At 45.0% G+C, this 115,343-nt stretch carries 82 protein-coding genes, 1 pseudogene and 1 riboswitch (2 of these 84 cut by a window edge); of the genes and pseudogenes, 18 read left to right on the top strand and 65 right to left on the bottom strand.

Going from position 1 to position 115,343, the window contains the following annotated elements; all coding sequences use genetic code 11:
• The 9 genes from ACDJ59_RS09515 to ACDJ59_RS09555 form a co-directional block, all read right to left on the bottom strand.
• A protein-coding gene (locus ACDJ59_RS09515) for an SDR family NAD(P)-dependent oxidoreductase (protein ID WP_413408573.1) crosses the window boundary here: on the bottom strand, positions 1-14,914 show its 5' portion. The gene continues 2,774 nt to the left of window position 1, outside the view; 14,914 of the gene's 17,688 nt are visible here — the first part of the coding sequence; its start codon is at positions 14,912-14,914; its stop codon lies off the left edge, out of view.
• Positions 14,915-14,955: 41 nt separating this feature from the next.
• On the bottom strand, positions 14,956-20,859 hold the full coding sequence (locus ACDJ59_RS09520) for an SDR family NAD(P)-dependent oxidoreductase (RefSeq protein ID WP_413408574.1): 5,904 nt from the start codon (positions 20,857-20,859) through the stop codon (positions 14,956-14,958).
• Between the two features lie 35 nt (positions 20,860-20,894).
• Complete coding sequence (locus ACDJ59_RS09525; RefSeq protein ID WP_413408575.1) at positions 20,895-26,162, bottom strand: SDR family NAD(P)-dependent oxidoreductase; 5,268 nt, start codon at positions 26,160-26,162, stop codon at positions 20,895-20,897.
• Positions 26,163-26,210: 48 nt separating this feature from the next.
• Entirely contained in the window at positions 26,211-27,452 is a 1,242-nt protein-coding gene (locus ACDJ59_RS09530) for an FAD-dependent oxidoreductase (protein WP_413408577.1), read from the bottom strand.
• A gap of 54 nt (positions 27,453-27,506) precedes the next feature.
• Positions 27,507-30,788: an ACP S-malonyltransferase gene (gene fabD / locus ACDJ59_RS09535; protein ID WP_413408578.1), complete on the bottom strand. Its 3,282-nt coding sequence runs from the start codon at positions 30,786-30,788 to the stop codon at positions 27,507-27,509.
• A 612-nt stretch (positions 30,789-31,400) separates the two neighbouring features.
• A complete protein-coding gene (locus ACDJ59_RS09540) occupies positions 31,401-32,288 on the bottom strand; it encodes an RCC1 domain-containing protein (protein WP_413408579.1) in 888 nt (295 codons plus the stop codon).
• A gap of 192 nt (positions 32,289-32,480) precedes the next feature.
• Complete coding sequence (locus ACDJ59_RS09545) at positions 32,481-34,412, bottom strand: fructose-1,6-bisphosphatase (RefSeq protein ID WP_413408580.1); 1,932 nt, start codon at positions 34,410-34,412, stop codon at positions 32,481-32,483.
• Positions 34,413-34,736: 324 nt separating this feature from the next.
• The gene (locus ACDJ59_RS09550) at positions 34,737-35,453 is read right to left on the bottom strand and encodes a class I SAM-dependent methyltransferase (protein ID WP_413408582.1); all 717 of its coding nucleotides are present in this window, start codon (positions 35,451-35,453) and stop codon (positions 34,737-34,739) included.
• A 66-nt stretch (positions 35,454-35,519) separates the two neighbouring features.
• Entirely contained in the window at positions 35,520-36,428 is a 909-nt protein-coding gene (locus ACDJ59_RS09555; protein ID WP_413408583.1) for a LysR family transcriptional regulator, read from the bottom strand.
• Between the two features lie 143 nt (positions 36,429-36,571).
• Between ACDJ59_RS09555 and ACDJ59_RS09560 the strand changes: the two genes are divergently transcribed.
• The gene (locus ACDJ59_RS09560; protein ID WP_413408584.1) at positions 36,572-37,591 is read left to right on the top strand and encodes an alpha/beta fold hydrolase; all 1,020 of its coding nucleotides are present in this window, start codon (positions 36,572-36,574) and stop codon (positions 37,589-37,591) included.
• A 219-nt stretch (positions 37,592-37,810) separates the two neighbouring features.
• On the opposite strand, the gene ACDJ59_RS09565 is transcribed toward ACDJ59_RS09560, so the two are convergent.
• From ACDJ59_RS09565 to ACDJ59_RS09585, 5 genes are all read right to left on the bottom strand, one after another.
• Positions 37,811-38,851 (bottom strand): NADH:flavin oxidoreductase, encoded by a 1,041-nt coding sequence (locus tag ACDJ59_RS09565; protein ID WP_413408585.1) that lies wholly within the window; start codon positions 38,849-38,851, stop codon positions 37,811-37,813.
• A gap of 204 nt (positions 38,852-39,055) precedes the next feature.
• Positions 39,056-39,631, bottom strand: a complete 576-nt coding sequence (locus tag ACDJ59_RS09570) for a TetR/AcrR family transcriptional regulator (RefSeq protein WP_413408587.1) — start codon at positions 39,629-39,631, stop codon at positions 39,056-39,058.
• A gap of 240 nt (positions 39,632-39,871) precedes the next feature.
• Positions 39,872-40,435, bottom strand: a complete 564-nt coding sequence (locus ACDJ59_RS09575; RefSeq protein ID WP_413408589.1) for a GNAT family N-acetyltransferase — start codon at positions 40,433-40,435, stop codon at positions 39,872-39,874.
• Positions 40,436-40,861: 426 nt separating this feature from the next.
• Positions 40,862-41,107, bottom strand: coding sequence for a hypothetical protein (locus tag ACDJ59_RS09580; protein ID WP_091021024.1), 246 nt, complete (start codon positions 41,105-41,107; stop codon positions 40,862-40,864).
• Between the two features lie 88 nt (positions 41,108-41,195).
• Complete coding sequence (locus ACDJ59_RS09585; RefSeq protein ID WP_413408590.1) at positions 41,196-42,170, bottom strand: phosphotransferase enzyme family protein; 975 nt, start codon at positions 42,168-42,170, stop codon at positions 41,196-41,198.
• Positions 42,171-42,475: 305 nt separating this feature from the next.
• Here ACDJ59_RS09585 and ACDJ59_RS09590 point away from each other — a divergent pair, with 305 nt between their 5' ends.
• Complete coding sequence (locus ACDJ59_RS09590) at positions 42,476-43,561, top strand: DUF1648 domain-containing protein (protein WP_413408591.1); 1,086 nt, start codon at positions 42,476-42,478, stop codon at positions 43,559-43,561.
• Between the two features lie 543 nt (positions 43,562-44,104).
• Here ACDJ59_RS09590 and ACDJ59_RS09595 read toward each other — a convergent pair.
• The 11 genes and pseudogenes from ACDJ59_RS09595 to ACDJ59_RS09645 all read right to left on the bottom strand — a co-directional run.
• Positions 44,105-44,719 (bottom strand): annotated as a pseudogene (locus ACDJ59_RS09595) (RCC1 domain-containing protein); the annotation flags it as partial.
• A gap of 281 nt (positions 44,720-45,000) precedes the next feature.
• Complete coding sequence (locus tag ACDJ59_RS09600; protein WP_413408592.1) at positions 45,001-45,369, bottom strand: hypothetical protein; 369 nt, start codon at positions 45,367-45,369, stop codon at positions 45,001-45,003.
• Positions 45,353-45,718, bottom strand: coding sequence for a YolD-like family protein (locus ACDJ59_RS09605; protein WP_413408593.1), 366 nt, complete (start codon positions 45,716-45,718; stop codon positions 45,353-45,355). Before ACDJ59_RS09605 ends, ACDJ59_RS09600 begins: the two co-directional genes overlap by 17 nt.
• Positions 45,715-46,932, bottom strand: a complete 1,218-nt coding sequence (locus ACDJ59_RS09610) for a DNA polymerase IV (protein WP_413409762.1) — start codon at positions 46,930-46,932, stop codon at positions 45,715-45,717. Before ACDJ59_RS09610 ends, ACDJ59_RS09605 begins: the two co-directional genes overlap by 4 nt.
• Before the next feature lie 286 nt (positions 46,933-47,218).
• The gene (aroE, locus tag ACDJ59_RS09615) at positions 47,219-48,121 is read right to left on the bottom strand and encodes a shikimate dehydrogenase (protein WP_413408594.1); all 903 of its coding nucleotides are present in this window, start codon (positions 48,119-48,121) and stop codon (positions 47,219-47,221) included.
• 27 nt (positions 48,122-48,148) lie between these two features.
• Entirely contained in the window at positions 48,149-49,336 is a 1,188-nt protein-coding gene (locus tag ACDJ59_RS09620) for an MFS transporter (RefSeq protein WP_413408596.1), read from the bottom strand.
• A gap of 45 nt (positions 49,337-49,381) precedes the next feature.
• Entirely contained in the window at positions 49,382-50,569 is a 1,188-nt protein-coding gene (locus tag ACDJ59_RS09625) for an MFS transporter (RefSeq protein ID WP_413408597.1), read from the bottom strand.
• Positions 50,570-51,010: 441 nt separating this feature from the next.
• On the bottom strand, positions 51,011-52,033 hold the full coding sequence (locus ACDJ59_RS09630; RefSeq protein WP_341007662.1) for a LacI family DNA-binding transcriptional regulator: 1,023 nt from the start codon (positions 52,031-52,033) through the stop codon (positions 51,011-51,013).
• A gap of 333 nt (positions 52,034-52,366) precedes the next feature.
• Positions 52,367-53,071, bottom strand: coding sequence for a hypothetical protein (locus ACDJ59_RS09635; protein WP_413408599.1), 705 nt, complete (start codon positions 53,069-53,071; stop codon positions 52,367-52,369).
• A gap of 101 nt (positions 53,072-53,172) precedes the next feature.
• On the bottom strand, positions 53,173-54,537 hold the full coding sequence (locus tag ACDJ59_RS09640) for a sensor histidine kinase (RefSeq protein ID WP_413408601.1): 1,365 nt from the start codon (positions 54,535-54,537) through the stop codon (positions 53,173-53,175).
• A 71-nt stretch (positions 54,538-54,608) separates the two neighbouring features.
• A complete protein-coding gene (locus ACDJ59_RS09645) occupies positions 54,609-55,316 on the bottom strand; it encodes a response regulator transcription factor (RefSeq protein ID WP_413408603.1) in 708 nt (235 codons plus the stop codon).
• A 154-nt stretch (positions 55,317-55,470) separates the two neighbouring features.
• Here ACDJ59_RS09645 and ACDJ59_RS09650 point away from each other — a divergent pair, with 154 nt between their 5' ends.
• Positions 55,471-55,728, top strand: coding sequence for a GlsB/YeaQ/YmgE family stress response membrane protein (locus ACDJ59_RS09650; protein ID WP_024630063.1), 258 nt, complete (start codon positions 55,471-55,473; stop codon positions 55,726-55,728).
• 337 nt (positions 55,729-56,065) lie between these two features.
• On the opposite strand, the gene ilvD is transcribed toward ACDJ59_RS09650, so the two are convergent.
• The 3 genes from ilvD to ACDJ59_RS09665 form a co-directional block, all read right to left on the bottom strand.
• The gene (ilvD, locus tag ACDJ59_RS09655; RefSeq protein WP_413408605.1) at positions 56,066-57,757 is read right to left on the bottom strand and encodes a dihydroxy-acid dehydratase; all 1,692 of its coding nucleotides are present in this window, start codon (positions 57,755-57,757) and stop codon (positions 56,066-56,068) included.
• Between the two features lie 15 nt (positions 57,758-57,772).
• Positions 57,773-58,438 carry a GntR family transcriptional regulator gene (locus ACDJ59_RS09660; RefSeq protein ID WP_076215316.1) on the bottom strand — a complete coding sequence of 222 codons (666 nt, stop codon included), beginning with the start codon at positions 58,436-58,438 and terminating at the stop codon, positions 57,773-57,775.
• 596 nt (positions 58,439-59,034) lie between these two features.
• The gene (locus tag ACDJ59_RS09665; protein ID WP_413408607.1) at positions 59,035-59,250 is read right to left on the bottom strand and encodes a hypothetical protein; all 216 of its coding nucleotides are present in this window, start codon (positions 59,248-59,250) and stop codon (positions 59,035-59,037) included.
• Between the two features lie 296 nt (positions 59,251-59,546).
• On the opposite strand from ACDJ59_RS09665, the gene ACDJ59_RS09670 reads away from it, so the two are divergent.
• Entirely contained in the window at positions 59,547-61,103 is a 1,557-nt protein-coding gene (locus ACDJ59_RS09670; RefSeq protein ID WP_413408608.1) for a BCCT family transporter, read from the top strand.
• 164 nt (positions 61,104-61,267) lie between these two features.
• On the opposite strand, the gene ACDJ59_RS09675 is transcribed toward ACDJ59_RS09670, so the two are convergent.
• The 3 genes from ACDJ59_RS09675 to ACDJ59_RS09685 all read right to left on the bottom strand — a co-directional run bounded on the left by ACDJ59_RS09675 (position 61,268) and on the right by ACDJ59_RS09685 (position 63,689).
• The gene (locus ACDJ59_RS09675; protein ID WP_413408609.1) at positions 61,268-61,516 is read right to left on the bottom strand and encodes a universal stress protein; all 249 of its coding nucleotides are present in this window, start codon (positions 61,514-61,516) and stop codon (positions 61,268-61,270) included.
• A gap of 163 nt (positions 61,517-61,679) precedes the next feature.
• Positions 61,680-62,912 carry a CynX/NimT family MFS transporter gene (locus ACDJ59_RS09680; RefSeq protein WP_413408610.1) on the bottom strand — a complete coding sequence of 411 codons (1,233 nt, stop codon included), beginning with the start codon at positions 62,910-62,912 and terminating at the stop codon, positions 61,680-61,682.
• Between the two features lie 216 nt (positions 62,913-63,128).
• Positions 63,129-63,689 (bottom strand): helix-turn-helix domain-containing protein, encoded by a 561-nt coding sequence (locus tag ACDJ59_RS09685; protein WP_413408611.1) that lies wholly within the window; start codon positions 63,687-63,689, stop codon positions 63,129-63,131.
• Between the two features lie 163 nt (positions 63,690-63,852).
• Between ACDJ59_RS09685 and ACDJ59_RS09690 the strand changes: the two genes are divergently transcribed.
• On the top strand, positions 63,853-64,815 hold the full coding sequence (locus tag ACDJ59_RS09690) for an NAD(P)-dependent oxidoreductase (protein ID WP_413408612.1): 963 nt from the start codon (positions 63,853-63,855) through the stop codon (positions 64,813-64,815).
• Positions 64,816-64,846: 31 nt separating this feature from the next.
• On the opposite strand, the gene ACDJ59_RS09695 is transcribed toward ACDJ59_RS09690, so the two are convergent.
• The 3 genes from ACDJ59_RS09695 to ACDJ59_RS09705 are packed head-to-tail and all read right to left on the bottom strand — an operon-like array spanning position 64,847 to position 66,428.
• Entirely contained in the window at positions 64,847-65,332 is a 486-nt protein-coding gene (locus ACDJ59_RS09695; protein ID WP_413408613.1) for a hypothetical protein, read from the bottom strand.
• Positions 65,333-65,349: 17 nt separating this feature from the next.
• Positions 65,350-65,925: a nitroreductase gene (locus ACDJ59_RS09700; RefSeq protein ID WP_413408615.1), complete on the bottom strand. Its 576-nt coding sequence runs from the start codon at positions 65,923-65,925 to the stop codon at positions 65,350-65,352.
• Between the two features lie 20 nt (positions 65,926-65,945).
• Complete coding sequence (locus ACDJ59_RS09705) at positions 65,946-66,428, bottom strand: MarR family transcriptional regulator (protein ID WP_413408616.1); 483 nt, start codon at positions 66,426-66,428, stop codon at positions 65,946-65,948.
• Positions 66,429-66,813: 385 nt separating this feature from the next.
• Here ACDJ59_RS09705 and arr point away from each other — a divergent pair, with 385 nt between their 5' ends.
• Positions 66,814-67,230 (top strand): NAD(+)--rifampin ADP-ribosyltransferase, encoded by a 417-nt coding sequence (gene arr, locus ACDJ59_RS09710; protein ID WP_413408617.1) that lies wholly within the window; start codon positions 66,814-66,816, stop codon positions 67,228-67,230.
• Positions 67,231-67,314: 84 nt separating this feature from the next.
• On the opposite strand, the gene ACDJ59_RS09715 is transcribed toward arr, so the two are convergent.
• The 6 genes from ACDJ59_RS09715 to ACDJ59_RS09740 all read right to left on the bottom strand — a co-directional run bounded on the left by ACDJ59_RS09715 (position 67,315) and on the right by ACDJ59_RS09740 (position 74,512).
• A complete protein-coding gene (locus tag ACDJ59_RS09715; RefSeq protein WP_413408619.1) occupies positions 67,315-68,277 on the bottom strand; it encodes an amidohydrolase family protein in 963 nt (320 codons plus the stop codon).
• A gap of 16 nt (positions 68,278-68,293) precedes the next feature.
• Positions 68,294-69,787 (bottom strand): ABC transporter substrate-binding protein, encoded by a 1,494-nt coding sequence (locus ACDJ59_RS09720; protein ID WP_413408620.1) that lies wholly within the window; start codon positions 69,785-69,787, stop codon positions 68,294-68,296.
• Positions 69,788-69,843: 56 nt separating this feature from the next.
• Entirely contained in the window at positions 69,844-70,725 is an 882-nt protein-coding gene (locus tag ACDJ59_RS09725) for a carbohydrate ABC transporter permease (protein ID WP_338586959.1), read from the bottom strand.
• 17 nt (positions 70,726-70,742) lie between these two features.
• Positions 70,743-71,675, bottom strand: a complete 933-nt coding sequence (locus tag ACDJ59_RS09730) for an ABC transporter permease (RefSeq protein WP_413408622.1) — start codon at positions 71,673-71,675, stop codon at positions 70,743-70,745.
• Between the two features lie 333 nt (positions 71,676-72,008).
• A complete protein-coding gene (locus ACDJ59_RS09735; protein WP_413408623.1) occupies positions 72,009-73,229 on the bottom strand; it encodes an amidohydrolase family protein in 1,221 nt (406 codons plus the stop codon).
• A gap of 23 nt (positions 73,230-73,252) precedes the next feature.
• The gene (locus ACDJ59_RS09740; RefSeq protein WP_413408624.1) at positions 73,253-74,512 is read right to left on the bottom strand and encodes an amidohydrolase family protein; all 1,260 of its coding nucleotides are present in this window, start codon (positions 74,510-74,512) and stop codon (positions 73,253-73,255) included.
• Between the two features lie 202 nt (positions 74,513-74,714).
• Between ACDJ59_RS09740 and ACDJ59_RS09745 the strand changes: the two genes are divergently transcribed.
• The gene (locus ACDJ59_RS09745; RefSeq protein ID WP_413408625.1) at positions 74,715-76,376 is read left to right on the top strand and encodes a PucR family transcriptional regulator; all 1,662 of its coding nucleotides are present in this window, start codon (positions 74,715-74,717) and stop codon (positions 76,374-76,376) included.
• Between the two features lie 106 nt (positions 76,377-76,482).
• Here the strand turns inward: ACDJ59_RS09745 and ACDJ59_RS09750 are convergent, their stop codons facing one another.
• The 7 genes from ACDJ59_RS09750 to ACDJ59_RS09780 form a co-directional block, all read right to left on the bottom strand.
• Entirely contained in the window at positions 76,483-80,286 is a 3,804-nt protein-coding gene (locus ACDJ59_RS09750; RefSeq protein ID WP_413408627.1) for a GH32 C-terminal domain-containing protein, read from the bottom strand.
• 127 nt (positions 80,287-80,413) lie between these two features.
• The gene (locus ACDJ59_RS09755) at positions 80,414-82,006 is read right to left on the bottom strand and encodes a glycoside hydrolase family 32 protein (RefSeq protein ID WP_413408628.1); all 1,593 of its coding nucleotides are present in this window, start codon (positions 82,004-82,006) and stop codon (positions 80,414-80,416) included.
• 394 nt (positions 82,007-82,400) lie between these two features.
• Complete coding sequence (locus ACDJ59_RS09760) at positions 82,401-82,547, bottom strand: hypothetical protein (RefSeq protein WP_165789879.1); 147 nt, start codon at positions 82,545-82,547, stop codon at positions 82,401-82,403.
• Between the two features lie 199 nt (positions 82,548-82,746).
• Positions 82,747-83,775, bottom strand: a complete 1,029-nt coding sequence (locus ACDJ59_RS09765; protein ID WP_413408630.1) for a nucleotidyltransferase domain-containing protein — start codon at positions 83,773-83,775, stop codon at positions 82,747-82,749.
• A gap of 209 nt (positions 83,776-83,984) precedes the next feature.
• Positions 83,985-84,251: a CD3324 family protein gene (locus tag ACDJ59_RS09770; protein ID WP_413408631.1), complete on the bottom strand. Its 267-nt coding sequence runs from the start codon at positions 84,249-84,251 to the stop codon at positions 83,985-83,987.
• Between the two features lie 294 nt (positions 84,252-84,545).
• Positions 84,546-85,631, bottom strand: coding sequence for an L-dopachrome tautomerase-related protein (locus ACDJ59_RS09775; protein ID WP_413408633.1), 1,086 nt, complete (start codon positions 85,629-85,631; stop codon positions 84,546-84,548).
• 252 nt (positions 85,632-85,883) lie between these two features.
• Entirely contained in the window at positions 85,884-86,165 is a 282-nt protein-coding gene (locus ACDJ59_RS09780; RefSeq protein ID WP_413408635.1) for a hypothetical protein, read from the bottom strand.
• A 188-nt stretch (positions 86,166-86,353) separates the two neighbouring features.
• On the opposite strand from ACDJ59_RS09780, the gene ACDJ59_RS09785 reads away from it, so the two are divergent.
• The 5 genes from ACDJ59_RS09785 to ACDJ59_RS09805 are packed head-to-tail and all read left to right on the top strand — an operon-like array spanning position 86,354 to position 88,667.
• Positions 86,354-86,596: a spore gernimation protein GerQ gene (locus ACDJ59_RS09785; protein ID WP_413408636.1), complete on the top strand. Its 243-nt coding sequence runs from the start codon at positions 86,354-86,356 to the stop codon at positions 86,594-86,596.
• 11 nt (positions 86,597-86,607) lie between these two features.
• Complete coding sequence (locus tag ACDJ59_RS09790) at positions 86,608-86,994, top strand: spore coat protein (RefSeq protein WP_413408637.1); 387 nt, start codon at positions 86,608-86,610, stop codon at positions 86,992-86,994.
• Positions 86,991-88,127 (top strand): zinc-dependent alcohol dehydrogenase, encoded by a 1,137-nt coding sequence (locus tag ACDJ59_RS09795; protein ID WP_413408638.1) that lies wholly within the window; start codon positions 86,991-86,993, stop codon positions 88,125-88,127. The genes ACDJ59_RS09790 and ACDJ59_RS09795 overlap by 4 nt, the downstream gene beginning before the upstream one ends.
• 31 nt (positions 88,128-88,158) lie before the next feature.
• Entirely contained in the window at positions 88,159-88,359 is a 201-nt protein-coding gene (locus tag ACDJ59_RS09800; protein WP_076253188.1) for a hypothetical protein, read from the top strand.
• 11 nt (positions 88,360-88,370) lie between these two features.
• A complete protein-coding gene (locus tag ACDJ59_RS09805; protein WP_036615415.1) occupies positions 88,371-88,667 on the top strand; it encodes a spore coat protein in 297 nt (98 codons plus the stop codon).
• Between the two features lie 288 nt (positions 88,668-88,955).
• Here the strand turns inward: ACDJ59_RS09805 and tenA are convergent, their stop codons facing one another.
• The 3 genes from tenA to ACDJ59_RS09820 form a co-directional block, all read right to left on the bottom strand.
• Positions 88,956-89,618: a thiaminase II gene (gene tenA, locus ACDJ59_RS09810; RefSeq protein ID WP_413408640.1), complete on the bottom strand. Its 663-nt coding sequence runs from the start codon at positions 89,616-89,618 to the stop codon at positions 88,956-88,958.
• A 113-nt stretch (positions 89,619-89,731) separates the two neighbouring features.
• A riboswitch (TPP riboswitch) is annotated at positions 89,732-89,829 on the bottom strand.
• Positions 89,830-90,034: 205 nt separating this feature from the next.
• Entirely contained in the window at positions 90,035-90,259 is a 225-nt protein-coding gene (locus tag ACDJ59_RS09815) for a sugar-binding protein (protein ID WP_413408641.1), read from the bottom strand.
• A gap of 5 nt (positions 90,260-90,264) precedes the next feature.
• Positions 90,265-92,706 (bottom strand): endo-1,4-beta-xylanase, encoded by a 2,442-nt coding sequence (locus tag ACDJ59_RS09820; protein WP_413408642.1) that lies wholly within the window; start codon positions 92,704-92,706, stop codon positions 90,265-90,267.
• A gap of 488 nt (positions 92,707-93,194) precedes the next feature.
• Between ACDJ59_RS09820 and ACDJ59_RS09825 the strand changes: the two genes are divergently transcribed.
• On the top strand, positions 93,195-93,605 hold the full coding sequence (locus ACDJ59_RS09825; protein WP_413408643.1) for a collagen-like protein: 411 nt from the start codon (positions 93,195-93,197) through the stop codon (positions 93,603-93,605).
• 70 nt (positions 93,606-93,675) lie between these two features.
• Here the strand turns inward: ACDJ59_RS09825 and ACDJ59_RS09830 are convergent, their stop codons facing one another.
• Positions 93,676-95,415 (bottom strand): ABC-F family ATP-binding cassette domain-containing protein, encoded by a 1,740-nt coding sequence (locus tag ACDJ59_RS09830; RefSeq protein ID WP_413408644.1) that lies wholly within the window; start codon positions 95,413-95,415, stop codon positions 93,676-93,678.
• Between the two features lie 307 nt (positions 95,416-95,722).
• Between ACDJ59_RS09830 and ACDJ59_RS09835 the strand changes: the two genes are divergently transcribed.
• Positions 95,723-96,127 (top strand): VOC family protein, encoded by a 405-nt coding sequence (locus ACDJ59_RS09835; protein ID WP_413408645.1) that lies wholly within the window; start codon positions 95,723-95,725, stop codon positions 96,125-96,127.
• Between the two features lie 18 nt (positions 96,128-96,145).
• Here ACDJ59_RS09835 and ACDJ59_RS09840 read toward each other — a convergent pair whose 3' ends face one another.
• Positions 96,146-97,009: a LysR family transcriptional regulator gene (locus ACDJ59_RS09840; protein ID WP_413408646.1), complete on the bottom strand. Its 864-nt coding sequence runs from the start codon at positions 97,007-97,009 to the stop codon at positions 96,146-96,148.
• 151 nt (positions 97,010-97,160) lie between these two features.
• On the opposite strand from ACDJ59_RS09840, the gene ACDJ59_RS09845 reads away from it, so the two are divergent.
• The gene (locus ACDJ59_RS09845; protein WP_413408648.1) at positions 97,161-98,000 is read left to right on the top strand and encodes an alpha/beta fold hydrolase; all 840 of its coding nucleotides are present in this window, start codon (positions 97,161-97,163) and stop codon (positions 97,998-98,000) included.
• A gap of 283 nt (positions 98,001-98,283) precedes the next feature.
• Entirely contained in the window at positions 98,284-100,047 is a 1,764-nt protein-coding gene (locus ACDJ59_RS09850) for a methyl-accepting chemotaxis protein (RefSeq protein ID WP_413408649.1), read from the top strand.
• Positions 100,048-100,142: 95 nt separating this feature from the next.
• On the opposite strand, the gene ACDJ59_RS09855 is transcribed toward ACDJ59_RS09850, so the two are convergent.
• The 7 genes from ACDJ59_RS09855 to ACDJ59_RS09885 form a co-directional block, all read right to left on the bottom strand.
• A complete protein-coding gene (locus ACDJ59_RS09855; RefSeq protein ID WP_413408650.1) occupies positions 100,143-100,511 on the bottom strand; it encodes a PucR family transcriptional regulator in 369 nt (122 codons plus the stop codon).
• A 46-nt stretch (positions 100,512-100,557) separates the two neighbouring features.
• Positions 100,558-101,958 (bottom strand): allantoinase AllB, encoded by a 1,401-nt coding sequence (allB, locus tag ACDJ59_RS09860; protein ID WP_413408651.1) that lies wholly within the window; start codon positions 101,956-101,958, stop codon positions 100,558-100,560.
• 52 nt (positions 101,959-102,010) lie between these two features.
• A complete protein-coding gene (locus ACDJ59_RS09865; protein ID WP_413408652.1) occupies positions 102,011-103,066 on the bottom strand; it encodes a DUF6282 family protein in 1,056 nt (351 codons plus the stop codon).
• Between the two features lie 39 nt (positions 103,067-103,105).
• The gene (locus ACDJ59_RS09870; protein ID WP_413408654.1) at positions 103,106-103,975 is read right to left on the bottom strand and encodes a carbohydrate ABC transporter permease; all 870 of its coding nucleotides are present in this window, start codon (positions 103,973-103,975) and stop codon (positions 103,106-103,108) included.
• Positions 103,975-104,871: a carbohydrate ABC transporter permease gene (locus ACDJ59_RS09875; protein ID WP_413408655.1), complete on the bottom strand. Its 897-nt coding sequence runs from the start codon at positions 104,869-104,871 to the stop codon at positions 103,975-103,977. The genes ACDJ59_RS09870 and ACDJ59_RS09875 overlap by 1 nt, the downstream gene beginning before the upstream one ends.
• A 23-nt stretch (positions 104,872-104,894) precedes the next feature.
• Positions 104,895-106,232, bottom strand: coding sequence for an ABC transporter substrate-binding protein (locus ACDJ59_RS09880; RefSeq protein ID WP_413408656.1), 1,338 nt, complete (start codon positions 106,230-106,232; stop codon positions 104,895-104,897).
• A gap of 74 nt (positions 106,233-106,306) precedes the next feature.
• Positions 106,307-106,969, bottom strand: a complete 663-nt coding sequence (locus tag ACDJ59_RS09885; RefSeq protein ID WP_186327943.1) for a GntR family transcriptional regulator — start codon at positions 106,967-106,969, stop codon at positions 106,307-106,309.
• Between the two features lie 476 nt (positions 106,970-107,445).
• Between ACDJ59_RS09885 and ACDJ59_RS09890 the strand changes: the two genes are divergently transcribed.
• Positions 107,446-107,697, top strand: a complete 252-nt coding sequence (locus tag ACDJ59_RS09890; RefSeq protein ID WP_133384925.1) for a (4Fe-4S)-binding protein — start codon at positions 107,446-107,448, stop codon at positions 107,695-107,697.
• Complete coding sequence (locus tag ACDJ59_RS09895; protein ID WP_413408657.1) at positions 107,690-107,971, top strand: GNAT family N-acetyltransferase; 282 nt, start codon at positions 107,690-107,692, stop codon at positions 107,969-107,971. Before ACDJ59_RS09890 ends, ACDJ59_RS09895 begins: the two co-directional genes overlap by 8 nt.
• Positions 107,972-108,070: 99 nt before the next feature.
• Here ACDJ59_RS09895 and ACDJ59_RS09900 read toward each other — a convergent pair whose 3' ends face one another.
• The 6 genes from ACDJ59_RS09900 to ACDJ59_RS09925 all read right to left on the bottom strand — a co-directional run.
• Positions 108,071-109,741, bottom strand: coding sequence for a glycoside hydrolase family 13 protein (locus ACDJ59_RS09900; protein WP_413408658.1), 1,671 nt, complete (start codon positions 109,739-109,741; stop codon positions 108,071-108,073).
• 52 nt (positions 109,742-109,793) lie between these two features.
• Positions 109,794-111,422: a glycoside hydrolase family 13 protein gene (locus tag ACDJ59_RS09905; RefSeq protein ID WP_413408659.1), complete on the bottom strand. Its 1,629-nt coding sequence runs from the start codon at positions 111,420-111,422 to the stop codon at positions 109,794-109,796.
• 22 nt (positions 111,423-111,444) lie between these two features.
• On the bottom strand, positions 111,445-112,338 hold the full coding sequence (locus ACDJ59_RS09910) for a carbohydrate ABC transporter permease (RefSeq protein WP_413408660.1): 894 nt from the start codon (positions 112,336-112,338) through the stop codon (positions 111,445-111,447).
• A 13-nt stretch (positions 112,339-112,351) separates the two neighbouring features.
• On the bottom strand, positions 112,352-113,266 hold the full coding sequence (locus tag ACDJ59_RS09915) for an ABC transporter permease (RefSeq protein ID WP_413408661.1): 915 nt from the start codon (positions 113,264-113,266) through the stop codon (positions 112,352-112,354).
• A gap of 62 nt (positions 113,267-113,328) precedes the next feature.
• Positions 113,329-115,065: a sugar ABC transporter substrate-binding protein gene (locus ACDJ59_RS09920; protein WP_413408662.1), complete on the bottom strand. Its 1,737-nt coding sequence runs from the start codon at positions 115,063-115,065 to the stop codon at positions 113,329-113,331.
• Positions 115,066-115,315: 250 nt separating this feature from the next.
• Positions 115,316-115,343, bottom strand: the 3' portion of a protein-coding gene (locus tag ACDJ59_RS09925; protein ID WP_413408663.1) for a response regulator transcription factor. Its footprint extends 1,379 nt past the window's final position; the window shows 28 of its 1,407 coding nt (coding positions 1,380-1,407); the start codon falls outside the window, past its right edge; the stop codon is at positions 115,316-115,318.

Genomic DNA, 115,343 nt, shown 5'->3' on the forward strand with positions numbered 1-115,343 from the left:
ACACCTGATCATCCAATGTTCGGCGGCTAATATATAGTAGAAGTTTCTCCGCCACAGCAACCAGCCTTTCTTCATTTCGGGCAGACAAAACGATCATTACCGGTTGCTCCGACTTACGTTCTACCCTGTTAGAAGAGCTTTCTATCACCGGAAAAGAAGGTTGAGCAGGAGCAGGAATGTATTCTTCAACGATAACATGAGCATTTGCACCACCAGCGCCAAATGAGGATACACCAGCAATGCGTGGTATTTCCCGCATCTGTCCGTCCACCTCAACCATCGGTCTTGACCAATCACTCGCCTTCTGCTGTACGATAAACGGCGTGTTTTTGAAGTCAATTTCCCTGTTCAACTCTTCGGCATGCAGGCTGGGTGCAATCTGACCATGTTTCAACTGAAGAATAATCTTGGTCAGTCCGCCAATTCCGGCAGCCGATTCCATATGTCCAACGTTGCTTTTCAGTGAACCAATGGAACAGTATTCTTTATCCTGTGTATCCTGGCGGAACGCTCGTGCAAGTCCGGCCATTTCAATCGGATCCCCCAGGCTTGTCCCGGTTCCATGAGCCTCGATATAGCTGATCCAGCGGGCGTCAATGCCTGCCTTGTTGATCGTCTCCCGAATCAGGTCTCCTTGGGCTGCAGGATTGGGAACCATATACCCATTCGTCTTGCCGCCATGGTTGATGTGGGTTCCACGGATGACGGCATGGATCTGATCTCCATCTTCAACCGCTTTGGACAATTGTTTCAGGATAACCACCCCGACGCCTTCCCCAGGTACAAAACCGTCTGCCTCTTGAGCGAAGCTTTTGCATTTACCGTCAGATGCAAGCATCTGCTGGGCACACAAGGCAACATAGCTTGAAGGATGCAGATACAGGTTCACCCCGCCTGCAATCGCTGCCTCACATTCGCCGCGGCGAATGCTTTCACATGCTTCATGGATAGCCGTGAGTGAAGAGGAGCACATCGTATCCACCGGCATGCTGGGACCATGGAGGTTCAGCAAATAGGAAACCCGGTTTGCGACCGAACTGAACGAGGTCTGCGGGAACCATTCACTGCCTTCATTCCATAGTGGCGGGCCGTAAAGGTTGAAGCCACTTTTGGTAATGCCCGCAAATACCCCCACTCTGCCATTGTACTTTCGATCCATCTGTTCCCTTGTATAGCCCGAGTCTTCAAGCGCTTCCCATACGGTTTGCAAAAAGAGCCTTTCCTGCGGGTCCATGTTCATGACCTCTCGGGGAGAGAGCTGGAAGAACAGCGGATCAAAATCGGCGTATCCTTCAATGAAGCCACCCCATTTGCTGTAGCTCTTGCCTTTGCGCGCGGCTTCCTTGCGATCCGGTTCATAGAATCCTTCAAGTGACCAACGTTCTTCTGGAATTTCCGTGATGCAGTCCTTGCCTGCAATCAGGTTGTCCCAGAATTGTTCCAGATTATCTGCCTGCGGATATTTGCCGCTGATGCCAATAATGGCAATCGGTTCATTGGCAGCCAAGTTGAGAGATACCGTGATGGGTACAGGCTTTACCGGATCGAAAACAGGCTCCTCCATCGTCCTTTCCACTGCCGATACGGTTGGCTGAATAAGGGATTCATGCGTTTGTTCCCGCTCTTTTTCGGGCAGATTCGGTAGAGCCGCCTCCAACAGCTCCTGTCTGTGCTGTTTCATAAAATAATGAATTAATGATGCAAGTGTTTTGTGCTCAAAAAACAGCGTGGTGTTCACGCCATCAAAATGCTTGCGCAACTGATTCGTCAGTTGAACAATCAGGATGGAATCGATGCCGTAAGCCTCCATCAGTTCGGACTCATCGATATGTTCAGGTGACATCCGAATAACCTCTCCGACCAGACGTTTGAAAAATGTCAGGCTGGCCTGCCACATCTGATCGGAATCCAGTTCTGCCTCTGACTGTGACTGGTGTTCTGTCTGCATTTTGTCCATGTTCATGACCGATGAGTTTTCAGAAGAAATAGGCTCATGATTGGACCTGGCCTCCGGCGAAGGTATGGCCATGGATATATATCCGTCGCTGAAGGCGGTGATGATCTGCTGCCCAAGACTCTCACCTGGTTCGGCTGGCAGCATTGCCTGTCCAAACCCAGTCTCTTGTAGCGTCTTCTGCCACTGCTGCTTGCCAAGAACAGGGGAGCCCCCGATACGGATATCATCATCTTCATACAGCCACCAGCCTTCCAGCAAACCAAATGTCAGGTGGCTAAACAGTGAGCTGTGAGTCAATTCGTTCAGCAGAAGCAGGCCGTTTTGTTTTAACAGATCGTGTACGTGACCCAGGGTGCGTCTGATGTTCCGGGTAGCATGAAGAACGTTGGCTGCGATGACCAGATCATAACTGCCCAGATCATAGGATTGTTCGGCAGGAGGTTTTTCGATATCCAGCATGGTGCAGTTCAGATAAGGGTGATTCTCCCCATAAGTCTTCTCTCCATGCAGCAGGAATGCTCTCGAGATGTCCGTATATGCATACTCCGCAATAGAGGCGGCAAAGGGTTTTATCCGCTCAAGAACCTTTTCGGTCGTTCCTCCTGTCCCGGCACCGATTTCAAGAATACGCAAGCTGGCCTGTGGATTGGATTCAAGTCGCTCGGCGAGGTACGCTGCGACGGTATCGGCCAGTATTTCGTTGAAATAGTCTGCTGCTGAATTATGCTTGTAAATGTTCTGCACCATATCCATCGCTCCGTCGGGGAACATGATATTGGTGGCACCCAGCTCTCCTCTGACAATCTCCGGCAGGCTGCGTATCATCTGGTCGACTAACTTAACCTGTGGCGAAAAATCCGGGTCCAGCAGCCAGTGCTTCATACGCTGCTCCCATGCCGACCACATCGAGTCAGAAGCAAGAGACTGTTCCGACAAGGTATACTGCTCTATACGCTTTCTGCTTTCCTTCATCCAGCGATCATAGATGGCAACAGGACGGTTTGCCGAATCAGCTGAGATTATCTGCTGCAACTGAATCGACAGCAGTCCGGCCAGCATCGACTCGAATTCATCGTTAAAGGCGGCCCACTTTTGTTGAAGCGGCTTCACGTTGAGTTGTTGCCCAGAAATTCGATTCATGAGCTGATGGCGTCCTACTTGCTTCGCTTCAGGCGCAACCATAAACATACGATCAGACGCTGTGCCTTCCACTGCCCCTAGTTTGTCCGTCTGAATGAACGCCAGTTGATGCTTGCCTCCTGCCATCAGCAGTTCCAGCGCCCGCATGGCATCCTCAGGATGTATGGAGCCAATTCCCGACTGATTCAGTCTTTGCTTGAAAGTGGCAGGCACCTGACTGGCGATGCCGGTCTCAGCCCAGTAACCCCAATTCATTACTTTTACAGGGAATTTCCAGGATTGTGCTGCAGCGCTCATGCCATCGATAAAGGCACATCCGGCGGCATATCCGGCTTGTCCAGCTGGTGTGGTGAACGAGCTCATGGAGGAGAAAAACAGCATGAAATCCAGAGGCTCCTGTCCAAAAATGTTCATCATGTTCACACTGGCATCCAGCTTGGATGACAATACATTGCGGAAATAATCTGGAGTCATCTGAGTCAGACTTTGATCCATCAGGCCTACTGCAGCATGGACAACCCCGTGAATGGCTGGCGCCAATGATCTGATCTGGCGGTATGCCTCCTGCAAGCTGTGTTTGTCGGATGCATCCGCAGAAATATACAGCGGTTCGGTTCCCAATTCGCCAAGGCGTCTGCATAGCTCTCCGATCCGTGCATCGACCGCTCTTCGGCCAATCCAGATAAGCCGCGCCTGATAGCGCCGAATCATATATTCACTCCATGCTTCCCCAATGCCGCCCGCACCGCCAATAACGACGTAGACGCCGTTTTTTCTGAATGCTTCATGCGTGTCACCTGTAGAGCAGACGTTCACCAGTACACTTTCATACCCTTTTCCATTCCGCCAGGCGCGCGTATTCCCATCCCATATCCCTGGAAAATGGCGTTCGGGATGCTCTCCGATGTCATGGACATCATCCACATCCAGATGGCAGACCCTCCAATCTGGCATTTCTTTGGCGAGGGAACCTGCCAGTCCGCTAATTCCGGCGTGCGCAGGATAGATCGTTTCTCCAGCCGATACGTTGCAGGCCTTCTCCGTTATGATGGTCAGATCGAGTCTGCGTGCGTCGTAGCCCAGATTTATCAAGACTTTAATGAGGAGAAATGTCTGAAACAATCCCTGGTTCTGCTCATTTATCACTTCCACAGCATGCTCCGGTCCGTGAACGATGCTTGAGGGCGGCACAATCCAGACTAGACGGCTGATTACGCCATGGCGCTTTAACTCGATTTCTAGTTTTGTTTCTGGTGTATCCCCTTCAACCGCAACAGGTTGCAGGTCGGGATGCCATTGCTGAATAACGTTCTGCTGCCTCGACGTCCCGCCTACGATAATCCCCGAACCGCCGAAAGATATGGACCTAGGTTGGGTTACATCGGGACTGGTCGATACTTCTCTCCAACTTGGCGCATAAGTCATCGCTCCCGAGAGCGGAATCTGTGTCAGTTTCTGCTTCTCCAGAGTGGCGTAAGCTATTGTTTTAGACTGTAGTGGCTTCGCAAATGTATTGGACTTTTCCTGAATAATGCCGGATGGTTCCCCAGGATACGGTCTGTGCAAAATCGTCAGCCCTATGAATTGCAGGACTATTTTTCCCTGGTCGTCACATAGATCGATCTGCACTTTGCTAGCCTTTCCGGAAGAATCCTGTTCCGGCAAAAGACGCACCCATGCCCAGACGGAATCCGGGCAGTCTCGATAGATTACAGCCTGATCCAAGGAAAAAGGGGTAACTCCGCCTTCCTTGAATTGCGGCAATCCGATGCATGCCTGTATAGCTGAATCCACCAGAGCTGGATGAAGACCATACTCCTCAGCCGTGGATGCAAGAGATGGCGGCAGTTTCAATTGTGCGATGACTTGCCCCTCTCCGATATGAAGACGCTGAATCCCCTGATGACCCGGTCCATAATACAGGCCGGACTGCTCAAAGAAACGGTAACATTCAGCAGCCGTCATCGTTTGTTTTTCGCATTGCAACAGCAAGGATTCCAGATCGATCGTTGGATAGGAAGCTGCTTGATGAGTGGACGTCGAAATCGTTCCTATATGATGTACATTTCGTTTGGATGGTTCTGATCTCACGGATCTCGAATTGTTTTCCCCGCTGGTTATTTCATAACGGATCTCCCCCGTATCCAGCGGAGTTAATCTCAATTCCGCCTGGAGCCTGCCCGGTGTGACTGAATGCTGTTCCATTCCCAGCGGCACAGTCCAGTAGATATCGCGAAAAACTATTACCCTGTCCTGCCGGGATGTATCTGTCGGAATAACCTGCTCCACCGCTGCCCTGGCCATTTCGAGGTAGGCGGCCCCTGGCATGATTTTACGATTGTGAATGACATGATCGTTCAGAAAAAATTCCTGTCCGCTCCACTCTGAACTGAAACAAATCCCTTGCAGATCCGATATATTTCGCTGGAGAAGCGGGTGAAGATAAGATGTCGGTACAGGCTGTCCCGATTTACGCTCCTTCTGTTCAGGCACCCAATAACGTTCTGTGGCAAACGGATAAGTGGGCAGGCTGATTCGCTGGGGCGTCCTTCCCGTGTAACCTTCAGACCACGGAACCTCAAGACCCTTCACCCAAAGATCCAGCAGCTGTCCATACTTGCCTTTGCGGACCCAGCTTTTTACCGTTTCCTGCATATCTGCATCCTCTGCCAGTGCAGCGATCGAGACTCTGTGGGACTTTATTTTGCCTCGATACATGTTTTCGGTTTTCTCCGGATCATGAATATAAGCGTCCAGCCGGTCTTCTATTTCAGCAATGGAAGTTGCCACCAAAGCCAGTCGCTCTTCCATCGACGCACGCCCTGTCTGAAGTGTGTACGCGAGCTGAGGCAGATGACAATCCTCATATCGTCCCGATTGCAACGCCGCCAGCAATTGCCGAGCCTGTTCCTGAAGTCTTTTTTCGGTTTTGGCTGACAGTACGATACATACTGAAGTAGCTTTGTTCATTGAGTCCCCGTGAGCTGGATGATGGGTCCGATCAGAATTGGCTACCGATTCATCCGGAATATATTCTTCAAGCAGCACATGTGCGTTTACGCCTCCGAATCCGAAGGAACTCACTCCTGCACGTCTTGGCATCGTTCTTCCGGCAGAGTCATGGAGCGCTTCCCATGCTTTATTTTCATCGACGATGTAAAAAGGACTCCCTTCCAATTGAATGTAAGGGTTAGATCTTTCATAATGAACTGTCTTCACAAGCGTTTTGTATTTCATTTGCAGCAGTACCTTAATGACCCCGGCAATGCCCGCGGCAAGCTCCAGATGCCCAATGTTGGTTTTGATAGAGCCCAGTCCGCAAGATGCTGAGGTTGTCAGATTGGGTTCCGCAGTTGCAAGAGTCTCCTGAAACGCGATCTTCAAGCCGTTAATTTCAATGGGATCACCAAGTGGCGTACCTGTTCCGTGAGCCTCAATGTATCCTATGGTAGATGGGTGCACACCAGCCTTTGAATATACGGATTTAATCAAGTCGGCTTGTGCTCGCGGATTCGGTGCGGTGAGTGATGCGGCCCGTCCACCGTGATTTTCATCCGTAGCACGAATCAGGCCATATATGTGATCACCTGCTTGCTCAGCGGCCCGTAACCCTTTCAAAAAAATCATGCCAACGCCTTCTCCGCGTACATATCCGTTAACCTCATCGGAGAACGTTTTACAACGTCCATCTGGACTCAGCATACCCGCTTTATTGAAACTGATATGATAGTCCGGGTCCAAAATGGTATTAACTCCACCCACTATAGCAGTATCACAGTCTCCATTTCGTATCGCCTGAACAGCCCTGTGAAGTGCCACCAGCGAACTGGAGCATGCCGTTTCCACAGGTTCACTTGGACCGTGTACATTCAGGAAAAAGCTCATTCGGTTAGGACCTACGGAAGCCACATGGCCTGTTGAAGTATATCCTTCGATTACGGTATCCGCCTGTGTTAACAGACGATGATACCCGCTGCTCGCAGTGCCAACAAAGATACCCATTTTTGAACCGGACAAGCTCGGCGGTGCATAGCCCGCATCTTCAATTGCTTTCCAGGCATACATCATCAAAAGGCGCTGCTGCGGGTCCATCAATTCCGCTTCACGTGGGGAAATGCCAAAGAAACCAGGATCAAATTCGGCGACACCCTCCATAAATCCGCCCCATTTGATATTGGTTTTGTTGTGAGCCTGATCGGGGTCTCCGTAATAGGCTCTCCAGTCCCACCGATCCAGTGGAATTTCCGAGATGCAATCCCGTCCCTGAAGCAGATTATTCCATAAGGCATCAATGTCCTTCGCCATCGGAAATCGGCCGCTCATGCCAATAATGGCGATGGGCTCCGGAGCCTTATGATTTTGATGATCGGATTCAGGCATGCTGGATTCTCTATGGCGTTCGGAGGATGATATTGAACCTCCCATTTGTTCTTTCTGCTCAGGCGAATCTTTCGTTTCCTTCGGAAATGTATATGGGTTACGGATCGAAAACGAACCAGCCTGTTCCACCTGTCTGAGCAGATTAGAGGAGACACCTTCTGTTTCCTTCTCCTGTGATGAGTCATCAGCATGCGGTCCCTCGGTGTCCATGTGCTTCTCAAGCAAAAGTGTATCCCACTGTTTCGGATAGGCTCCAACAAGATGTCCTGTTAAAGATCTTAAGGTGGAATGCTCAAAGAAAACAGTAGGTGTAAGTTTAAGCGCATAGTGCTCATTAAGAATACCGGCGAAATCGGTAAACGAAATGGAATCGAATCCATATTCGCCAAATTCCACATCTGGAAAGATGTCGGTTCGGTTTACCTGCAACAACTCAGACATATGATCCGTTAAAACGTCTTGGACTTTGGAAACGAGCAGCCGTTTTCGCTCATCCCCTGTCGGCCATGTTCGTTTTTGCGACTCAGGGATGTCGCTTGAGACGGCAACAGACGTCATGGATTGTGAAGGAGCTGTTGACACGTTCCATATTGACGGCAGATCCACCGAACCTGCGGAATCTGACATCACACCTGACAGAAATAACTCCGGTTCACCGTAAAAAGCCAGCACTTGGGATGAACCGCTGTTCATGGCCATATGCAGCAGTTTGATTCCGATAGAGGTGTCCATCGGGTGCATTCCCCATTGGCGGCGGATTTTCTGCTCCGCTGCTGCTCCTGGTTGCATGCGTCCTTCCCTCCAGAGCGGCCAGTTGATTGCGAGCGTTGTGCCGTTACGCTGTCCGTTCCGAACGAGCCCATCTCGGTATGTGGCGTAGGCATCCATAAAAGCATTCGCACAGGCGTAATCCGCTTGACCTGGATTGCCTGTCACAGCAGCCATTGAAGAGAACAGGACAAAAAAATCGAGCGCCATGTGGGCGGTCGATTCATCGATCCATATCGTGCCGTCCACTTTGGGAGCCAAGACGGATCGCAGTTCTTCTGGATCTTTGTGCCGTAAGCCACGATCTTTCACGACACCTGCCGCATGAATAATGCCGTTCAGCTCACCGTAATCAGACTGAATTTCCTGTACCAGTCTCTGAACTGCTTCACGGGAAGTGATGTCCGCTTTCCTGTATAGCACGTGATTTCCGTTCAATTGAAGCTGTTGAAGCTGGGCCTGCTGCTCGGCGTTTGGAGTCGAGCGGCCGTTTAACAGAATCGTGGCGTTCCTGATCTGACTGACAAGTGTCCGTGTCAAGGCTAAACCGAGTCCGCCGATGCCTCCGGTTATCAGATATACCCCACCGTCTTTCCAGAACAATGAATTGCCAGCTGAGTAAGCAGACAGCTCATGCCAGACTCTTGTCTGCCTGATACCGGAAGCCGGATAGCAGGCAATTACGTTTTCTGAATGACGGCTCTCTGAAGCCACTTTATCAATCAGTTCACCTGTTTGTATGGAGGAGTGCAGCTGAATGAGCTGGCATGTTAACTGTCGATGCTCTCTTGAAGCCGTCAATAACATCCCGGCAAGACCGTTGAGCAGACCGCCCTGCCCCTCTTCCTCAAAAGGAATAACGAGCTGAATAAGTGTACTTCCGGTTTCGGTGTTCACCATTTGCTTAATTTCTTCGAGCAGGTGTGCAGCTGATTCAGTAAAAAAGCTTGCAAGCGGGTGCAGCAATGCATTGTCTTGCTCAAATCGCTCTGCGGATGCAAAGGTATCCGTTGCCAATCGTTCGCAGCGAGCATGAGAAAACGAATCACGCAATGAAGATAGCTGCCCTGTAAAATGATCCGAAATCAAAATCAGATGATTGTTGTACTTAGCGGCTGATTGGTGGGAAGAAATCTCAAGCGGCTTCCATTCCGGCGCCAATAGAATCGGCCTCACGTTTTCTTCCTTCTGTGTATCGAAATCCTTCTCCAGAACACGCGGCGTGAATCCGGTCATGCGAATACGTACCACTCCGTCCATGTCGCACAGATCTACATCCAGCTTGTGAATTTTGCTGTTCCGGCTGTTTCCTGAACTGTACGTGGCAACCGCCCACATCTCCGCTGTGCAGGGGCCCAGAATATCCAACTGCTCCAGCGCAAACGGTAGCGCAGGTCTGCCGGAGGCAGCTTGGTCCGTCACAATGCCGAGCAGATATCCGATGGTGACCTGAAGTGCCGAGTCCATCAAGCTGGGATGAAGAATATATTCTTCACCCGAAGCGGTCAGGGATTGCGGGAGTGACAAGTGTGCTATGACACGATCCTGCCCAACATATACGGACTGTATCCCGCGTAAGCCCGGCCCAAGGACAATCCCCGTTTGAGCGGAGGAAGCGTAGAATGCTTCGGCATGAAACGGGCTGGGTGTGCAAGCCGCAAGTTCGGTTTGAATATCCCGCTCCATTTGGACAGGAAGTTTGGCGAGCATGACTTGGCCTTGACTGTATACCTGTTTATGTTGATCGCTTTCCTTTCCCTGCTCTTGACCAATTTCAAAGTGCATCGTTTCGTCTGCCTCTGTCTGCTCGACAGGACGAAAACGGATAGCAAAGGACGCTGATGTTTCATTCAGAATTAACGGGGCAGACCAGATCACGTTTCTCAAGCGAATCATCCTCGAATCCGAGAAATCACCCCATGCCGTATCTGCTGCAAAGCATACCCATTCCAAATGAGCTACACCCGGAAGCACTTTCATCCCCTTCACCAAATGATCTTTGAAAAAGAATTCCTGACCGCTGAAAGTGGACGAATATTGCAATTGCTTTACGCTGGATGTGTTTCTATGAACCAGTGGATGTAGCACTGTTCCAAAAGCATGTTTGGCACTCGACGGCTGTTTAACCTGCTGAGTATCTTCACGTGCCGGCACCCAGTAGTCGTCCCCTGCAAAGGGGTAAGTCGGAAGCGGGATACGCTGTGTAGAGATTGGGAACAGCTTGTCAAATGAAAGATCGTAACCCTGTACATACATTTCGCAGAGGGCTGACAAATGCTCCAGATAAACAGAGGAATCCTCCGTTTCCCGGCATTGCCTTATACATTCGGCGGCGTATCGTTTCAACGAGGCGTTGCCTCGTTGTTCGTTTCGATTAACGAACCCGCTGGTTACTGAATTGCTCTCCCCTTTTGCAAGCCACTCACTCAACTGATCAGCGAGCTGCTCCCCGTTTCGGGCAATGCAGATCATCCGATGGGCCAAATGAGGTCTGCCTGTAAGTAAGGTATAACTCATGTGCAGACTTTCCACCGCGGAGTTTTCTTTTGCATAGGACACAAGCTGCTCAGCTTGCTGACGTAGTTGGTCCGCAGTACGCGCTGACAGTGCAATCAGATATCCGGGCCGCAGGTCGGAGTTGGCAGCCGGACGCGGGGGTGGCTCCTCAATGACCATATGGGCATTGGTTCCGCTGAATCCAAATGAACTGATCGCGGCAATTCTCCGCTGGCCTTTTTCGGTGTGCCATGGCTTGGTCTCCGTATTGACATAAAAAGGGCTGTTGCCGAACGTAATGTTGGGATTGGCCTTTTCCATATGCAGCGAAGCTGGAATGCGCTTGTGACGTAAGGAAAGCAAAACCTTGATCAATCCGGCAATGCCCGCAGCGGTCGCTAGATGCCCGATATTGGTTTTGATGGAGCCCAGCGCACAGTATTGCTTCTGATCCGTATATGACGAAAATGCGTTAGTAAGCGCCTGGAACTCAATCGGGTCTCCAAGCCGGGTTCCGGTTCCATGCGCCTCTACCAGCTGAATGCTGGCCGGATCGATACCGAAGCGATCATAGACCTGTTTCTCCAAAGCGGTCTGTGATTTGGCACTTGGTGCGGTAATTCCGTTGGTCGTACCATCCTGATTGATACCTGTTCCGCGAATTACGCCATGTATGTGATCTCCATCACGTACGGCATCACTGAGCCGTTTCAGCAGAACCGCTCCAGCTCCTTCTCCTGGCACAAAACCGTCTGCCCGTTCATCAAACGTATGACATCGCCCGGTGGTTGAAAGCATGCCGGCACGGTTGGCATCCATATAGAACTGGGGAGTCGATTGAATAAACACTCCGCCCGCAAGCGCCATTTCCGTTTCCCTCGCCCACAGCGACTGACACGCCAGATGAATTGCCACCAACGAGCTGGAGCAGGCGGTATCTACCGCAATGGCAGGACCTTTCAAATCGAGATAATAGGCGATCCTGGCCGGAATGATGGACCCAGCTTTCCCCCAGAACGACTGAGCTGGAGGCTGTTCACCCATCAGCTGTCCATAATCCATTTCCGTACAGCCAACGTATACGCCGCATTTACGGCCCTGCATCGAGTCGCCGGCATAACCGGCATCCTCGAACGTTCTCCAGGCTTCCTCCAGAAAAATCCGCTGCTGAGGGTCCATGTAGGCGGCTTCTTGCCCGGAAATGTTAAAAAAGAGTGGATCAAACGCATGAATGTTATCCAAAAAGCTGCCCTGGTCGCAAAAGGAAACATCCGCTCCATAATGCTTGGCAAGATTCCAGCGCTGCTCACGTTGGATCAGGTCATCTCCCTTTTCGAGATGCGACCACAATTCCGCTACGTCGCGCGAACCCGCAAATCGGCCGCTCATGCCAATGATCGCCACCGGCTCATACGTTGTCAGCTCTTCGCTTTTGTTTCTCAATCCGTCATCTTCAATCCGGGCTCGAGTGGTGACACCGGCAGAATCAGCTGGAAGAGCAGTAGCGGCGGGCTGATAGTGCATATATTCCGGCACGTTAATGACAATTTTGCCGATATTTTTTCGTTGATCCATGCAGCGGTAGGCTTCCTGCAATCTGTCCATCGGGAATGTTTGACCGATCAGGGGACGGATGACCCCTTCTTCTACCCAATGCATCATCTCTTGCCTGTATTCAGCGAGCATTTCAGGCTGTTCCATGCCCAGCTTGCGCAGATCCAGACTGTAGAAGCTCTGGTTGTGATTGAGTCCCGACAGGTTGACTGAATGGGCGCTTTTGAGAGCTGTCATCGCGATCTCGATGTATCTTCCGTTCCGCGCAAGACAATTTAATCCTTTTTGCAGCGCCTCGCCTGGGAGGGTATTTAGAATGACGTGTACCCCTTCTCCGTTCGTGAGCCGTTGTACTTCCTGTTCAAAGTCCGTAGTGGCATAGTTGATTACATAGCTGGCGCCCATCTCCTGCAAATAATCAAGCTTGTGCTGCATGCTGGCCGTGGCGAAAATTTCTGCACCAAAATGGCGGGCGAGCTGAATGGCTACAAGTCCGACACCTCCGGTTGCCGTTTGGATCAGTACTCGTTCGCCGGGTTGAATATTGGCTTTGCGGAAGGCGGCAATGACAGTCATGGCTACGACGGGTAGCGAACAAGCTTCCTCATGAGTAAGCAGATCAGGTTTGGCAAATACTTGCTCTGCTTTACACGTAATGGCGGTGGCATGCGCTCCGAGTGAGGCATCTGCATAGAACACTACCTCATCGCCGGTTTTTACCGTTGTAACGGAGGAACCTGTTTCAACTACAATACCGGCTGCCTCAAAACCTGGTGTAAAAGGATACGGCGGCATGGTCGGATACAGGCCCCGAATACAGAGCAAATCCCCGAAATTCAGGGAAAACGCTCTGACCGAAATGCGCACTTCGTCAGGCCGCAATTCCTGCACAAGGGTCTGATGAAGCTGAAGATCACTGATCTCCGAGGGACTGCAAATATGTGTGTGATAAAAATAAGAACCCGAGGTCTTGTCATTGATTCGGGTATTAGGTGCTTTCGCTTTGCTACTGTCCACAAAGGGGTTCGATGCATAATTGACAGATTCGGAAGGCAGCGATGTGCCCGAAAAACGTGTTGTCTCTTTATCTGATGCCATTGCAGCTGCCGGTTCTGGCTCCCCAGACTGACTCTGCAAGAGCAGCGATTCGATCGTTTTTCCGTATTCCTGCAAAATGTGTTCTGTCAGACGATCCACATTGTTATAGTCGAACAGCACAGTCGTTTGCAAGGTCAGTTTGCACTTTTGATTAAGCACGTTGACCAGATGGACGGCAATAATGGAATCGACGCCATAGTCCGAGAAGCTGCGATTGTTCTGGATTCTGGACTGCTCCATCTTCAGGTCCTCCGCGATGCTTTCACGAATCGCCTTTTTTACAAACTGTTCAGTCATCTCCGCGGTGATGATCCCATGATCCGCAGCGGGCTGCTCCTGTTCATAGAACGATTCGTTCTGGTGTACGATATCGGCAGGACGACTGGGTTGAAAAACGCTTTTAACAACAGGTGCAGAACCATTAGCCCGAATGACGATACCGTCACTTTTGGCGGCAATGATGTGCTGTCCATAGCGGTCTGCCTGTGCTGACGGGTAATGAACGGAATGATAGCCTTCCCGCTGAAGCATCTTTTTCCAGTTTGCGGCCGACAAGGCCGGACACCCCGGGATGCGGACATTCTCATCCGTGTACTGCCACCAACCCTCCAGCAGTCCAAAGGTCAGGTGATTTATTACGGTTTTGCGCGTAATCTCGTTTAACAGCAATTGTCCATCCTTTTTGAGTGATGCCTTGATCATGCGAAGTGTGTCTCGGATATCCGGGGTGGTATGTAGTACATTGCTCGCAATAATGAGATCATACCTACCCGGTTCAATGCCTTGCTCGGCAAAAGGAATTTTCAAATCGGCAATTTTATATGTCAAATAGGGTACCGAGGGGCCATACTGCTGCTCAGCATGCATGAGAAAGGCACGGGAAATATCGGAATAACAGTATTCCTGTATCTTGTGTGCGATGGGTTTTAACTTTTCAAAAACAACTTCGCTTGTGCCTCCCGTACCGGCGCCGATTTCCAGAATGTTTACTTTCCTGTGTCCTGTGATCTCGGACGTCAATTCATTGATTACGCTCAGCGCCTGTTCCGCAAGAGTTCCGTTGAAATAATCGGCAATGGCATGATGTTTATAAATACCTTCAACCATATGCATCGACGAGTCGGGAAACATCACTTCGGTAGCGGCCCTATGTCCTTTGAGAATGTCCGGAAGAGCACGAATCGTCGAATCGGCCAATCTCGCATAAGCGCGCACATCGGGATGCGAGAGCCAGCCCGGAAGTCTGCTCTCCCATGCCTCCCAGGATAACCGGGTCCAGGCCGCAATCTCTTCTGATTGGAGGCTTTCAACCGGACCAGGCAACTCCTGGGCATATTCTGCAATCATCAGGCGACTTTCGATCAGCCATTTCTGATAGAATGGGCGGACCGTTTTTTCAAACACAAAATGTTCATCCATACATCCCGCATGGTGCAGTTGCCCCCATAATAACCGAATAAGTAGCCGTTCGATGCTGCTCATCTGCTCCTGAACCGAATCCATATGTTCTGTAATGATCATCTACTACACTCCCTTTGCATATCGGTCATTGTGCACTTGGTCTAACGATATACCGTTAACATTTGATTTTCATTTAGTACAAGCATTTCGGGTTTACGGGTCATCTTGAGTATGACGGCCTGTTGCAGGGAACCTGACATCAGCCATTCCAGAATAGGATGGGCTTCCTCAGCTTCGATAGAACCAATGCCTTTCTGATGCATGCTTTGCCTTACCTGCTCAGATACGACCGAACCAACGCTGCCCCAATATCCCCAGTTGACCACTTTGATCCGTCCAGGCCATTTCCTGTTCATCTGTGTGGCCAGGGCATCGGCATAACAGCAGGCAGCTACATAGTTGCCCTGACCTGGCAGTTTCATAAAGGAGTTCAGCGAAGAGAAAAACAAGACAAAATCGGGTTGCTTCCGAAGCCGACTCATTAATGCATTCACTTGTTCGCTAATTTGAACTTTGGCAGACAGCACGTTGTTGAAAATCTCTTCATCCATACGAGCCAAACTTCTGTCTGACAACACTAGTGCAGAATGGATTATTCCATTCACCTGTCCAAACCGCTTTATGACAGACTCATAAGCCTGTTCCAGACGACCGGGGAGCGAAGCGTCTGCCTGGATATAAAGAGGCTCCGGCCCCAATAGGCCCAAATGTTCGATTTTACGGCGAATCTCGGGACTCAGGGGACTTCTTCCTAGCCAGATCACTTGGGCGTTGTAAGTCGCAATCATATAACGTGTCCAGACTTCGCCAATTCCTCCGGCTCCTCCAATAACCAAATAGACCCCTCCCTGCCGATAAGCGGTTAATGGAACGGAATCGTATTCTACAGGCACTAATTCCTGGCGATACCATTCCTGATCCCTCCACACATATGCATTTCCGTGGGGGTCCGGGGTCATATCTGCAATAGCATCCATTGGGAGAATTTCTCCGCCATTCAGATCAATGACGCGAATGGCCCAATGGGCATATTCCTTAGCAAGTGAACCCGTCAACCCATGAATAGCAGCCTGGTCCGGATCGATGGTATCGTCGAAGGCAAGCGCTTGCGCATTCGTTGTAACGACCGTGAGGTGAAGACTTCTGGAGCCGTATCCCAGGTGCAGAATGCTTTTGACAAACCTGAAAAAACGAGTAAGTTCGGGTACGAAGCTTTCTTGCTCTTCCCTGTTTGTTTCTGTCTTGCGATTCTCGGACATAACGTGGCGACAATGCCAGATCATATGATCGCAATCTCCCTCGGCCGCAAGCATATCCACCATCTGTGCCGCAGATGCCTGTCTCGGAAAGACAATCTGGCGAAAATCATCCCCTCTCGGGAATCGAATGTTCATGTCGGCATTTTCGCAGAGAATCAGAAGTTTTTCCGCCGAATACACCTCAGTGCCGGAAACGCCTTCACTTGATGATTGTTGCTCTAATGGTGCCCACACCGTTGTAAGAACAGCCAGTTTAGCATCATCTTTTTCCGCTGTTGCCGCTGCCGCCGACATGGTCAGATCTTTTGTCAATGGCTCCAGTGCATTTAGATTATTTAAATGATGCCCGAACTGATTAGTTAAGCCAGCTTCCTCTCCAGTCCAATCCTGCTGGGATTGGGGCGTGGCAGCCCACTTCCGTAACGCCAAACCTTCAAACTTTGCGCAAAGCAATCCATCCTCACTATAGAGCGTGAGGTCATAACGAGGCATGGAATTCCCAGGACCACTGCTCGCGGTATAACGGACTTCTACCCACATCACAGAAGAACATGGTCTGTAAATCTCCGCTTGTTGCAGTGCATATGGCAGCCAGGGCTCAGGCGAAAGACCTTCTTCCTGGCTCAACTGGCTCAAATCCATAGCAAGTGCCAGACAGGCCTGAAAAGCCGAATCTAGCATGGATGGGTGGAGTCCGTATTCCTCCAGACTTTTTGTACCCGACAATGGCATGGCTAGTCGTGCCATAACGCTGTGCTGACCCGTATACAAATGTGAGATGCAGCGGTGAGTGTTTCCATAAACCAGACCTATTCGAGAAAAAATTTGATAACCTCTCTCAGGTGGAACGACCTTGTTGCCATGACGCTTATGCCAATTAGCAGGTTGGAATACAGGTGTGTCCCCTGTGGAGCGAATCAAGGAAACGAATCCTTGACTGCATAATACGGATGGAGCCTCGGCCTTCGTAGTGCTTGTAATTTCAAACCGGTACCCCTGTTGGTGTCGCTCGGCCTGCAATTCAAGATGTACAGACAACGGCTGATCCTCTACAGATGCGGGATGCAACCATACCAGATCATGCAGACGAATATGATCGTTTCCGTTTTGCTGTCTGTTATGTTCTTCCGGCGGCAGGGAATGCCGTAGAGCTGCTGCAGCCATCTCCAGATGAGCCGCTCCGGGTAATATGCTCACCCCTCTTACTTGATGATCACGCAGAAATGATTCGTTTCCGGTAAAACGTGAGCTAAACCGCTGGCTGCCCAAATAACTGGTATTTTTATGCAGCAGCGGATGCAGCCATTCTGTCTGGCTTGGCGCTACGACGTTTGTGATTTCAAAACCTTCATTCCCAGATAAGGAGGATAAAGAAGGTATCATGTAATGTTCTTCCGCAAAAGGATATCCCGGCAGGCTAATTCGCTGTGGTTTAACCTTTCCATACCACTGCTGCCAATCCAGCTTCATTCCCCGAACCCATTGCTCCAGAAGCCGAACCGTTTTTCGTTTGCGCATCCAGCTGGCTGCCAGTTCCTGCATATCGTCATCGTCTACAAGTCGATTTTCATTCCGTTCAATATCGATCTCTCCGGTGAATATCTGTTCATGTGCCGTTTCCCCGGTGAGATACGCCTGCAATTTGCCTAGCATCTCCTTGATGGTATACGCCGTGAAAGCACATCTGCATTCCATCTCTTCTCTTCCGGTTTGCAGCGTGTAGGCGATCCTAGCGAGATGTAAGTCTGTATAAGCGTTGTCCTGAACGGCTTTTGCAAGCTGTCTCACCTTTATCCTGAGGCGATCTTCGGTTTTTGCCGATAGAACGATCATTACCGGTGCATTGGAATCCCCTGCCATCACCGATTTCTGGTCCACCTTGTAATCCGTCCTGTATTCCTCAAGGATGACATGGGCATTGGCACCGCCTGCTCCGAATGAGGAGATACCCGCAATCCGTGGATATTCGCGCATGCCTTCAGGTGTATCCAGTACGGGACGAATCCATGGAGTCATGTGCTGCTGAACGTGAAATGGGGTTTGACTGAACCGAATATTCGGGTTGCTGCTCTCTGCATGCAGTGAAGGCACCAGGCAGCCGTGACGCATTTGCAGTAATATTTTGCTGACCCCGGCGATGCCAGCCGCACTCTCGGCATGGCCGATGTTCGACTTCACCGAGCCGATTGCACAAAATTGTCTATCCGCTGTATGTTTTTCAAATGCCCTGCGCAAGCCTTCGATTTCAATCGGGTCACCCAGTGCCGTACCGGTGCCATGTGCCTCAATATAACTGATGGTCCGGGCATCTACGCCAGATCGTGAGATGGCTTCGCTGATCACCTTTGCCTGCTGGCCGGGATTGGGCACGGTGTACCCTTTTGTTCTACCCGCTGCATTAATCATGCTTCCTTTAACGATGCCGTAAATAAAATCCCCGTCGGCCTCCGCCATATGAAGCGGCTTGAGGAGTAATGCACCAACACCTTCTCCGTCCACAAAACCGTTGGCTCCCTCTCCAAACGGACTGCACTCGTTGTCTGGAGTCAGCATAGTTTTTTCGGATAACCTGACATAATGAACCGGGTCAACGATTAGATTCACACCGCCTGCGATGGCTAGGTCACAGGTGCCATTGCGCAGACTTTCCATTGCCAGGTGAATGGCCGTCAAGGAGGAAGAACATGCCGTATCCACGGCCAGGCTTGGCCCCGTGAAATTAAACGTGTAGGATACCCGATTGGCTATGGACCAAAAGGAAGCTCCCGTAGGATAGTTGCCATTCATTACACCTGCGTACACACCAACTGTACCCGCATCGGCAAGAGCCTGAGGCGTATAACCCGCATCTTCGATGGCAACATAGACCGTTTGCAGAAACTGCCGCTCCTGCGGGTCCATTTGTTCGGCCTCTTTAGGAGAAATATGGAAGAACAACGGGTCAAAGTGATAGATACCACGAATAAATCCTCCCCACCTGCTGTAAGACGTTCCTTTTTGTCCTTTCCCCGAATGATAGTGGGTTCTCCAATCCCAACGTTGTGAAGGTATTTCAGTAATACAATTTTTGCCCTGCATCAAATTTTTCCAAAATTCTGCCATATCATCAGCCTGAGCGTAACGCCCGGCAAACCCGATGATGGCTACTTCATCTGTTGCCTCAGATGGTCGTTGCTGCTTGTAACTTTCAGTTAGGTGAGTGGTAGCTTCTGTCGAAAATTCACCCATATTCAGTTCAGGCTCTGTTATCGATTCCTCTTGCATTTCCGTTAACCCAAGCATCGAGATCAGCTCAAACTTGCGCTTTTCCACAAAATGATTGACCAGTGCGTCAAGGGTCGTATATTCAAAAAAGAGCACGCTGCTCACATGCTCCCCCATTTCCTTATTTAGCTGTTCGGTTAACTGAATGATGAGAATGGAATCCAGCCCATACATTTCTAGAGCTTCCGCGGGGTCGATCTGCTCCGGCTCCACATCCAGAATGGCACCGATCATCTTTTGTAAATACATCATGCATGCTTGTTTTAATTCCCTGTCATCTACAGCAGGGGCTTTCGGGCTTAACGCGTTTAAGGCTGGTTCTAGTTCTTGAACTGTAATAGTCTCTTGTGGCTTTAGAGGCTCTTCCTTTCCAGCCGCGGGCAGCATCTGAGTCGCTGATGAAAAGGTGTGTTTCTGCCGGACTATTCCGTCACTCGCTGCTCTTATGATTTGCTGGCCCAGTCCTTCGGCGGTGGATGCGGGAAATTCTATGTCAAAGTAACCCTCCAGTTCGAGTGCCGCTTTCCACTGATCCGGATGCAGCAGCGGAGTGCCGGGAATACGCACCTGTTCGTCTTCGAACAGCCACCATCCGGTCAGCAAGCCAAACGTGACATGGTTAAACAGGGAATCCTCAATAATCTCGTTGATTAACAGTTTACCTTTCAAGGTCAACAACGCTTTGGCATTGCGAAGAGTATGACGGATCTGACGCGTGGCGTGCAGCACATTGGTAGCCACGACCAGGTCATATCGTCCCGCTTCAATTCCCTGAGAATGCAACGGCTCTTCAATATTGAGCAGGCTGTACGTCAGGTAGGGATAATACGGCCCATATTGTTTCCTTGCATGCTGTAGAAAAGATTTGGAGACGTCCGTGTAACAGTATTCCTGAATAAGTTCACGGTAGGGCTCGAACTTTTGAAACAGCATGGAGCTAGTGCCTCCAGTTCCGGCGCCGATTTCAAGAATGCGGATCTTGCGATTGCCATGCCCGGAGAAATCCCTGATCAGCTGGACGGCCTCATCTGCAAGCAGTGAATTGAAATAATCTGCAATTGAATTTTGCTTGTATATTCCCTCCACTCTTGACATGGAGCCCCCCGGAAACATGATCTCTGTTGCAGACTGTTTGCCTGTAACAATGTCGGGCAGCGCCCGGATCATCACGTCAGCGAGTTCTACCCTTGCTCTCATTTCCGGCTGCGTAATACAGCGCTTCTTGTGCTCTTCCCAATCAGACCAAATGTTACTTCGTTCAAATTCACCGAGTTCCGGGTTACGCTGAAGAATGCGAAGTGTGTGGTCCATCCATCGTTGGTATGCAGGAAGCACACCAGGATAAGAAGTGCAGTACGAAGCTCCTGCCATCGTTCTAACATCTCCAAGCTGTTCCATCTGAACAATCAACACATGCATCAGCTTCTGGTTCAATGAATTGCACAGCTTGTGCTGTAAGGATAACCGCTCGTTATCTTGCATGATTTCGCCCTCCTGTTGGATTACACGCTTCATGCCTAATATACTGTCATGAATTCTTTCTCGCTTATCGCGTATGGCTTTGCCTCACCAATGATTTTGACGAGTCCCAGTTGAGGAAGCGAACTGGCCAGAAGCAGTTCAAGCGCAGCCATCGCTTCGCGAGGCTCTATCGAGCCAATGCCCTGTTTGGTCATCCGCTCACGATAAGCTGGAGAAGCCACCGTTCCGGTGCTCCCCCAATACCCCCAATTAATGGTTTTAACAGGGTAATGAAGACAACGATGAAGCCACTGGGCGAATGAGTCCTTGAATGTACACCCGGCTGTATAATTGCTTTGCCCGGCAGGTGTGGCAAACGCATTGATGGAGGAGAAAAACAGCATAAAATCAAGCGACTCCTTCTCAAAGACCTCGAGCATTCCCGCGCATACGTTGACTTTTGCATATAATCCTTCATTGAATTGTGGCAAGTCCATTTTCATTACACTGCTGTCTCTGAGTGCAATGGCAGCATGAATTACACCATGAATGGTTCCATGGCGTTGTTTGATTAACCTGTAAGCCTCATGCAAGGAATCGGGACTGCCTGCATCTGCTGATATATATTCTGGAGCCGGGCCTGTCAGAGCAAGCCTTTCCTGCTCTTTTGCAATATCGGGGTTGAGCGGTGTTCGTCCGATCCAAATGATCTGAGCGTTGTAGTGACTAATCATATACTCGCTCCAAACTTTACCCAATCCGCCAGCACCGCCTATAACGACATATACGCCGCCGCGTCGATAAGCCGATTGCTGAATGGAAGGCAGTTTAACAGGCAGTAATTCGCAGCGATGCCACTGTTTGGCCCGATAGACAGTCAGATTGCTCCAAGAGTTCTCAGGCACAATGGGCATGTCGCTCAGCGCTGGCAGACTTCGATCTGCTAAATCAAGATCAACTACCCGGAACGTCCAGTTTTTGTATTCTTTGGCCAAAGAACCGAGGAAGCCATGTATGCTTGCATGGAGCGGATGAACTACATCCTGGGCATGAATGGCTATGGCACTAAAAGTAACTACGGTCCATTGGAGAGGGATTCTGTCATACCCTAGCTGCAATAGACTTTTGACCAAACTGAATACAATAATCACGCCTTCCTCCTGGCTCTGAGTGATCGCGCTGCCATCCTTCCCTTCTGCGTTGCCCAACCCCGAGACCCATACCAGATGGTCAAACTGTCCGCAGTTTTCCAGTCTTTGGGCCGTTTGCTCCACAGTTTCGCCAGGTTTCATCAATATCAGCGCAGCTCCCGGATATTGATGTGTGACCTCATCAAGGTATCCGCTCATCTCTACTGTCTCTGCAACAATGATGGCCGTTCTGAGACTCTCCAAAGAAATCCTGCTGTCTTTCTCCGATGGAAGCACACTCCACACAGGAGCCAGCAACTCTGTACCAGGTGGAAAATCTTCGTGCAAATCCCTGGTGATCGTTGCCCGCTCCGCATCCTGCATCACGCACTGCTGCCTCGTCTCCCCCGGCATGCTGCGGCACATGTAATTCCGAATCCGGACAGAGACGGTTCCATCAGCATCCATTAGATCCATGTCCAGCTTCGCCACGTTCCCTCCGATTGGACAACCATCACTGAAATGCACATGCACCCACATCTCTGCTGTACACGGCAACAAACAATCCATTTCTTCCATATAAAAAGGGAGTTTCGTTCCCTCCTCTTGATTCTGAAGGGTGGCGTTATCGTCAAGCAATAACATCGCTGTCTGCAAGGCCCCATCCATTATGCTAGGATGCAATGCATAATCGCCCAATGTATGCTCTATATGGGAAGGGATGTTCAGGTGTGCAAGAGCCTGACCCGAGCCGATGTACATTCGTTCAATCGCCTGATGACCTGGTCCATACTCCAGCCCTTGTTCTCGCAAGCGGCCATAGATGGTCTCATGATCCAACAAACTCTCCTCTCGCATGGCTGCAATCAGAGATGAAATATCAAGACGATCAACAGGGGCCAACGATTTCAAGGAGACGCGGCCTGTGCCGCAACTCAGACGATCTGGGGCTTCGCTGCCATCTTCACTGACTTCATATCGCAGAATTCCCCGTTCCGTGTCTTCGTAATGTAATCGAACGGATACCTCAACCGGACGTTCATCCACGAAAATCGGACTTGTCCAGGCTGCATTCTTAATCTGGAACGCCGCAAAGGAGGAAGAGGGCGCTTGGTTTACACTGTGCAAAGCCATGCGGGCCATCTCCAGATAAGCCACACCTGGAAGTACCCGTTGCCCTCGAACCCGATGATCGTTGAGAAAAAATTCATGCCCTGTAAAGTCCGAACAGAATCTTGTGTTCTGATTAGCCGAAAGATTGCGGTGAAGCATTGGATGAAGCCGATCATATTCTTTTTTGCTTTTCGTTTCTTGGAAGGAATCCTTCGCTTTTCTACCCAAGTTGGCAGACCAACGGAATGTTTTTCTTTGAAATGCATAACGTGGCAACCGTACTTTCTGATAAGGCCCCTCTTCCGCAAGTTGACGCATATCGAGCTCCATGCCGGACAGCCATAATCGCAGTACATTTTCGTGAAATGGTAATTCCAAGGTCGCTTCCTCTGCTTCTTGTCCGGTCTGCTTCATCCAGTCAGTGGCTTTTTCTGAATGAGGTAGAGGTATCTTGCGATCCTTTTCATTTTCACTACCGGGTTGCAGGAAGTCATGTAGAATTTGGAGTGCGTTGTGCATTCCACCTGTCCGCTGTTGATGCTGACGAATGAGTGTGTACGCGCGTTCTGGCAGCATGAGTCCGGAATTCTGGTTTAACTGCGCTGTGATCCGTGAAAGTTCATGATGTTCCCCTGTCTCGTTCAACAACATCTCGATAATGTCTCTCCGAGTAATGACCTTATCGGCCAGAAGATCAAGCAGTTCCTGTACAGCCGGAATGTCTGACTCTTCCGATACCTGAAGCTGCCACTTTCGTTTCACCCTGCGCAGTGCATCCATGACTGCAATGCATAGCACAGCCGACATGGAACGGAAAGATTCGCTTGAACTACTGCTGTCAGACGTTGGTTGCAACGGCCATGGGATGGTTGTTCCCGTGCTCTCCTGCCATTCGTCATTCCATTCATTTATGTAGTTCCTGAACGTATACTGATGGGTGTATAAACGATGCGCACGATCCATCAATTCGTCTCGGAACCCGTCGTAAGCCTGTTCCTCCACCATCCTTACAGATTGAATCAAATCATGTACATAGGAATCATCAAAAGCAAAGGGCATGATTAGGGATGAGCTTCCCTCTTGCATGACAGGCCATATGGGGCTGCACAGTCTCACGTCTTCGGCACCCTTCTGCTTGAGTAGCACGGAGATCATATCTTCAACAGAAATGTGACCTCCAATGACCCATGCAATCAGCATGCCAATTCCTGTTCCCTGAATCCACCGAGGGGCAAAACCCAGTTGAATCAAGGAAGCAGCATGAACATATCCGGCTATAAAACAATACAATTCTCGCCAATCTTCATGCCACGTATCCTGATAGTACCCTGTCATCAAGTCTTCCCATTCTTCCCTCATGCCGTTTGCTTTTAATGCTGCCTCGATTTGCCTTTCTGCCTTACGCAGTAATAACTGAGACGTATGTCCAGAGCATTTCAATTGGGCGTATCCCTCCCATTTGGGACTCTGAATGTTCAGATACCTTGCGGATACTCCAATTGGCGTGTTGCCGTAACAGTCGGAATTCAGCAATGTCCTGAGCTCTTCTCGGGTATGAGCCCATCCGCCAAACCGATATTTGAAATGCTCTCTGCCTTTAAGCAGCGACAGGCTGATGGCCCGTAGTGTATCTTCCGCATTAGAATGCCTGTCGAACCACTGCTGCCAATCTGCGACATGCTCCTGCAAGCTCGCTTCCGACTTGGCAGACAGCAGAAATAATCGGGAGGGCTCTCTGGAATCCTGCTGAACAGATAGCTTGGAGGGAACAGAGGGTTTAGCAGCAGGTTCGTAGTGTTCGACCACAACATGGGCGTTTACACCTCCGAAACCGAATGAACTTATCCCTGCGCGTAAAGTCTGCCCCTGCTCCCGACTGTGCCAAGTCTCTTGTTTCCGTGCAACCTCCAGCGGGGTACGCGAAAAAGGAATCATCGGATTCAGCTCCTTCACATGAAGAGAGGCCGGAATTTTCCGATGTTTCATCATCATCATCACTTTAATAAGACCAGCTATGCCCGCTGCACTCTCCAGATGACCGATATTTGTTTTAACCGATCCAATCTTACAGAATGACCGATCCGGGGTATAGTGCCGAAATGCCTGAGTTAACGCCTCGACCTCAATCGGGTCCCCCAGCGAGGTGCCAGTCCCATGTGCTTCAATATAGGTAATGGTGCGAGGATCGATATCTGCAGCCTTCCACGCAGCCAAAATGACATCACGCTGCGCCTCCATGCGAGGTGCCGTAATGGACAAACTTTTCCCCGTGTGGTTGACAGCAGAGCCTTTAATGATGCCATAAACCGTATTTCCTTGCTCAACGGCTTCCCCCAATCGTTGTAGAAGTAATACAGCAACCCCGTCTCCCGGGACATATCCGTCCGCACTCTGGTCAAATGTTTTGCACTGCCCTGTCGGGCTTAACATTCTCGATTTGGAAAAGGAAACATATTTGAGCGGATCGAGATTCAAATTCACGGCAGAAGCCAAGGCATAATCACATTCTCCCAGAATCAGGGCCCGTCTCGCCTCATGAATAGCCACGAGTGAGGAAGCGCAGGCCGCATTAATCGGCAGGCTCATGCCACTTAAATTAAACGCGTAGGATATCCGGTTCGCAAGCAAGCTCTCATAATTGCCAAGACAGGCATAACTGTCCGCCTGTGAGGCTTCCATTTGCTGCAAATAACTCGCTGTCATCACGCCGGTATAAACAGCTGTCACCTTCTGCTGAAGCTCCGACAGAGAAACGCCCGAATCCTCGATGCAATGCCATGTATCTTCGAGAAGCAAACGCTGCTGTGGATCCATGCTCGCAGCCTCGCGCGGGGAAATGTTAAAAAAGCTGTGGTCAAAATCATATGCTCCTTCGACCAACCCGCACCATTTGCTTGAGGTTTTGCCCGTGTCATTCGAGTTTGATGAATAAAACTTCTCCAAGTCCCAGCGTTCCGGGGGAATCTCGGAGATGGAATTGCGGCCTTGAATCAGGTTTTCCCAAAATGAATCATATCCGACGGCTCCCGGGAAACGGCAGGCCATACCCACAACGGCAATTTCCGTCCTTTTGCTTCCCATCTGAATGTCTCCTCTCCTTTGGTATCGGCATACTGACCTTTCATCTCATCAAGGCTTCATAATTCCCGCAAAGCGCAGCATGTGTGAGAATGACGGCGGTTTGTCACTGTATCCCGAGGTAGTCAGCATTTGTTCCTTCAGCAGATTGGGACACTTGCCAATTCGACGAAAAGCAGCATTGCGAAGTGTCACAAAGGTGCGGTTCTTCACAAACCAGCAATAGGTATGAGCTGTGCTGTTACGCTGGATGAGACGCACATATTTCCTTCTTTTTTTCTCATACAGGCGAAGCTGACGTTCCGAGCAGTCATTCGTAATGAGCGCTTCTTCCAACGTATTCGACAGTTCGACAGCACCCTGAATCGCCAGATTCATACCCTGTCCCAGTGCCGGACTTAGAGCATGACATGCATCTCCTAGCAGAACGGCGCCGTTAATCGCCCATTTTTCGGTATGCAGATAATAGGCCGGAATGGATTGAACCTGTTTGAAATCCACGATCTGCGTTATTTCTTGCTGCAAGTGCGGACAGAGAGATAGCAGCATGCCGCGCAACGATTCGATACCGTCCTCCCGGATGCGCTGCCATATATCCTTTCGCAAAGCTAGGTAGCTCCTCAGCCTTTGACCGGGCAAAGGAAAGACTCCGCAGCTTACACCTTCGCCAAAGAAAAAGCTGGCCTCTTCCCTGGTATGTGTGACATCGTGAAAAGTAAAAGCGAACATTTTTGCCATCTTTTCCTCATAAGGATAAAGGTGATATTTAAGCCCCAGTTGATCACGAATTTTGGACTTGATGCCGTCTGACCCGACAAGGATTTTGCTGCCGATGCGTACCGTTTTGCCCGCCGAATCTGCTTCGATTCCGCTCACATAGTGATCGGTGAACAACAGTTTTCCTGCGTTCATGCCTGGGTAGAAGCGTACGTTGGGCATTTCCTCAATGGCATTAAACAGGCTTTGATGAATGTGGTGATGGTCCCCGTTCAATGCATAACGCACAGGTATGTCCATTTTTTCATAGCTACCCGTAAAACAGTTGACACCCCCAAGCGTGCCGTAGTTTACCCGTGCTATATGAGCGCAGTGTTTGGTTACTTCAGGAAGAACGCCAAGCTTGTCCAGCAGATCGATCGTTACCGGCTGAAGAAAATCACCTTTGGGAATGTTGGGAAATTGTTTTGAGCGTTCAATCAACACCACCTGTCGACCTTTTCTGCCCATGGCCAGTGCCAGCGCCACGCCTGCAATGCCCGCCCCCACAATGAGTACTTCACTTTCAATATCCATTCGATTCCTCCTTATTGGCTTGTTTCACTGCGCATCTAATTGTGCTGGACCGGTTTATACCTGTTGAAGCAGGCTTTCGTTAAGCAGCTGGGCTGTCTCTTCCATTAACTTCTCTCCGATCAGATGCACATGGCGCTGTGTCCAGGATTCGAGCGTTGTTCCTTGTACCCACTGATTAAAAGCACCGAGTGCCGGACCGCAATATACCTGAAAGTCCACCCTGTGCTGATGATTCTCATCCCCCTGAAGCGCCAGTTTGGCGGAGTGCTCCAGATACCATTTGAAAATAACGGCCATTCTGGCCTTGGGACTACGTTCGGCAAGTGCTCTCTCCTGGGTCGTAAGAGCAGATTCCATCTCCGCGTAAATGCTGTCAAAGCTCCTTTTGAAATACTGCTCCTGAAGCCTTGTTTTTGTTTTCTCATCGATCTCGTCAATGCTGTCGTACTGGCGATACAGCTCATGCAGTTTGTTAGCACGCGCAGGAAAATAAACGCCTTTCTTCAGCACCTGTACTTTGCCTCCCAGTTCAAACATGCCTGCTGCGGGCGCATATCCGGTATCCTGGACGTTGATTTGCTGAAGCAGTTCCTTTACGAGTTGGCTAGTATTGGCTTCGACCGTACATTGATTAATTGAGCCGGTCAGAATAAAGTCCGCCCCCATGACAAATACTGCCGCGGCCGCCTGGGGAGTACCAATACCTCCAGCTGCACCGACCCGGATTGCTTTGGCGTAACCATGTTTTTTCATCATCTGATTGCGCAGGGACAGCATGGCAGGCAGCAGGGTCATAGATACTGCACCATCGGTATATCCGGCACAGTCGGCTTCTGCACAAATGTCATCCGCCATCGGCAATTGCCGCGCCCATTGGGCCTGTTCAGCGGAAATACGTCCTTCAACCAGCAATTGGTCCAGCATATGTTGCGGAGCTGGACTCATAAACAGCTCTGCTACCTCTGGACGAGAGCATTTGGCGAGAAGAAGATGAGATGAAGCCACAGTACCATCGGATCTGCGATAGATTCCTTTGACCCGATAGTAGACAACTGCCGGAGTCATGCCCAGAAATCCTTTTGCTTCCATCTTGTTCAGGCCCAATCTAAGCATTAACTTGATCATCTCTTCCTCGCGCTGAGGGTGGAGAGGATCATGAAGCACATTTAATCCCCAGCAATGTTGGACAGGCAATTCTTGGCGGATGGACATCACCGCTTCTTCCACCTCTTCACCGCGCAGTCCACCTGTTCCAAGAAAGCCGACCATGCCAGCTTTCGCAAGTGTTGTGATCATCTCTACAGATGAAATGCCGCCGAACATACCTCCCGCAACGTACGCCAGCCTGGAACCGTAATCCTGCCTGAATTCAGCGCTGCCCATCCGTTCAGATTGGAAACGCCGCGAACTGCTGAACGGATGGGCAGCGGTCTCAGATACTCCCAATGATTCATCTTTAGGTACGTCCTTTATCACTGCGGGTGAAGCCGGAGGCGATTCCACAGATAATTTCTCCACAAAAAGTGGCTGAGCCTGAGCTTGGATAGCCTTTACGAGTTTGCTTAGAGCCGTCCCGGGTCCAATCTGTACAATGTCGTTAACCCCTTTTCCCATCAGATATCGAATGGTATCGGTCCATTGCACAGAGGACGTCAACTGCTCCACCATGTTATGTTGCAGATGATCGATTGTATAGGGTCTTGCCCCAACATTGGAAATAACGGATAGCGTCGGGGCAGCAAACTGAAATTGCTTGAGATATGCAGCAAATTGCTGCTTGGCGGCTTCCATATATCTGGAGTGAAATGCGCCGCTCACATTTAAGATGACGTAATTGGATGCACCTTCCTGCTCAAACACAGACTTGGCCTGGACTAGCAAGTCCTGCGGACCCGAAATAACGATCTGACTGGGACTGTTCATATTAGCGATATCCAAGTGGTCAAGGCCATGCTGCGCAAGAATCTTACCCACAACATCCGCATGAAGCCCGATCACAGCTGCCATCCCACCGCCCTCTACCCTTCCCATTAATTCACCGCGGAACTGTACGATACGTAGTCCGGTTGCAAAATCAAACACGCCTGCAGCCAGCAACGCATTAAATTCACCCAAACTGTGTCCCGCAGCATAGTCCGGCTTCCCCTGTTGCTCAAGTTCCCTGTAGTACATCAGGGCATTCACGGTGTACAGGGCCGGCTGGGTGTATTCCGTACGTTTGAGTCGGTCTCCGGGGTCTTCGAGACACAACTCGCGTATGGAATATCCCAATATTTCATCTGCGGTGCGAACCAGGTCCGGATAAAGATTCCAAACGTCGTGCCCCATGCCCTTGAACTGCGAGCCTTGTCCTGGAAATACATAAGCCCTCATGGTCTGCTCTCCCCTCTGAATGTTCATGGACGGCAGTTGATATTGCCTGGCCACGCTCTCCAATTGTTCCTTATCCCTGTAAAAGGGAGATAACAAAACGACTGCCGCTGATGAAGCTTGTTTGTCTGCAAGCCGCTTCACAAAACCTGCAAGCGTACCGCCTGGACTGATATCGATATAGTGATGCGGTTCGGCAGATTCAAGCTTTTGTATTGCTTCGCGAAAGAGAATTGGTTTTCGGGCAACCTGCCAGAAGTGATTTTGTGCAATTCGGGCAGGTTGCCCTCCAGTCATACAGGAGATTAACGGTATGTGAGGGGCGGCAAATGTAAATGCCTGCAAATCCTCCGTGTATGCTGCCTCTGCACTATCAATCCATTGAGAATGATAGGCAAATGAAACCGGGAGCATCTGACTTAGCACAGCATGCGATGTGAGCCACTCCTGTGCTTTTGTCAGTGCATGCACCGGTCCGGAAATAACAAAATGCCCGTCATAATTGACGGACACCAAGGTACAATATTCAAATTCCGGAAGTTCCGGATATAGAGATGCATCTCCCAATATCGCTAACATCGCGCCAGAAGGGCAATGTTGCTCGAATCGTATTGCCTGCTTCATAACACAGCGCAAGCCAACTTTTGCACTGAATACGCCCGCAATGGCAGCGGCGGCAAATTCCCCGAGACTGCTGCCAAGGACGTAATCAGGGATCACGCCACGAGTCAATAACGATTGGGCAAGTGCATATTCCACCATATAGATGGCGGGATGCGACAGAATGGTACGTTCGAAGCGGTCCTCATCGGTTGACGATTCGCCGTACATATACTGGACGATTGACTCGCCCCCGCATTCCAACACCGTTTGATCCAGAGCAAGCATTGTTTCCCTGAACAATGCATCCTGCTCAAACAGATCCTTCCCCATCTGCGGATATTGCGATCCTTGTCCAGAAAACATAAAAACAACGGAATCGCTCAGTCTGAGCACCTCCTTACAAGCACATCAATAGATATCAAATAAACTCCGCTATCCCCGTTGATCAGGGACAGAAGGTTGTAATTTAACGCATAACTATCATTATATGTGCATTTTCCTATCTTCAACGTGCCGAAACAACGATTGAATTAGTTGAAAAGCTTGTTGAATATACTATAATCAATTTTGTAATTTTTGTAAATGATGGATTTTGTAAATGTAGTCATTGCATATCGTAAAATGATGAATAACATCGTATTTTAAATATAAAAATAGAAAAACGGTGTAGTTTTGTATTATTTTTTACCATAAATCAGATTCTCGGAATGATTTAATAAATAGATAACGACCAAATAAATAACAATTGATGTTACTTTTATGCTTTGTCTAACTGAAGAGAAGTTATATTAAAGCTTCCGCCGTTTTCGCATATGTTAACGAACTTATAAATTTATTCATCGAATATATAATTGTCAGCTTAACAGCTGCTTTTATCTCGCCACATCGCATTTTATTTAGTAAAACAAAAAAAGCCGCTTTAATAGCGACTTCAACGGGAACATGTTCTTGTTCCTCGATATAAAATTCCCTTATTTATTGTTGAATGTTACTCCATCCGCTTACATCACATTGTCCATAATCATTATCACCCACAGTAACCATCGTACCATCCGATTTCAGTCCAATCGTATGGGCACACCCCGCCGAAATAGCTCGAATTTCGTGCCAGCTACTTACATCGCATTGGTGATATTTATTCGAACCCACAGCAACCATCGTTCCGTCGGACTTAAGACCAACGGTATGATAACTCCCCGCTGCAACTGCTACAATATCGCGCCAACCGCTTACGTCGCATTCGCCTTCATTATTTCTACCCACAGCCACTACCGTACCATCCGATCTAAGCCCAACCGTATGAAGATACCCCGCCGAAACAGCTAATATGTCGCTCCAGTTGTTTACGCTACATTGGTTATATTTATTGTTACCAACTGCTGTTACCGTTCCGTCTATTTTTAGGCCGACTGTATGCCAGTCACCCGTCGTGACCGATACAATATCGCGCCAGCTGCTCACGTTGCATTCCCCTTCATTATTTCGCCCCACCGCCACCACGGTGCCATCTGATTTAACCCCAACCGTACGGCACCAACCTGCCGAAACTGTTACTATATCGCGCCATTCGCTTACATTGCATTGGTCATGCTTATTCCAACCTATAGCTGTTACCGTACCATCAGATTTAAGACCAACGGTATGTGCATTACCCGTGTTCGTAGCCATATGAACATTACCAGCTGTAACTGCGACGATATGGCACCAATCGCTTACCTTACATTGACCATATTTATTATCACCCACAGCTGTTACTGTTCCGTCAGATATAAGAGCAACGGTATGACGACGACCCGCCGCTATGGTGCAGTTACGGAACCGTTTCGTCTCAAAAACCGCTTCATTCCGTGAATTGTAGTCCATATCTTACTCCTCTCCACAAATTGAAAATCCGCCGTTAGTTCAACTGTAAGTCATAAAGTTTGTTGTTAAATCGCACTGTTACAAAAGAAAGGCTCGTACAGGCAGGGTATTATTACTTCCCTTCCCAATACGAGCGTCTACGTCATATTGCACTCAAACGGTTGATCCGGATGTGTACTTTTAGCAATCGTTTCATTTCATGTAGTGATATTCTAGTAGATCCTTCAAATTTGAGATTTTTTGCAGCAGTTTCTCCCCGACATTGGTTTCCCTCACCAGTTTCCGTTCCAGTTCTTTGTCCACCAATCTTTTTAGAGATAACACGTCCGTTCCGTTACATAAGACATCTTCTTTTGAGTTAAATTTCTTATGGGCGACGAGCTGCATGCCAAAGGAATTGTACAACAAGGTATATCCGGCAATGCCCGTTGTGGATTGATAGGCTTTGGAAAAACCGCCGTCAATCACGATCATTTTTCCGTTTGCTTTAACAGGGCTCTCTCCACTAATTTCTTTGACTGGCGTGTGGCCGTTAATGACATGTCCATGATCGGGATTCAAATCAAACTCCTGCAAGATTTTTCGACAGATCTCTTCATTTTCACGTAAATGGTAGTACGGATTCTTTCTCTCTTTATGTGCTTCTTTATCTTGGATAAAATACCGTTCAAAAGTGGTCATTTCTCTCTTTCCAAAGAGCGAGGAGCATTCCCCTGTCCAGATGTACCATACCATATCCGTCGCCAGATCTTCTGTCTCTTCCGGATGCGCAAAGGCGTAACGTAAGTTATCTTCAAAAACATCGAGCAATTGACGGCCCGCATATGTCTTGTCTTCAATCTGCATTTCTTCCATATTTCCTTCTTCATCCAAAGGAATACAGCCGTGGATTAACAAATTCCCGTTGTATTTTAAATAAAGACTACCCTTTTTCATGAGAAAATTCATATGTCTGGCCATCTTTTCGGAATGCTGAACGGAGAACAACAGCTTTTCCATCACCTGGCGTTCTTCCTCCAGCAATTGTTCAGGCTTCTGCGGATTTACGGTTGCGAAACAGGTGTTTTCCAACAGGTACGTTTTCCCGCAGATGTTAATTTCATTGTTGTCGTAATCAATCTGCTCCAGCAAAAGTCTTTCAGACATATTAAAGTATGGGCGTCTCTTGATAATCGGGATTTCAAGTTTAAACTGAATCATGGCAATGGCTTGGTGAATTTTGGTGATCTGCAGAATTTCCTGCTCTGATACATTATGGCCAGCCTGTAGCTTAGGTCTGAAGGGCGGATTGTCTTCATAATATTTCTCCGCCAGGTTTAGCAGTGGGCGCAGATTGATTCCGTATACATCTTCAATGATGTCCAGATTGTCGTATCTGGCGCAGATCCGAATAATATTCGCAAGGCAGGCCAGAGAACCCGCGTAGGCTCCGATCCAGAGGACATCATGGTTACCCCACTGAATGTCTACAGAATGGTAGTTGATTAGTGTATCCATAATTTTATCGGGGTACGGCCCCCGGTCATAGATATCTCCAACCACATGAAGATGGTCAACCACCAGGCGCTGTGTCGTATAAGCAAGGCCGATAATGAGATTGTCCGCCTGGCCCAAGGATATAATTTGCCGATATATTTCCTCGTAATAAGGATCCTTATTGTTGGTCGAATCCGTCTTGTATAGAAGCTCTTCTACAATATATACATATTGCTCCGGCAGCGCTTTACGCAATTTTGAGCGTGTATACTTGGAAGAGGCATAAGAAATAAGCTTAAGCATGTGTTCAATTGTTAGTCTATACCACTGGTTCAAAGCCTGTTTATTGCTCAGTTCCCCTATAACCAGCTGTATTTTTTCTTCCGGGTAATAAACCAACGCCGCAAAATCATTGATTTCTTGATCCGTCCAAACCTCCCGGAATAATTCTTTGATTTTCTCTTTGACGGTACCCGAACCGTTTCGTAGTACATGCTGAAAAGCCTGAAACTCCCCATGTAAATCACTGACAAAATGTTCGGTTCCCTTCGGGAGATTGGAGATCGCTTCAAGGTTGATGATCTCTGTTATGATTTTTTCTTCCGTATCATATTTCTCGGCCAATAAATCTAGAAATTGCTCATCCAAAACAGATGTCCCCCTTCAAGGAAGTATGGTGTTGTATAGCCGGGTCCAAAAGCTTTAGACCTATATAAATTTACACTCTATACTTGGTATTGATTATATGATAATTATCAGCATCGCCTTCCCCCATCATACTCCAGTTCATCATATATGAACAAATTTCATTGAATGGATTTGAATGAACAATGTTCTGTAGTTATTTTAGAAATAAGAATTGTGTTCAATCTGTTCAAATACATGAACTTGTACTGATAATATAAAAAAAGCCGCTAAAATAGCGACTTTCAATGGGACCATGTTTTTGTTTCTCAACATTTTTACTAACTGCTATTTTACACAATGAAAAATAAACGATCTATTCTCAGAATTGGCTTGTTTGAATTCCCAATCACCATATGTTTTAATTTTTGAAAAACCGATTTGTTTCAGCGACTCATCCAATTCTTCTTGATTTTGAAACCTCAGCTGCATTTTTTCATGAACTAGCACTTTGTCTGTTTTAGTATTTTTTACAATTTCATAGAAAGTGTAAATATCTCCCTCAAACCCTTCATATTCTGTATAGATTTCTAAAGGTTCTCCACTCAGCCTATCTTTAGCTAAGTCAGGAGCTTTGTCCTTCTCCCATTCTTCCCATACTTTTACCAAAGGGTTTCTTGTATCAAAAATAAAGTGACCCCCGGTTTTTAGGGATCGGAATACGTCTGAGATCACTCGCTTCCAACTATCATCTGTAAGAAATACCTGTGCAACATTCGCCGTCATAATTACCGCATCATAGGTATTGGTTTGTAAATCCGCACTATCACCTATAATCCAATCCACATTTCCAGAAGTATCTTTACTTCTCGCCATTTCAATCGCTTCTTCATTGGGATCTATAGCGGTAATTTTATAACCGTACTGAACAAGATGAGTAGTCCATCTTCCTGTTCCACAGCCCAGGTCAGCTATAGATTCTACTTGTAATCTCTTTAACAATGCAAGGAAAAATTCATCGTCTTTTCCCCAATGGTTAATCTGGTCATATACTAATGGAATCATAAATAATGTCTCCCCACTTTCAACAGCGTTTTACTGTGCTCAACAGTTTGATGTCTCGTACATAAGCTATACGGTTTTATTCTCACTCTGTGAACCAAAAACTTCCCTGGTTGCTTCCATAAAAGATAACATGATTGGTGAAAGCCACTTGTCTTTATGCCACAACATCTGTGTATATACCTGCAAGTCCGGAATTTGCCATGGGAGGACAACAAGTTCTCCGCGTTCAACTTCAGATTCTGCGACGATCTCAGGAAGAAAGGCAATACCGATTCCTGAAATTGCACATTGTTTAATGGCTTCAGCACTTTGGAACTCTAAATATGTAATGCTATCAATGCCCTCTTTCTCAAATGACCGATCAAACATCGTTCGATAGGGACAACCCTTCTCATTTGTCAGGAACACTTCATCATGAAAATCTTCCAATTGCAGCACAGTTCGTTTGGCGAGTGGGTGATCTGGAGCAGCTAACAATCGGAAATGTTCTTCCAGTAAAGATTCCACGGAAAGTCCACTCGAGCGAATGGGTTCATCCAACATATAAACAATATCCGTGGTTCCCTCAAAGAGCGTTTGCTTGAGCTCTTGATTCGGAACTGAGCGGAAGATTAGACGAACTCCCGGATGCTGCGAACGAAACCGTTGGAAGACAGGTGGAAGCCGATAGGAGCAAATAACCTCATTCGCACTTATCGTTAAGGTACCACTTAATTTTTCATTATCATGGACAGCACTACGAGCTTCTTCCATTTTTTCAAGAACGCCTTGGGCGTGTGTTAAAAAGCGTTTACCCGCAGTTGTGAGCGCGAGTTGCTTGCCCAACCGATCAAAGAGGCGAACACCTAGCTCATCTTCCAATGCTTTAATTTGCATCGTGACGTTGGAAGGAACGTAGCTCAGCGCTTCTGCTGCCCGCGTGAAATTCAATGTTGTTACAACCGTACAAAACGTATTCAGTTGACGCAATTCCATCCGATAATCCCCCTTCGTCTTTCAATTTTATTGAATACTATTATGAATTCTATTCACTTTTATTGAGAGTATCACAGCTCTATACTGAGTACAAGAGATCACAGGGAACATGTGGTTCTCATTTTGAAGGGAGCAATTATACGATGGATTATGAAATTTTTAATTTGGGTGATGTACTCTTACAATCAGGAGTGACGTTACCAAACGCTTTTCTTGCTTACAAAACTTACGGAAAATTAAATGAACAGAAGGATAATGTTATTGTCTATCCAACGGCTTTTGGGGATCAGCATGTTCAGAATGAGTGGCTCATTGGCAGCGGGATGGCACTGGATCCAGAGAAATATTTTATTATCGTTCCCAATTTGCTGGGCAATGGACTCTCCTCTTCTCCCAGTAACACGCCTCCTCCATTTGATCGGGCCAACTTTCCACAGGTAACCATCTATGACAACGTTCGATTCCAGCACCAACTGCTGACCGAAAAATTCGGTATTCAAAAGATTGCTCTCGTCGTCGGGTGGTCGATGGGCGGTATTCAGGCATTTCAATGGGGGGCAAGTTACCCGGAGATGGTTGAACGAATCGCACCTTTCGGAGGCATCGCCAAACCTTGGCCACACACATTTGTGGTCCTGGAAGGCGTGAAAGCTTCACTGCTATCTGCAGTCGGCTTCGACTCAAGTAAATTAAACCAACTAAGTTCTACAGACATGCGTGCCGTTGGTCGGGTCTATGCAGGATGGGGACTATCACATGCATTTTATAGAGAAGAGCTTTACCGTGATATGGGATTTGACACATTGGAGGATTTTGTAGCTGGTGTCTGGGAAGATAGCTTTATGAATATGGATCCGCATAATGTTCTGGCCATGTTATGGACAGGCCAACATGCAGATATCAGTGCAAATCCCTCCTATAACGGAGACTTTGATAAAGCACTTCAGAGCATAAAAGCATATGCATGTATCATGCCGGGAAGCACGGATCTCTTCTGCACAGCAGACGATAATGAATACGAAGCTAAGCGTATACCTAATGCTGTCTTGAAACCAATCCAATCGATCTGGGGCCATTTTGCCGGTCGTGGAATCAACAGTGCCGATAATCAATTGATTGATGACAATCTAAAACACTTGTTGTCACTTAGCACTAATGAATAGATCGTCAATTGCATTGGATGTCTGTCAGGCCTAGCAAGTCCCTGTTCTGCTCTAATGCCAGTCTCATTTCTATGGCTTTCATCTTTAGTTCCACCAGATAACTCACTCTGGTTGCCATTACAAACACACCTCCAAGATGATATCCCTATCTTACGACAAGGTTTCATTCTCTTGAAGGTGTGTTTGATTAATACATATTCCTAATGATTATAACTACAATTAAGTAAGTACAGTCATCGCCTCTCTTGTGAATGGAACCAGATCATCAGTACGTCCTTCTTGAATTTTCTTAACCCATTCAGGGTCGACTAGAAGAGCACGGCCTACAGCAACCAGATCAAACTCATCATTCTGAAGTCGTTGTACCAATCCCTCGATACCGACGTTACTTGCGCCTTTACCTTCTGTGAACAGACTTGTAAAGTCACCATCAAGACCAATCGATCCAACAGTGATTGTCGGTTTACCAGTCAGTTTTTTGGTCCATCCAGCAAAATTCAGATCAGACCCTTCGAATTCCGGCTCCCAGAAACGGCGTGTGGAACAGTGGAAGATATCAACTCCAGCTTGAACCAACGGTGCGAGAAGCTGCTCCAGTAATTCCGGTGTTTCAGCCAATTTAGCCTGATAATCATCTGTCTTCCACTGAGATAAACGCAGTACAATAGGGAATTCCGATCCCACTACTTTACGGCAAGCCTCAATCACTTCAACTGCAAAACGTGTGCGAGCCATCATATCTCCACCGTAACGATCCGTACGAGAGTTGGTTTTCTCATACAGGAATTGGTCGATCAGATAGCCGTGTGCTCCATGGATTTCAACACCATCGAACCCAACGCGTTTCGCTTCTGAGGCTGCTTGTGCGAATTCCTGAACGATTGTAGCAATCTCAGCTTCCGAATAATCATTAACATGACCTTTGGCTCCCATATGCCAGATCTGTGGAATAATTCGACCGCCAGCTTCATGTACTTCAGATACAACATGTGCCCAACCATCCATTGCAGCTTCGCCATAAAAGTGCGGCACATTGGCTTGATTGGATGCATCCGGATGATTAATTATTGTCCCTTCTGTCACAATAAGTCCCACTGCGTTCTCTGCTCTACGGCGGTAATAGTCCGCAACATTCGAACCCGGGATACCGTCCGGAGAAAATTGACGCGTCATCGGCGCCATCACGATCCGATTGGATAACTTCAAGTGACCTAACTCTATAGGTTGGAACAATGCTTCTACGGATTGAGAATAATTCATAATAACCTCCACATATTTCGTTTTATATAAATTGCCTAGGAGATGTTAAACAGCAACCAGCCTGGTTAACAGCTAGACGTTACTTCCAAATGAATCAATACACGATTTTCATCGAAAAGCCCCAGCTCCTTCAAGGTTTCGTGGTGCATTAATCCGCCTTCAATTATTTTTGACTTGGTAGTCAAGAATTTCACAAAAAAAAGATCAAGACATGATCATGCCAAATGAAGTACGCAGAACCGTCTCGATCTGTTCACGGGATGAACCTGATTTCTCCATAACTCTCACACCAAGAATGGTGTTATTTAGGTAAGATGCAAGCTCTATACTCGTATACCGGTTGGAAATTAACTGTTGTTTCTGGCCACTACTTATGATTTTCTCTAATACCAGTTGAACCTCTTCTACCATGAGCTCAGCTTCGCGTGTGACCTGCTCGTCATCTGTTCCGAATTCGAGTGATGCATTCACAATTAGACACCCTTGGCAGCCAGTTTCATCGTCTAAAAGGGAATATCGTAAGGCATCCAGTTTATCACCGGGAGACGAATCCAGGGCTTCAATCTCTTTCAATTTCGCTATAACCTGTTCACGGTAAAGTGCCAGCGCCTTCAGGAACAACGATCGCTTGTCTTTAAAAATACAGTACAAACTTTGCTTTTTGACTCCTGTAGTACGCGTAAGGTCCTCATAAGAAGTTGCTTTGAAGCCTTGATTCCAGAACACTTCCATAGACTGGTGTAATACACGATCGACATCAAATTCTCTTGGTCTGCTCATGGGATTAATGTATCAGTTATTGACCATACAGTCAAGAAGTGATCATTTTATATCCTATTTGAAAGAGGATAGTCACAATGGATAAACATAAATTTTTATATAAATGAACAAAAGCACCGATCCTCCCAAAAGTGTGAAGACTGGTTCTTCATATGTCCGTTTTTAATGGTCCTTACATTAAACTAAACACAAAAGAGAATGTTTATCCTCATTCATTTCCACAACTCCATTGAATGCGGTCTAACTCTTCCGGTAAGCAACCTTGTGAAAAGCATTGATATAACGAAACAGTGCTTCACCATCATCAGGCACATGCATATTTGTATCCAGTGGCAGCATCATTGCCTGATACGGCTCTGGCACCATTCTATATTGATGGACATAGGAGGTTAGGATGAACCCGTTGCGTTGCCAGAACTGAATGCGTTCCTGATGAGCCTCCGTTGTCCCGAACTCCGCTTCGATAATCATACCTTTGATCCGGTGTTCCCTTAACGCCCAGGCTCTGAGCTGTTCTAGCATCCAGGTCCCTATGCCCCACCCACGCAACTTCTGTTTAACCGCGAGGTAATCGATGATCAGGATGCGGTCCGCAACCTTCCCCTCCAGTCCAGTAACAGCCATCGCAACCACTTCTCCATGATGCACGCCCGTGTGTAAATAACCAATCTTCCGGTCCAGCATACTGCGCAGAATCGCTTTTGTCTTAGCGCCGCTTTGAAAAGCCTCATGATAGATTCGCTCCATCCGCGCCCACAATGCTTCATCCCACTCCTCTATAGTCGTAAACTCTAATTCCAGCATCTCATTAGCCTCCAGCTTTAATTCAGATTTATCGTGATCGCCCTTCTGTACGCTGCTTTTTTACTCGCTTTATCAGCTTACACCGAATTCAAGACATGTAAGAGATATTCCTTCCGGTTTAATGGATAATGATCGTATCTTGTACATGAAGGCACTTCACCATCGAAGGGCTGATAGCCATAAAATTCGGACGGGTTCGACCTCTTTATTCTTCGATCGTACTTCCTTTGACGAATTCTGCGATTCTGAAGACTGTAGCATGTCTTTAATCTTAAAAGTTTATGTTTTTATCGTTCGCATACCTGGCGTATATTCACAAAATTCATCTATCCTGCCCGTTAACGTAATGAAGCTGCTGGTCTAACACAGGCAGCTTCATTCTCGTCGTTTATTCAATTATAATTTCTACGTTAGCGCAATAAAGCATTAACTTTTAATATCTTCTTTAGCCTTTTGTCTATATCGAATTATGGAAAGAGGTAAATTAACTACTCCAAGAATAAAAGAAGAGCCAATAGATATCCATTGAGATATTGAAGGATAATTCGGTTTTCCGTCTCCTACAGGTCCTATTTTGGGTTGGTGGCTATCCCACAAAACATATAAGAGACCAACAGCAGGTAACAATATGCAAATTACACTTGCAACTATATGTAACACATACTTGTTCAATCCTACCCCTCCATTTATTGTATTCATGTCTTGAACTCTGTTTATATTATAACGTTATCTAAAACGGGAAATTACACTAAGCTACTCCTTAGTTTAACAAAAAAATTTCTCCTTTAAGATATTTCCTAAAATAGTTTTCAATAACTGATGGAAAATTTGCCGCTAAGGATTGTTGTTCATTTGGATTTAGAGAATGGAATGCGAAAGTCCTAATGATTGTCCAAATAAAAAATGCTTCTAATAACTCGACATAATTCTCTTCCAGTTGATTTACTTTGCTATACGATGAAATAAATACTTTCCTATTATCAGATGAAAGATGCAAAAATGTTTCAGCCATATCAAATAAATAAAAGCCATAGCCACAATTCGAAAAATCTATAGGTCGAGGAGTATCCTTATAAAAAACATAGTTACTCTCATGAAGGTCAGAATGAATAATTCCCCAGTTACTCGGCAAACGTTTATGGTTTTGTATCACATTAGCTATTTTATGTGCTGACTCTTCCACATGAACAAACAATTCCCTTGAGATAAGCTCTAAATTTACTAACTGTTTTAATTGATTAAGTGATGAGTATAAATGACCAGAATTGTATATCGGTCTGTTAAAGCTTTCAGGTGCATTCCACTGCATAGAATGTTTATGTAGAGCCGCCATTAAGAGCGCCAAACTTTCAGTTTCATTACTTGTTGGCTCTCTTTGAAGTACGCTTCCATGAATCCAATGATGAATAGTCACCATGATTGTATTTTCGCTATGATCAGTTGATATTTCCGTTACGAGATCACCTTGAAAATTTCTGACAGGTGCAGGTACGACGAGATTTGTATCTTTAACCAAGGCTTCAAGCCAAATAAGCTCTGATGCGATATTCCCTTTTGATTGAATGGAAATCGTTGAGATATGGATTTTGATAAGAAACTTTTGATTATCATCGTTGGTCTGAACTTGAAATGTAACATTATCACTCTTTCCGAGATACACAAGTTTTTCCCAATAGATTGGGTATTGCTGTAAAGCTTCTTTCGCCACCTTCGCATAATCTTCTTCAGAAAGCATAGTATCCACTCCAGTTAATGTGATTTTTACTTCACAATTTTACCAAGTGAACTTTATTTTATGGTGATAAAAGTTGATTATAACTAAACTCTACTGCCCTTTACCTACATAGAATCAGATGAGTTCGCTGCGTAGCAAAAAGGTCTGGTCAAATGTTAATTTCACCCATATATCCACTAAAATCGCTTATAATTAACTTATATTCAAGTCGATTACCTACCTTAAGTTAAAAGGACATATCGCATATGCTCTAAAGGTTATAGAGTTTTCGAATACACACTTATGTATAAGAGGAGGCGAATGATATGACGATAATACCTGTTATAGTAATGATCTTTGTATTTGTACCTACCGTTATACTCATGGTAAGCATGCCTTATTTAACAAGAGAGACGATTAGTTTTGGGGTCACCGTCAGCGCTGTACAATTTCATAGCGAACCTCTACGCCAGATGCGGAAGTTATATGTTAGGATTAGTGCTACCTTTCATACCATCCTATTCATTGTTTGTATCATCTGCCTAATATACGGTGATGAATATTCCAAGCAACAAAGTTGGATCATTGTCACTTATTCACTCGCCATGGTCGTAATCTCCCTAGTCATAAACATTAGCTATCATTTCAAAATGAAAAGTTTACTACCTATGCTGCCTATTGCTCTGGAACCATCCATCATAGCAGTGGACACTGGTTTTCGGAAAAGAAACATTAGCTTGTCTAGTAATTGGTTCCTCATCCATGTTTTCATTATTGTTGTTGGTATTGTAACTGTGCTACTCAACTATGAACTAATTCCTGATCAGATTCCGATCCATTACAACAGCAGTTGGAACGTAGACGGCTATGCAGCTAAATCTTATAGTTCTGTGTTTATGCCTACGATAATGCAAGTGTTCATAATACTTGTGTTCATATTTGAGAATTGGAGTATTCGCAGAGTGAAGCAGCAGGTTCAACCCACTGATCCGAACCGTTCCATCAGACAAGACGTAACTTTCCGCCGTACTTGGTCATGTTTTATGATTATAGCAAGCTTCTTAATAGTTATCCTGTTGTCCGTCGTGCAACTAAATATGATATCTCTGCTTAACATCAATTTCGCTATTCCCATTGTCCTAATCATAATAGCCTTTATCATCCTATACGCCTTAGCATTATCGTTTTGGGCTGGTCAGGGTGGAAGCCGCTTGGAGCAATCGGCAGATCGCTCCAATTACAGACCTGTCCATGATGATGATAAATGGCTATTAGGTATGATTTATTTCAATCTCAAGGATCCAAACCTAATCGTCGAGAAAAGGTTTGGAGTCGGCTGGGGATTAAATTTCGGTCACCCAGTATGCTGGCTGATTTTTCTCGGAATTATCGTACTGTTAGTTGTGGTGTAACAAGGCTTGGAGGTTAGTACTCGCCTCAATCGGTACATAAATGTATGCGGAAACCGTCGATAAGCTTGACGAGATCGTGTCTACGGCTTCATTCGCTGCGAACTTAGTCCCATCACATCAGACTTTGGTGCAGTTGGACCTACTATCATTGGGTTAATGAGTTCTGAATTATAACAATAAGAAAGCAACTGATCACTTGGGTCAGCTGCTTTCTTATTGTTATAGAGGTTTTGTACATCGTTAACGGGCATATATCAAACGAAGATGATACAAGTGTTTATTTATTGCAAAAATTGTTTCGATTGTTTTCTTTTAGATAGGGAATTATCAAGCAATGTTGTTACGATGCCAATCACAAGGGCAAGGCACCGATCCATGGAATATAGTTCAACAAGTTGTGGTTGACAGCAATACCCCCGATACCAGCTCCGGCAGCCATTCCAACTTGTCCAATCGCGCTATGCAAACTAAGTACAATGCCTGAAGCAGCGGGAGCGAGACTTATAAGCTGAAATTGGATCGGCGTACCTGAGGACCGGGCTGCTAGTGGATGTTACTCCATCCGCTTACATCACATTGTCCATAATCATTATCACCCACAGTAACTAACGTAACATCAGTTTTTAGTCCAATCGTGTGGGCACATCCCGCCGAAACAGCTCTAATGTCATGCCAGACACTTACATCGCATTGGTGATGTTTATTTGAACCCACAGCAACCGTCGTACCGTCAGACTTAAGACCAATGGTATGGTAACTCCCCGCTGCAACTGCTACAATATCACGCCAACCGCTTACGTCGCATTCACCTTCATTATTTCTACCCACAGCCACTACCGTACCATCCGATCTAAGCCCAACCGTATGAAGATACCCCGCCGAAACAGCCAATATGTCGCTCCAGTTGTTTACGCTACATTGGTTATATTTATTGTTACCAACTGCTGTTACCGTTCCGTCTATTTTTAGACCGACTGTATGCCAGTCACCCGTCGTGACCGATACAATATCATGCCAGCTGCTCACGTTGCATTCGCCTTCATTATTTCGCCCCACCGCAACCACAGTGCCATCAGATTTAACCCCAACAGTACGGCACCAACCTGCCGAAACGGTTACTATATCGCACCATTCGCATACATTGCATTGGTCATGCTTAAAATCCTCCGTTAGCTCAACTGTAAGTCATAAAGTGTGGCGTTCATATCTTCACAGAAAACGGTCAAAAGGACACTAACTTAGTATTCTTATTCGACGTTGTATTCTAATACTCCTAGCTATTAAGATAGTGGAACCACAATCTAAAAATTTGAGGCAAAAAATACCGACCTTTCAACTTCAAAGGTCGGTTTACCCAATAGGGAGAAGAAAACAATGGTTATAACTGCATTATATCCACCCTATACCGTTATAAACCGTATTCTGCTCTAACTCTATGTTTATCTTGTCATATCAGTAATATCAACACTCATATGTTCAGTAAGCATTAAGGTTACATCCACTTTCACTTTGCTCCACAATAGTGTCATTTTATGAAGGTAACCTCTTACCGAATAGTCTACCGTTAAACTCAGCTCGGATCTCTTTTCATCTATTATTTTAATATGATGTTGTTTTAAACTTTGTTTTGATTTGTACATCTCTAAAGCAATTTTCTTTTGGGTACCGTCCAGGTAGTCAGCATACACAGATTTCATCTTAAAGTTTGAAGCGTATATTTTGTGCTTATCTACCTCAAGAGCACCTAAAAGATAAGGGAGCTCTACCACCCTCTTTACGAGTGAAAGTTCCTCAGAAGTCTGTCTCACTGTACACGCCTCCTTCTTCAAGTTTTACAGTGACCAATTGATCAAAATCGACCCATTCAAATCCATTATTCATTTCAATTTTTATTTTGTTTCCAAAGGAACTGACTGAAGTGACGATTCCGTGTATATACCGATTGCCTGACTCATTAAATACTTCAAAGGCGGCTTGCAATGTATATTTGAAAGACATATCTATATTCTGAGTAATAATCTCCCACTCATCTTGATGAATCAATGGTTTTGTTTGATAATGAATTTGAGTACGATGCTGTATAATTCGTTCTTTATGTTGTGGAAGCATCATGCGGCTCGATTCCCATAATCCATTGGCCTCCAGTTTTTTGCTCATTTGTAATGCCCCCCAATTTTAGATGCTCTATCGATCGCTTGGCCAGCAGCCGTAATGGAGCTCGCTCGTAGAATGGCAATGTCGCCAAATCGATCCTTAATGTCGTCCATCACCTGATCAATGGCTCGTTTCTGCTCCTGATCATCAAAGAAAGATAGTTGATATGTATCCGCGTTGGATAATTGAGACAGGGATACGCCAACACGGCGCACAGGTTGCCCATCCCAATGTTGATGAAATATGCGTTTGGCTAGTTTGCACACATCAACGGTTATGTTTGTTGGATCAGACAGTTTAACTTGCCTGTGAAAACCCGTTGGTTGGTCGAAGTCGGCTCCAGATACACTCACGGAAACGACACTACCCATCAGTCCCTTTTTACGGGCTCTTCTGCACACTTCTGTACAGATATCTAGGATAACTACTTCGATCTCCCAAGCCTCTATGAAATCTCTTGGCAGGGTCATTCCGTTTCCGATATCCTTTTGTGTACTGTGTGTGTTGACGGTTACCGGTGAATTGTCGAGTCCATTTGCCACTCGCCAGATGACTTCTCCATTAACACCCCACTTACTTCTTAATTTAGAAAGAGGCGTATTCGCCAGGTCTCTAATGGTTCGGATGCCCATCTTCCACAGATGTTTTTCCATTCTTGAGCCAATCCCCCACATATCGCGGATGGGCTTATCTCCAATGTGGAGGTGTAATTCCTCTTTCTTTAAGTGGAAAATGCCACCCTCTGCTTTTTTAGCAATCATATCGCAGCACAATTTACTGATGATTTTGTTTTCACCAATGCCAGCTCTTGCGTAAACGCCTGTTTCATTATAGATTTTGTCTTGAATTTGCTTGGCCAGATCGATTGGATCGTTACCAAATAGATGCATAGACCCTGTAAAATCAGCGAATAATTCGTCTATACTGTACGGTTCGACTAGGTCGGTGAACTCCTCAATAATGGACATGATTTGAGTGGATACTTCGATGTATTCTTGCATGTGGGGTTTCACAATGATCAGTTCAGGGCACTTCTGAAGGGACTGCCAGAGTGGTTCCGCGGTAGACACCCCCTTAGCTTTGGCTAATGGACATGCGGCAAGAATAATTCCAGAACGTCTTGCTGGATCGCCTGCGACGGCGAGTGGACTATTTTTGTATTGAGGCATTTTCGCCTTTTCGACTGAAGCATAAAAGCTCTGCATATCAATGAGCATAATGGTTCGCTGCTTAGTCAACACTGAAATCACCCCTGTACTTTTAAGAACGTATGTTTGTATATATTATAAACCGAACACACGTTCTTTATGCAAGAGGTAAATATTTATATTAGTCGGACTATATTTTGCCCATTTCGGCAATCGGTATAAGTTCGTGTCGTTGGCTCAGAAAACGAACTTATACCGGAAAAAGAAAAAAGCCGCTAAACATAGCGACTTTAATAAGAGCAGTTTTTGGTATTTAACTGTAATAACTCTAATATTAACTTACCCTATTATCCATTCATATTTCTGTACCAAATACGCTCTCTTTCACCTCTGCAATTGGCATATCTTCTCCTGTAAATAGTTTGTAAGCAAGTGCGCCTTGCCATAACACCATACCGAGACCGTTAATCGCTTTGGCACCAGCAGCTTCGGCCTGTTTTAACAGTTTTGTTTTGCGAGGATTGTATACAACATCGGTTACTACCAAATCTTTGCGTAACACATCTTCTACATCGTCAACAATACTCAATTCGTCTAAAGGTTTCATGCCCAAGCTTGTAGCGTTCGCTAAGATAGCACTTTCTGCGATTTCTTTACGAAATGCTTCTTTATCTTCCAAAGGGAAAACGTTAGCCTTCACGCCGAAGTGTTTCATCTCATTGTTAATATATGCTGCATTTTCTTCTGCCTTGGAGAAGAATTTGTCATTTCTGGCGAAGATACTAATCTCTTTAATGCCTGATTGAACCAACTGAATAGCGATCGGTGTTGCAGCACCTCCAGAACCGACTAAAGTTACTTTTTTCCCGTTTAGCTCGACTGCATGTTCTTCAAGATTTTTTACGTAACCTAATCCGTCCGTATTAAATCCGACCAACTTGCCATTTTTATTTACGACGGTATTACTGGCTCTTGAGAATTTAGCGGTATCATCCAGCTCGTCCAAATACTGAATAACATCAATTTTGTTTGGCATGGATACATTGAATCCTGCAACGCCCATTGCTTTCATACCTTCAACTGTTTCTTTCAATTTCTCTGGCCCAACCTCAAAAGCCAAATATGCATAGTTCAACCCACTGATCGTATAACCCACATTATGCATTTGTGGGGAAACGCTATGTCCGATTGGTGTTGCAAGTAATCCAACTAAAGTTGTTTTTGCGTCAATTTTGGCAAGATTTTTATCGTTATTCATTTGAAAGACTCCTTATGAGTTGAATTTTTATTGAAACACTTTTTTTCCTCGGATAAGTACAAAAACTGCAAGCAATACACTCAAACATGCAATGACCATATCAAAAACAAGTGTCATGGAAATACCGATCTGTCCCACCAAGAAGCTCGATATAAAGGGAACTAATATAAAAGCAGCACTTCCTGCTATATTCACATAAGATGTTGTCGTTCCTTTGTTTTTGACGAAGAATCTTGTCATTATAGTGATAGCCAATTGGAAGGTACCTGAAGTGGACAATCCCAAGATAAACGTCATAATGATAACAATTGTATATGATTGAATAAAGAACAAGCTCAGCATGGATAGGAAGGCTATCGTTGGATATAAGATCATCACAGTAATTGGTTTTATAAACTTGTCTAATACAGCTGCAAGCAAAAGTACCGAAACCAATGCCCCAATGCTAAAGTAACTTAAAAGTTTTATCGAGACATTCTCACTTAGTCCAATATATTTAGACCCAAGCTCTGGAAGCCATGTTTGCCAAACCACAAACAATGCTGTGGAAGTAAAACCGATAAGGATGATTGCCAATCCTTCTCCCCAAAACTTCGGTTCTTCCTTGAAACGATTTTTGTAGGTTTCACTGTCTGCTTCATCTTTTGAGTGGGACTTAAACGATGGGAACGGCATAAAGATCAAGTAAATTCCACTGATCAGGAATAAGATTCCCAAAGCATAAAATGACCAGCCCCAAGAGATATCGTTGGCAACTAGATACGCGAGAATGAATGGCAGTAACGTGGCTCCGATGGACATGATCGCTTTGACCAAAACCGTAGCCGAACTAGATTTCTTAGGAAATGACTCAATCAATGCTGGGTATGTTCCTGAATCCAGTAATGAATTTGCTATTCCGGCAGTGATGGCCAATACAAAGGCCACAGGATAGCTTGACACTAAAGGAATACCAACAAGGAAAAGTAAATACAGAAAACTTCCTGTAATGATGATTGGTTTACGACCGATTTTATCGGACAACCGGCCGGCAAAGAATAGAGCTATCAGCTTACCGATACCAATTGCAGAAACAAGCAAACTAATCTTTTCAACAGGTTGATTGTAGTTATCTGATAGGGAACTCATATTTGAAGCTATAATGATATTGATCATCCCAAGCATAAAGTAATTCAAGTACATGCCAAGAGACGTTTTAATATATGGATTCTTCATTTGCTTCCCCTCCGTGTATATTACAAGCAAATTTTTAGTGAAACATTATTTTGAAAATGATCTTATTTGCTTTGATAAATAAAGCGCCAGACATGTACTCATCACAGCAATACATAAGTCAAAATAAAACACAGCAGATATTCCTATATGTTTAACGAGTAAACTTGTGATAAAAGGAATAACCATAAAAGCTACGCTAGCAGAAGCACTTACATAAGATACGCTTACCCCTTTTCTAGCTGGAAATAAATCAATCATGACTGTCATAGCTAATTGATACATTCCTGAGGTGAACAACCCAAGAAAAAATGCAATAAACGGAGCAATGACTGGATTACGGAACGCCAGCAGTACAATTAAAACGACGGTTGCTATTGCAGGTGTAACGACCATTGCCGTAATAGGTTTAATGAACTTTTTCAATAAGAAAGCAAGCACCAAGATACAGATTAATCCACCCATGCTGTAAAAACTAAGTAACTCCACTGCCTTTTTCTCATTTAGCTGTAAGACTTGGTTACCATAAGTAGGCAGCCATGTCTGAATGACTGTTGACAACGATACAGAAAAAAAACCGATGATGACCAGGGCAGAACCTTCTTTCCAACTATACAAGTCAGTCTTCTGATCACTGGAAAGCTTCTCGTTTTTCTCCTTGTCGGAGTTTTGGGCAGTCATTCCAGGAAAGCGAATGGTCACAAAATACATACCTAAAAAAACAAACAGAATGGCAGGAATGAAAAATGCATAACCAAAAAATAGTTCTTTAGACATTAAAAATGTTACTAAAGCCGGTAGAATGATGGCTCCTACTGACATAAATGCTTTTATTAACACAATTGCAGTGCCTGCTGCTTCTTGATAGCTTTCATTCAAGGCTGGGTAAGAACCGGAATCCAGAAGCGAATTACTTATTCCGGCTAAAAAAGCGAATAAGAGCGCAATCTGAAAGTGAGTTGTTAATGGTATTCCAACAAGAAAAACAGCGTATAGCAACGCAGCTGCAATGATCAAAGGTTTTCTGCCAAAACGATCGGATAACTTACCAGCAATATTTATTGTTACTAAGTGGCCAATCCCAACAACAGAGATAAGCAAGCTGATGTCTGTTGGGACAACATGTAGTCGCTCGGATAAAAAATTCATATTTGAAGCGAGCATGATACTGACCATTCCCAATAGTAAATAGCTTAGGTAAATCCCTAATCCCATTTTTAGGTGCGGATATTTCATTTGTTGTCCCCTTTGCTAAAATACAAGTTCAACAACTCGATATAATAATTACATTTCTTTGCCCCCTAATGATACAATTCTGTACTCCTATATTAGGAAATATACCTTGATGCATAAACCGAAGTATATCGATGTACAAAATAGAATGAATTTAAATGAATTATACTTTTAATTATAAGGATGAAATCAAGTATATCGATATACTAATTCGTGCGCAAAAATTACTATACTCCTCACAAAAAAATGTGTCAATATTGTGATAAATTTCACAGGGTTTTTTTAGTTATTATATTCTGTGTCCTAGTAGGGCTATCTTAAGTATTAAAATGTGAAAATCAAAAAAACACCTTCGAGAGATACTTGGAACGTTAGATCACGATCCATTTTCTCACTCGGAGGTGTTTTTCAGTTTCATCCATCATTTTATTTTGGGGGATTTTTCTATTTAGATGTATCTCTTATGACCAGCTCTGGTTTAAGAATCATACGCTGAATTCCTTCATTCTCACCAATAATCTTGCTATGCAGAAGCTTGGCTGCTTGAATGCCTATCAATTTAGGAAAGGATGAGACCGTTGTCAGAGGCGGGTGGTAATTTTCTGCATCAGGTATATTATCAAATCCGACAACATCTACGTCACGACCAACAACGATGCCCTCTTTAGTTAAGACTTTCATGACTCCAAAAGCAATCAAATCACTAAAGCAAAAAATGGCTGAAGGAGGATTTGGGGATTTTAATAATAACCTCGCAGCTTCCTCTCCTCCTTCGCTTGTAGGATCGCTAGCTATTATGATACTCTCTTCGAGTTCTAGATTATGGTCTTTGAAGGCCTTACGATATCCATCCATCCTTTTTACCCATGTCGAAGATTCTTTGACACCACCTAGAAATGCAATTCTTTGATGTCCTTTTTTTGCTAAGTGCGTCGTAGCCAGGTATGCTCCTTCTTCATAGTCGATACCTGCATAATCAGCGCTAATGCTGTACAATTCCCGATTAGCTAGTACCAGAGGGGTTTTCAGATTATTTAATTGTTTTACGGTCTTCTCTAAACTAATGGAAGAAGGATTTAAAATCAGACCGTCAATTCTATGTTCTACCATAGTAGAGATTAAATTTTGTTGCTTTGTTGCATTGTCAGAAGTTGTACCAAGTAATACAGTGTATCCGAATTCCTCAAGTTTATTTTGTGCTCCAATCAGAAATTCTGAAATGAATTTATTTGCAATATTGGTCACAATTACTCCAACCAAATTTGAACTTTGTGAGCGCATATTTGCAGCTACCCTGTCGTAGATGTAACCTAATTCCTCAATTGAATTTAAAACTCTTTCACGAGTGGCTTGTGGAATTCTGGGATTATTTCTAACCACTAGTGAAGCAGTCGTTGTAGAAACACCTGCGTGCTCTGCTACATCCTTCAAGGTTATTCGTTTTTTTGAGTTTGTGTTTTTTCTCATTATTTCACCAACTTCTTTTCTAAGTATATTGATACTATATAATCTGACTAATAACTATTTTCTATTATATCTGATCGTAACAGCCTGGGTACAGATAATACAGTTATATTCCCCTCCTAGACAATCAGAAAAACCCTATCACCATGCTAACCTGCCGTCAGCTTAAAAGAGCTGCTAAAATAGCGACTTCAATGGCAATATGTTCCAGTCACTCGACAAACTGGAGCGATTCCTTTCATAAGAATAGACAATACTAGAAAATACCTGCCCCTCTCTCGGGCAGGTATTAATGATGAATCGTATGAATGGCTTACCAACATCGATCACTAAAAATCAGTCCAGAAGGCTGTAGATCTGAATACTCTCCACCTTGGCATCCTTGATATGAAACGACATCACATCCACATAATTGGATGGCTCGTAACGGAAGTCATCCTCCTCATCAGGGGCTCCATCACCAAGCAGTTTCCCCTCAGGGTAGGCGTTTTTGAGTGTATCCAGGCTATCTCCTGCTTTAATGTTTCGCACTGTCGTGTACTTAGGATCTGTGATTTCGATATGAAAGATGGAGTCTTGTTTTCCCTCCGGTATACTGATTGTTTTAATCTCCAGACCAGGATACGTGTATACCTTTTCTGTAAAACCGATTAACGTATCCATGTTTGTTCCATCGTCGGCGCTGTACGTATGAGATTTCAGATTATCCGGTTTGCCCAGCATCTGTTCCATCTGAACTTCATTCGCTGTATCCGAAATCGCAATGGTGTGCTCATTATAGACAAAAGCAAGCTCCTTCAGCACTACATTGCCTTCCTTCTCCATCGAACCTTCTTTAATAGCTTCAGTACCCTTTTCTTCAGAACTTTCGGAAGCAGGCGCATTAGCATTTGTTGCTCCTTCGCCTTTGCTCTGTTCATTCGCTGTGTTCTGTCCGGTAGCTGGGGGCGTAGCATCATTGGACTGACAGCCCGCTAATGCCACCGTTAGTAAAGCGCCTAGTACGATAACACCTGTTGCTTTGTTTATCAATTTCATCATGATCCCTCCATAAATGTGTGATTTGTTCTTATGAAGTGATTATAAATAAAACATTTGTTAGTCTCATAACAGAAATGTACCAATCTTGTAACGTTAATTATTTACGATTGTGTTTCCGCACGGGGCAACACAATGGTAACGGTCGTTCCTTCCCCGATTTGACTTTCGATGTCGATATATCCATTAAACCGCTCTACAATCTCTTTGCAAATGGAAAGTCCAAGACCTGAGCCGTTTGCTGTGCTAGCATTTTTCGCCCGATAAAAGCGTTCCTGCACTCGCTCCAGCTCCTCGCCCGAGATGCCGATACCTTGATCACGTATCCGTATAACTACCTCGCTTGGCGTATATTCCAAATTCAATTCGATCAGCGATGGACTGCCGGAATATTTGATGGCATTATCCACAAGATTGGCGATCGCATGAGACATCAGCATTGGATTTACGTTGGCGTAAACTCTTGTCTTACCCTCATCATCCGGTTCTTCCTCCGCTTGACTGACTCTGATCTCGATCTCTTTATCCTTAGCCTTGGCTCCCATATTCATTGCGACTTGCTGAATCAGTTCGTTCATTTCCGTCTTCTCAAGTTCCAGTTCGTTAGAACCAGCCTTGTCGAATCGGGATAACAACAACAGTTCATTAATCAAACGTGTCAGCCGATCCGATTCCTGCAGCAGATGAGCATATATATTTTGCAGCTCCTTGTTCTCAGTCTCCCCTTCAACCAAGTATTGAGAGAAACCACGAATGGCTGCCAAGGGTGTTTTTAACTCGTGAGATACGTTGGAGACAAATTGTTTCTGGTACTGAATGTAATCATGAAGCTGCCGCCCCATGGAGTCCAGCCCATCTGCCAGCATGCCCAACTCATCCTTCCGGTTTAGATGAACTCTCCGAAACTCCTGTCTGGAGAAACTTTGCGCAGCGCCAAGCAACTGCTTAATCGGCTTGGTTGTGTTGCGGGCAATCCACAGGCTGGATAACGTAATCAGCACAATAAATCCGCCTGCACCCGCAAACAGGATATAACGGATTTGATCTATAATCGCATAAAAGTAGGAAATGTCCTCCACGAACTCATACACATAAGCGTTCTCGTAGAATTGATCCTGAATGGGAGTCGCAAAATAAAGCAGATGATCTTCCGTTACGGTGTAGGCATAACTGCCGCTCAGGGCTTTCTCAATATTCTTTTCAAAAATAAGAGGTTTGCCATCATTAATGATGATGCCATCCACAGCCAAGCCCAGCAACTGCTTGGAGCTGTCATAGATACGTACTTCCTTGCCTGAAGCTTTCAGCTTCTCCAGAGCAAGTCTGGCAATTTCCTTGGTCTGGGGCTCTCCTGAAGATGACCTATGCTGAGATAACACCTCACGGAAGGACAACTCAGACAGATCCGCCTTCTCCATCATCTGTTTCTCAATGGTAATGAAGCTGTAGTAATCGATGGCTTTATTCACCGCAAAAATGATGATGCCAAAGGACAGCACGGAGAAAAATAAATAATTCAGCAGTAACCGGGTTGCATACTTCAGGCCTCGCCACCTCCAAGTTGATAGCCAAATCCATAGATCGTCCTGACATATTTCGGTTCGTCGGCGTTATCCTCCAGCTTCTTCCGTAATCGCATGATGGTCATATCCACACTGCGACTGTCTCCCATAAAGTCATATCCCCATCCGATCTGCAGCAGCTCATCCCGGGTAAAGATTTTGTCTGGCCTTTTAAGTAACGTTTCCAGAATTTTAAACTCTTTGGCCGTTAAAGACACGGCTACATCGTTTTTCAGCACCCTTCGGCTTTCCAGATCAAATGTCAGCTCTTCATGAATGATGCGTGTAGATTTCACTTCTGTTCCTTCACTTGATTCCTCCTTGCTCTCGTTTCTTCTCAGAATCACCTTGATCCGAGCGAGCAATTCACGATTGTCAAAGGGTTTGGTCATGTAATCTTCCGCCCCTAGCTCTAGTCCCAACACCTTGTCGATCACCTCATTTTTAGCAGAGAGCATGATCACAGGAACGGCACGTTTCCCGGTGATTTCCTTGCACAGGTCATATCCGGAACAGTCAGGAAGCATCAAATCAAGCACCACCAGATCCGGTTGAAAAGTATCCAGCAGCTGCAGGGCTATTTTACCGTTTTCAGCCGTTTGAACGACGTAGTTTTCTCTTCTCAGTACAAGCTCAATTAAATCTCTGATTGCGATTTCATCATCAATGACAAGTATTTTCTTCAATGTGCACCCCTTCTAGCCTTGTTCCCCAGCTTGAATCATCATTTACCCTCATCTTAGCACAGACACTTTAGATTCCTCCACCAACTGGAAGGTGAGGTATATTCCACTCAGCCCAACATAACTTGTAATAAACTCGAAGAAAGGAGAACAATGCATGGATCTGCTCTGGGTACTCATTGTTGGTGGACTTATTGGCTGGTTAAGCGGCAACTTGATTGGGCGGGACGTACCGGGCGGTGTACTTGGGAACATTATTGCGGGTTTTATCGGTTCCTGGTTAGGAACGGAATTGCTGGGACCAAGGGGGCCGGTGATTGGTGGATTTCATATTATTCCCGCCATCGTTGGCTCGATTATTGCCCTGCTGATCTTTTTCGCTCTGGCACGCGGCGGAGCCTTCCGAAGACGTTAACCAAGAGAGGCGGAAACCGATACCGTTTTTTTCGTTCATTAGTACAGGATAAACATAAAAGGACCGAAAGCATTCATCGATGAAAGCTTACGGTCCTTTTTAAAATTATGAATATTACTACAATTGAAATACCTTTAGTGGAGATGCGAAGAAATAGCAGTGAAATTAGTTGAACGACTCAGGGTATAGTAAAAAACTTTGGCGGTTCCCTCCACCCTGCTTTTGTGGCTATTTTTCGGTAATAATTTCATGCGTTTTTTTGTTTCGCGTGCTTCATGCATTCGTTGTAGCAGCTTCTCCATTCCCATTTTATATGCAGCATTAATGTTTATTTGTCTTATTCCATCCAATCTGTTACTGCACCTCTTGAAGCAGAGGAAACTAATTTAGCATATTTGGCAAGTACACCGGACTTCACTTTCAGTGGCGGTTGTACCCAAGCTTGCGCTCGAGCGGCCAACTCTTCTTCTGGCACTTCAACCTTAATTTCCTGAATGTCGCTATCAATGGTGATAATATCTCCATTTTGGAGCAAAGAGATCGGTCCACCTACTTGTGCCTCAGGGGATACATGGCCGACTACAAATCCATGCGAGCCACCCGAGAACCTACCATCTGTTATGAGAGCAACTTTCCCACCGAGACCTTTCCCTACAATGAGTGCTGTAACGGAAAGCATCTCAGGCATACCTGGTCCACCCTTCGGTCCGCAATAGCGTATGACCAATACGTCCCCTTCTTGAATTTCATCATTCATGATCGCTTCTGTCGCTTCATCTTCGCTATCGTACACCTTTGTCGGTCCGGAAAACTGTTGTATCTTCATGCCTGACATTTTGGCAACAGCGCCTTCAGGAGCTAGGTTTCCTCGAAGCACAACCAGTGGTCCATCTGGTTTAAGCGGATTATTGAGTGGACGAATAATCTCTTGATCATTCTGAAGTGGAGCAGCTTCCGCTAAATTCTCCGCCAACGTTTTACCAGTTACGGTGAGGCAATCCCCATGAAGTAATCCCTCAGCGAGCAATAGCTTCATTACCCCGGAAACACCACCAATATCATTCAAATCCTGCATGACATACTGACCACTTGGCTTCAGATCTGCCAAATGAGGAACACGCAAGCGAATTCGTTCAAAATCATCCAAGGTTAAATCCACTTCTACGGAGTGCGCAATAGCTAGCAGATGGAGAAATGCGTTGGTTGATCCCCCTAGAGCCATAACAACGGTGATCGCATTCTCAAATGCTTTCTTCGTCATAATGTCTCTTGGGTAGATTTCCTGTTCAAGAAGTGAGATGACCTGCTTACCGGCTGCTTCGCATTCCAATGCTTTATCCGCTGAGATAGCTGATGTCGAAGAAGAACCAGGCAAACACATACCCATTGCTTCTGCAGCTGCGGCCATCGTATTAGCGGTATACATCCCCCCGCAAGCCCCTGGACCTGGACAAACACTGCATTCGACCTTATGCAATTGTTCATCTGTCATTTTTCCATCTTGATATTGCCCAACGGCTTCAAAAGCTGAAACGATATCCACTTTTTTACCGTCGAGATTACCAGGTTGAATGGTTCCTCCATATACATAAACGGAAGGAATGTTCATCCGTCCAATAGCCATCAAACATGCAGGCGTATTCTTGTCACACCCACCGATTGCAACAACGCCGTCAAAACGCTCCGCTCCGGTCACAATTTCAATCGAATCAGCTATAGCTTCCCGACTTGGTAGCGAGAACAACATCCCGCCATGCCCCATCGAGATCCCATCAGAAACGGTAATCGTATTAAAAATTAGTGGAGCACCGCCGTTATTACGTGCGCCCTGCTTAGCTTGCACCGCTAAATCATTGATGTGCATATTACACGGTGTTACTTCACTCCACGTACTTGCTATTCCGATCATTGGCTTTTTAAAATCCTCATCTTGAAATCCAACTGCACGCAGCATCGCTCTGTTCGGTACCCGGTTAGCACCTTCACTGATTACCTTGCTTCGAATGCGAAGATCTTTTTTATTTTCCATGTTTCTTCCCTCATTTCAAAGTATTTTGTTCAGTTCCTGCATCGGTCGAATAAAATTTTGTTTCATTAAATTATGGGCATCGTTGCTATTTTTGCCTTCAAAAGCTTTAATAATCTGATCATGTTCTTCAACTGAAGCTAGTGTAGCCGTAATAGGTTGTTTTAAAAATACGTATTTAAATCGCCTAATGTGAATCTGAAGAGATGTATTAAATGTAGCTACATAAGGATTATCTGAGAGCTCCACAATATAATTATGAAATTGCTCATCCACCTCCATAGCCTGATAAACTTGTCCATTTTTAATAGAACTTGCGAATTCCAAATTTATGGATCGTAGTTTCTCGATCTGTTCTGGAACAATAGTTTGGGCGGTGATTTCAGCAGCTAAGGCCTGAAGAGCAGCCATCGTTGAATACATCTTAAAAATATCGTTTTTCTCAATATTCGTTACTTTTGTTTCTTTTCCTGGATGCATGGACACGAGGCCTTGAACTTCGAGTAACTGAAATGCCTCCCGAATCGGTGTCCGGCTGACTCCAAGCGATTCAGCCATTTCCGCATCAATAAGCTTTTCACCTGGTTGCAGTGTTCCATCAATGATCCATCGCTGAATCTGAGAAAACGCTCTTTCTTTTGCGGACATACGGACTGGTAAGGAAAAATCTTTAGGAATTGGCATTGTTTTCATCCTCATTACAATTATTCTTATATGCAATATATCGCATACACAATCGAGAAGCAATTATTATTTCATTTTTTACTCGCTCCATAAGTTTATCCAGATAACTACCTGTTTTTATTGAGAGTTTGATACAAAAAAGAAAGACTATAGTTGAAGAGTCTTTCTTTGAGAAATGTTACATAAGTAATATATTTTAATATGATTCTGTTCTTATATAAAATTATTTGGTACTAATAAGGGCTTATGTACTTAAGTACACATCTAATCGGCAATCGGACGATGTTCTTGTCCTTGGCTCGGGACACGAACTTGTACCGATAAAATAAAAAAAGCCGCTTAAATATAGCGACTTCAATGGGAATATGTTCTTGTCCCTGGACAACTTTAAATGGAACAATGTCATTCTGGTTGCTTCTTTCTGAACAGCAAATCCATTTAAGTTCATGCCCATGCGCATTGAAAACGTTTAGAGCATTTTCCACGACATAGTTTCAAGCTTTGATTTTACACCGTGTTCCTTTAGTTTATCTCGCAAAAATACAAATATTATCAAGTTCTTGCTTCTTATGTTTCGTCAAGTTGTTCAGAAGATACTAAGCAAAATAATCTTTTTTTATGGCTTGATTTGGATTTACGCTAATTAATTCGAGTATATATTCCGTTCTAGTCCCGTTTAGGTAATAACCCTGAATCAAAACAATTGCATTCGTAACCAAATTTCTATTATCAATATTAATGGTCAGCTGTTGTGTTGGTCTTACACCACTGACCGGATTATTCTCGATCGGCCCAGTTGATAAAATGGCCATTTATCCCCCCCTTTCTTTACGTTTTCAGGAACAGGTGAGAAATCTGCATTCCTTATATCCTAATATATCTTGAATCTTTGTCGCTAATTCCCCACTAATATCATATTTATCCCTTTGAACTCATATCCGATTTTCTTCATAAGGGCAACGGAAAAGGGAACGAATAAACCGCTGAGTGTTTCATTACATGGCGGTTTGTTTTAATTTATCAACAGCTAGCTTTTCGAAATATTACAAGTTGGACTAGCACATACTAAGGAACAGTTGGCTGAAGCTTACATAATGGAGGTCCCATCATGGTATTTACAATCACAATTATCATCGTTGCACTGTTTGCAATATGGGGAGCTGTCGCTCCTGATCAGCTGGCGGATGTGGCTAATGTTGCCTACAACTTCTCTATTCAGAATTTTGGCTGGTTTTACTTGCTAGCGACACTGTTCTTCCTGATCTTTGCTTTCTATCTGGCGTTCAGCCGATTTGGCAGTATTAGACTTGGGGATGACGATGATGAGCCGGAGTATTCTACGATTTCCTGGCTGTCCATGCTGTTTAGCGCGGGTATGGGCATCGGGCTGGTTTTCTGGGGAGTTGCTGAACCGCTGTCCCACTATTTATCTGCACCTGAGGGGGCGGTACCCGAAACAACGCAAGCAGCCATACTTTCAATGCGTTATTCCTTTTTCCACTGGGGGCTACATCCTTGGGCTATCTATACCGTCATCGGCTTAGCGCTTGCTTACTTCCAGTTCCGGAAAGGATACAAAGGGCTGATCAGTTCCACCTTTATTCCTCTGATCGGTGAGCGTCTTGCTGCAGGCTGGCTTGGTAAGGTCATTGATATTCTGGCGGTCATTTCCACCATCTTTGGTGTTGCGACCTCGCTTGGATTGGGTGCACTTCAGATCGGCGGAGGTCTGAATCACTTATTCGGTATTCCTAACTCGACTCTGACTCAGGTTGTCATTATCACAGTTGTAACCGTGCTGTTTTTAATCTCGGCAACCTCCGGTCTGGATAAAGGTATTAAAATTCTGAGCAACGTCAACCTCGTTATAGCTGTGCTATTGATGTTGTTTGTATTGGTGACTGGACCGACTTCTTTTATATTTGACACATTCACAACAACCTTGGGCAGTTACATGCAGAATATTATTAACATGAGTTTGAGACTGACGCCGTTCTCAAGAGAAACCTGGATTGGAGCATGGACGTTATTTTACTGGGCATGGTGGATCTCGTGGGCTCCTTTTGTCGGCACTTTTATCGCAAGGGTATCCAGAGGAAGAACCATAAAGGAATTTGTAATTTACGTCATGGTTATTCCAAGCCTTTTCGGATTTATCTGGTTCTCCGTCTTTGGCGGAACAGGACTTCACATGGAATTGTTCAATGCTGCTCATCTGGCGGAGGCCGTCAAGGAAGATACAACAACCGCTTTATTCCTTATGCTGGAGCAGCTGCCTTTGGGCACGATCGTAGCATCCATCGCTACACTCCTGATCATGATCTTCTTTATTACGTCGGCTGATTCGGCTACCTTTGTACTGGGCATGCTCACTTCAGATGGCAAGTTGGACCCAAGTACAAGAGTGAAATTGACCTGGGGAATCATGCAGTCCGCCATCGCGGTAGTACTGCTAATCAGCGGGGGGTTAACTGGCCTCCAGACGGCATCCATAGTAACCGCATTGCCGTTCGCTATTGTCCTTATCGGTATGTGTTTCTCCCTGCTCAAGGCTCTAAAGGCTGAGGATAAAGAGCGCCGTCAGAAGGAAAAACGGCAGCGCCAAAAGCTGAAACGACTGCTGGAGGAACAAGAAATCTCGCTGAATGAAATTTCCGGCAGGTAATGTATACTTGATGTTAAAACTAACAAAAGCCCGCGTCCTTGCGGGCTTTTGTTAGTTTTATGGTATTGAGCTTTTGAGATCTGTCATGAGTTCTGCTTGAACCCCAGGCTGAATGATTACTAACACTTATTTATACTATGAACGTTCCCCAGTTCCCGGAGGAGTTAATGTACAATGAGGACCGGACAACTTGATAGCTGTGAAACCTTGTGACTGACACTTCCAAGCATCATTTCTCTTATGCCCCTTAGCCCACGGCTTCCGATAATAATAAGTTGCTGCTCGGTATCCCTTGCATAATTCAATATTTCATGCCCAGGATCTCCCTTAAGCTGAACAGTTTCCGGGTTAATCCCCGCAGACTTTAATTTAGATTTGGCTTGGTGCAACAGTTCCAAACTCGCTTTTTCCATTTCGTTCAGTATGTCTTACAAAAAATTCTCTGGTACATATGTCATGCCAATCGACACATAATCTTGGCTGACATTAACCAAGGTAACTTGAGTTTGTTTATTTTGGGCTATTTCAACGGTTGCATCAAGAAGTTTGCCACCATAATTTTGTCAAACATAGTTATCATCCTTTCCGTGGCAGTTCGTAACCATCTCGACTACCTACAACATGATTACTTGCTGCTCCGATACCAACTACAAAGAGTAACACCGAAGCCCCAAGAAGAATGAAAAGTGGCAGGTTCCAACTATTTGTTGCATCGTGCAGATATCCTATAAGGGCTGGACCAATTGCGGCAAGAAGATATCCGATCGATTGGGCCATGCCAGATAGTTCCGCTGCTTGATGCGCATTTTCAGTGCGCAACCCGAAAAACATCATAGCCAAACTAAAGGCGAAACCTCCACCAATTCCGAGTATGACGATCCACAAAAGAATGACATTAGAACTTCCGTAAAGAAGTCCGAGCGTCCCCGTCAAAAGCAAAATGGTTGTGATGACCACTAACAAACGTTGGTTAGACATACGCCCAGCAATAACAGGGACAATAAAGGTAAATGGAAGCATCGCTAACTGCATGATCGAGAGATACCATCCAGATTGGTTGGAGTCAATTCCTTGCTGCTTTAGAATTTCAGGCAACCATGCGATCAATACATAGAAAACCATAGACTGTATACCCATGAACAAGGTTACTTGCCAAGCAAGCGGGGATCGCCATACATTCACATCGTTGTTTGCCATTTGTTGACTCGTCGTGGCGGTTTGTTTTGTTTGATTTCTTAATTGGGGTAACCAACAGAGGATCGATACAAAGCTGAGAATCCCCCATATTCCCAATGCTCCCTGCCATTTTAGCCCTGCGTTCATGGCTAGCGGTACACTGATTCCCGATGCGATTGCTCCACATAAATTCATCGAAATGGAGTAAACTCCTGTCATGGAGCCAATTTTATTTGGGAAATCCCTTTTGATTATACTTGGCAATAATACATTACATATGGCAATGGCGAATCCAAGAACTGCTGTTCCAATAAACAGATTAACTGCGCCAGATAAAGATCGTATCACAATACCAACAGTCAGAAAGATTAGGGCAATCAAAATGATACGCTCAACCCCATACCTCCGTCCTAATTTTGGTACAAGAGGTGATAATAAAGCAAAGGCAAGCAAGGGTACCGTTGTGATCAGGCCTGCTAATGTATTTGAAATATGAACGTCATCCCTTATAAAACTCACTAAAGGGCCAACTGAGGTTAAGGGAGTACGTAAATTAGCTGCAATAACAATAATGCCGAGAATGATCAGCGCTACAGAGGATGGCACGAATTTTTTATTTTGTTTATTCGGCATTCTTCAGTTCTCCTTCGTGAATTCTTACGTATAATATTTGCTTTCTGTTGGTTAAAAAACTTTGCTATAACATCCGCGCGAATAATAAAAGTATATTATAGTATATTATTTTAGACAATAATTATTTTATAGTATACTAAAATCATCTAAAAAAATACAACTCTGAATTCCCGTCATGGAATTCGGAGTTGTATTTAATAAGTGGATTTTCGACGACTAGAAACCATATTTTAAGGATATATGGAGTACTGTTTCGCTATTTGTATGATTGGTATAAGCGTGAGGATGATCTGCACGAAAACTGATCGTATCATATTGATTCAATGTGTAATTCTCTCCATTGACTTGTAACTCAATGGAACCCGTCATTACTGTCGCAATTTCAGTTGTATTCACATGATGACCTTCAGGGTAATACGAGCTATTCGGCTGTAAGTATGCCCGACACATTTCAATATCGTTGCTTTTAAAGACGGGTTCAATGATCCAATTTTTCTCATCATTAGAAAACCGCAGTCCTTCCCCTGCTCGATACAAACTAACAGGTTTCTCTGATGTGAACAAAGCCAATAGCGGTAAAGATATTCCTTTTGAAATTTTCCATATAATTGCTAAAGTTGGATTTGTTTCACCACGTTCGATATTCCCCAGAGTAAGTTTGCTCACACCCGTTAATTCTGATAAGTCGTCTAAGGTCATATTTTTTTCTTTTCTATACTTTTTCAATGCACCGCCGATTTGTAATACAATTTGTTTTGACTCATCGATTTCATCCATTTGATATTCACCTCAACAAAAAAACTATATAGCTAGTATATTGTTTATCTGGATTCTTTTCCATTCCGGTTCAATAGAACGTGATGAGATTTTCTTGATAAAATTGTATTAAAAGGATAAAATGACGAGCATCAACGGTTTTATTTGAAGAATGGTATAACTTATGAAAGGTGGTTTAGCAATGAAAATTCTCATCGTTGGCTATTTTTGCGAGACCTCAAAATCAAATATTGAAAGGAGTTTTCCGCAAGACTGGAACGTTGTAATTGTTCCGCCCGGAAAAGAAATGTTGCATCATATTGAAGATTGCCAAGTAATCATTCCTGAACATATTAAAGTGGACCACAGCCTGCTTTCTAACGCAAAAAAATTAAAATTGGTACAGACGGGTGCAGGATTTGATAACGTGGATGTCCCTGCCTGTACACAGCTAGGCATTTGGGTGGCCAATGCTGCAGGAGTGAATGCACAGGCCGTGGCCGAGCACGTAATGGCACTAATACTGTCTTATTATAAAAACATACCGTTTCTTGATACTTTCATGAAAAACAAGATGGATGAAAATCAATTGGACTATACAGGGAGTGAATTAAAAGGCAAAACGATTGGGATTATCGGTTTGGGTGCTATTGGAAAAAAAGTAGCTGCGTTTTGCAGGGTTTTTGACATGAATGTGCTGGCGTATGCGAGAAATGCCACTGCACAATCGGACGATTTGGTGAAAATGACGGATTTCGATACTCTTGTAAGCACATCGGACATAGTCAGTGTACATGTACCCTTGAATGAGCAAACCAAACAGCTGATCAACAAAGCGGCATTCAAAAAAATGAAAAATACCACTCTTTTTATCAATACAGCCCGCGGCGGCATTGTCAACGAAAGAGACTTGATTGATGCATTAAAAAACGGTGATATTTCAGGCGCATGCCTGGATGTGTTTGAATCTGAACCGCTTCCTATTGACAGTGAGCTCCGGAATCTGGGTAATGTGATCCTTACTCCCCATACAGCAGGAATGCCTGATGGTCGGAAATTTCATAAAACAAGATATGATTTCTTTATAAATAATATAAAAGGTGTAGAAAATGGTGAGGAGCCTGAAAGCAAGCTCAATCAGTTATAATGTTTTGGTGCAATAAAAATTGATCGCCACCCTACAGCAATTCAAAATGAAGTTGAGTCTCAGGTAACTCAGTATTTCCTTTCCACTGATTTGCACCGTATCCCAATTCCAGAACCGCAGCAATGCGCTCGTTACTCAGTACACCAAACATTTCAGTACGGCTCGGGTCGTACATCCAGTCATGCAAGGTACAGCGGACACCCAGACTTTGCTCATGAGCCAACAAGCGGAAATTCTGAATTAGGCAGCAGACAGCCGCAAAGTCCTCTTCCCGCTTATATTGATCCGCCTCTTCCTTCACCAAGACCAAAAGATACGCAGGGGCAGGCTCCTGTAATCCCTGCATGATGTCCCCATACTGGTTATCAGCAAAGATAAATCGCCACGGCTCTCGGAGGCCATCATTTGGCGCCCATACGGCATGATTGAGCAACTCAAGGATTAGATCCTGCGATACCGATTGTTCCAAAAACTCACTCGGACCGCCCATGTCTCCTTCCAGATCTGACAATTTCATTTTCATATCCTCCTCTTCTATGTAGACTGTCCTTGCAATACGGTCCACTTCTGCTCGGCTGGTGTCCTTTTCCGACTTCTTGGCGCTTTGTCGTAATATCCTATATGAAGAATCCCAACAAATCTTTCATCCTCACGTAAGCCAATTCCATTGAAGAACCCTTCATGCTGAATCATGGACTCTGTATCCCACAACATTCCTAGCCCTTGTTCCCAGCCCAGCAGTTGGAAGCTCTGCATCACCCCGCAGGCAGCCGCATAATTACGGTCATTGGTCAGACGATTCGGTCCTACAGTCGACATAACAATGACGTGGGCAGGAATATCGGTAAATCTCTTTTTAAAAACATCCAGAAGTTTCCCTGGAATCAGCTTGCCAAGCTTGCTTTGTGACATCTGTTCCAGCATGCAGTCCACCAACCGTTTGCGTGCTTCTGGAGTTCCGGCATATACTACACGCCATGAGCCAGACTCAACAGATGGTTGAAGCCGCATAGCCTTACGCAGTAGTTCAACAACCAACTCCTGGTCCACCGGCGTAGAGTTGCATTTACGAATACTCCTGCGCTCCCTGATCAATTCCGCCAGACTCATATACTTCACTCTCCTTTGTTCTATCTGGATTCAATATTTATACTGCTGTCTTGAAGAAATTGATGGATTATTTTTAGCTCCGTTTCCGAATATTTGTCGAGAGTACGATAAAAGCGCTCAGCCTCATGTATATGCAGACGTTCATGCAGTTCAAAGATTTTTCTGCCTTGCGGTGACAACCGGAAATAGCTTTCCTTTTTGTTGTCGTTCATTTTCGTACGTTTGACGAATCCTTCCTCCAGCAGTTTGTTGCCAATTTTGGTGATACTTGCTTTGGACAAATTCATTGCCTCGGCAATACCCGTGTTGTTAATGGGCTCATGCTTGCCTATGCAATCTATCATATGAACCGCGGTCAAATGCTGAGGGATTTTCTCGATGCTTTCACGCTGGGCGATACTTAGGAAATGCTCGATTTCTGTATCCTTGTGGTTCTCATACACATGTAAAAAACGGATAAATTGGTCATAAAGCAACTGTTTTGTTCGATCTTTTGAGATCATTCTTTGATCGCTCCTTATTTACTTGTAAACAAAAATATTCTTTTAAAAATAGAGTTATTCTAAATAAATTCTTACATTTAGTTTAATGGTTAACAATATATCATGAATGATAATGCTTATCAACTATATTCTCTGACATTACAACATTACTCTATAATCCAGGACAGAGACCTGCCTTGAACGGATTATCTTTTAATCTGCTCGTTAGTTAAACAAAAGCAGCCGATCACGCTGATCGGCTGCTTTCTTAAACTTGGGTTATTGGACTCAGTATCATTCTCTCTACTTAAATTATACCGTTATTTTTTATGCTTTTATAGACTGTTTTTTTTGAAATTCCTACACTATACTGCTAAATACAAAACTAAAAAAGAGGTGGATCAGTATGGATGACAAAACAGTAATCATAGACCAAGGTCCTTTTTTTCATGGTACAAAAGCAGAACTGCAAATTGGTGATTTATTAGAACCGCAATTTTTATCAAATTACCAAGAAAAAAATTCTAACCATATATACTTTACTGCAACATTAAATGCTGCCAAATGGGGTGCTGAATTGGCAAGATCTAATGCAAAAGAAAGAATCTACATTGTAGAACCATTAGGAGATTTTGAAAGTGATCCCAACGTAACTGATAAAAAATTTCCTGGAAATCCAACACGTTCATATCGATCTAAATCGCCACTTAAAATAGTAGCTGAATTAGCTTCATGGGAAAGGCACTCTGAAGAAGAGATTAATCACATGATTACATCTTTGAGAAAACTAAGTGAAGAAGGAAAAAATATAATATATGATTGATTCCTCTAGTTAGCTGAATAAAAGCAGCCGATCACTTGGATCAGCTGCTTTCTTTATATGATTGAGTTATCGGTTCCTAACACTTTAAATTAACTTTTTCTCTATATCAAAAAGCTTAGAAATGCGGGGAAATAGACGAAAGGCATTGCCATAAGCGATCGCTTTCGCGTTTTCTTCGCTGACCTGCTGTGCTTCATGGAATACCGACTCCCGCTGTATCCGAAGGACGCTGTCCGCTGGCCAAGGTATGTCCGCTCCGAACAGAATCCGATCTGGCGCAATTAACTTTTGGATTGTGCCGAGGTTTAACGTGGAATCATAATAAAGGTGGTCCAGTTTGGCTATTTCAGCTTGAAATTGTTCCGGTGTTGTTTCAACCTGAATCGAATCTTGCCCGATAGCGGCAAGCGCAATTCTCCATTTGATATACGGCACCATGCCCCCTGTATGGGGAAGAATGAACGTAATAGATGGATATTGGTCGAAAATGCGATGAACAGCCATCGTAGTGACAGCCCGCGTCGTATCGAAGGTGCCCTCAAGCAATGCAGGACTAAGTCCAGCGATTTTTTGTGGTATAAGGATGGGATGCAGAAACACAACAGCACTGCGCCGATCCAATTCGGTTAACAATTCGGTGTAATCCGGATGGCTTAAATATTTCCCTTGATAACTTGTTAGCATTGCAACACCATCCATCCCGAGAACATCAAGTGTATACAAGGTTTCTTCCATGGCTGCTGCGGGATCCGGGAGTGGAAGCGTTGCAAATGCCCCATACCGCTCAGGATAAAGTTGAGCATACGATGCGAGCTCTTCATTCATTTTACGTGCCAACGCGTTGGCAGAAGATTGGTCGATGAACGTCAGGTCTGACGGGGCTGAAAGGAATGAAAACGAGATGTCACATACATCCATTTTTTGCATCCCGATCTCGGGCGTCCACTTCGGCATAAAACTTGGGATCTCCATTCCCAGCTCCCGTTGCTTTCGTTGCATTTCTTTAGAGATGATATGGTGGTGAACATCAATGACAGGATTAAACATGCGTGATCAGCTCCTTCTATTTATTTTCAAGCCATTGGTTTAACTGGTTTTGCTTTTCCGTCAATATTTTCTCTACGCCTGCATTCTTTAGTTTGTCGAGATAAGCGCCTAGTTCTGACGGATCAAAAGTTCCTGTCTGAAAGCCTGCATCATACTGGTTTTGGACGTTGGCCACCGAGGTAATTTGTGTTTTGACCGGATTGATGTCGAAGCTGAAGCCCATCGCCCTTGATTTTAGGGCACCCTCGTTTTCGCCCCTCAAGTGCTCCCACATGTCAGGATCGTTCCCTTCCCATATGTAGGACAGGAAGTTGTTCCCCACGGCATATTGGTTCGAATCGTATCCTATTGCAGTGACACCTTCCGGCTTGCCGATCAGGTCATTATCGCGCTTAACATAATGCTTGCCCTCAATTCCATTGGTAAACAGATTAATGACTGCTTCGTCCGAGTAAAACAGTTCCAATACTTGAATCGCCTTATCCGGCTGCTCACTGTTCCTTGCCAAAGACATCATGTTGGAAGCTACGCTATTTCGGGTCATATACGAGTCCTCAAGAGGTACGCATACAAGTTCAGTCCCAGCCGCAAGTGATTCCGAGTAACACTCATTGATATTCCGGATATACGAGAAGGCTTTGCCTGCCTTGATCAGATTGGAGCCCGTTTCCTGTGACGTTGCGACGTCTTTGCTGAAATAACCTTTTTGATACCAATCACGCATCAGGTCAGCCATTGTGGAGAACCGCGAAGTCGCAAAAAGATTCTGCATGGTGAAGTCCTCCCCGCCAAAATCCAGTACGCCAGGTGCTGTTCCCAATGGATCAAAATTCAGCATGGCTTGTCCGGGTGTTTCCTGCGAGGTGTAGCTGACAATCGGCGTGACACCTGGCTCATTCTCCTTGATAAGCTGCAATACAGCAGAGATATCATTCCAGGTTTTTATGGCGCTAAGGTCAATATCATGCTTATCGGCAAGCTCTTTGTCCATCACAAAACTGGGGGAAAGTGCCCAAGCTTTAATGCTGGGAACGCCATATGTTTCGCCATTCATCTTCCCGGCTTCTGCGGCTTCTTCTGGAACAGCCTCCAGTATCTCTTTACCGAATTCATTCAGCGATTCGTCCATGGGCAGTAACTGTCCCCTGCCGATTTGGGATTCAAGGCCTAACCAAACGCTGGTATACACCAGATCCAGTTTCTCGCTGCCCGCCAGCATCAAGTTCATTTGATTGGCATAGTTCGATCCATTAACAGGCAAGAGCTTCACGGTGGCGCCTACCTTTTCTGATGTAATATCACTGATGGCTTCCTGAATTTCCTTAACATCTGTTACATCACCAAAAGCCGGATACGTCATGACCACTTCATACATGTCTGTTGCTGAAGCTTTCCCAGGTTCTGCTCCCTCCTTACTGTCTGGAATTCCGCATGCCGTCAACAATAGAGGGGCCGCACAAATTAAGGACATTACCTTTATGAAACCCGCAGGCAATCTTTTTTTGAACATCTTCATTCACTCCCCATGTTTGCTTTTGGATGAGACATCTTGAATACGAAGCATGACTAGCCTTTTACGGCACCAATGGTCAATCCCTTGACGAAAAACTTTTGGAAAAACGGATAAGCTGCGATCAGCGGCAACACGCCGATTACGGCAATAGCCATTCTCACACTGCCGAGAGGTACGGATGAGACAACAGCCGTCTGGCCAGACAGACTGTTTTGCTGCAAGTATTGGACATCAGACAACATTCGATTAAGCAGGTTTTGAATGCTGTAGAGGCTTCCGTCATTGATGAAGATCAGACCGTTAAACCAATCGTTCCAATATGAAATCATGAGCATCAGACCAATGGTTGCCAGACTTGGGAGTGCAAGCGGAAGAACGATTTTGCAATAAATAACCCATTCGTTGGCTCCATCCACATAGGCTGACTCCACGACTTCGCCGGGAATTGATGTGGAAAAGAAACTACGCATCAACAAAATGTAGAACCCGTTGGTCAGTAAATTCGGGATGATTAGCGACCAGATGGTATCTTTCAAATGGAAGAGGTCCGTATAAACCAGGTACATCGGCACCAGCCCCCCATTGAAAAGCAGGGTGAAAAATACGAAGAATGACAGGAACGAACGAAATGGAAGCACATTTCTGGATAGCGGATAAGCGACCAGGGTTGTGATCAACAATCCAACAATCGTGCCCACGACCGTGATGAACGTCGTAATTCCATACGACCGCAGAATCAACGAATACTGATTAAACAGATACACATAAGCATCGAAGCTGAATTGAGCCGGTAACAAACGATAACCATCCCTGATAATGGCTTGTTCCTCGGTTAGGGAAGCAGATATCAGAAGTATAAACGGAAACACTGCAGCGATTCCCATCATGATGAGCACGAGGTGAACAGCCATTTGATATATCCTATTTGAATACATGTTGTCCTCCCCCTTAGCTAAAACAGCGCCAAATCCCGATTTTTGCGACGAACGATCGCATTGGTCGTTAATACTAACAGAAAACCGACTATGGACTGATACAGTCCGGCAGCGGATGACATTCCGAAATCCCCGAAAGTCATCAATCCACGATAAACGTATGTGTCAATGACATCGGTAGTCGTTTGCAGTGCACCCGAATTCAGCGGAACCTGATAGAACAATCCGAAATCGGAATTGAAGATGCGTCCCACTGCAAGAAGCACCATAATGACCATCGTGGGTTTAAGCAGAGGAAGGGTAATGCTCCAGACTTGCCTCCACTTGGATGCTCCGTCCAGCGTAGCGGATTCATAATATTCTTGGCTGATGCCTACAATTGAGGCCAGATAAACAATGCATGTATAACCGACGTTTTTCCACAGATATACGACACTTAATATAAAGGGCCATTTACCGGAATCCGCATACCACGACACGGGGTCTATCCCCAGTAAAGGAAGCACGTAATGGTTGACGAATCCGTTTTCCTCGTTGAGCAATGCCAGAACCAAGTAAGCGACAATGACCATTGAGATCAGATAGGGCAGCAAAATGATGCTTTGATACAGTCGGGAGGCAAATCGCTTTTTTACCTCGTTCAACAATACGGCCACAGCTATGGAGAGCACTGTTCCAAGCACGATAAATGCGCCGTTGTAAAGTAACGTGTTTCGGGTAATCACCCAAGCATCCTGCGTTTGGAACAGATAGGCGAAATTATCGAAGCCTACCCAGTCACTTCCCCAGATTCCTTTTGCAAAATTGATATCTTTGAACGCAATCACAATGCCGAACATGGGCAAGTAATTGTTGATGAACAGATAGACGATGCCTGGCAAAATCATGACCAATAACAGCCCATGTTTTCTGATGCTTTGGATGCGGTTTGCATGGAAACCTCGACGCATGTCTCTCTCCCCCTGTTCGTAACAATGATGTTTGGTTTGTGTAACTCCTCCAACATCCCTCCTATTCTATGAATGTCAGTTTATGTGACTTAAAATTGTTCTTATATGAATAATACGATGTAAGTAAGCCTCAGTCATTGGTGTGATTCACTAAAAAAAATGAATTCATTTGGATTATTACACCAAAAGAAAAGCCTGTCTAAATTCAAATGTTATGTATTATGACATTTACTGCATTAAGCAACGTTTTATAAGCCCTGTGATCAGCCTTTTCATGCCAAAAAGCAACGCATCTGCAAAAGGATGCGCTGCTTCATTTTCAATTAAAGATTGTTACGAATGGATGGCTGCCATCTGTCTGCTGTTCGGAAACATTCGACCACCAACAAGCACACCACCCGAAAATACAGCTTCACGTGGAGGTGCTGCCGCCAACGCATGCATCGCATTTATAGCATTTACCAACGAGAAAGTGCCTCGTTCACCCACTTTTGGAGTTAATGGCGCATTGGATATAAGTTTGTACGTTTCTAGCAACCAGAAGTCTTCTACCCAACCGGATGCTTCAGCGAGACGTGACCCACGGGAGAGCATATCGCCATTTCCGAATGGGCTCCACGAATCCAAAATGTTATCGGAACCGATATGCACGGACACGCCCGTTTCCATCAACAGTTTGATGGGGGGCATGGGCCTGTCAATGGGCACACTCGTCATGATGGCTACGCCGGTCGCACACAACCTTTCCGCGAGTGAGCGCACCTCTGTTTCCCCAACCTGGCCCAAACAGTAGGCATGGCTTACCGCGGTACGGCCGGACATACCGGCTTGTTCTGTCAGTTCGGCGAAGCGGCTGATCGTGTATATTCCGAGATGACTCGGGTCATGCAGATGCAAGTCGATGCCCGCAGAGAATTCTGTCGCAAGTTCAAACATGGCTTCCAGACTGGCATCCACCCGGCGGTCCAGTCCGGCCGGATCCACACCACCAACATAGTTGGCTCTAGCACGAAGCGCTTCCCGCATGACGGAAACGGAGTCGGATCGAAGCAGGCCTTGCTGGGGAAACGCCACAATTTCCATATCGATGCGTCCCTGGTACATCTCACGCACTTCCAAGACTTCCTCAAGATGAGAGAGGCCAATTTGCGGATCCACGTCAACGTGTGTGCGGATTGCCGTTGTACCTTGGGCTAGCATTAAATCCAACATTCGTTTCGCTCGTTCTCCCGCCCCGGTCGGTAGTTCCCCCAACATACTTTTCTCAAATTCCAACTGGCCGGGCAGCGTGACAAACGGCTGCAAAGATTTCCACGGCTCCCCAATAAAATGCTTGTCCAGATGGGTATGCATATCTGTCATTGGCGGTACATAGTGCAGCCCATCCGCGTCAATGACGGTTGTCGGCCTACCGGCAATATTTACAGATGTGAGATCCGCATCCGTTCCGGCAGTCTCAATGCTGACAATAAGTCCAGTTGCTTGATCAATCGTTAGATCAAACAGGTTTTCCGACCATTTGACATTTTTCACGAGTGTTAAGCCTTTCTCCATAACTCCATCCCCTTACTTCATAATTAGATTGTTTCCATCCCATCCGACAACCACGTTAATTCCAAAAGTTTTGAGTCAGTACAAGCTACTTGTAATCCCGATTTCCAAACCGTGCGGGCCTCCGGTTTATTAAGCAGAACTTCCCTTTCCGACCGCTCTCGGAACAATACCATATCAGCCGGAGCGCCAACCTTAACGCCATAATTATCAATGCCTAACGCCTGTGCTGCGTTATGCGTCAGCATGTTGGTCAAGATGAGCGCATCCCGTTTGCTGCCCATGTACGAAGTAATTGCCAATAGCCAGGCAGCCTCAATCGGGTCTGCCTTGCCAAACGGCGTGAATGGGTTGCGCACATTATTGACGCCAATCGCCACATTCACTCCGCAATCCTGCAGCAGTTTCACGGGAGTCAGACCTCTATGATAACCTTCGGAACCTTCCCTTCCATTCAAAAAGAGGTCCGTCATCGGCAGCGTAATGACGCTGATTCCGGCAAGACACAGAAGCTCCCCGATAGCCGAAGCTTCGTGTTCAGGAAGGGAGCCGAGCGAGGTTACATGTCCGGCGGCTACATGCCCCTGCATTCCTGCAGCAATGGCCCGTTTTGCAATTTCCACAACGGCACGGTCGTTGGAATCGACCGAGAAATCCGCATGAAAATCCAGCGGTTTTCCGTACTTCCCTGCCAGACTAAATGCAAAATCCAAGTGCTCCCCCAGGTCTGCATCTTGATACGTGATTCCTCCAATCACATCGGCTCCCATACGAATGGCCTCTTCCATCAGCCCAGCAGTCCCCGGACTCTTGAACACCCCTTCTTGCGGAAAGGCAACTACCTGTAAATCCAGTTGATGTTTTAAGGATTGTTTGAGACGAAGAGCAGATTCGACAGCTCTGAGTCCAAGAACCGGATCAACCTCTGCATGGCAACGCATATGGGTTACACCATTCCTGACGGCTTCTCGAATGACAACCAGCGAGCGATGATACATGTCCTCCCTGGTGAACGAACTTTTCAGTTTGGATGTTATCTGAATCGCGTCCTGGAGAGACTCCGCCTCCCGATCCATGGAATCCAGCAAATATGCTTTTTCCAAATGAATATGCGGCTCGACCAATCCAGGCAGCAATAAGCCTCCTTTGCCCTGCACTACACGAGACGCTTCGGTTTTCCTTTCCCCGCATGGCGTGAAAAATGCAATCTTGCCTGAGGATATCCCGACATCCATTCGCCTTTCATCCCCGGAAATCACCGTATCTGTGATAAGTAGATCAATCATTACATCCTCCGTTCATGTACGCTTTTATTACACACAAGAAACACTTTAAGCATAATTCACTCCTTATGAGAAATCATTGGATGAAAAAGATAAAAATAATTAGCAATCTTGGATGATCAAACCAAAGATATTTACTCCACATGATCGTAGTGTTATATTACTTAACAATAAAATAACTTGTTCCAGAAAGGGATGGGTCGATGTGCTGCTGACAGATTTGCTGAAAAACGGCATTTACGATGATGCCAGAGTGATTACGGGGCATAAGGGTCTAATACGTGAGGTTCAAACAGTCAACATTATGGACTGTCCGGATATCATTCGCTTTCTAAGGCCAAACGAGCTCTTGCTGACCAACGGCTTTTTCATGAAGCAGCAGCCAGAGATGTTTATTCATCTAATCAGGGACATGCAGCGGCTTCATTGCTCGGGGTTGGCCATCAAAACCAAGCGCTTTGAACTGCCGATCCCTGATGAAATACTTTGGGAAGCGGATCAGAACGAATTTCCCATCATCGAAATTTCGGATGTCCGTCTATCCCTCGGCGAAATTTTGCAGCGATCGACCAGTGTGATTCTAAACAACAAGAGCGACGAACTGCAATATGCACTCAGCATCCACAAAAAATTCTCCGAGATGATCATGCGCGGCAAAGGAATTTCCAGCATTATCGATTCCCTGTCCAAACTGTTCTCATCCCCAGTCATCCTGTTAAACTACAAATGGCAAACCATCTCCGCTTCCGACCAGAATACAAGTGTTGCTGAACTCACTGCAGCCGCTGTAAATACACTTCAAGACTTGTCCGATATTTCTAGTCCCACTTCGTTGTGCTTTATCAATCCATCAGTCCGAGAGCGTTGCTGCATGCTAGTATATCCAGTAAAAACTTACCGCCACGAAGGCTATTTGTTATCCTTTCATTCGCCGGATCAATGGACTGGCCTTTTTGGTCTGACGCTTGAGCAGGCCTCCAACGTCATTGGAATGGAGCTGACCAAATCACAGGCTGTCAAAGAGCGCTCCCGCAGGCACAAAAACGAATTCTTTTCCGATCTGATTGAGGGATATATCACTTCTGAGCAGGAGGCGCTGAACCGCGGCAAGAGATGTGGGCTTATCAAGGGGCGTGCAAGCGTTGTGCTGACCATGCGTAATGACGAGGTGCATCACATGCATCAAAGATTTCCTAAAAACGAAGGTTCGGCGCCTCCGAAAAGAGATAATATCACGGAGCAAGAGGAGCAATACGAGCACATCAAACGTGTTTTTGGTGGGTTAGATCATTCCTTCGTCATGTTTACCAAACATGATACCTACTGTCTTCTGCTATCTATCCCTGAGTCGGGGTGGGATGAGGCGAAAATCACCGAGCAGCTGTCAGGAATGCTTAAAGAGCTGCATCATGAGATTGGACTGAGTCTGTCGATCGGCATTGGCAAACCTGCAACAAATGTACTCGGCGTTCGTCATTCTTATACAGAAGCGGTTAATGCATTGCAATTCGGCTACTGGCTAAAACGAAAGCAATTTGTCCAATCTTACCAAGCCAAGGACATCGGATATTTATTCCACATGCTTCCCCACAACGAACTGAAACAATTTTACGACGCGACCTTAAACGGATTGCTGCAGATTGCAGACGAACATGAAAAAAAAGAGTTGCTGCGCACCTTAAACGCTTTTTACGATACACAATGCCAGCTTGTCGAAACATCCAAGCAACTTTTCGTTCATCGAAATACGGTGGTGTATCGACTGGAAAAGTGTGAAAAAATCTTGGGTGTGAAACTCAAAGATCCAACTGAAAGCTTACGAATCCGCATAGCGATAGCTATCGAACCTCTGCTAGGACAAGATTAAAAGAAAAAAGCCGCTATAATAGCGACTTGAATTGAACATGTTCCTGTCCCGCGACACCTCTTTATTGGAATATCTATGAGATACGCCATCATGGAATAAATTTTAATTATTTTGTTAATATCCATTTTTGTCGATCAAGTGATGGATTCAGTTCACTTAGGAAGAGTTCGGTCCCATCTTCCGATACTTCTAATGCTTTTTGATGATGAGCTGAAGTAATATGAACTGATCCGTCTTTGTTCTCGTGAAGGACCCAACGCTGGTTGTTGTACCCTAAGTAATGATATAGCTGAAGTTTGTTTTGCCCTATATCCAGATCAAGCGTCTGACCAGCCGTAGTACGAATCGAATACGAACCTGCTTCGTCACCTGTCGGAACAAATACCCACTTCTGGACGGAAGCTGCACTTGCATCTTGCAAGGTAACCGGCTCCCCGTTGACAAGGTTCACGGTATAAATGGATTTCTGTGTTGCGGCATTTACAAGGCTGGACTTGGTGAGGTTTGCAGGTTCACCGTTGCTGACATTGACGTTCTGATAAGATGCGGAGCCTCCAAATACATTCAGTCCAAAGTGACCTTCTGCAAAAGTACCATCCATGATATCTATCACTTTTTGACTGTCCACGTGAACGACAATATGCGGACCATTCGCTTCTATTTTCACCTTATACGTTTGACCTGGCCGAATGAACGTTGGTACTTTTGCAAGAACCTGCCGTTCTTCAAATGCTCCATTGATTTTGTAGAACAGACGGATTGCTTTCATGTTAGGGTCTAGATTCAGATAATAACCACTGCGACCATCCTCGCTAGCCCTGAACAAAACAGAACCTGCCCCTCCTGTTTCACCAAGCATCATGTCTGCTTCATACGTAAAATTCCCAGCCTTCTCTTTGGCAATATAATTCGCATCGCTAAAATATTTACCACGAATCCCATGTTCACTAACTAACCATGAAGCAGCAGACAGATCTTTAGTCCATCCACTCAGGTTTGTCCGGAACTCGCCACCTGAGACTTTAATGAGCACACTACTGGAAGTTTTACCATTCGGAGTAGATACGGTGACTGTGGACTCCCCTTCTTTTTTTGCCTTAATAACTGCGTGTGAATTGTCTACCAAGTCTAGGGCTATTACGTCGTTATTACTGGAATTCCACTTCAGCGGTTGAACGCCTAGACCCGGGCCATACTCGACCATCGCCTGCAGTGTATCCGACTCGCCTACCCCCAGTTCCCGAACGCTCGTATCCATCTTTATTTGAGCTTTTGAAGGAATGTCCTCATTCCAGACAGATTGAAGTTGATGCACTTTCAAGGAAACAACATTGACATTCCCACCTTTCACGTAAAAACTCATCGCTCTACTAGCAGGATCCGGAAATATAACATCTGAAAAGACAACTTTGCCGTTGTTACCAAAGGCTTCAACAGAAGATTCATCCACAAGAATACGCATCTTGATCCGGTTATTCTCCATTTGCGCAGGCGCTTCATGTTTCTTACTTAAAAGGTTAGAAAAATCCGTTTCACCGGATGCAGTTCGGTCCACAAACATATGACTATCGCTGGCCTTATAACCCACGACCGTCTTCTGATTTGCACCCTCACGAATGTTAAAGCCAAACTCGGTCACTGTGCTGGCTTCAGGGATTTCAATTTCAGCTTCAATTTCGTAAGCACCTGAAATAATACCTTTTAGCAGATTCCCGGAAGAAGGACTCACCGACTTGTTAGAAGCAGAGTACAAAGGTTTACGCAGTGATTCCAATTCTTTGATTGGACTTTGCGTCATCCCAATTCCATCTTTGGTTGTTACCAATGATACTTCTCTCGGAATGGTTAGTTCACCTTTCCAATTGGACGTTGGGAAAGCGAACGGATAGTCCCAATTCGTCATCCACGCCATCATCACTGTGCGATGATCAGGCATGTTAGCGAAAGACATCGAAGCGTAAAATTCTTTACCAAAATCTGTTCTTAGTACCTTGCCCGCCGGATTATCGTTCACGAATTTACCATCAGCTGTTAAATGACCGATAAAATACTCGGCATCTGATCCACCTGTTTTGGGATTTGCTCCTGTACTGATCATCATAACCCACTTCTTCTGTGACGTTCCGTCTACCGGAAGCTGGAACAAATCAGGGCATTCCCATACTCCACCGCGGACGTAATCCCCATATCCCCAATTATCTGTCAATGTCCAGTCAAGTAAATTCGTTGACGTATAGAAACGAATATGATCTCCTCCGGACACAACCATAACCCATCGGTTATTCTCATCATCACGGATCACTTTCGGATCGCGGAAATCCCAATTCCCAACTTCATTTCCGCTCTTACCTGGGTTCTCGATCACAATCGGGCGTTCCTTCGAATACTCCCAAGTACGACCTTGGTCTTTACTGTAAGCCAGACCTATACGCTGGTTTCCATTCGGGCTATCCGGATTAAAGGAAGTATAGTATGCAATAAGGCCCTTGCCTCCTGAATCTCCGAATAAACCAGATGCATTTGTCATATCCGCAACAGCCGACCCAGACCAGACATGTCCGTGATCATTCCAGGGAAGTGCAATCGGAAGCCGTTTCCAGTTCAGCATATCTTTACTTACCGCATGCGCCCATGTTCCTCCATCCTGATGAAAGAGATGATATTCTCCTTCGAAGTAGACAAGTCCATTCGGATCACTCGCTGAACCACGTATTGGCGTGTAATGATATTGCGGACGATATATCTCATTGTAATATTGGCTCAGTTCCGTCACATAAGTATCCTGGAAGTAAGCCGTCCCCTTTTTTACGACGATTCCAGTACTTCCACTTCTGTAGGTTGAATCTTTCACGTCAATCGCGGCCGTAGTGTATCCGTCAAGGAAGACCTGAATTCGATCGCCCTTTGCCTTGATTTCCACATGATGTTTGGCTCCCATCTGACTCGGATAAGTACGTTGCGAACTTGCAATTACTGTTCCTTTTGTATTCGTCAAACTTACACGGACCTGATCTCCTTCCTTCGTAAGAGTAGCTTCATATCCTTCAGCTCCATCGGTTGAAGATCGAAATGCGAGAGCTGAAATAGAATCAGGACGAAGGGTAATATTCCCTTCATAGACCATATCAGCCGCCTCTTTATTATAGATTTGCTGTGCTCTGTTCTCCTGTTCTACCCTCCCTCTTTTGCCGTTGATATCAGGCTGCCATTTTCCCTTGCTAGAAAGCACTGTACCCAAATTACCTTTCAGATCGCTCACCACGATGTTCGAAAACAAGGCGGATCCATCCCATACATGGAGTCCAAGCTTTCCGCTTTGATACGAAATGTCTTGAACATCAATCATTGGTTTATATTGATTGCCCCAATATACTTTTAACGAGGAACCCACTGCCTTCACTTTGAGATGATAGATTTGCCCTATTTCAACAGAAACTTTACGCTCCTCCTTTAATTTCCCATCTCCATTTCTTGCATCTCTTAACCGAATCAGACCTGCGTCCGGAACGATTTGCAGCATGTACGAGCTAAAGCCATCCTCATTAGAACGAAACAACAATGTGGCGTCTGCCTTTGTATCCCTGATCATGACATCAGCTTCATAGATAAAATCATCGGACACTGTCTCTGAGATGGCCATTACATTTTCTTTAGGCTGTGAAGTTAACAAGATTCCTTCTGAAGTATCCTCTAATTCCCCTTTTCCTTTCACTTGCCAGCCTATCAGATTGGTGTTTGATTTGGATGCGCTTTCAAAAATATCAAGCTCCTCCTTTGCCTGTTTATTTGTTTCCTGATCAGCGAGCACAGCACTAGCCGCAATTGATTTAGATGTAAAAATACCGTTTGAAGTCAGAGCTAATCCCGTTGCCATCAGAAGACATATTACGAATTTAGATTTATCTTTCATTCCATACCCTCTTTTCTAATAGGATTGTAAAGTCGGTTCAAATTTAATTGGTTTTGGACAACCAGTTCAGTTCGGTTGCCCAAAACCGCGCAGTAACCATTATGGCGAATCAAGCCATTGCTAAATTCTAAACACTCTGATTTTCCCAAATGCTTACGAGATCATTGATTTGAAGCGACATGACCTTTAGTTCTCCGCCAATGGCATAGAGTTCCAGTCCTCTACTTCCCAAGTCGGGGAAAATCGTGTCTGAAATGATAGTTGTCCCATTGTTGCCAAAGATCTCTACACTTGACCAATCAACATAGATGCTCAACTGTATCCGTTTATGCTCTGGCTTCATGGGGGCCTTGTGTTTTGCAGCAAAATCGGGATGGAAATCAACAGTGTTCGACTTCGTCCGATCGACAAACAACTCCTCATTCAAGACATTATATCCGATGACTGTCTCCTGGTTGGAAGAGGAAGACTTTCGCACCTTGAACCCAAATTCTATTGCATTACCGATTTCGAATTCCGCAATAATTTCCATCTTTGCAGCAGAAACAGCAGACAAAACGTTCATATCTGGTTTAATCGTAATGTCTTGTAGAGACAGAATTGATCTTCTAAGTTGATTTAACTCAGTTATGGGTGCTTGAATTAAGCGAAGTCCTTCCGAATACGTCCTAAGCTGAATCTCTCGTGGGATGGACATATGACCACGCCATTCTTTAGAAGGAAGAGTGGAAGCATAACGCCAATTATTCATCCAGCCGACCCAAATCTTTCGCCCATCTTCATTCGGTATACCATCCCAGGTCACGGCCGCGTAAAAGTCAGATCCGTAATCTATCCATTGGATTGTATCGAATGATTCCAATGTTTCATCTAGTGTAAAAGCCTTACCATCAAAGTGACCTATAAAATACATCATGCCAGAACCGCCTGCGGGTGGTTCTGAATCGTTTGGATTTACGCCATTTCTATCTCCGACACTTAGTGTCAGAATCCATTTAGTGGTATTAGGGTCCTCATCCACTTGGATTTTAAAAACATCAGGACATTCAAAAATTCCACGATGGATGCCCGGAATATCAGAACCGAAACCGCTTGCAAAAGACCAATCCTTAAGATTCGAAGATGTGTAAAATTCTACACGGTCGCTAACAGCAAGAACCATTACCCATTTTGAAGATTCTTCATGCCAGAATACCTTTGGGTCTCGAAAGTCTAGCGTCTCCATGGGGAATAAAACAGGGTTACCTTCATATTTTGTCCAGGTTCTACCTTTGTCCTTGCTGTAAGCGATGCTTTGAACCTGCGGTTTACCGGGTTGAGCGCTGTTATCATTATTAGTATAAATTGCAACCAATCCTGATCCTGCTTCGTTGAAGAATCCGCTTGTATTGTTCTTATCGACTACCGCACTTCCCGAAAAGATCGCTCCATCTTCCCCGGGCGAGATGGCTGGTGGAAGTTCATCCCAATGTACTAAATTATTACTTACTGCATGTCCCCAATGCATTCTGCCGAAGTCAGGCTGCGTATCATGGGGAGTATACTGGTAGAAAAGGTGATATTCTCCTTCGTAATAAACCATTCCGTTAGGATCGTTAATCCAATTTCCATTAGGGGAATAATGTATTTGCGGTCTATATTCATTTTTATAAATAAAGTTTTCTGGACCTTTGCTGATATTATTTTCACCTGATAGAAGTATTTTTTTAATTTTATTCACGCTCCCTTAAGGCTATTTAAAACTTAAAAGAAGTAATATGCATTCCTTATTAACAAAATAATCCACCCATGTTCATTTGTCAAAGTATTTTTGGATAAATGAACACTATTTTTTATATATAAATCTTTTTTAGTTTACATTTGCACAATTTATGATTGATTATAGAAAATAACAGTTTTTATTTAAGTTGATCTAATCATTTTTTTATCACTTTAAACCTAAGAGTTTACAAATGTAAAAAAGGTTGCATCTAAACTTCTCTTTACTTGTTCAACAAAATATCGTTAGTATTAAACCCAATTTTACCGATAAAACAAAAAAAGCCGCTAAAATAGCGACTTTAATAGGAATATGTCCGTGTCCCGCGGCAGGTTAATTAATTAACGTCTTGCCTTCATTTAATAACTTCAACCTTTTTATCCCCTGCTGACTTCGCTACCTCTAACGTTGTTTTACCTTCAATAGCGACGATCACGCCAGTAGCCAGCATAGAAACGATTAAAGCTGCGCTGATGGCTGTCGAAATTTTCTTCTTGACCATAACCATACCTCCGATATCTATTATGTTGTAATAAGCGGCTCAAGAATATGACGAGCCGAGTGTGACTGGGTATTACAAAATTTTACTTTTTTGTTGGGTAATCTACCTGGTGATTGTATTATAACTTACTGCCAATCATTGTAAAAGGATTTTTTCTTTGTGTTCGATTCCCGGACTTATTACTACCTGGAACGTAAGGTCATTGATTCATATAATGGGCATATAGTTGCTCAAATGTTGTAAAACGTTCGACTTTTCTGCCGACCTTATTATACTCTTCTCGATAATCATCCATCACTTCAAGGAGCTTCTCTTTCATAACTGGTAAATTACTTGCATCAAAGTACTGCATAAGATCATATTTCTTGGTGCCTTTCTCCATGGCCATTTCATCAAGATACTCATGTGCTCCAAAGGCCGAAAGAAAGACGTAGGAAGCATCGTTCGCTGTAACACTGTTCAAAATTTTATTGCGGTAGTTGCACCACAATTCTTCATATGTTCCCCTCAGATTATCAAAGGTCGGAGCCGGTTTAACAATGAAGTTATCACACATTGTGTTATGTAACCTCGTAACACTATTCAACATATTAAAGGATGTTATTCGAATATCTTCAATGGTATGAGCTTCGATGATTGACATGTATAAGGATTCGAGATTATCCGGAACATAGCGAAACGAACGTATCTCTTCCAAATATCGCTTGATCCCTCGTTTGATGCACGTGTTATTCATACTCACCAAGGCATTGACTAGATTATACAGAACCTCAGCAGATGCATATCGCACTGAACCGATATCTTCACTAAGCATCGTATCGCTGTATGCTTGCTTAGCCAGGTCGATCCATTTATTTGCTCGATTAAGACACGCTTCTCCTATCGGTTTTGCAAGTGCATCAAGAGCTTTTTGCTGGAAGTCTTTCAATTTCTCCAAATCCTCAGGCTTAGCATAGTAGAGTACTTTAAGCTCGGTTAGGCTCGATACGTTGGGACTCTCCAAGGTGGATTGCTCTTGTATTCTTGAATCCCATGGCGTGCAATAGATATCATATCCAACGTCGTCCAAGATGAAGCAATCGGATATTTTCCATCCCTTTTCTGTATTATTAATGATAATTAAATCAAGATCGCTCTTCTCGTGAAAGTCACCGGTGCTAAATGAACCAGTAAGCCCAATAATGGCGATATCGTCTAGAAAATCTCTTTTTACGCGTTCAATCACCATGTTAATGACAGTTCATTTTTGTCCAGCAGCTTCTTCTTTATGATTTCGTTCATTCGTCACACCTCTTTGTATGATCCGGCCGTCCTTCATCACAACAACCTTAACTTAAGTCTATCGACTTAGGGGTACGGTTACTATGTATAAGTTGATTTAAGTCATCTTTGCACAAAATCCGCTAAACCGTCGATGCGACGAGTTAGCGGATTTCATTAGTTTCTTGTATAGACTATTTTCTTTATGCTTTCGCAGGACAAGAAATACCGACCCGCCAACTCCTCTATCCTGACTCCATTACGGAATAAGGATTTAATCTCAGCGTTTCGAGCAGAGACCCTGCTCTTGCTCTCTGTTTTCTCGCCCCATTTTAGGTGCGCCTCTTTGGGTTTTGGGATATAAACCAATTCCCCTTGAACGTATTCTTGAATGATACGTAACAATTCTTCCGGAAAAATAGACTCGGCTTTTGAATATTTCATGTGCCTCACTCCTTATTTAATAGATCAATAAGGTGCAAAGCCAGTTAGTAGAATATTACGATTCGTCGTTGGCAATGTGATTATTCCCAGGCTCTATGCAAAGCATTGCCATATTCTTCACTGGCTTTGCATAGAGCCGTGCATGTAAGAATCCTACCCCGATTGTTTTCAATAGCCTCACCTCCATAGAAAATAGATAGTTGCTATTCGCTTATTATATCAGGGCTTGTTGTTGAATTGTTTAATTATGTCTTTTGGGGCTGACACGATTGTACGCGTAAAGTGGGATGTATATCAAAAGGTAGGAGCAGGTAATTCATCAATTTTTATACGTAGTAAACTATAAGGTTTTTGTCGCAGGTCTCTTCCATAATGAAATCTCGCCTGCCTATGTAATTGGTTCACAATTACATATAAGTATTGATCCGGACCAATAGAAAACGTATCTGGCCATAAAATTCGGGGATCATGGGCGATGGTTTCCATGATTCCATTCGGCAATATCTTTCGAATACTATCGTTTTCATAATCTCCAGCATAAACGTTTCCTTTAGCGTCCGTGATCATCCCATCAGATGCACCCTTCTCTCCCCAATACTGCACAAGATCACTTAATTTAAAATCCGGTATCGTTCTGTCTCTTAACGATTCTGTTGAGATCGAGTATAGCTGGCGACTGGTTAACGGACAATAGAATAACATTTTTCCATCAGGGGAAATGGCTATACCATCAGAGGCCAATCGAAACGGAGATGTCGAACCATCCGCGTTTCGATTCTTCAAAATTTTACCTTCCACTTTGGGCACAAAATAAGGATCGGGTGAGGTTGAGCTTGTTCCATGCAACCGTCTATAGGCATTCCCGTTTTCTAAATTTACGACGATAATAGCGCCTGGCCCATTGGAAGAAGAATCCGTTATATATGCGTAACCTGCTTTTCCTACACGAAAGTCAAATCGGACATCATTTAGATACGTTGTCGGCAAGACTACATCATCTGCAAATGTATATACTTTTCTAATTGTACCTGTTTCTAAATCTACCGCGACTAATTTTGCGCCGCCTTTAATAGGCTCTGAAAAGTTTGGTGCAGCCGTGTCCAGTACCCACAGGGTTCCCCTTCCATCTGCAACAACACTTTGGACACTGATGAAGGACATAACGATATTCAATGGGTTGATCAAATTCGTTTCTACATTAGGATAAGGTTGCATATGACCCTCAACAATTTCCGCTACCGTAAATTTAACGTCATCTCCCCATTTTGGAAAGCAAATAAAGATACGCGCGGTTTCGGATACACTAACGCCTGTAGGCATAGCCCCGTAAAAGGAATGAACGAGTTCTAACTTACCAAAATATTCTTCCATAGGTAACATAGGCTGTATGATGTCCTCCTCAACATAGTTGAATAGATATTACCTATAATTATGTTCAAGACTTTTTCTAATGCCTGGCCCTTTATCATTCTTTTTTAACCTCGATTTTGAAATTGTCCGATAGATCTAAAAATACAAAAAACTTCGGCGTAAGCCGAAGCATGTTGACGGTAACTATATGTGTTCTAGGAAAAATGCTTCCTCCGATCGTCAACGCAAAACTCTGCCAAGCTTATCTGTATCAAAACCGTTTTATTGTTGGTCCGGCAGACGTAATGCGTTTGCTGAAGTTAGCGCTTGATCTAAGAATTCATCTGCTCGGGTCAATTGCTGCCGGGCAATCTCCAACGCTTGTGAATTTGTTGCATCAGATTCATTTAACGAGCTTATTGCCTGATTTAAAGCCGTCTGCACCTCATAAACCGCGTTAGATGCATGCTGCTCCAGCGTAATACTACCACTCGAGTTAAGTGCACCTTCTGCCGGTTTTCTTGCATTTTCGGTGGCTAGATCAATTTTGTTTTTATTGGGCACCGTTACTCCTCCTTCCTTGAGTAAGATCATTCATTTAAACAGGAATAAGTATGGGATTGAGATTTTGTTTATATCCCTGCGACTGTATGGGAATATTCGGATCTAACCTCTCCGCTGATCCATATTAGTATAAGATCCGATGCATTGGAAAATCTAACGTTGATGAAAAAGGAGGTGATCATTTCTGAATGACTAATCCAACGCTAGCGCCGCACGAATCGATGGAACTGCATGAAGCGTTAAACTTCAAAACGCTCTGCCTCGCTAAGTCGAAACTTATGCAAGGCCTGGTCTTTGACCAAGAGCTAAAAGCCTTAATGCAGAAAGACGTAATTCAATCCATACAACAGATCGCTGAGCTGCAAGCAATATATGCAAGAGCTCCTTTTCAAGCACCCGTTCCGAATAATCCGACACCTATAACACATTAAGGGGAACTCAGATGAATACCGATTATTTAGATCCGATTAATTCATTGAACATGCCGGAAATGGCTGACATGACTTTTGCGATGGACTTCCTTATTCGTGCCAAGGAGGGTGTGCGTAATTTGTCCATCGCCCTGACGGAAACGGCTTCACCGGATGTAAGAGCCCTGCTGCATACTCATCTTAAGCAGGGAATTGCAATGCACCAAGAAATCTCGGAGCTCATGATTCGCAAAAAATGGTTTCATCCTTATGAGTTGAACGAACAGTACCAACTCGATCAGCTTTCGGCGAAAAATACGGTGATGATCGGGCAGATGAATCTGTTCCCGGGTGATACGTCACGTAAAGGGATGTTTGATCGGACCCCAGATGAGCATATTGGAGGACATAAAGCATGAAGGCGGTAACGTATCAAGGGGTTAAAAATGTCGTGGTCAAAGAGGTGCCGGATGCGAAGATTGTGAAACCGGACGATATGATCGTAAAGATCACCAGTACCGCCATTTGCGGTTCGGACCTTCATCTTATTCACGGGATGATCCCTAACCTTCAGGAGAACTATGTCATCGGACATGAGCCGATGGGGATCGTAGAAGAAGTAGGTCCTGGCGTGACCAAGGTAAAAAAAGGCGACCGTGTAATCATCCCGTTCAACATCGCATGCGGAGAATGCTTTTTTTGCCAAAATCAGCTAGAAAGCCAATGTGACAATTCCAACGAGCACGGGGATATGGGCGCATATTTCGGCTACTCCGGAACGACCGGCGGATATCCCGGCGGGCAAGCCGAGTATTTACGGGTTCCATTTGCTAATTTTACCCACTTTAAGATCCCTGAAAACTGCGAACAACCGGACGAAAAGCTAAGCTTGATCGCCGATGCCATGACGACGGCATTCTGGAGCGTAGATAACGCCGGCGTTAAGAATGGTGATACGGTCATCGTGCTCGGCTGCGGTCCGGTCGGACTCCTGGCCCAGAAGTTCTGCTGGCTGAAAGGTGCTAAGCGTGTCATAGCCGTCGACTATGTTGATTACCGCTTAAAGCATGCGAAGCGAACAAACCATGTGGAAATCGTAAACTTCGAACAGGATAAGAATATTGGGAACACTCTCAAGGAAATGACCAAAGGCGGCGCCGATGTTGTCATTGATGCGGTAGGAATGGACGGCAAGATGAGCGATCTTGAATTTCTAGCCAGCGGTATGAAACTGCAAGGCGGCACCGTGAGCGCATTTATCATTGCATCTCAGGCTGTTCGCAAAGGTGGCACCATTCAAGTCACTGGGGTATACGGCGGACGTTATAACGGATTCCCGCTCGGTGACATTATGCAGCGAAACGTGAATATCCGTTCCGGACAAGCTCCGGTCATTCACTACATGCCATATATGTATGAGTTGGTTACGTCTGGCAAAGTGGACCCTGGCGACATTGTTACGCACGTCATTCCGCTCAGCGAGGCCAAACGGGGCTATGAAGTGTTCGATACAAAAACGGACGATTGCATTAAAGTCATCTTAAAGCCTTAAATATGAATAGATACATGGGAGGACAATCTGAATGGATTCCACTTACGCTTTGCATGAGATGCTCGAAGTGCATGAGATAGCTGCGTTCAAGACGGTTTGCATGACTAAATCCAAGACCATGCAAGCTCTGGTAACCGACCCAGAGCTCAAGCAAATTCTGCAACAAGATGCAACATTATCACAACAGCAGCTTCAGGAGCTCGGTGGAGTGCTGTCTAAAGCGACTGTATAGGAGATAAAAAAATGAACCCAATATTAGAACACATGACTGGTCTTAATACGCTGACCGATGACGTGATCGCAATGGATTTTTTGATGAACGCCAAGAGCGGCGTCAGAAACTACGCCATGGCTGTGACCGAATGTGCCACTCCCGAAATCAAACAAATTTTGATGAAACAGCTCGATGAAGCCATAGACTCTCATGAAAAGATATCAAATTACATGGTGCAGCATGGCTTATACCACCCTTACCATATTGCAGAGCAAATTCAGCTCGATCTGAAAAATATTCAGACTGCTATGAACATTCCGTCCTGACACCCTTTTTGATTTTAGCCAGAGACTTCAGAGAACAAAATGTTCCTGTGTCAAGAATTTCAACAATGAAAAAAGGCGGATACACTCCGCCCTTTTTTTGGCATCGTCAAGAAACACGCTTATACAAGTTTTCCTTTCTACTTATTTTCCATCCTGAGACTGATTACCCTTTGCAGCTCCACGACCGCCACCTCCCATGCCTCCTCGAGCATTATTTTCACCCAGTTTAGACGATGTCCTCTTACTGTGTTTATGGACGCTGCTCTCTTGAATTAACTACCAGTGAACTTAAGGCTCCAGCCTCCATGACATCTCCCAAAAATCCAGTTCAAAGCGACTGCACATCACGAAAATATCTTCCATCCGTTGGTACGTTCCCTCGCTACAGCCTTCTAATAGCTTATCCGTTAACGTCACTAGGGATTGATTGTTGCTGTTGTATTCAGAGGAAGCATACCCTGTGATCCACTCTCCATAAAAAGGATGATCAGCTGCATCTGGCTTTTGAGCAAGGACTTGACCAATCTCTGCATAGCTCCATGAGCAGGCCAGAATGGATACAAGTACTTCTGCTATGCCACCCGCATGGGAAACAGAGAGCATATAGTTAGTATAGGCTGCATTTTTCAGTGCAGGTTTTACCTGAAAAACATGATCCTCTGTAATTCCTAATCTATCCATATAAGAACGGTGAATTTTCATTTCACCATTCAGGATGTTATCTACGTTTTTACTAAAAAACTGCATCAATTTGGGGTCGTGCGACTTGACGATACCTAGTGCAAATACACGGGCATAATCGAACAGGTACAAGTAGTCTTGCAGCAAATAATAACGAAATTGTTCAACCGTCAAGGAACCATCTCCGATCCCTTTAACAAAGGGATGCTCAAGACATTCCTTCCACACGGGCTGTGCTGCCTGATATAGTCTCTCTGAAATAGTCAACATGTGTTCCTCCAATTCATAATGTACGTATTAAAAAACAAAAAAACGAAACATCCATAGGATGTTTCGCAGACAAATACACTAAAACAAGGGGGTTCGCATGAGCTACCCAAGTACAGTGTTTCATCGTTGCATCCCTACGTTGGCATTATCCAAATCAGGTAAGGTCGGTTTAACACCCTCTCAGCCGGTTAAGGCTCCCTCGCAAACGGTTGTATGTAGTTGATTACTTTCTTATCCGCATAAAAGAAAAAATAACATCCATTTAGTATATCAAGGGCTGTTAAATATAGTCAAGGCAGATTGTATCGCCCTCATCAGCTTGAATGACGTATTTAAACGACAAAAACCATCACAACAATGGTTGAGTTTTAGCCACTGTTATGATGGTTTCTATTCTTGCAACTACTGCCAATGGTTTAATGCCCGAGTTTGTTCTTTCCGACAAAAGTGAGTATTCCGTACTGGGAAGTGTTTCTCCAGCTTTCATTGGTCGTATCATTCCACTTGGCTACGTTCTGTTTACCTCCGCCCTGGTTGTCGTTAATTTGAAGCTCGAAACCGAGAACATTTCCTGTTTTGGGCGTCAGTGAATGCAACTGAATTCTGGCTTCTACGAGATATCCTTTATTTGTTTTCTTCACAGCACTTACAAGGCGTCCGGGTGAGCCCCCCCTGCAAAGGTTCCCACATTATCTGCACTGATTCTGAACTGGGCATCATCATATTGAAAATACGGTGTGCGCTGGTGATTCTCGTCCAGGAAAATCTCAACCGAATCCTGATCCCATGGGTTGATGTTATCTGTGATGATGTTTGGATCAGTGACGTCGATCAGCAGGTATAGATACTCACCTGACCACATTGCGCGAGCCACTGCCTCTGCACCTTCGCTCTGGTTCAACCGTTTTACTTCAAATGGTACAGCCTTATTCCATAGGGCGTCTTTCTTCCCATCAATCTGAACAATCCCTTGCACAGCTTGTGCAGATTTGGGCATAGGGGCGAGTTGAATCACGCCGTATTTGCTTGTATCTTGTTCCTGAGATTGTGTTCGATCATTCCAGTACAGTGGATTATGAGGTTCTGTCCCACTTGCACCGCCATCAGTCACACGGATATCCAAGCCGGTTTCATATTCTGAAACCACTTGGATACCACCCCACGGAATGGACAATTCAACCTGATATCCGGCTTTGGTCTCACGTACACGATATGAACGTTGCTCCGCGCCCTCAACTTTGCCCGACCGCTTAATGATTACATGTCGGTCATCTGCTTCATATGAGGTGGTCTTGCCATTGTTGAGATCAACAAAGATATCTACTCTGTCATTCACATCTGCCTTTGCATCCTGAACATCCACAAGGATATACAGGTTACTACGATCCCATAAGGTGCGGAAACTGGCCGATCCCGAAGAGTCACCCTTCAGTGGAGTAGACACTGCTTTGTTCCAGAGCGGATCTTGTGACTGTTTTTTGATATCCGGTTTACCCGAAAGTGAGACGGCTCTCTGTGTCAACACAGGTAAGCTGGATTCATCCACGAGCCCCCAGTATGCTTTTTTGGCCTTCAGGGCTGAATCAAACAGCATAGCCTGGTTGTTGTAAGACTTCTCATCTTGGAGTCCCCATAAGGTAACTGAAGAAATGTGGTCTTTGTGTTTTTTGTACAAATCCAACAGTTCCTTATATCGATACGCCTGTTTTACCGCAACTTCATCGGACATCTCTTCACCAAATGGAATTCCGCTATCCACATCCAGTTCCGTGATCTGAATATCCAATCCAAGTTCGGCGAACATGTTGATTGTTTTTTCAATTTCCTTGATGGGCGGGGATTCCAGGTTATAGTGGGATTGCAAACCCACACCATCGATGAGCCCTTTCTCTTTCAGTCGTTTGACCAACTGATACATATGCTCTCTTTTCTCAGGGATTTCCGTGAAGTATTCGTTGTAATATAATTTGGCATTCGGATCGGCTGCACGAGCGAATTCATAGGTTTTCTCAATATAATCCGGACCAATTAGTTCATAAAAGGGACTTTTACGTAAACCGTTGGCATCACCATTGCTATCCGCAATCACCTCGTTTACCACATCCCAGGCATAGATCTCACCTTTGTATCGGGTCATGACGGTTTCAACGTAATCCTGAATCCGGGCAAGTAGTAATTCTCGACTCGCAGGGTTACCCTGAGGATCCTTGAACATCCACTCTGCTGCATCAATATGCCACAACAACGCATGTGCGCGTACGCCCATACCATGCTCCTCGGCGAACTGAACATATTGATCGGCTGCCTCGAACTCATATACACCTTCGGAAGGAGACATGTACTTCGGTTTCATCTCATAGGTTGCGGTCAAGCTGTTAAAGTGCTTTGTGAGCAGTTGTCCATATGCGCCTTCCAACTGCCAGCGATACACCGCTGCACCAATGGGGAAATCATCTTGATACAGGTCCTCCAGAGACAGAATCCCTTCTTCAATCTCCAGTTGCTCGGCCAGAGTAAATGATACATCATCCACATAGAACGATAACGTATCTACGCTATCTTCAGAGATGTAGGGTGTTTCGATGAACAAATTCAATTCAGTGGGATCATCGCTATACTGAAATTTCCCGGTGATCTTGTGCCATGTATTCCATTCTGCTTTGGCAATTTTCACGCTACCGATCGGGTTCCAGCTTTCGGCAGTTGTTTTTTTATATGTGGTGAGCTGTAGTGTTTGATCCGTGGTGGGCTCCTGGGTAAGTCTTACATATGCCGCAATTTCGTACTCTTGGTTACGCTTAAGCATATCCTTCATGGATAACATCGGTCCATGATAGGAACGCTCGCGGTTGGCGACCAGCATACTGGACTGACCTTCGTGTGCCTCCTGCTGTGTCACTGTCAGCCTTTCGTTACCTGTACGTGGAGTCCATCCCTGAAGTGTACCGTCTTCAAAGTTTGTACTCAAATGACCTCCCTCCACTTCCGTAACTGCCTTGGCTGCATGTGAGACATTCGAAAATGGAAGCATGGCGAGTACCAGCACAAGAACCAAGGCTGTTATATTCCATTGACCTAACCGTTTCATACAATTCCTCCTCTTGATTTGGTCTAAGTATTTCTGAACGGATTAACATTCAGATAAATAGATTATAGTTCTTTGGATAGCGCTTACATATAACAAATTCCCAATAATCACAATAAAAAGTTATCATTTGGTAATCTCATGTGGGTTTAGGAAGCTGGAAATCCAACTCTGTTTTTGCTTTGGTCCGTTATTTTTGCCGGAATCCGATTTGGATATAAAAAAGACCAAAACGATATGCCTTCCCCTACTCACATAAGGAAAATGCAAAATCATTTTGGTCATGCCTGCTTTACCAGTAACAGCCAAACACTGCTAATATTCAATTCGTTATAATAAATTAGTTAGCAATCACGTTATTCGACATTTTTCTGCAATTTAATTTGATTGATTCGACTTGATTATTAGCGGCCTTTTATAGGCTTCCACCCATTCCCCTTCTCAATTGCCTACATACAATACATTAGACTAATGAACAGGAGTGATGTGATATGACTTTTTTACCTCCTTTTGGACCTGGTGGAGGATTTGGCGGACCTGGGGGTCCCGGAGGACCAGGAGGACCAGGAGGACCAGGAGGACCAGGAGGACCAGGAGGATTTCCTGGTCCGCCATCGTTCCCCGGGGGTGGAGGCGGCGGACCACAAGGCGTGCAGGCACCTACTGGACCGCCACCATCATTCATTCCACAGCAACCCGCTTCGTTATATGCGGTAGATCCAAGAGCCATATCCGGCTGCCTGTTTCGCTACACATATATTTGGCCGGATCGTGGTCCCGGCTTCTGGATGTACCCGGTATTTGTAGGTAGAAATTCGGTGGCTGGCTTCCGTTGGAATGGCTTCTTCTGGCTATACACCGGCCTTGATCTGCAGCGAATCAGCTCGTTTAGCTGTTTCTAGAAGTAAATCCCCCTGTATGCGGATTAATCCACATACAGGGGGATTTAGATTTATGGAATATTCACCTTGTCTAAAGCAACTTAATCAGCTCTTCTAGCTCATCAACCAAACTCTTTGCAAGTTCAAAATTAGTATCTTTTAAAGCCAATTCAATTTTCATTTCAACAGACTTTTTCTTTTGTTCATTTTCTAGATAGTTTTCATCAAAATGACTCGCATAAATCATCTGTCTAAATTCTTCTATACTCATTTTACTAATCGTTTTGTCCTCGATAATTAAAACATAATCCATACCATTTACAACAGAATAGAAATCATGAGAAATCATGATAATCGCACCTTTGTAGTCCTCAATGGCTTTCTCCAATGCGATTTGTGTATAGATGTCTAAATGGCTTGTCGGTTCATCTAGGAGCAATATGTTGGCTTGACTGGCAGAAACTTTAGCCAGTTGAAGCATGTTTTTTTCTCCGCCAGATAACGATTCAATCTTTTGATCAAGGATTTCTCCTTCAAAGCCATAGTTTGGAAGATACGATCTAATTTCATCATACGTTTGAAAGCCGGAATCAATGAATTCATTTAGTATGGTATTCGAATCTTTTAGCATTTCGCCTTGAACCTGAGATAAATAGGCCACCTTAACATCAGCATTGATTTCAATGGAATCCTGATTATTTTTAAAGATTTCTCGGAGTAAAGTCGTTTTCCCGGTACCGTTAGGACCGATCAGGGCTACTTTATCTGTCGATTTGATCTCAAAGTTCACATTTTCCAAAAGCAACTCGTCAAAGGAAACGCTATAGTTATTGAGGTTAACCACAACGGTGTCTTCCATTTCCTTATCGATTCCAAAACGGATATTCGGCTGTTTGATATCGACAAATGGCTCTTTTATTCGACGTGCTTCCAATCTCTCTTGAAACTTGACTCTGGCTTTTAACGCTCTGCCTCTGGAGGCTTCCGAATTATACGTGGCGATTTCTCTAAGATTGTCGATGATGTGATCATATCTCTCAATTTCCTCAGCTTCAGCAACTGCAATTTCTTGGAGTTCAATCTTCGTCTGAAGCAGCGAGAAGTTATAATCGATATATCGCCCGTCAAACTCTTGGAGCTCTGTGTTTTCTAGGTGTATGATCTTGTTGAAACAATGGTTCAACAGATATCGGTTATGCGTAACAACGAGCAGCATTCCCTTGTGGGTGTTAATCAATTTTCTAAGCGCGTTCAGGTTTTCAAAGTCTAAAAATACATCGGGTTCATCCATAATCATGAAGTCTGGACGATTCAGCATTTCCTTCATCACTTGAATAAGTTTGAATTCCCCGCCGCTTACGGCGGATATACTAAGATCTTTGAGCTTCATGAGGTTGGCAAGGTTTAACTGTTTATTGATGTTTTTTTCGAAATTGTCCCCATCCATCGCTTCGAAGGCATCCAAAGCCAATTGAAGCTTTTCCATCAGGGAATCCATATCCGATGTGGTGGCCATCTCCGCATAAATCGCTGTAATTTCATCTTGTATCTTGATGAATTCTTCTGCGATATATTCAAAAACGGTCATTTCTTTTGTTTTGTCTACTTGCAAAAACTGACTCACATACCCGATTCTGCAATCGGGGTCTATCTCTAACTTGCCCTCGAACAAATATCGTTCCGGATCCATCAGGATATCGATCAGTGTACTTTTTCCACTTCCGCTTGTTCCGATAAAAGCACAATGTTGTGCCTCTTCAAACGTAAATGAAATGTTTTTATATAGTTCCTTTTGTGGAAATGAGAAGGATAAGTTTTCAACTTTTATCATAGTGTTACCTTTCTTTATAACTAAATTGGTGGCTAGTATTGAATATATTGTCGAACACAGACTTTTAGAGTAACACTGTTTACCACCAAGTACAATCGATTTTTAGCACTTACCCTCACTTTGAAACTCTAATACTTTCTATAAAATGATGGCTAGTGGACGGTGGTTGCTTCATAAAACACTACTGACATACTGTTGTCAGTAGTGTTTTTGTATAGTTGGAGTAAGCAATTGTAAAGGAGTAGAAGTAAATGCGAAGTGTTTTTGGTCCAAAATGTATTACTTATTATAGGAAGGATGATATCTCGTGAATTTTGCTTCTGTGCGTATCATTACTGATGACGTGAATCGTCTCGTCGAATTCTATGAGAAAATTACGGGTGTTTCAGCAGAACGCCCTGCACCTGTCTTTGCCGAACTCGTTATGCCATCGTGCACTCTAGCGATTGGCCACTCCCAGACGGTCCAACTGTTTGGCGCTGGTTCCGCTGTGGCGGCCAACAATCGTACAGTCATTATTGAGTTCCACGTCCACGATGTTGATGCCGAATACGAGCGGTTGAAGCCGTTTGTTGATGAGTGGGTAAAGGAACCTACCACAATGCCGTGGGGGAATCGTGCTGTGCTGTTTCGCGATCCTGACGGTAATCTGGTTAATCTCTTCACGCCGGTGACCGAGGAAGCAAGCCAACGGTTCAGTGGTAGGCTATAAAGGAAAGTTGAAATGAGCTTACCAGAGGAAGGCATGTTTTCTAACGATCTCGATAAAAGCTTCTACTTGGGGAGAGATCCACTTGTTTTTGGGATACAGCAACTGTGTAGCTAGATTTTGTTTGTACTGCTGACCTGAAAGTTTTTCTTCCTTCAGCTCCTTCTCTACCGTAATTCGAGGTAACAAGGATATGCCCATACCGCTCAATATCGACTGTTTCACAGCTTCAATACTCCAGAATTCAATATTGGAAGTGATCCCAATCTGATACTCCTCAATACATTGTTCAAACAATGTGCGATAACCGCAACCTCTTTCGGTAAAAAGTAAATTGCTTCGTACAATGTCCCGTTGTAGCTCAAATGAATTGGGGTACAGCAGCATCATGGGCTCCTCAGCCAATTTCTCACTGTACAGATTGGGGTCATGTACCTCTGTCCCTAGCATGAAGGAAATATCACTTTTACCTTGCATCAAATTCTCTTTATAATGTACGGAATCTAATTGGTGCCACTCGATATTGACATGAGGATGCAATTTTTTGAACTCTTCAATAATAGGCGGAAAACGATAGATCAACAACGTTTCCCCAATACTGATCACGATATTACCTGTTAATTCACCTTGTGCAGCAGTCACTTCCTTAATCATATGATACAGATCAAGCATTTTTTGTGCATGTGGCAACAATTTTTTCCCAGTCTCCGTTAAAATAACCCGCTTACCAATTCGATCAAATAAAGGGTAGTTAATCTCCTCTTCTAACGCCTTAATATGCAATGTAATTGTAGATTGGGCGTATCCAAGATGCTCAGCAGCTTTGGTAAATCCTTCATGTTCCACAATTGTAATAAATGTGACCAAATGACGTATTTCCATCATTGGCTCCCTTCTTTTTAACATCATTAAAACTGATCGTTTACATATAAACTATCAATTTCACTAATGGAAAGCAATCGTTTATATTCAATGTAGCTCATTAAGAGCCCATTTCATTTTTAATCTCAATCGTTTATGGAAGGGAGTAATCACTATGCAAACAGCAGCAACGTCATCCATCTTGATTAATGGATATCGAATCGCTTATGAGCAATACGGAGAGGGCTCTCCCATATGGCTCCTTCATGGAACACCGTCTTATAGCTATGAATGGAGAAAAGTAATACCCGCTCTGGTTCAAAAAGGGTATAAAGTCTACGTACATGACCTTCTTGGATATGGAGCATCGGAAAGACCACTCGAAGCAGATACTTCTGTAGCAGCACAATATACGCTGTTCAGTCAGCTTTTAGACGAACTTGGAATGGATCGTTTACATGTCGCAGCCCACGATCTAGGTGGAATTGTTGGTCTCCAACTGGCTCAGGAACAACCTGAGCGTGTACAATCGCTTACGTTACTCAACATGCCCAGCTATGATTCGTGGCCCTCACCAACCTGGAAGAAAATTATCGAAGAACAGCTTGAACAGGTTGAACAAATGCCCCGTGCTGATTTTGATACCATGCTAAAGAAACAATTACCCATGGCAGTGTATAATAAAGAGCTTATGACTGGCGATACACTGGAGGCATATCTGGAACCCCATGCAGGTTCATTGGGGAAGTCCTCTTTTTTCTCCCATCAGGTAGCTCACTATAATGCAAAATATACTGAATCCTATGGAACAGATTTACCCAAGCTGAAAGTCCCCGTTCAAATTTTATGGGGGGAAGAAGATGAATGGCAGCCCCTCGCTTATGCAAAGAGGCTTGTCCAGGATATTCCCCATGCCTGCCTACATGTCATTCCCAGAGCGGGTCATTTCGTTATGGAAGATGAACCTGGGCAATGTTCTGATTATATCGACCGTTTCTGCAATAAACATCCGTGAGTATGTTTGTATATTGAACAGAATGTCTAAGAGAAAAATTAAGCGCTCCACTGGCATAAAGCTGGTGGAGCTTTTTTTGGTTAATGACAACGTTTCTTGATGCAAGACGTAACTTCTACATTTGGTTTGAGTGCACTGGCACCACAAATGATCATATTCTCCTACGTATATGTATATACAAATTTAGTGTTAGTCTTCATTTCCCCCTTCAATATTACGATAAATAGTATGGGGTTATACGAATAACCATATTTACTTTATTACATCCAGGGGGGAACCGTACGTGAGACAGACTCGCAAAAAAAAGATGGATTTAAGGTTCAAACTGTATTTGATTATTCTGGTTCCGCTACTGGCCATGGGCGGTCTAATCATATGGGCCACCATCGACTCCAGTGAAAATGCATCACTAATGACCATGCAGCATAACAATCAGCAGCTGGCTGTGAATACCGCCTCTCAACTAGGTCAGGAATCGGAATTAATTAAGACATTATCTTCTACTGCTTCAGAGGAGAGCAACGAATATAAAAGTCTTAGGGACGAACTTGTTAAAGTTAGGCTTCAATCGGGAGCCTTGTATGTTTATATGTATAACAAAACTTCGGACGGGTGGATCTACACCGTAGATGGAGCAAATTGGGACGATACGGAATATAGCCCTTACGGAACTGCAATGGAATTCAATCCCCAGATTCAGGAACGTTTATTACGCGGTGAAGTCGTCACAACAGGCATTGTAGACGATCCAACCTGGGGCCAGCTATTGTCCTCCTTTACACCAATTAAGGATTCGCAAGGTACTGTCATTGGCTATCTGGGCATTGATATTTCTGCAGGAGCAGTGAATCAAGTCTCCGCGACATCCGTGAATAATGCTTATCAGACCATAATCCCGATTTTTGTGGTTGTACTGATTCTTTCTTTGGTCATGATGTTATTCGTAGTAAGAGGCATTCTCAGACAAGTACGCGATATTAAGTCAAGCCTCGAACAGGTTGCTGATGGGAATCTTAAAGTCGTATCCACACATATGTCCAATGATCAACTCGGTGACATCAGTGATTTGATTAACATCATGGTTGCCCAATTGACGAACATTCTCATGGGAATACAGCAAGGATCAAATACATTACAGCAGTCATCAAAAGATATTTCGGAAACCGCTCAGACGAACCAGCGTCAGAGCGAAGAACTTTCCAGAGCGATCGAGGAAATTGCCATAGGTTCAATGAAACAGGCTGAAGAGACAGAACACTCCGTCCAGCATTCAGAGAATCTGGGCAAAATAATGGATGAAGTAGGTTCATATGTGAAACAGTTTACTTATACTTCAGAGCAGCTATCTTCTGTTCAAGTACAAGTTACACGTGAACATGAGGTTCTGCTTGAGAAGGGCCGAGAGAATGCCAAGCGTGTTGAGCATCAACAGGATATTTCCAGGTCTTTGACGACTCAATCCGAACTCGCTTCCTCTATTAGCGGTCAAATTCACAACATTTTAAAACAAACTCAAATTCTATCCCTGAATGCTTCAATTGAAGCGGCCCGAGCTGGAGAAGCGGGTAAAGGCTTTGCAGTCGTTGCAGGTGAAATGGGACAGCTCGCTCAACAATCCGAACGTTCGATCCAGGAGATTGATGAGATCCTGGGTTCATTTGTTCAAGAGATACATCGGATGGGCAGTCATTTTGATGCAAATATGGTAGCTGTTGAGGAACAGGAAAAACAGATCGCTGATTGTCTCCAGGCATTTAGACAGGTTAGCCGTTTATCAACCGAAGTGCATGAGTTGGCTCAGAGTTTAGACAGCCGGACGATGGATATGCACTCTATTCGTCAGGAGTTGGAACAAAACCTCAGTTATATTGCTTCCGCAACCGAGGAAACTTCAGCCATGGCCGAAGAAGTCACGGCTAGTGCTGTGGAGCAGCAGCGGTCGGCAAGCGAACTGTCGAACATCTCCGGGGAACTCGCCGGTCTTGCAGGCAACCTCAAATCATATTCCGATCAATTTCAGATCGAAGTCCGTAAATCAGGTCCATAATAATAAAGGTCATAAAATAGAAAGCCTGCCTCTAAGAGCAGGCTTTTGTTCGTTCCGGAATTAAAATGTCCGATACTGATTTCGGTAGTCCAGAGCTAGGAGACAATTGTCGGACATCTTGGCCTCCTCTGCTCTAGCAATCTGCGGAACAGGAAAACCAGATTTAGCAGCATCAGGGTTTCGGGTTCTTTTAGTGGAATGCCTATGAGTCGTTCCAGCTTCTCCAGTCGGTAAGCCGCTGTATTACGATGAATATACAACCTGGAAGACATTTCATTGATGTGGCCATTACATGATGCATACGTTTCCAGCGTCTGTAGCAGCTCAGGGTCATAGCCTTCTTCGGCGAGCAGACTGCCAAGATAGCGGTCGACGTATTGTTGCATTTGGTCTCGTGGAATACCTTGGACGAGTTTGAGGAGATCTTCTTGAACGACGGACAATTTGCCAGCTTTTGCAGTCATTGCTTTCCCTCCCTGAAATAGGACGTACTCTTTTCGAACAGCATGACTAGCTGCTTATATTCATAGCTCCAGGACATGCGCTCCTGAATTCCTTGCCGGTACCTTGATTAAGAAGTGGCGATCCTTCACTATACATCAACCTGCCTCGCAACAGTGTCATCTTAACTTTACAGCCAAAGCTACGACCAATGTACGGTGAATGACGATGCTTCTGATAGAGGTCTGATGCTTGAAGCGTGTAGTAGGTATTAAGGTCAACCAGAACTAGATCGGCATCGCAGTTTACTGCAATGCGTCCCTTCACAGGAGCCAGCCCAAATCGTTCAGCCGGGGCCGCTGACAACAGGCGAGCCAGTAACGGGAGCGGAACCCCCCTTTTCAGGTAACCTTCGTCCAACATCAACTCCAATGTGCTTTGTACACCAGCAATGCCTCCCCAGGATTCAAACATGTCATTCCCTGTCTTCATGCTTGCTGGGCAGGGCGAATGATCCGAAGACAGAAAATCAAACCAGCCTTCCTTTAACTTAACCCAGAGCTTATCCTGTTCTTCCGCATCACGTAGTGGAGGCGCGCATTTCGCCACTGCACCTATGACTGCAAAGTCTTTGTCAGTCAGGCAGAGATAGTGCGGACAGGTCTCAAGGGTCACATCAACTCCAGCTTTCCGGGCTTCTCGGATTCGTCCTGCAGCAGCCTCACTGCTGATATGGACAAAATGTAACCGACAACCGCTCTCAGCTGCATACCGCAAGGCAGTTTCCACTGCTTCCACCTCAGCCTTTATTGGACGTGAGGCTGTATAGCTCTCCGGGCCGAACTGCCCCAGGCTTCGGGCTTCACGAGTAAGCCGGGTTACGGTAGGCTCATGCTCTGCATGGAGTGCCAGTACCTTGCCCGTCTCTGCGATAATTCGCATCCCTTCTCTGAGGGTATCATCGTCCGACATGCGAAACCCATCCTTGTCTTTATCACCCGGAGAAGACATGAAGGCCTTGAAACCGATCACTCCGGCGTTTGCCAGATGTGGCAACTCTTTAACATAACCGGGCATCAATCCGCCCCAGAAGCCGTAGTCAGCATAAGTTCTGCCTGCCGCACGTTCTCTTTTTCGCTGAAGTGCACTAACCGTAACCGTAGGAGGAATGGCGTTAAGTGGCATATCCAGAAAGAAAGTTCCTCCTCCGGCAGCAAGAGCAGCCGAACCCGTTTGGAAGCCTTCCCAGGCTTCCAGCCCTGGCTCATTAAAGTGTACATGTGTGTCAATTACGCCAGGCATGACCGTCAGTCCACGCGCATTAATGACTGAGGCCCCCATCGGATCGATATTATCTGAGATTTCAGCTATCGATCCATGGATAATTCCGATATCCTTCCGCTCTACAGCTGCTTCAGTAACGATCATTCCGCCTGCAATGACTAGATCATAAGGTATTGCGGATTTCATGCTCCACTCCTCCTTGTTCATACTTAAGGTAACCGCAATACACGAGCTCTTCCTAAGACTGGATGCCAATCAGCCTTGCTGGGTTTGTCGCAACCATCCGGTAAATATCATCCGGGGAGAATTGGTAATCGAGCATGCTGGCAATCATTGTTCTCATGCCTTGTACAGGGGTTGGTGCCGCGCGGATGCCATAGTCCGTTCCGAGGACGAACTGATCAATTCCCACTTCACGGATGGTTTTCATCCATTTCGTCGCGTTTGAGTACCGGCCGAGCTCAGCTCCCATGTCCATATATTCCCGTTCTACATAATAATGGGTTCGGGGAACATCAGGATACAGCCAATCGACAAGGCAGGCCTCCAAAAAAGCACCCCTGGACGCAGCGGATTTCTGCTCTTCAATCGTCATTTGTCCGCGTACAGGATGAGCGATCAGAACCTTGGCAATACCGTATTGTTCTGCAAGGTCCAGCAGACGGAAGGCTTCGGGCACGGATACATGGCCGGTATTCAGATATACCTCCGGATGTTCTGCTACCATTTTTAAGATTTCATCCAGCTCTTCGGGAACGGGGCCTTCCAGCGGGATCGACGTTGCCACACTCAGCTCCTTCTCGGCAAACCGTGGATAGGCATCCTTGAACGGAACCAACTTGCCATCGATCAGTGTCGATTCCCTCTCAGCTGAATGACGTGTACAATGTGATCCGAAGCTGATGAAGCGACAACCCTCTTCCATGTGCAGTGCGGTTTTGACGGAACGAGGATTCATCCCCCCATGACAGGAATTCATCAAATAACCTCCATACGTGTGAATGCCCGGTACATGGCGGTTCACTACCCAAGCCATCCCTGAAGCCCAGCCAAACACATCATAATATACAATGCTCTTCATGCCTGCGGCTGCAGCTTCCTGTGCTACCTGGATCGGGTCCAGATGCCCCGGATTTGAGTTCAATACCGGACCGGCATGGACATGACTATCAATGGCACCAATTAACAGTTCATCTGGCAGTTCCATTGATCTGCGGTAAAACGATTCATTCCATTTGGAACGGTCCGGAGTCCGCTTCTGCGGTTGTTCTTGATTGTGATCGAAAGTTAGCATAGTAATTCCTCCATTGGCTTGAATTTGGTTAGATTATAATTATCCTTTAACAGCTCCGGCCATGACCCCGGCAATAATCCGTGAACTGAACACAAAATAGATAATCGTGACAGGCAGCATCGACAGAATCATTCCGGCCATCAATTGCGGATAGTTAGTGCTGTGCTGTGATTTGAAATAGGACATCCCGAGCGGAACCGTGCGCAGCGACTCGTCATTGAGCAGCACCAGTGCAAAGGAAAATTCATTCCAGCAGGAGAAAAATTGAAGGATTGCGACCGTCGTCAGCACCGGTATGGCAATTGGAAGCATGATACGGTACATCGTTCCGCTGAAACTGAGGCCGTCGATCGCTGCCGCTTCTTCAATTTCTTTTGGAATGCCAGCCACGTAGCTGCTGATCAGCATGATTGGTAGAGATAGGTTAAAAGCAATATAAGGAATAATTAATGTATACCATTGATCTGCTAAGCCAAAATTTTTAAACAGGAGATAAAGAGGAACAAGTAGTGCATGAATTGGAACCAGCATACCGAAGAGGTAATAAAAGATCATCACTTTCTTTCCCTTGAAGTCGATGCGGGCCGTGATGTAGCCTGTTACATATGAAATTGCTGTAATGCCGATGACTGACAAGAGGGTCACCCTCGCGCTGTTCCATGACAACTGAAGCATATTGGTCAGTTTGATAGCTTCCAAATAATTTCCGAACTGTGGTGCGCTGGGCAGACTAAGAATGTTGTTGGCGAATTCTGCTTGCGTCTTTAGTGATGAATAACCGATCCAGAGCAGAGGCAATATACAGCTGGCTGTAAAAAGTAGCATTAGGGCATTCACTGCCAACTTTGCCGGACTGGGAAGGAACCGACGCGTGCTCCGCTGCCTTTGTAGTTCCAGTTGCAACTCCATTAGTATGCACCTCCCTTGGAATTCCGGCGCTGAAGTGCCAACGTGGAAAGCAGGATCAAGAGCATGGTCAGCACAATAATCGCAATGGCTAGTGCAGATCCGTATCCATACCGGAAACGAAGGAAAGAGGTTTCGTATGCATACAGAGCCATCACGGAGGATGAGTTACCCGGACCGCCTCTGGTCAATGCGTAGATATGCTCGAAGCCGCGCATGTTGTTGGCAATACAGAGCAAAGAGGCAACGACAAGAGTCGGCTTGGCTAGGGGAATAATGATATACCAGGCTTTTCGGACGCCTGTAGCCCCATCCAGCTCAGCAACCTCCAGAACTTCTTTGTTAATGGATGACAGTCCGGCCAGCATTAGCAGTGTAAAGAACCCGATATTTTGCCAGGACAGAGGTATTGAGGCCAGCAGAACGATTGGACCCGTCAGATCCAGCCAAGATTGCACCAATACATCAAGACCAAGCTTGGTTAATCCTGCATTTAGTAAACCGTAATTATAGTTGTATATCAGCATCCATAGAAATGCGATGATTACCGGGGCAAGTGTGGAGGGGAAATAACTCATCGTCCGATGCAACCCTTTGAGTTTTACCATCTTGGACATCAGCAGCAGGGCGAAAACAAAGCCGAACCCTACTTGTCCAATCAAGCCATAAGCTGTCATCAGCACATTATTCAGAAATGAATGCCAGAACACATTGTCCTGCAGAATTTCCTTGTAGTTTTCAATGCCGATATACGTTTTTTTTGGGCCCCCCGTCCAGGAGTAGAAGCTGTCTCGGAAAGCGGAAAATATGGGAACCAACACGACAAATGAATAGATAATGAGACCCGGAAGCAGATATGCCAGAAGCACCCATCCTTTCGGTCGCAGCGCCTTGCCCATGTTCTCACTCCTCTAATAATAGTTTATGGATTATTCAAAAAAGTCTCATAGGCTTGTTGGGTTTCCTCAGCCAGCTGCTCTGGTGTTCTGGAACCGGCCATTACCCCTTGAATCCCCGTATTTAGCACTTCTACGATCGAAGCATCAAACCAGAGGTCAAAGATTTTAGTCGCGTCAGCCGCTGCGCTGGCCTCGTAAGCAGCCAGGGCTACCGGATGTAACTTCCCTGTATCGAAATCTCCGGGATCATAGGCTGGAAAGCCTCCGACTTCTGCCATTAGCTTGGCGCTAGCCGAACCGGTCATATACTCTAACATCGTCATGATGGCGTCTAACTTTTCTCCAGCTTCTACGCCAGAGTTAACGCTATAATAGACACCGGCGCCTCCAGAAGAACTGAGCGGATTGCCAAGCCCGCCCTCAACGCCCGGAAAGACGGCGACTCGTGTTCCAGCAGCAATCCCTTCCGGGGCATTGTTCACGATGTTCATCGCTGACCAGATTCCGCTGACAAATGCCGCTGAGCGCCCTTCAAAATAATAATTAACCATGGTATCAGCATCCACAGAATTCAGATCCTTGTTTAGATAACCGGCTTTCGCCAGCTCACGCATCATGCTGATTCCATGTACGAAACCGTCGTCGGTAAATTGAGCGCCGCTACCGTTTAGAATGGACTCCGTCCATTGCGGACCGTTGATCCGATCGGTCAATGCACTGATCCAGCTGGACATGGCATAACCTTTGGACTTGTCTCCGTATGAGAACAGGTTAATGCCTTTGTCAGCCAGCTTTTCTCCGGCATCCATCAGATCCGGCCAGGTCGATGGGAATTGGTCGTAGCCGATGCTACCGAACATATCGGCATTATAATAGATAAGATGCGTAGGCCCTGCTGCAATGGGTATCCCATAAACTTGACCTTCGCGGGTTCCGGCATCCAGTGTTCCTGCACGGTAACCGTCTCGCCACTCTGGCCGCTTGTCCAATTCTTCATTCAAAGGCAGTACGATTTCGTTGTCCACAAAATTGGTCATCCATGAGCCAGGCACGATAAAGACATCAGGCATATCATCGGCTGCTGCTAGTGCCTGAGCTTTGATAGAATAGTCCTCGTTCTGAAGCTGCTCTTCTATGATCTCGACATTCGGATAATCTTCCATGAACCGCTTCAATCCATCGAGTACTGCGGTGTCCTCTGGACTTTTGCCGATATTGGACTCCTGATACCTGTGCAGAAGCGATATCGTAACGTTTTTGCCACTTTCAGCCGTTGCCTCCTCGTTATCTCCACTTCCGCAAGCACTTAGCACAGACGATGTTACCACCAATAGTCCCAACATGAACGACCGTTTGTTCAAATCTCTCCACTCCTTTGGATGCATTTTCAGGTTGTTTAGAATCCAAAATTGGATACAATCCTATCCAAAAAAAATCACTTCTGAAAGATCTCTTTAAAATTTAGGACATTGGGCGCCGTTTCTGTGAAATTCAGAGAACGTTCGATTTGCCAGAGGTGTTCTGTCATAATCCGGGCCGCCAGTTCCCCATCTTGCTGCAGAATAGCAGCTAGCAAGTCTACATGATCGTGGCAGAAGCTCTGATTTGTCCCGTACAGGGCAATGATTACCGAGGTGAGCGAGATCAACTCCTCCAGAAAATGATAGTAGTAATAGTTATCCGATAGTTCTGCCAGCTTAAGGTGTATATCTACCGTGACATCCAATGCACCAACGACATCGCCATCATGGCTAGCCTGATGCTCCTCCCGGATCAGAACCTCCAGCGGGGATAATTGCTCGGGCTTCACGGTCGTGCACAGCTTCCGGACCATTGAAGTTTCAATGACCCTGCGCATTTCAAAGACCTCTCTTGCTTCATCAACACTAGGACAAGAGACAAAAGCCCCCCGGTAAGGAATAACCGTGACCAGCTTCTCCATCGCAAGCCTTCTCAGCACATTTCTTATTGGAGTGCGGCTAACCTCAAAAGCCTCCGCCAGTGCATCCTCCACCAGTTGTGAGTTAGGCAGAAGCTTGTGCTGTGTGATCGCTAGTTTGATGTCCTGGTAGATTTCCCTCTCCTTCCCTTTGGTCATATCCGGCATCACTCCATCTCTCTAGGGATACATACTAATCAAGAATGATATCTTAATTGAGTATTATGATAGTTTTAGTCTTATTGAACGTCAATATATATAACGTTATTTCGGAAAAATGCACAAGAAAACTATTTTTATTACTGTTTCTTAATTTATAACTCCCTAAAACCAGATGAAACCTTACATTGTAGTGCGATATCTTCATCAAAGTGGCTATCAATAAATGAATAAAGACAATAGATGAAGATCTGTTTATGCTTCACTTACTATATGTGACGATTATACATCCCACGGCCTTGCGCCAAAGTATTAGGAGATTCGGCACGTTGACTTATCAACGATTCCTCAATTATAATTCGGACAGCGAGAGCCGAGCAGATACTGCTTGCCATATGTCTATGTAAGAATTCTGACAGCTTTCAAAGAATGGATCTAATCTGTAACAAACTCAACAGTGAAAGATGTGAGGAATTATGAGTAAAGAGAAATTATATTACGGTAAAGATATCGAGGTCATGTTTAATTCGGATGTCTGCATTCATTCCGGTATTTGCGTAAAGGGCCTCCCTGCTGTTTTTGATTTAAGCAAGCGTCCTTGGGTTGATCCTGATGGTGACACTTCGGAGGCCATTGCCCGGCATATTGACACATGTCCAAGCGGAGCATTGACGTATAAGCTTCTGGACGGTGAATATTCAACAAAGAAAGAGGATGAACATGCATAACGTAGAACATGAACCTGCCAATAAAAGATTTCTTATTCAAGATAACGGTGACATTGCTGCGGTGATGACCTATGTAATCTCCAGTCCAGAGCTATACATAATTGATCACACATTGGTTGAAAATGCTTACCGAGGACAAGGGCTTGGCGATGAACTTATCAAAGCGATGGTGGAATACGCGCGGGAAAACGGTATTAAAATTTTACCTTTATGTCCGTTTGCCAAGGGACGTTTCGAACGTATCTCCGAATACGTGGATGTTCTCCATCAATAAAACGAATATTCGCAGCTAATTTTCATGTGGTTACACAACAATAAAAGGCGTCTATATCATTTTCTGAATGATATAGGCGCCCTTTTCCTTTTACGTATCCTACTTTACTTTATTGCTTAATCCAACAATGGTTTCAAACGGTCGCAACACCAGTGGCACCAAGCCATTCTCATAGTTGGTAAGCCAGATCTCTGAGAAGTTGAGGCCGAGCTCATCTTCCTCAAGCTCCACCATGTGTTCAGAAAGATTGATTATTACCAGCACCTGTTGGTCTGCCAGTGTACGTGTATATGCATATACACTCGGATGATGCGGCAAAAGAAGCTCATAGATACCATAAGTCAATGTATCGTGCTCTTTTCGCAGCTGAATCATTTGTTTGTAAAATTGAAGAATGGAACGTGGTTCCTGGAGTTGTTTCTCTACATTAATATTGACGTAATTGTCATTCACCTTCAACCATGACGTACTCGTGGTAAACCCGGCCTGTTTGGCCGAAGACCACTGCATCGGCGTTCTGGAGTTATCGCGACTCGAAGCCCAGATGATGTTCATGATCTCCTCATGCGACATCCCCTCTTCACGTTTGATCTGATATAAATTCCGATCCGCTATGTCGTTATAATCCGCTATCGAAGGGTAAGCCACGTTTGTCATGCCTATCTCTTGCCCCTGATATATGAAAGGTGTGCCTTGCATGAAAAAGTACATGGCTCCAAGTGCTGTGGCACTTTCATACCAATACTCCGTATCATTTCCCCAAGATGAAACTTTGCGAGGCTGATCGTGATTTTCAATAAACAAAGCATTCCAGCCGACGCCTTCCAGTGATTTTTGCCACTTCGTCAAGACGTTTTTCAATTTGGGAACATCCAGTTGCCTGTCTGTGCTATTTTTCCAAAGGTCCAGGTGTTCGAATTGAAAGACCATATTAAATTTCCCTCTGACTTCACAGATCCAATCCCGCAGATCTTCTTGGTCCTCTACCTTTACTCCATTTGCTTCCCCAACAGTCACGACGTCATATCTGGATAATGTGTTCTCTTTCATTTCTTGCAGATAACTTTGGATTCCCTTGACATTCATATGCTTTTCAAATGAAGAGACGTATTTGACGCCTTCTATTATTGGCATGTCCAAGAGACCCTCTTCTTTGTGAATATGGCTGATTGCATCCACACGGAAACCATCAATCCCTTTATCCAGCCACCAATTCATCATTTCATATATGGATTTCCGAACTTCTTTATTTGCCCAATTCAAGTCTGGTTGTTTCTTGGAGAACAGATGGAGATAGTACTGCCCGGAGACTTCATCATATTCCCAAGCTGAACCTCCAAAGATGCTCTCCCAGTTGTTTGGTTCGTCTCCATTCTTCCCATCTCTCCAGATGTACCAATCCCGTTTGGGGTTATCCAGCGAAGCTCTGGATTCAATAAACCACGGATGTTCGTCACTTGTATGATTGATCACCAAGTCCATGATGAGTTTCATGCCGCGAAGATGAACTTCATTCAGTAATTGATCAAAGTCCGCCATCGTGCCGAATTCATCCATAATGGAACAGTAATCGCTGATATCATACCCATTATCGTCGTTAGGTGACTTATACATTGGACAGATCCATATCAGATCAATACCGAGATCTTGAATATAATCCAGTTTAGATATGATCCCCTGGATGTCACCAACTCCATCTCCGTTGGAATCCATAAAACTTCTCGGATAGATTTGATAAGCTACTGCTTCTTTCCACCATACTCTTTTCATTGAATACAATCCTTCTTTCTTGAGAACTGAACATTATATAACGTATTATGCTTTAATCATGGATAAGGTACATTCTTGCTTCGTATGGACGTAATTCGCTCTCCGATAGTTCACCTGCATAGTTAGCTATCAAAAGCTGATAGGACCCTGTTAATTGCTCCTGAAGCGAAAGTTCAGTCGTATATCCTTGGAAATTACATACGACAAGAATTGTCGTACCATTTAACGTTCGGGTATAAGCAAACACGTCTGGGTTCTCTGGAAAGATCAACTCATAATCACCATATACAATGACTTCATGATCTTTTCTGAGTTGAATTAACTTCCGGTAATAATGGAATATGGATTCAGGATTATTCAAACTTTCCTCGGCATGGATATGCTTATAATTTGGATTTACCTTAATCCAAGGTTCCCCTTGTGTAAAACCCGCGTTATCCGAAGTATCCCATTGCATAGGTGTGCGTGCATTATCACGTCCCTTGGCGTAGATCGACTCCATCACACTTTGTTCAGGATAACCTTTCCCCATTCTTTCCTTATAAAAGTTGAGCAATTCAATATCCCGATAATCCTCGATAGCGTATTGGACATTCGTCATACCCAATTCTTCACCCTGATATATGTAAGGCGTACCTTGCATGCCATGAAGAAGGGTAGCCAACATTTTAGCCGATTCAACTCTGAATTCTCCATCATTTCCCCAACGTGAAACGATTCGAGGTAAGTCATGGTTGTTCCAGAACAGACTGTTCCAGGCATCACCTTTGAGCTCCGTTTGCCACTTGGACAGCACTTTTTTTAATGCCATCACATCCAAAGGTTTAAGATCCCACTTTCCTTTGCCTTCTTGTTCATCCAAGCTGATGTGTTCAAATTGGAAGACCATTGAAAACTCACTTCCGTCCGGATTGCTGTACAGTTTGGCGATTTCTGGAGTGGCGCCCCATGTTTCTCCAACCGTAAGCAGGTCTTCCGCTTTTTGAAACGTCTCCTTGCTCAGTTCCCTGATATATTGATGCAGATTAGGTCCGTTTCCCGTAATTTTCAAATCCGGTTCTTTACCAATTAAGTCGATCACGTCAAGTCGAAAACCACCTACACCCTTGTCGATCCACCAATTGATCATATTGTATATCTCCTGCCGGACTTTGGGGTTTTCCCAGTTGAGATCGGGCTGTTTTACGGAAAAGAGATGCAAATAATATTGCCCGATCTCAGGCACCCATTCCCAGGCTGAACCACCAAAGGTGGACCCCAAGTCGTTCGGAGGTGTTCCTTCCACTCCATCTCTCCAGACGTAGTAGTCATGGTACGGATTGTCTTTGCCTTTTTTGGCTTCTTGAAACCAAGGGTGTTCATCCGATGTATGGTTCAACACCAAGTCCATAATGATTCGAATGTCTCGTTTCCCAGCCTCCTGAATTAATGTTTCCATATCTTCCAAAGACCCAAACATCGGATCGATGTCCTGATAATCTGAAATATCATATCCGTAATCATCTTGAGGAGACTTGCAAACGGGTGATAACCAGATCGCACCAATGCCGAGTTGCTGCAAATAATCCAATCGGGACACAATGCCCTCCAAGTCTCCGATTCCATCACCGTTTCGATCTTGAAAGCTGCGTGGATATATTTGATATACAACAGTTTCTTTCCACCATTTTTTATTTTCCATGTTCCATCCAACCTTTCTAATGTTATTCTTTGACCGATCCTACAACAATGCCAGTCACAAAGTATTTTTGCAGCAAGGGATAAATCAGCAATAGCGGGATAACAGCAACTACGATTTTGGCTGCGTTCAGATTTTTGTTCGAAATTTCAGTCAGGTTGCTGAGTTCACTGGAATTTGTGCCGGCTTGAAGCAAATCGGCAATATTCACGTTAAGGGACTGAATATAGGTCATTAGCGGATAATTACTCACTTTGGTCATATAGATCAACCCGCCGAAAAAGTCATTCCACGTACCCACGATACTGAATAAGGCGACTGTCGCCAGTGCAGGAATGGATACGGGAACATACACTTTGAACAATACCTGAAGCGGATTGGCCCCATCGATGAATGCTGCTTCTTCAAGCGCTTTAGGTACAGCGGAGAAGAAATTCATCACGAGAATGACACTGAATATGGGGACAGCGCCTGGCAGAACAAGTGCCCATATCGTATTCAGCATGTCCAGGTTTTTGATCAGCAGGTAACTCGGAATCATGCCTCCACTAAACAACATGGCAAAAATCATGATATTCATATAAATGTTTCTGCCTTTAAAATCTCTTTTTGATTTGGATAGCGGATAAGCCATCAAAATAATCAGAATCATGTTAAGCACAAGGGCTAGCGCAACACGTAGAACGGATATACCAAAGGAGCGCCAGAACTGTGCATCTTCGATAATTTTGGTATACGCTGCTGTTGTGAAATTAACTGGAACGAGACCTACTGCGTTCGCGGATACCGCCTCGCTGCTGCTGAATGAAATGGCAACGATATTCCATAACGGAAGAAGGCAGACCAATGCCAGCATGAGAACGATGGCATAGATGGCAAACCGGCCAATTCGATCTTTGAAGTTTGCAGAATAGGACACAGGTTTGGCCTCCTTAGAATATTTTTCGGTCCGTATATTTTTTGGCCAATTGGTTGGCAGACATGAGCAAAACAATGCCGATCACGGACTTGAACAAACCAACAGCTGTACCGAAGCTATACTGTCGTCCAACGAGACCGATCCGATAGACATAGGTATCCAGAATGTCGCCCGTCTCATAGACAACCGGGTTATACAGATTATAGACTTGATCGAAACCAGCGCTCAAAATGTTGGTCAAGCTCATTACGCCCATGAGCAGAATAATAGGTAACATGCCTGGCAATGTAATATGCCATACTTTTCTCCACCAACTGGCTCCATCCATGCCTGCGGCTTCGTATAGCCCAGGATCAATCGACGTAATGGCAGCCAGATAGACGATAGAACTGTAACCAAATTCTTTCCATACGTCTGTTCCTATAATCAGTGGCTGGAACCAGGTGTTGCTGCCAAGGAAATTAATATTTTCGAGGCCAAAGAAAGCCAACATTTGATTCACAATGCCATCCAAACTGAACATGTTGACAACAACGGATGCCAGGACAACCCAGGATAGAAAGTGTGGCAGATAAACAATCGTCTGCACGGATTTTTTAACGTATTTGATACGAATTTCATTTAATAAAACGGAAAAAATGATGGCCATCATCGTTCCGAGCAGAATCTTGCCAATCGCAATCACCAACGTATTGCTGACGACCTGCGCGATATCCGGCAGCTTGAACATATACATAAAATGCTTCAGGCCTACAAATTCGGAGCCAAACATGCCCTTGGCCGGTATATAGTCCTGAAACGCCGTAATGATGCCGACCATTGGAACATAGCTGAATACAAGCAAAAACAAAATGCCTGGCAACATCATCATATGGTACATGGCGCCTGGGCCAAGCCGGCCCTTTATTTTCGAATTCCCCTGTTTCATGGATGAACCCCTTTCGTTGAAGAAAGGCTGCGTATCGCAGCCCTGCTACTGTTCATGGATGTCTATTGTTTCGATGCAATCTCGTCTTCAATTTCCTGAATGACTTGATCACCACCTTGTTTCTTCCAATTGCTGACGAATGTATCGAAGTAATCGAGCGATTCTGAACCCGTTACGATTTTGATAAACGACTCCTGCTCCAACTTCGTCAGATTGGCCCACGTCTGTTTCATGCTTGGTGTAGTGCCAGAGAAAGCAGGTGTCATCCAGACAAATTTGTTTTCCTGTGTCAGTTTGTCGATCAGTCCAACTCCGTTGATCCGCGAATGATATTTAGACCAAGCAGTCACATCATCCGTATCCATGTCGCTCAAATAGGTTTTGATGCTTCCGATGTTGTTCTTCGATTCTGTAGTGCGAACCTCATCCAGGTTGATCTCTCCTTTAATCCCGCGAACAACGTCAGAGTAATCATCCAGCAGCGATGTAGCCGAATTGACTTCGATATTAAACGGTCTCGTGGATCCGTCTACCCCGGTCTCCTGATACTTGGCTGCTTCCGGCATGGTTGTTGCGGCATTTTTATCATTGGCCAGTTTATCGTAGAACAGGTTTACAATCTTAACGGCCAGTTCAGGGTGTTCATAACCCTTTCTCACCACGATAAACTGATTGGATGGGTTGGCATGCGCCACGTTGACCTTGCCGTTTGCATCCTCCAGCGTATAAGCCGAAAATTTCGCATTTTTATCCATCTGTTTTGCACTGATCAGTCCCCAGTCAGGGATATGCCACGGTCCAAAGGCAATACCGCTTTGGCCATTGGCGTAGAGTGCGGTAATATCGTCAAAGGTGCGGGTTCCAAATTGCGGGTCAATGATGCCATTCTTGAACCAATCCGCCATGGTGCCCAGCATTTTCTTCGTTTCTTCTGTCGTAGAACCATACACGATTTTGCCGTCTTCACCATTCATCCAATATTGCGGGAAAGCTCCCTCGGTTGAGGCCACACCCAGCATCGTATAAGCAGAGCCATTATAATCTGTTGTGTTCATCGTGTTCACAAATGGAATACCTACCGGGTTCCCGGATTGGCCAGGATCTCTTTTCAGAAATTCCAGCGCTGTTTGCTCCACTTCTTCCAGTGAAAGGGCACCATCTCCGTCTGCATCCAGTTGAATCCCTAACAGGTCTAGCCAATCTTGACGTACCCAAACCATCGTAGGTGCAGAATCCAGAGAAGTCGCCGGAAGTCCCATCAAACGTCCATCAATCGTTGCATTGTCTAATGCACGTCCATCATAGGAATCGTACATCTGCTTGATGTTATCCGTGGCATATTGATCATAAATGGCTGTCAGGTCCTCAATCAGATCGTTATCCACCAGTTCTTTCAGTTCATCTTTGGAATCAACACGCATCATGTCAGGCAATTCCCCGGATGCGATGGCAAGCGATACTTGACGACTATAATCTTCACCATTGGCTTCAAATTGATCTGTAATCTGAGCGTTAAACGTGTCTTTGACCAGCCGAGTATATGCGTTGTTCTCATAGGTATCACCAGCCGGCAGTTTTGGATTGGCTGTGGTTACCCGTCCCATGGTTACGGTAATTTCGTCTTTATAGGCACTGAACGGATCTCCCGGTGTTACCTCATATTTGCCTGCTTCCTCTGCAGTAGGAGGAGTGGAAGAGTCTCCACATGCCGCGAGGGTTGCAACCATCAAGGCAGACATGGACAGCACGGCGAGACGCTTCGTCAACCGGTTGCTTTTCATAGACCATTTTGTTCTCATCTAGTTCGATTCCCCTTTATTCTGATGTTCAATATTTGTTTGCGCTTTCATTATAAAATGAAGTGAAGACCCATCGAGATAGGGATTACACGTCCGTTTGGATAGAGAAATGGTTACAGTTTTCAGTCCGTATTATGAAGTATGGTTAACTTGTGATCATTTACCCTACCTACTGACCGACATTCGTCTATCTACCCCTGCTCTTAATCAAAAACAAAAGCCGGCAGCTCCTAAAACAGGAAGCTGTCGGCTATTTATTTCCTCTACCTAGCTGCCGA

The sequence above is a fragment of the Paenibacillus amylolyticus genome (assembly GCF_047302515.1).
In the GTDB taxonomy this organism is placed as follows: Bacteria; Bacillota; Bacilli; order Paenibacillales; family Paenibacillaceae; genus Paenibacillus; species Paenibacillus amylolyticus_G.

What these genes read in the sequence shown, in the direction of transcription:
- ACDJ59_RS09520 (WP_413408574.1), bottom strand. Translation starts at nt 20,859, where the DNA reads ATGCAAGATAACGAGCGGTTATCCTTACAGCACAAGCTGTGCAATTCA.
- ACDJ59_RS09525 (WP_413408575.1), bottom strand. Translation starts at nt 26,162, where the DNA reads ATGGGAAGCAAAAGGACGGAAATTGCCGTTGTGGGTATGGCCTGCCGT.
- ACDJ59_RS09530 (WP_413408577.1), bottom strand. Translation starts at nt 27,452, where the DNA reads ATGGATATTGAAAGTGAAGTACTCATTGTGGGGGCGGGCATTGCAGGC.
- fabD (WP_413408578.1), bottom strand. Translation starts at nt 30,788, where the DNA reads ATGTTTTCTGGACAAGGATCGCAATATCCGCAGATGGGGAAGGATCTG.
- ACDJ59_RS09540 (WP_413408579.1), bottom strand. Translation starts at nt 32,288, where the DNA reads ATGGACTACAATTCACGGAATGAAGCGGTTTTTGAGACGAAACGGTTC.
- ACDJ59_RS09550 (WP_413408582.1), bottom strand. Translation starts at nt 35,453, where the DNA reads ATGATTCCATTAGTATATGACCAGATTAACCATTGGGGAAAAGACGAT.
- ACDJ59_RS09555 (WP_413408583.1), bottom strand. Translation starts at nt 36,428, where the DNA reads ATGGAATTGCGTCAACTGAATACGTTTTGTACGGTTGTAACAACATTG.
- ACDJ59_RS09560 (WP_413408584.1), top strand. Translation starts at nt 36,572, where the DNA reads ATGGATTATGAAATTTTTAATTTGGGTGATGTACTCTTACAATCAGGA.
- ACDJ59_RS09565 (WP_413408585.1), bottom strand. Translation starts at nt 38,851, where the DNA reads ATGAATTATTCTCAATCCGTAGAAGCATTGTTCCAACCTATAGAGTTA.
- ACDJ59_RS09570 (WP_413408587.1), bottom strand. Translation starts at nt 39,631, where the DNA reads ATGAGCAGACCAAGAGAATTTGATGTCGATCGTGTATTACACCAGTCT.
- ACDJ59_RS09575 (WP_413408589.1), bottom strand. Translation starts at nt 40,435, where the DNA reads ATGCTGGAATTAGAGTTTACGACTATAGAGGAGTGGGATGAAGCATTG.
- ACDJ59_RS09585 (WP_413408590.1), bottom strand. Translation starts at nt 42,170, where the DNA reads ATGCTTTCTGAAGAAGATTATGCGAAGGTGGCGAAAGAAGCTTTACAG.
- ACDJ59_RS09590 (WP_413408591.1), top strand. Translation starts at nt 42,476, where the DNA reads ATGACGATAATACCTGTTATAGTAATGATCTTTGTATTTGTACCTACC.
- ACDJ59_RS09605 (WP_413408593.1), bottom strand. Translation starts at nt 45,718, where the DNA reads ATGAGCAAAAAACTGGAGGCCAATGGATTATGGGAATCGAGCCGCATG.
- ACDJ59_RS09610 (WP_413409762.1), bottom strand. Translation starts at nt 46,932, where the DNA reads ATGCTCATTGATATGCAGAGCTTTTATGCTTCAGTCGAAAAGGCGAAA.
- aroE (WP_413408594.1), bottom strand. Translation starts at nt 48,121, where the DNA reads ATGAATAACGATAAAAATCTTGCCAAAATTGACGCAAAAACAACTTTA.
- ACDJ59_RS09620 (WP_413408596.1), bottom strand. Translation starts at nt 49,336, where the DNA reads ATGAAGAATCCATATATTAAAACGTCTCTTGGCATGTACTTGAATTAC.
- ACDJ59_RS09625 (WP_413408597.1), bottom strand. Translation starts at nt 50,569, where the DNA reads ATGAAATATCCGCACCTAAAAATGGGATTAGGGATTTACCTAAGCTAT.
- ACDJ59_RS09630 (WP_341007662.1), bottom strand. Translation starts at nt 52,033, where the DNA reads ATGAGAAAAAACACAAACTCAAAAAAACGAATAACCTTGAAGGATGTA.
- ACDJ59_RS09635 (WP_413408599.1), bottom strand. Translation starts at nt 53,071, where the DNA reads ATGATGAAATTGATAAACAAAGCAACAGGTGTTATCGTACTAGGCGCT.
- ACDJ59_RS09650 (WP_024630063.1), top strand. Translation starts at nt 55,471, where the DNA reads ATGGATCTGCTCTGGGTACTCATTGTTGGTGGACTTATTGGCTGGTTA.
- ilvD (WP_413408605.1), bottom strand. Translation starts at nt 57,757, where the DNA reads ATGGAAAATAAAAAAGATCTTCGCATTCGAAGCAAGGTAATCAGTGAA.
- ACDJ59_RS09660 (WP_076215316.1), bottom strand. Translation starts at nt 58,438, where the DNA reads ATGCCAATTCCTAAAGATTTTTCCTTACCAGTCCGTATGTCCGCAAAA.
- ACDJ59_RS09665 (WP_413408607.1), bottom strand. Translation starts at nt 59,250, where the DNA reads ATGGCCATTTTATCAACTGGGCCGATCGAGAATAATCCGGTCAGTGGT.
- ACDJ59_RS09670 (WP_413408608.1), top strand. Translation starts at nt 59,547, where the DNA reads ATGGTATTTACAATCACAATTATCATCGTTGCACTGTTTGCAATATGG.
- ACDJ59_RS09675 (WP_413408609.1), bottom strand. Translation starts at nt 61,516, where the DNA reads ATGGAAAAAGCGAGTTTGGAACTGTTGCACCAAGCCAAATCTAAATTA.
- ACDJ59_RS09680 (WP_413408610.1), bottom strand. Translation starts at nt 62,912, where the DNA reads ATGCCGAATAAACAAAATAAAAAATTCGTGCCATCCTCTGTAGCGCTG.
- ACDJ59_RS09685 (WP_413408611.1), bottom strand. Translation starts at nt 63,689, where the DNA reads ATGGATGAAATCGATGAGTCAAAACAAATTGTATTACAAATCGGCGGT.
- ACDJ59_RS09690 (WP_413408612.1), top strand. Translation starts at nt 63,853, where the DNA reads ATGAAAGGTGGTTTAGCAATGAAAATTCTCATCGTTGGCTATTTTTGC.
- ACDJ59_RS09695 (WP_413408613.1), bottom strand. Translation starts at nt 65,332, where the DNA reads ATGAAATTGTCAGATCTGGAAGGAGACATGGGCGGTCCGAGTGAGTTT.
- ACDJ59_RS09700 (WP_413408615.1), bottom strand. Translation starts at nt 65,925, where the DNA reads ATGAGTCTGGCGGAATTGATCAGGGAGCGCAGGAGTATTCGTAAATGC.
- ACDJ59_RS09705 (WP_413408616.1), bottom strand. Translation starts at nt 66,428, where the DNA reads ATGATCTCAAAAGATCGAACAAAACAGTTGCTTTATGACCAATTTATC.
- arr (WP_413408617.1), top strand. Translation starts at nt 66,814, where the DNA reads ATGGATGACAAAACAGTAATCATAGACCAAGGTCCTTTTTTTCATGGT.
- ACDJ59_RS09715 (WP_413408619.1), bottom strand. Translation starts at nt 68,277, where the DNA reads ATGTTTAATCCTGTCATTGATGTTCACCACCATATCATCTCTAAAGAA.
- ACDJ59_RS09720 (WP_413408620.1), bottom strand. Translation starts at nt 69,787, where the DNA reads ATGTTCAAAAAAAGATTGCCTGCGGGTTTCATAAAGGTAATGTCCTTA.
- ACDJ59_RS09725 (WP_338586959.1), bottom strand. Translation starts at nt 70,725, where the DNA reads ATGTATTCAAATAGGATATATCAAATGGCTGTTCACCTCGTGCTCATC.
- ACDJ59_RS09730 (WP_413408622.1), bottom strand. Translation starts at nt 71,675, where the DNA reads ATGCGTCGAGGTTTCCATGCAAACCGCATCCAAAGCATCAGAAAACAT.
- ACDJ59_RS09735 (WP_413408623.1), bottom strand. Translation starts at nt 73,229, where the DNA reads ATGGAGAAAGGCTTAACACTCGTGAAAAATGTCAAATGGTCGGAAAAC.
- ACDJ59_RS09740 (WP_413408624.1), bottom strand. Translation starts at nt 74,512, where the DNA reads ATGATTGATCTACTTATCACAGATACGGTGATTTCCGGGGATGAAAGG.
- ACDJ59_RS09750 (WP_413408627.1), bottom strand. Translation starts at nt 80,286, where the DNA reads ATGAAAGATAAATCTAAATTCGTAATATGTCTTCTGATGGCAACGGGA.
- ACDJ59_RS09760 (WP_165789879.1), bottom strand. Translation starts at nt 82,547, where the DNA reads ATGGTCAAGAAGAAAATTTCGACAGCCATCAGCGCAGCTTTAATCGTT.
- ACDJ59_RS09765 (WP_413408630.1), bottom strand. Translation starts at nt 83,775, where the DNA reads ATGGTGATTGAACGCGTAAAAAGAGATTTTCTAGACGATATCGCCATT.
- ACDJ59_RS09770 (WP_413408631.1), bottom strand. Translation starts at nt 84,251, where the DNA reads ATGAAATATTCAAAAGCCGAGTCTATTTTTCCGGAAGAATTGTTACGT.
- ACDJ59_RS09775 (WP_413408633.1), bottom strand. Translation starts at nt 85,631, where the DNA reads ATGTTACCTATGGAAGAATATTTTGGTAAGTTAGAACTCGTTCATTCC.
- ACDJ59_RS09785 (WP_413408636.1), top strand. Translation starts at nt 86,354, where the DNA reads ATGACTAATCCAACGCTAGCGCCGCACGAATCGATGGAACTGCATGAA.
- ACDJ59_RS09790 (WP_413408637.1), top strand. Translation starts at nt 86,608, where the DNA reads ATGAATACCGATTATTTAGATCCGATTAATTCATTGAACATGCCGGAA.
- ACDJ59_RS09795 (WP_413408638.1), top strand. Translation starts at nt 86,991, where the DNA reads ATGAAGGCGGTAACGTATCAAGGGGTTAAAAATGTCGTGGTCAAAGAG.
- ACDJ59_RS09800 (WP_076253188.1), top strand. Translation starts at nt 88,159, where the DNA reads ATGGATTCCACTTACGCTTTGCATGAGATGCTCGAAGTGCATGAGATA.
- ACDJ59_RS09805 (WP_036615415.1), top strand. Translation starts at nt 88,371, where the DNA reads ATGAACCCAATATTAGAACACATGACTGGTCTTAATACGCTGACCGAT.
- tenA (WP_413408640.1), bottom strand. Translation starts at nt 89,618, where the DNA reads ATGTTGACTATTTCAGAGAGACTATATCAGGCAGCACAGCCCGTGTGG.
- ACDJ59_RS09820 (WP_413408642.1), bottom strand. Translation starts at nt 92,706, where the DNA reads ATGAAACGGTTAGGTCAATGGAATATAACAGCCTTGGTTCTTGTGCTG.
- ACDJ59_RS09825 (WP_413408643.1), top strand. Translation starts at nt 93,195, where the DNA reads ATGACTTTTTTACCTCCTTTTGGACCTGGTGGAGGATTTGGCGGACCT.
- ACDJ59_RS09830 (WP_413408644.1), bottom strand. Translation starts at nt 95,415, where the DNA reads ATGATAAAAGTTGAAAACTTATCCTTCTCATTTCCACAAAAGGAACTA.
- ACDJ59_RS09840 (WP_413408646.1), bottom strand. Translation starts at nt 97,009, where the DNA reads ATGATGGAAATACGTCATTTGGTCACATTTATTACAATTGTGGAACAT.
- ACDJ59_RS09845 (WP_413408648.1), top strand. Translation starts at nt 97,161, where the DNA reads ATGCAAACAGCAGCAACGTCATCCATCTTGATTAATGGATATCGAATC.
- ACDJ59_RS09855 (WP_413408650.1), bottom strand. Translation starts at nt 100,511, where the DNA reads ATGACTGCAAAAGCTGGCAAATTGTCCGTCGTTCAAGAAGATCTCCTC.
- allB (WP_413408651.1), bottom strand. Translation starts at nt 101,958, where the DNA reads ATGAAATCCGCAATACCTTATGATCTAGTCATTGCAGGCGGAATGATC.
- ACDJ59_RS09865 (WP_413408652.1), bottom strand. Translation starts at nt 103,066, where the DNA reads ATGCTAACTTTCGATCACAATCAAGAACAACCGCAGAAGCGGACTCCG.
- ACDJ59_RS09870 (WP_413408654.1), bottom strand. Translation starts at nt 103,975, where the DNA reads ATGGAGTTGCAACTGGAACTACAAAGGCAGCGGAGCACGCGTCGGTTC.
- ACDJ59_RS09875 (WP_413408655.1), bottom strand. Translation starts at nt 104,871, where the DNA reads ATGGGCAAGGCGCTGCGACCGAAAGGATGGGTGCTTCTGGCATATCTG.
- ACDJ59_RS09885 (WP_186327943.1), bottom strand. Translation starts at nt 106,969, where the DNA reads ATGACCAAAGGGAAGGAGAGGGAAATCTACCAGGACATCAAACTAGCG.
- ACDJ59_RS09890 (WP_133384925.1), top strand. Translation starts at nt 107,446, where the DNA reads ATGAGTAAAGAGAAATTATATTACGGTAAAGATATCGAGGTCATGTTT.
- ACDJ59_RS09895 (WP_413408657.1), top strand. Translation starts at nt 107,690, where the DNA reads ATGCATAACGTAGAACATGAACCTGCCAATAAAAGATTTCTTATTCAA.
- ACDJ59_RS09900 (WP_413408658.1), bottom strand. Translation starts at nt 109,741, where the DNA reads ATGAAAAGAGTATGGTGGAAAGAAGCAGTAGCTTATCAAATCTATCCG.
- ACDJ59_RS09905 (WP_413408659.1), bottom strand. Translation starts at nt 111,422, where the DNA reads ATGGAAAATAAAAAATGGTGGAAAGAAACTGTTGTATATCAAATATAT.
- ACDJ59_RS09915 (WP_413408661.1), bottom strand. Translation starts at nt 113,266, where the DNA reads ATGAAACAGGGGAATTCGAAAATAAAGGGCCGGCTTGGCCCAGGCGCC.
- ACDJ59_RS09920 (WP_413408662.1), bottom strand. Translation starts at nt 115,065, where the DNA reads ATGAGAACAAAATGGTCTATGAAAAGCAACCGGTTGACGAAGCGTCTC.